Consider the following 115343-nt stretch of genomic DNA (forward strand, 5'->3'; position numbering starts at 1 on the left):
CGGGTCCTACGATCCTGCCCTCGGCCAGACGCCACTGCCCAACGACGACCCCTACCACTACTACCCGATGACCGTGCTGGAAGGCCTCTACCGCTCCATCAACACCATCACGTTCCAGTCAGCAACGCGGCTGGACTTCTGCAACATCCAAAAGATGGCCACGGCAGCAGGAGTCAAGAACGGGCACACCAACAAGCCCTACGACCTGTCCAGCATCGCCAGCCTGATCGGCACGCAGGATGTGGCGCCGCTGGACATGGCCACCGCTTATGCCACCTTCGCCGCCGGCGGAGTCCATTGCTCCCCGGTTGCCCTGAAAAGCGTCACCGGGCCCACGGGACACAACTATCCGGTGCCGTCCGCGGACTGCACCCAGACCATCGATCCCGACGTCGCCGCCGGCGTCACCAACGCCCTCCAACCCGTCCTGACGAAGGGATCGGGCTATAACATCCCCGTGAACAAGGATCACGATATCTTCGCCAAAACCGGCACCACCGACGGACACACACAGACCTGGACCGTCGGCGCCACCACGGGCATCGCCACCGCCTCGTGGTTCGGAAGCTACAAGGGATTCGGGCCGGAATGGGCAAACGAGCACATCACCATCAACGGGAAGTACTACGCCGGCCTGGACGGAGCCAACATCGCCGGCACCCAGTGGGCCCACCTCATGAACGCCGCGGCCGCAAAATACGCCGGCGGCCCTTTCCCCGCACCACCCCCATCAATGCTCCGGTAGCGGGGCATCCGGGCGTGCCTCCGCAATCAGGAAAACCATTGCGCATCTATAACTGTTGCGCTACCCTTGCATATCACTTTCCACTCCCAGCCGAAGAGCAGCCGTTCCAACAGGAGAAATGAGTACGCCGTGGCAAGCGATTATGATGAAGTCCGGCCAGAGGTCAAAGAGTCGCAGGAACGGTCCCTGGAGGCCCTGCGCACAGAGAACACCCCGGATGCCCGCAGCGTGGCCAGGGAGCTCGATGAGGCCGACACGGTGGACGGGATAGAACTGCCAGGGGACTTCATTGCCGAGGAACTCGTCGTCGAAGTCGTCCCGCAGAAGGAGGACGAATTCACCTGCTCGTCCTGCTTCCTGGTCCGCCACCGTTCCCAACTGGTCAGGGAAAGGGACGGCAACGCCTACTGCATCGAATGTGAGGGGTGAGCAGTGGCCGGCCTGCCGCCTGCTCCGCGAACCGGACACGCGCAGCAGCCAAGCCACGCTGTGTCGGCGAACCCCGTGCCGGCGAACCCCGCGTCGGCGCCGCGGCCGGACAGGCCGTCCCCGGGAGCGGGCGCCGGCCGCAGGGGGACTTCGGGGACTGGCCGGGCAGGGCATTTCCGATTAGGCGAGGGATTCATCCTTTCCCCCGGCCGGTACCTCCTCCTGTGGGCGGTGTCCCTGATGCTGGCCCTGGCCGGGGCAACCTCCTTCCTATTGACACTCGGGGAAGTGCTCCACGGACAAGGCGTGGCAGCGGCTGACGGGCCCATGACCGGCTGGTTCGTGGATCACCGGACCGCAGCCGCCACAGCCGTCCTGGCAGGACTCGCCTTCGTGTTCGGCCCGTTGGCCCTTCCGGTGATAACACTGCTCGCCACCACGGGGTGGGCCCTGCTGACCCGCCGTCTTTGGCGTCCCCTGCTGCTCGCCGGGGCCATGCTCACGGGGGTCATCGTCACGGAAGTCATTGCGCACGCCGTGGGACGCTCCCGGCCCCCGGCGGCGCTGATGATGCTGGGGGCCGATGCGACGTCGTCGTTTCCGTCCGGACACGTCGTCGGTGCCTCCAACTTCCTGCTGATCGGGGCATACCTGGTCTTCTCCCGGTCCTCCCGCGCGCTGTCCGTCATACTGGCCTTCGCCGCTGCTGCCGGAGGCCTGGCGCTGGAAGCAGCAAGCCGCGTCTACCTGGGCTACCACTGGTTTACCGACACGCTGGCCTCCGCCTCAATCTCCGTGGTCCTCCTTGCGGTGGTGATCATGGTGGACATCAGCCGTGGCGGCCGGGCGGCAGAACCGTGAGGGCAAAAAGCTCCCGGGCACCCGTACCGTTGCGTGTCCGCAAATAAAGCGGGACACTGGCAAAGACGACCACGGCTAAAGGGAGGCATCATGCGTGCGCTGACAGTTACCCCTGGAGTCAAGGACTCCCTTCACCTGCGCGATATTCCGGAGCCGCCGGTGGGCGGGGGCCAGGTGCTGGTGGAGGCACTGGCCGTGGGCCTGTGCGGCACGGACAGTGAGATCATCGACGCCGACTACGGCGAAGCTCCGCCCGGCCAGGAGTACCTGGTGCTGGGGCACGAAAACCTGGGCCGGGTGGTGGAGGCCCCGGAGGGTTCCGGGCTGGCGTCGGGAGACCTGGTGGTTGGCATTGTCCGCAGGCCCGATCCCGAGCCGTGCAAGGCGTGCGCCGCCGGTGAATGGGATATGTGCCTGAACGGCGAGTACACCGAGCACGGCATCAAAGGCCTGGACGGATTTGCCCGCGAACAATGGCGCGCGGATCCGGAAGCCGTGGTGAAACTGGACGCCGGGCTGGAAGATGTGGGAGTACTGCTGGAGCCCACCACCATCGTGGCCAAGGCCTGGGAGCAGATCAACAGGATCGGGCAGCGGGCCTTCTTCGACCCCCACGTCGCGGTGGTGACCGGGGCCGGACCCGTTGGCCTGCTCGCCGCGCTCCTGGGCGTCCAGCAGGGCCTGGAGGTGCACGTCTTCGACATCGTCAAGGACGGGCCCAAGCCGGAGCTGGTCCGCGCCCTTGGCGCCACCTACCACAGTGAGACCCTCCCGGACTCCGGCCTCAAGCCCAACGTCCTGGTGGAGTGCACGGGCGTGACCCCCGTGGTGCTGGACGCCCTCCGCTGCCGCGCCCAGGACGCCATCACCTGCCTGACCGGCGTCTCGGGCACCGGCAAGCAAACCGAGGTGGACGTCGGCGCGCTGAACCGCGAGGAAGTGCTGATGAACGGCGTGGTCTTCGGCAGCGTCAATGCCAACCGCCGCCACTACGACGCCGGCGCCAAGGCCCTGGCCGCCGCCGACGCGGACTGGCTTCGGCGGCTGATCAGCCGCCGGGTTCCCCTGGGCAAATTCACCGAGGCCTTTGACCGCCACACCGACGACGTCAAAGTCGTGCTCGACCTCCAGGCAAAGGACGACGGCGGGACCCGGCAGCCATGAACGCCGCAGCCATGAGCCCGGCGGCAAGGAGTGACGGCCAGCCAGGACAGGAAGCGAACAGCGGCCACCGGCTCCCGTCAGGGCGCCAGTACAACATCCGGCACGGCCGGCAATCCGCGCACCTCACGGAGGTGGGCGGGGCGTTGCGGGACTACCTGCTGGACGGCCTGCCCCTCGTGGACGGCTACGGGCCGGAGGAGATGTGCACCGGGGCGCGGGGACAGTCCCTCATCCCCTGGCCCAACCGGATCAAGGGCGGCAGCTACGAATGGGACGGCAGCACCCTGCAGCTTGATCTCAGTGAGCCGGACAAAGGCGGGGCCATCCATGGACTGACCCGCTGGCGGAACTGGGAAGCCGCGGAACTGTTGGAGGACAGGATTTCCTTCATGCACACCCTTCACGCCTGCCAGGGCTGGCCATGGGTACTCGACTGCCGGCTGGACTACAGGCTCGACAACCAGGGGTTGAGTGTGCGGACGACCGTAACCAACCGCAGCCCGGCGCCGTGCCCGTTTGGCACAGGCGCGCATCCGTACCTAAGCCTGGGGCTGCCGGGCCAGGTCATCGACGCGGGCCTGGTCCAGGTGCCGGGGCGGACGTACCTGCCCGTGGATGAACGCGGCATCCCCACCGGGCACCAGCGCGTGGACAGCACCGGGTATGACCTGCGCGAGCTCCAGCAACTTCGGGCCCGGCACATCGATGTGGCCTACACCGACCTGGTCCGTGACGGGGACGGGCGCGCCAGCGTGACGCTGCTGCGTCCTGACCGCTCGAGTGGCGTTGAGTTGTGGGTGGACGGGACATACCCCTACCTGGAAATCTTCACCGGCGACACCCTCCCACACCCGGACCGCCGGCGGACCGGACTGGGCGTAGAGCCCATGACCTGCGCCCCCGACGCCTTCAACTCCGGCGAAGGGCTGATCACCCTGGAGCCAGGGCAATCCCATACCGGACAGTGGGGCATCAAGCCACTCCCGACGGCCCTCTGAGCCCGGCCGAACTACCGGAAAAGCCCCGCAAAGCCGCCGCCAACTATTGCGCATACGCAAGCATTGGGGTTCAATGAAGGCATGGCTTGCCGTACCAGGATCCAGTCCCGTCAGGTACCGGATCCCAACGTGAACCGGCCGTCGGAGGTACCCTGGCCGCCGGCGGCGGCTGCGAAGGCCTCCAGGGCGGCCGCCAGTGCGGGCCGGCGGCCGGCAGGCATCCTGGAAACCACCTCGGCGATGGCCTGCCGCCGGTGCTGCAACACAGTATCGACCAGTTCCTTGCCCTCACGGGTCAACTCCAGCCGGATATACCGGCGGTCGGCGGGATCTTCACGGCGCTGCAGCAGGTCAGCGGCCACCAGCCGGTCGCAAATGCGGGTGGCATTGGAGGCGTGGACGCCAAGCTCCGCGGCCACGCCGCCCAGATTTTGGGGCCCGTGGGTATGGATCAGGACCAGCACCCGCAGTTGCGGGGTGTTAACGATGTCCTCAACCTCAGCAACAGAGCGCGCCACCACACGCATGAGGGCGTCGGCGGCAGCCATCACAGCTTCGACTTCCCGACTTAAGGTTTCAGGGACCGGCCCAGACCCGGCAGATGTATCCATGGGCACCAGTTTCCTCCAATAGTTGCTACCCCGCAAAGTTTGCCAGCTTCCCCCACCTGGTGGGCAGCCGGCATGAAGGAGAATCATGAAGACGCACCATCCGGCTGATCCGGTCAGCAGCACGGTCAACGGGATTGACCGGCTCATCCGGAACGTGCAGACCGGGCGGTTTGAACGCTCCCTGTCAGGGCTGACAGCTGCCGGGGCCCTGGTCACGGCGGCGGAGATCTACCTTGAACATGACAAGGCCAGCTTCGGCAACAAGTGGATGTGGGTTCCCGTGGCCCTGGGCCCGGTAGGGGCCGCCGCGGGAGTGGCCGGCGTCTTCAGCCGCCGCATGGCAAAGACCGCCCTCCCCCTGGCCAGTGCCGCCATCATTGCCAACGGACTGCAGGGAACCTGGCTGCACCTGCAGGGGATCCGGCAGAAACCCGGCGGGCTGTCCAACCTGCGCTACAACCTGGAGATGGGGCCGCCGCTGTTCGCGCCTCTGCTGGTCACCCTGGTGGGCGGCATGGGCGTCCTGGCCTCCGTCCTGAGGCGGGAACCATGAGCAGCCTTCCGCTGCCCGAGGCCGACGGAGGCGGACGCTACCCCGGCTTCCGCACCCTCGCCCAGGCGGACCATTGGGACCGGGCCACCGCCGCCGTCGTCGAATCCCGCCTGGGCATGCCCCCGGACGTCCGATTCTTCACGCCCCCGGAGGAGGCCGCGGCCCGCGCCCTCTTCGACCTGCTGCTGGGCCAGCAGGACGAACCCCGCGTGCCGGTGGTGAACATGGTGGACGCAAGGCTGGCCGAGGAGCAAGCCGACGGCTGGCACTACGACAACATGCCGCGGGACGGTGAAGCCTGGCGGGCAACCCTGGCAGCACTGGACAGCGAGGCGCGCTCCCGTGCCGGCTGCACCTTCGCCCGCCTGGATCCGGACCAGCAGGCCGGGCTCCTGCAGGACATCTGCAACCTTGACCGGGAGCCCTGGCACGGGCTGCCGGCGGACCGGGTGTGGAGCCTGTGGACCCGGTATGCCTGCACCGCCTTCTACTCCCATCCCCTGGCTTGGGACGAAATCGGCTTTGCCGGACCGGCGTACCCCCGCGGTTACAAGAACCTGGGGGTGGACCGGCTGGAGCCGTTCGAGGTGCGGGACATCCGCCCCGGTGCGGATCCGACGCATGGGGCAGACCGGTGAACAGGGTCCGTGAACGCAATGAATCCGCGTGGCTGCTGCCCGCCGGGCCGGGAAGCAACCTGCGGCTGCGGGAGGACATGCGGCGGTACGGCGAAACCGATGAGCTGGACATGGTGATCGTGGGCTGCGGAGCCGGTGGGTCCACCCTGCTGCAGCGCCTGGCCCGCGCCGGCTGGCACGCGGTGGCACTGGAGGCGGGGCCGTTCTGGGAGCCGGAGCGGGACTGGGTCAGCGATGAGGCCGGGTCCCATCACCTGTATTGGACCGAACCCCGCGTCATCTCGGGGACAGATCCTGTGCCCCTGGGGTCGAACAATTCGGGCCGCGGAGTGGGCGGATCGATGGTGCACTTTGCCGGCTACACGCCGCGCTTCCACCCCAGCGACTTCAGGACCTTCAGTACCGATGGTGTGGGCGCGGACTGGCCCCTGGACTACGCGGACCTGCGGCCGTACTACGAGGACATCGAAGCGGAGCTGCCCGTCGCCGGCGAACACTGGCCCTGGGGTGACCCCCACAGCTACCCCCACCGGCCGCATCCGGTGTCCGGCAACGGGGAACTGTTCCTCCGCGGCGCCAATGCCTGCGGCGTCACCGCGAAGGTGGGTCCGGTGGCCATCGCCAACGGCAGGTTCGGCAACCGGCCGCACTGCATCTACCGAGGCTTCTGCCTGCAGGGCTGCAAGGTCAACGCCAAAGCATCCCCGCTGATCACGCACGTTCCGGACGCGCTGGCCCACGGCGCCGAAATCCGCCCCGACTCCATGGCCACCCGGATCTGCTTCGATGAACACAGCGGGCTGGCCACCGGCGTGGAATACGTCCAGGGCGGCGTCACCAAATTTCAGCGTGCCCGGATGGTCGCGGTGGCCGGCTACTCGATCGAAACCCCGCGGCTGCTGCTGAACTCCACCTCGCCGCGCTTCCCGGACGGGATGTGCAACGACTACGACCAGGTGGGCCGGTACCTGATGGTTCAAGGTGCGCCGCAAACCGCCGGGCGGTTCCAGGCCGAGGTGCGGATGTGGAAGGCCCCTCCCCCGGAAGTCAGCACGGAGGACTTCTACGAAACGGATCCCACCAAGCCGTACAAACGGGGGTTCTCCATCCAGTGCGTGTCCCCGCTGCCCATTACCTGGGCCGAGCACGTTGCAGCGCAGGGGCACTGGGGGCCCACCCTCAGGCGCTACATGAGCGACTACCCGCACTGGGCCTGCCTGGGTGCGCTGTGCGAATTCCTCCCCCTGGAGGGGAACCGGGTGACCTTGGCGGACGAAACGGACCGGCATGGCATCCCCGTGGCCCGGTTCAGCTACAGCCAGTGCGGGAACGACCGGCAGCTGATGTCCGCCGCGCAGCAGGTCATGGAAGAAATCCTGACGGCGGCGGGGGCGGAGGAGGTCATCACCATCAACCGTTACGCCCACTTGGTGGGCGGGGCGCGGATGGCGGCCACCGAGGAGGGCGGCGTGGTGGACCGGAACTGCCGCAGTTTCGCGGTCCCCAACCTCCTGGTCACCGACGGCAGCGTGCTGCCCACCCAGGGCAGCGCCAACCCGGCCCTGACCATCATGGCGCTGGCGGCCCGTGCCGCCCACGTCCTGGTCCAAGGCGCCCGCCGGGGCGCCCCGATGAGCGCAAAGGAAGACTGATCATGGCAACAACAGTGGCCGACTACCTGCTCTCCCGTCTGGGTGAGTGGGGCGTGGACAAGGTCTTCGGTTTCCCCGGAGACGGCATCAACGGCATCCTTGCCGCCTTTGGCAAGGCGGGCAACCAGCCCAAATTCATCCAGGCCCGGCACGAGGAGATGGCGGCGTTCGAGGCCGTGGGCTACGCCAAGTACGGCGGCCGGGCTGCAGTGTGCATGGCCACCTCCGGGCCCGGGGCCATCCACCTGCTCAACGGCCTGTATGACGCCAAGCTGGACCATGTTCCGGTGGTGGCCATCGTGGGCCAAACCGCCCGCAGTGCCATGGGCGGGTCCTACCAGCAGGAAGTTGACCTGCTGACCCTGTTCAAGGACGTCGCCTCGGACTATGTCCAGATGGTCACCGTTCCCCAGCAGCTGCCTAACGTCATTGACAGGGCCATCCGGATCGCCGCCGCCCAGCAGGCGCCTACCGCGGTGATCATCCCGGCCGACGTGCAGGAACTCGAGTACGCCGCTCCCACGCACGAGTTCAAGATGGTGCCCTCCAGCGTCGGCGTCCAGTGGCCGGACATCCAGCCGGATATTTCGGCAATCCGGGGCGCCGCCCAGCTCCTGAACGAGGGATCCAAGGTGGCCATCCTGATCGGGCAGGGCGCCCGGGGTGCGGCGACGGAAGTCCGGGAGGTGGCCGAACTGCTGGGGGCCGGGGTGGCCAAGGCACTCCTGGGCAAGGACGCCCTGCCCGATGACCTGCCCTACGTCACCGGTTCCATCGGGCTGCTGGGCACCCGGCCCAGTTACGAGATGATGCGGGACTGCGACACCCTGCTCACGGTGGGGTCCAGCTTCCCGTACACGCAGTTCCTGCCCGAACCCGGTCAGGCCCGCGGCGTACAGATCGACGTGGACCCGAAAATGATCGGGCTGCGCTACACCAACGAATTCAACATCGTGGCCGACGCCGCCACCGCCCTCCGCGCCCTGATCCCGCACCTGGCCCGCAAGCAGGACCGGTCCTGGCGGGAAAACCTGGAATCCAACATCAGCCGCTGGTGGGAAACCATGCACGACGAAGCCATGGTCAGTGCCAACCCCGTCAACCCGATGCGGCTCTTCGCCGAGCTCTCCCCCCGGCTGCCGGCGGACGCGATACTCAGCGCGGATTCCGGTTCCTCCGCCAACTGGTACGCCCGGCAGCTGAAGTTCCGGGACGGCGTCCGCGGCTCGCTGTCCGGCAACCTGGCCACCATGGGCCCGGGTGTCCCCTACGCCATCGGCGCCAAGTTCGCCTTCCCCGGCCGGCCCGCCATCGCGTTCGCCGGGGACGGCGCCATGCAGATGAACGGGCTGGCGGAACTCATCACCGTGAAGCACTACTGGCGGGAATGGGTCGATCCCCGGCTGGTGGTGGCCGTCCTGCACAACAACGACCTGAACCAGGTCACCTGGGAGATGCGGGCCATGGGCGGGGTGCCGGCCTTCCGCGAATCCCAGGTGCTGCCCGACGTCGACTACGCCGGTTTCGCCGAAAGCCTGGGTCTGCAGGGGCTCCACGTGGAGGATCCCGACGACGTGGGGCCTGCCTGGGAGAAGGCCCTCGCCGCGGACCGGCCCACCGTCCTGGACGTCCGCACCAATCCCGATATTCCGCCGATCCCGCCGCACGCCACCTTTGAGCAGGCGCGGAAGACGGCGGAGGCCATGGTCAAGAGCGATGACAGCGCCTGGGGCGTGGTGAAGGAAGGGGTCAAGACCAAGATCCAGGAATTCCTGCCGCACAAGGAGGGCTGAGGCATGTCCGCCGCCACACCGGTCACGGCAGTCCGGGCCAGCGCCTACACGGTTCCCACCGACGCGCCGGAAGCGGACGGCACCTATGTCTGGGACTCAACCACGCTGGTCCTGGTGGAGGCGGACGGCGGCGGGACGACGGGGCTGGGCTGGACCTATGCCCCGGCAGCAGGTGCGGCCCTGGTGGAAGGGCTCCTGGCCCCGGCCGTCCAGGGTATTGACGTCATGGACGTGCCGGCGGCGGCCGCGGCGATGGCCCGGGGGGTGCGCAACCCGGGGCGGACGGGCCTGGGCTCCTACGCCGTGTCCGCCGTCGACTGTGCCCTCTGGGACCTGAAGGCGCGGCTGCTGGAGCTGCCGCTGCACAAGCTCCTTGGCGCTGTCAGGGACACCGTGGCGGTGTACGGCAGCGGCGGCTTCACCACCTACACCGAGGACCAGCTGCGGGACCAGCTGCAGGGCTGGGCCCTGGAGCAGGGCATCCCCCGTGTGAAGATCAAGATCGGCCAGGACAGCGGAGCGAACGTCCCGCGGGACCTGGAGCGCATCCGCCAGGCGCGTACCGCCGTCGGCCCCGGTACGGAACTGTTCGTGGACGCCAACGGCGGCTACACCGCCAAGCAGGCGGTACGGGTGATGCGGGAGGCAGCAGAAGAGCACGTCACCTGGTTCGAAGAGCCGGTCTCCAGCGATGACCTGGCGGGGCTGCGGGCGGTGCGTGCCGCCGTCGACGCCGATGTGGCAGCCGGGGAATACGGAACGGGACTGCCCTACTTCCAGCGGATGTGCAGCGCGGACGCCGTGGACTGCCTGCAGGCGGACGTCAGCAGGTGCGGCGGGATCAGCGAATGGCTGCGGATCGCCGCCGTCGCCGCCGCCCACGGCCTGGAGGTCTCGGGACACTGCGCACCCCACCTCAGTGCCGCCGTCGCCGCCGCAACACCGAACTTCCGGCACCTGGAGTGGTTCCACGACCACGTCCGGATCGAGGACCTGTTCTTCGACGGAACCCTTGATCCCGGCGGCGGCCGGGTGCGGCCGTCGGATGCCCCGGGCAACGGACTGACCTTCCGCGCCGCCGACGCAGAACCGTACCGGATTCACTGAAAAGCAGGATGACAGGACGGAGAGGAAGCCCATGAGCACCAGCCCAGGCAGCGGAAACCCGCCAGACGCCAAGCCGCTGAACCCGGACCCGACAGGCCAGGACCCCAGCGCCAAGGACCCTGCCGCCGGGGAGAAAGCCCAGCTCCAGGCGGCGATCTTCGAGGTGACGGGGGCGGCCGGCGGGAGGAGCCTGCACGAGATCCGGGAGATGCTCCAGGCGGAATTCTCGCGCCGGGGCGTGAAGGCGCCCACCACCATGTGGCTGGACTCGGTGGCTTCCGCGGCGTTCCATGGCGAGCCCTACCTCATCGACCTTCCCGCAGCCCTGGCGGCCGAGGCCGCCGTGCCTGCCCCGAATGACGGGGTGCGGAAGCGCCTGGCCGGGCGCCGGGAGCTGCGGAAGGACAAGCTGCCCGCCGGGACATTCCCTCCCGCCTCCGCCTGGGAACTCGACAGCCGCGACGTCACCCTCAGCACGCCGGAGCCGCGCCCGGACCCCCGCACCGTCCTCGGAAACATCCGGGCCGTGCGGCAGCTGCCGGCAATGGCAGCATCAGCTTTGGTTGGCCTCCTGGCCGTTGTGGCCGTGTGGGCAGCCAGGAACGCCCGGCATCGGAGGACAGCGCATTCGACGGCGGGTGGTGCGTGATGCCGGAATGGTTGCAGGCGTGGATGTGGGGCACCATCGCCGGCGGGGCGCTGGTGGTGGGGTGCGCCCTGGCGTGGAGGTGGCGGATCCCGCCGAAGGTGGTGTCCTCCGTGATGTCGTTCGGTGCGGGGGTCCTGATCTCTGCGTTGTCCTTTGAACTCGTGGAGGAGGCCGTCAACGGCGGCGGGCTCTGGCCCACCATCGGCGGGTTCGCCACCGGCGCCCTGGTGTACGTTGCTGCTAATTTCCTGCTGGCCAGGAAAGGCGCCAAGCACCGGAAACGCTCGGGCGGCAAACAGCCCTCCGAACAGGAGAAGCCGGGCAGCGGGACGGCCATTGCCATCGGGGCGCTGCTGGACGGCATCCCGGAGTCGGTGGTCCTGGGGGTCGGTTTGGTGACCGCCGGGGCCGTGAGCCCCGCGATGCTGGCCGCCGTCTTCATCTCCAATGTCCCGGAGGGGCTCTCCAGCACTGCGGGCATGAAGAAGGCCGGGCGCGGCGCCAAGTACGTGTTCGGCGTGTGGGGTGGCATCGCGGTGCTTTCCGGGCTGGCCGCCCTGATCGGGTTCGTGGTCCTGCAGGGCGCCCCGGGGGAAGTGGTGGCCTTCATTACCGCCGTGGCGGCCGGAGCCATCCTGGCCATGCTGGCGGACACCATGATTCCCGAGGCGTTCGAGGAGCACCATCTGCTCACCGGGCTGATCGCCGCCGCGGGTTTCCTGGCTGCCTTCACGGTGGACCAGGTGGGCGGGTAGGTCCCGCCGGGAGGGCTGCACCGCCGGCGCCACGCCAAACAGAAATTACGCAAGAGACCAAGCCCGGGGAGGGACGGATGGCAAGGATCGAAGACTACGCGATCATCGGTGACCTGCATACGGCGGCGCTGGTGGGCCGCAGCGGGTCCGTTGACTGGATGTGCCTGCCGAACTTCGATTCGCCAGCCTGCTTCGCGGCCCTGCTGGACACCCCGGATGCGGGACGGTGGCGGCTGGCCCCCGCCGGGGCCGGCGACTGCACCCGGCGGCGCTACCGGCCCGGCACCCTGATCCTGGAGACGGAATGGGACACGGCGGACGGAAGCGTCAGGGTCACGGACTTCATGCCGGCCCGGGATGATTCCGCTGACATGGTACGGATCGTGGAGGGCCTGAAAGGGAGCGTGGCCATGCAGGGGGAACTGTGCCTGCGCTTCGATTACGGCCGGATCGTTCCGTGGGTCCGCCGCATGGACCACGGCATCAGCGCCATCGCCGGCCCGGACGCCGCCTACCTCAGCACCCCCGCGCCCCTGGAGGGCCGGGACATGCGGACCGTCAGCGAATTCACCGTCAAGGCCGGCGACCGCGTCCCGTTCGTCCTGCGGTGGGCGCACAGCTACAAACCGGTCCCGGACCGGACCGATCCGGAGACCGCCCTGGCCTCCACCCAGGAGTATTGGGAGCAATGGATCGGCCGGAACAATATGGCCGGGGACTACAAGGACGCCGTGGAGCGGTCCCTGATCACGCTCAAGGCTCTCACCTACGCCCCTACCGGCGGGATTGTGGCGGCCGCCACCACCTCGCTGCCGGAGGATCCCGGGGGCAGCCGCAACTGGGATTACCGCTTCTGCTGGCTGCGTGACGCCACTCTGACGCTGCAGTCCCTGCTGGCCTGCGGGTATGTCGACGAAGCCGCGGCGTGGCGGGAGTGGCTGCTGCGGGCTGTGGCCGGCAACCCCGCGGATCTGCAGATCATGTACGGGCTGGACGGCACCCGCAGGCTGCCCGAAGCCGAACTGCCGTGGCTGGCGGGCTTCGAGAACTCCAAACCGATCCGCACCGGCAACGCCGCCGCCCCGCAGCTGCAGCTGGACGTGTGGGGAGAGGTCCTGGACGGCCTGGCGCTGACCCGCGCCGCGGACCCCCGCGCCACGGATGATTCCTGGGACATCCAGGTGGCGTTGATGGAGTACCTGGAGGGCGCATGGGACCGGCCGGACAACGGGCTCTGGGAGATGCGCGGACCCCGGCGCCATTTCACCCATTCTAAGGTAATGGCCTGGGTCGCCGCGGACCGGATGGTCAAGGCAGTCCAGGAGTCCGGCCTCCCCGGACCCGGCGAACGCTGGGCGAGACTGCGCAAGGAAATCCACGATGATGTCATGGCCCACGGGTTCGACGAAAAACGCAACACTTTCGTCCAGTCCTACGGCAGCAAGGAGCTCGACGCCAGCCTGCTGCTGATCCCCCGCGTCGGGTTCCTTCCCCACGACCATCCCCGCGTGGTGGGCACGGTGGACGCGATCCAGCGGAACCTGACGCAGGACGGTTTCGTCCTCCGGTACCATCCGGAAGCCAGCAATGACGGGCTTCCCGGCACGGAGGGTGTCTTCCTGGCCTGCTCCTTCTGGCTGGCCGACGCACTCCTGGGCATCGGCCGCCGGGACGAGGCCGCGAACCTGTTCGAACGCCTGCTTACACTCCGCAATGACGTCGGCCTGCTCAGCGAAGAATGGGACCCAAAAGCCCACCGTCAACTAGGCAACACACCCCAGGCCTTCAGCCACTTCCCGCTGATCCACTGCGCCCTCCAACTCCACCACGGGCACTCAAGGCACAGCAACACCCCGCTACCCAGCCCTAAGGACCATGAACCAAGCCAGGGCGAGCCGGACGCTCTTTGAACGGAAGGGCCACATGAAGCGCAAAGCTATCGGCGCTGCACTTAGCCCCTCCGGCAGGATCACGGCGACTGAAGGTACAGATGATAAAGAGAACTCAAATAAGGGATGGATCGGAAGCCCGCGTTGCCTGCATGGATGCGAGTGGCGCACGGAAGCGCACGGACTCTCAACCTCGACAGGAAGCGACATCGACAAGACGCAACGGTGGGCCATGCCGCACCTTGCGGCTGGCCCATCGTCGCCGGTGAGTCCGTGAGGAGTGGCTACCGCTGCCGGGCGGCGACAAGCATCTCGTGGCCGCCCGGTTGGCCTTTGGCGCAATGTCCGCCCGTCAGGATGTCTTCTGCCTGGTTGTTTGCGCCTCTGGCCCTCCGGAACGCGCCCCCTGCGACCGGTTGACTGACAGCGGCCTGTCACCGCTGCGCCGCAGTGTCAGCATCACCAGGCCGGCGGCCAGGAGGCAGCCTGCCAGGAAGATGGACGTGGCCAGGAAACTGCCGTGCGTCGCATCCTGCAGAAAACCACCAACGTACGGTCCCACGAATCCGCCGAGATTTCCTACCGCATTGATCAGCCCCATGGCTGTGCCGGCCACGGCGACCGGCATCGCACGGGACGCTGAAGCCCAGAAGGGGCCGTCATAGGCCAAGGCCCCGGCGACGGCGATGCTGATGAGGGTTACCGCGAGGAACGGCGCATTGTCACCGGTTGCTACCGAGACCACCAACGCAACAGCACCGACCGCCATCGACAGCAACACGTGGGTGGAGTAACGGCCCGAACGGTCAGCTGCTTTGGCGTTGTACCAGAGACCGACCATCGCCAGCACGTATGGAATTGCGGTGATCAGCCCCACCTCCACAGAGGACCCGGATGTGATCGTCTTGATCACATGCGGGAGCCATATGTTGATGCCATAGAAGCCAATCTGGATGAGGAAGTACACCAGCGTCAGCCGCCACACCACCGTGTTGGACATGACATGGCGCAGGCCCAGCTTCTCCTGCTGAGGATGTGCCTTTGCGTCAGCAGCAAGTCCCCTCTCGATGTACTCCCGCTCCTGGACGGAGCACCATGCCGCCTCGCGTGGATGGTCAGCGATCAGGGCCCACCACAGGGGTGCGGCGATAACGAACGGGAAAATGCCCTCAATGATGAACAGCCACCGCCAGTCCGAGAAGGAGAGTATCCATCCGGAAAGGGGCGCCGTAATGATCGAAGCGATGGCAATATTCATCATCCAGAACGCGTAGGCCCGCGCCCGCTCCGCAGTGGGGAACCAGTGGCTGATCAGAACAAGGATCGCCGGCCAGATTCCCGCCTCGGCCACGCCCAGGAAAAAGCGCACCACGAGCAGCTGCGTGAAGTCCTGGATGAAGCCGGAAAGGACGGCCAGGACGCCCCAGATGAGCACCATGATTCCGACGAACTTCTTCGCACTCCAATGCTCGGCGAGGTAGCCGCCCGGAATTTGCAGGACGAGATAGCCGATGAAGAAGATCCCAGCAGCCAGGCCCTGCTGGGCGGCGTCGATACCCAGGTCCTGATGAAGTCCGTTTAGCGCGAACCCAATATTCGTCCTGTCCATGAACGAGATGATGTAGACAACGATGGCGACGGGAATCAACCGCTTCCACCGCGCATTGCCCACCGCCGTAGTTTTAACGTTCTGTGCCATTGGAAATGCTCCTTCGCGATATGGCAGATCAGACCGCGTCCCCCAGTAAAGCGATTGCTCTCCCGCGGACCCATCGGGCCCGCTTTCCGCCGCCGGGCGGAACGAGCAGGACTTGCTCGGGTAGAGCCGACATGACAGTGCAAAGTTTTGGCTTGACGTGGCGATCCCCACCCGAGCACCGTTCTTTTATTTTTACGCAACTATTGCGCGTTCGCAAGAGGTCACTTCACGAGTTAGTTTGTGACCCGCAGCTGCGCTCATATCGACGAATCCTTCCGTCCCCATCCAAGAGGCCTGGAACAAGGAGGTTGGCGAAGCGCAAGTAACCGTGCACGGCGGTGCCTCATCTGCCGCTCGCTAGGTTGACGGAATCTCCATTATCGGCGTTCCGGTCCGGCTGCAGTTAGACGCAGAATGGGGTGCTTCAGCAACTTGGTTGCAGGGTCATGCAGGTCGTCCGGCCCATGTCATGGTGGAACTCCGGTCAAATAGCCGCTGACCGGCCCTTCACTTCAGCGCCGAACCCCACGTGATGAACACCTGGGAATGCGACCCGATAGACGTTACGGATCAGTAAGTGAGCTTGCCGCCGGTGTTTTTAGAGGCGCTGGACTCAGGGTTTTCTGTTAGATGGTGTGTCGGTATGCGGTCTCTGTCGTAAGTGATTTCCCTGAAGCCGTGCGGCTCGGGCTTGCCTTCACTGCTTAGATTGACGAAGACAATTTCCTCGATGGTCAGGATGCTCCGCCGTGTAATCATGTTTCGGACTTCCGCACGCATGGTTAGCGAGGTTCGACCGAATTTCGTGGCCGTCAACCCCATTTCGATGAGGTCGCCTTGCAAGGCGGAACTGACAAAATTGATCTCTGAAATGTACTTCGTCACTGCCCTGCCATTGCCGAGCTGGAGGATGGCATAGATGGCAGCTTCTTCATCGATCCATTTGAGAAGACTCCCCCCGAACAATGTTCCGTTAGCATTCAAGTCTTCGGGTCGCACCCACTTCCGAGTGCGGAATGATATGTCTGAGGATTCCATGGGGGACCTTTCTTCCTCGGCGGCCTGCGGTACATGTCCTGGGCCTGCGGTACATGTCCTGGAAGTGGGACCAGAACTCGGCGGCTATTGCTGGCTTTGTCGTGCTAAGGGGCGCCGCCGTTAGTAGGGAGGAGGACTTCCGTGCCAAGAAGTTTGTTAGGACACCGGCAAGACCGTGCCGTCCTGAACAGGTCAACTGCGGGCGCAATTACGGCCACGCCCTTCAGTCCCACAGTCATTAGACGGTAACCCTGCCGCTGTTTCGTGTCGGTACATGACTGCATCGGCTGGTGCTCAGACTGCGATGGCAGAACGAAACATCGGGCGGCCTGCTGGAGGGTCAATCGGACTCACGGCAACGGTATGGAGTAGAAGACGTCAGGCCCCGGAAGTTTCCGGACAAGGTGCTCCCGGACGTCGAACATTCGCCGTTCAGCTGATTCGGTGCGAATCCAAGCGACCCCGAGCGCCGGCGCTGCCTCCTCAACCACGCCTCTGTATAGCAAAATGCTCCGGCTGTTGAATACTTCAACCGTGTCTCCGGAGGTCAGCAGCTCTACAAACTCGATTTCAGCCTGAGTGAGTCCGTTTTTCATGGTTCGCTCCCCTCGAACGTGTTTGTCATCGTCCATGGCGAAGTCCCTACGCGAATACGTCTGGCGGCGTGGCCTTGAGCGGGACGGGGACCAGTTCCTGGAGTTCTTCGAGGGTGCAGCCGAAGGTTTCGCGGACGCTGACGCCGTCCGGGCCGGTGAGGAAGACGGCCTTGTCTGTGTAGACGCGGGTGACGCAGCCGACGCCGGTGATCGGGTAGGTGCAGGCGTCCACGATCTTCGAGGCGCCTTCCCGGGTCAGGAGGGTCATCATGACGAAGACGTCCTTGGCGCCGGTGGCGAGGTCCATGGCGCCGCCGACAGCGGGGATCGCCCCGGGTGCGCCGGTGTGCCAGTTGGCGAGGTCACCGGTGGCGGAGACCTGGAAGGCGCCCAGGACGCAGATGTCCAGGTGCCCGCCGCGCATGATCGCGAACGAGTCGGCGTGGTGGAAGTAGGACGCACCCGGGAGTTCGGTGACGGGGATCTTGCCGGCGTTGATGAGGTCGCCGTCGATCTGGTCACCCACAGCTTCCGGGCCCATGCCCAGCATGCCGTTCTCCGTGTGGAGCGTGATGTCCTGTTCCTCGGTGAGGTAGTTCGACACCAGGGTGGGCTGGCCGATGCCCAGGTTCACGAAGGACCCGGGCGCGATGTCCCTGGCCACCAGTTTGGCCAGGTCATCGCGGCCCAGCGGCATCGCCGAGGTCTGGAGGGACGTTTCGTTGGACTGCACGCTCACGTCAGGCCGCCTTTCCTGCTGTGCTGCCGCTGCCGGCAACTGTGACGATGCTGTTGACGTAGATTCCCGGGGTGACCACGTTCTCCGGATCCAGCCCGCCGATCGGGACGATCTCGGAGACCTGGGCGATGGTGTGCTTCGCGGCCGCGGCCATGATGGGGCCGAAGTTCCGGGCGGTCTTGCGGTACACCAGGTTGCCCTTGCCGTCGGCCTTCAGGGCCTTGATCAGGGCGACGTCGGCGTGGATGGGGGTCTCGAAGACCTGCCATTTGCCGTCCAGGAAGCGGGTTTCCTTGCCCTCGGCGAGCATGGTGCCGTACCCGGTGGGCGTGAAGAACCCGCCGATCCCCGCCCCGGCGGCGCGGATCCGCTCGGCCAGGTTGCCCTGCGGGACGAGTTCGAGCTCGATTTCGCCGGCCTTGTACTTGGCATCGAAGTGCCAGGAATCGGACTGCCGCGGGAATGAACAGATCATCTTCCGCACCCGCCCCTCCTTGATCAGCAGCGCCAGGCCCTGGTCGCCCTGGCCGGCGTTGTTGTTCACCACGGTCAGGTCGCTGGCCCCGCATTCGAGCAGCGCGTCGATCAGTTCGAACGGCTGCCCGGCGTTGCCGAACCCACCGATCATCACGGTGGAGCCGTCCCGGATGCCGGCGACGGCGTCCTGGACGGTATCGACGAAGTTCAGCATTACTGGTCCTTTCCGGAAGTGACGTTTTCGAGGACCACGGCCAGGCCCTGGCCGACGCCGATGCAGATCGCGGCCACGCCCCAGCGCTCACCGGAGGCCTGCAGGGACCGGGCCAGGGTGCCCAGGATCCGGGTCCCGGAAGCGCCCAGTGGGTGGCCCATGGCGATGGCCCCGCCGTGCCGGTTGACGATCGAGGGGTCGATGCCCCAGGCGTTAATGCAGGCCAGGGACTGCGCGGCGAAGGCCTCGTTAAGTTCGACGGCGCCCACCTGGTCCCAGCCGATGCCCGCCTTCGCGAGGGCCTTGTTCGCCGCCTCCACGGGTGCGTAGCCGAAGTACTGGGGGTCGTTCGCGTGGGCGCCGCGCCCGGCGATCCGTGCCAGGGGGTCGAGTCCGAGCAGCCCCGCGGCAGCCTCGGATCCCACCCAGGCGGCGGAGGCGCCGTCGGACAAGGGGGATGCGTTGCCGGCGGTGACGGTGCCGTTCTCGGTCCGGAATACGGTCTTGAGCCCGGCGAGCTTCTCCGCCGACGAACCCGCCCGGATGCCTTCATCCCGCACCAGATCCGTGCCAGGGACCGGGGCCACCAGGTTGTCGTAGAACCCTTCGTCCCAGGCGGCGGCGGACAGGTTGTGCGATGCGGCGGCGAACTCGTCCTGCGCTTCACGGGTGACCCCGTACTTTTCGCGGAGCCGCTCGGTGGCCTCGCCCAGGGAGATGGTCCATTCCTTGGGCATGGCCTTGTTCACCAGGCGCCAGCCCAGCGTGGTGGACGCGAGCGTCATGTCCCCAGCCGGGTAGGGCTTCTCCGTCTTGGGCAGCACCCAGGGTGCACGGGACATCGACTCCGCGCCGCCCACCAGAATGAGGTCGGCATCGCCGGCGTTGATCTGGCGGGACGCAATGATCGCCGCGTCCAGGGAGGAGCCACAGAGCCGGTTCACCGTGGTCCCCGGGATCGACACCGGCAGCCCGGCAAGCAGGGTGCCCATCCGGGCGATGTTGCGGTTCTCCTCACCGGCACCGTTCGCGTTGCCGAACACCACCTCATCCATCCGCTCCGGATCAAGTCCCGGGGCACGCCGCACCGATTCCTTGATCACGTGCGCGGCCAAGTCATCCGGACGGACCGCGGCAAGGCCGGAGCCGAACTTGCCGAACGGGGTGCGCACGGCGTCGTACACAAAAGCCTGGTTCATCGTTTTCTCCTGAAGTTATTTAGCGAAGTGGGCCAGGGGATGGACTGATCAGTCCCAAGGCATGCCCACAGCGGCATCCTTGCGTGCGTCGGTTCTGCCGTCGCTGGGAGGGTACCAAAGGGCGAGAGAAGTACGGGATACGTACAAAAGTTCTTCTGACGTACAAGCCTAAGAGCCCGGTCAGCCTCCGTCAATGGAAAAAAGGGCGCGGGGCCGGGTTGACACCTCAATGTGATAGTGACAACATTTTGTACGCCAGACAAACATTCGTACGCCAGTCGTACAAGATTCATAATGGAGTGGATCGCATGCAAGCATTCCTCAGGTCAGCCTTCGGGCCGCGCCTCTACATAACGGTCGCCGTGGCCATCGTCCTTGGCGCTCTCGTCGGGTTCTTGTTCCCGACGTTCGGAGCCGGGCTTGCCCCGGTAGGTACGGGGTTCATCCAGCTGATCCAGATGCTGATTGCGCCCGTAATTTTCTGCACGATCGTGACCGGGGTAGCCGGGGCGGGCAAGCTCACTTCCGTCGGCCGCATTGGGGTCAAGGCACTTGGCTACTTCGAAATCATGACAACCTTGGCGCTGGCCTTGGGCCTTGTCGTGATGAATGTGGTGAAGCCGGGGGCCGGAATCCACGCCAAAGCCGCCGAGCTGAAGCTCAACGACGCCGCCCAGGGCTACGTCAGCACCGGCCAGCACCAAAACTGGTACGACTTCATCGTCAACATCATTCCGCGCAGCTTCGTGGGCGCCTTCACCGAAGGCAACGTCCTGCAGGTACTTCTGCTGGCTGTGCTGTTTGCAGTGGCTGTGAAGATGCTTGGGGCCAAGGGCGAGGGCATCATCGCCGGAATCACAACCTTGAATTCGGTCATCTTTGGCATCATCAAGCTGATCATGTACTTGGCACCGCTCGGAGCCTTCGGGGCCATGGCCTACACGACCGGCAAGTTCGGCATGGCAACACTGCTCAGCCTCGGTTCTGTGGTCCTGCTGTTCTGGGCGACCGGTATTGCATTCGCTTTGGTGGCGTTCGGAATTGTCGCCCGGATCTGCGGTCTTCGCATCCTCTCGGTGTACCGCTATTTCAAGGACGAAATCCTTATCACGCTCGGCACCTCAAACTACGAAGCGGTCATGCCGCAGTTGATGAGGAAGCTTGAAGCTGTTGGCTGCCCCAAGCCCATCGTCGGCCTGGTCGTGCCGTCGGGATACGCATTCAACGGCGACGGCGTCTGCCTCTATTCCGGCTTCGCGTCCCTGTACATTGCACAGGCGTTCGATATCGAGCTGTCGATTTGGCAGCAGATCGGGCTGCTCGCGGTGTTCATGCTGACGTCCAAGGGCAGCGCAGGCGTGGCCGGCGCAGGCTTCGTCATCCTCGCCGCTACCCTCTCCTCCACGGGGACCGTACCGGTCGTCGGCATCATGCTGCTGCTGGGCGTGGACCGCTTCATGTCCACCATGCGCGGCCTGGTCAGCCTGGCCGGCCAAATGATGGGAAGCCTCGTCGTCAGCGCCTGGGAAAAGGAACTCGACGCTCCCCGCGCCCTGCGCATCATGCGCGGCCACGAAGCCCCCCTTGTCCAGCCTGTCCTGCCCGTTGCGGCGCACCCTGCCGCCGATGACCGTGAACAGTCGCAGGACTCCACCATCGATGGTCGGCACCGGCTCGCGTCAGCCCCCACGTCCCACCACTAACCTGCCCACAGAACAGTAAGTAGATAACATGCCACGCCTCTCCTACGCCCTTCCCAGCGACGCCACCGCGGAACGAATCCGCAACCGCCGTGGCGGAATCCTCACCCCTCTCGACAAGCTCCTCTCTCACAACGACGCGCTGGCCGCTGGGTGGAACTCGCTCCTCGGAGCCGTCCGCCAGCAGTTCTCCATCCGCGACGATGTCCGCGAACTAATCATTCTCCGCGTCGCCGTGCTCAACAACGCTGAGTACGAGTGGGCAGCCCATGTGGACCTGGGCATCCGTTTCGGGCTCGACGAGTCCGTGCTTGAACAGCTCCGGGAAGAATCTCCGTCCGGGACAGGCAACGCCGAATTCGACGCCGTCATCGCCTACACCGACGAAATGACCCGGAACATCTCTGTTACCGAAGCAACGTTCGAGCGGTTGAGGACGTGGTACTCGGAATCAGAAATCGTCGAACTCACCGCAACTGTCGCCTCATACAACATGGTTTCGCGGTTCCTGGTTGCGCTCGGGGTCGAAGCCTCGGACCGCGAGCCGGTCCTGTCCCCCAATGCGTGAGCGGAAGAATCAGCACATGCACACCCTGACTGTAACCACACCGGGCCCGGACCGCAGCCCACGCCGCCCGCGGCTCTCGCTGCCGGCGGGAAGCTGCGATTCCCATGTCCACGTCTTCGGTCCACACAGCCGCTTCCCGTTTGCGCCGGAACGGACATTCACTCCCGAAGACGTGCCATTGGAGGACCTGCAGTCCCTGCACTCTTTTCTTGGCTTCGACCGTGCCGTCATCGTCCAGTCCGCCTGCCACGGCGCAGACCACTCAGTCGTCCTGGACGCCCTGGAGCGCGGCAAAGGGCGGTACCGGGGAGTAGCCCTGGTCGGTCCGACCACAACCTCGGCCGACATCGAGAAATGGCATGACGCCGGTATGCGCGGGGCCAGAATCCACTTCGCAGCCCACCTGGGCCAGCCGCCAAGCAGGGACGAGATTGCCAGGATCGTTGATCTAATAGGACCCTTCAATTGGCACCTCGCCGTCCACGTGACCGGGTCGGCGCTGCTCGATTTCGTCGACCGCATCGACGAGATCCCGCTGAGGATCATCTTCGACCACATGGGCCGGTTCGACATCAGCGACGGCCGCGAGCAACCCGAGCGTCGAGTCCTGAAGGACCTCCTCGCCGGCGACGACGTTTGGGTCAAGCTCAGCGGGGCCGACAGGATCTCAAAAAAGACCCCTGGCATGGACGACGCCATCGAGTTGGCACGGGAACTTTTCAAGTCCCGGCCGGACCGCTGCGTGTGGGGAACAGACTTCCCGCATCCGAACACCCACGGGTTCATGCCCAACGACGGCGACCTAGTGAACACCCTGGCCCAGATTACCGACTCGCCCGCCGAGCTGGAGCAGCTCCTGGTGACGAATCCGACCCGCTGCTTTGATTTCTCCCCTAATGAAGTACCGTAACGCCGATTTCCGAGGAAATCTGTTGCGCGGTGCTGACCAGCGCCGGAACGTAGTCAGTGACAAGCTGCTGCTGCGTTACCCGGGCAGCGTTGGCGGAAACATTGACCGCGGCCACCACATGCCCTCCCCTGGCGAAAACGGGCGCGGCCGCCGAGCGGATGCCCTCCTCACGCTCGCCATCTGCGGTGGCGTATCCGCGTTCCTTTGCAAGAGCCAATTCGGCCCTCAGCTTGTCGGGATCCGTAATGGTTGTGGGCGTCAGCCGGACCAGGGCCACTTCGGCCAGGTACCTGTCCAGCTCTTGAGGGGACAGGTAGGCCAGCAGTATTTTGCCCATCGATGTTGCGTAAGCCGGCAGCCGCGAGCCGGTGTTGAGTGTTGTCACCATGCTCCGGTTGCCCGGCACGCGCGTGAGGTAGACGATGTCGTTTCCGTCCAGGGTCGCCATCGAGCAGGACTCGTTGAGCAGGCTCGCGAGGCGACGCATGTGCGGCTGGGCAGTCTCCCAGTACGGCAGCGCGGACAGGTAGGCGAAACCCAGGCGGAGCACCTTGGGGGTGAGCCGGAAATAACGTCCATCGGTTTCGGCAAAACCGAGGTTGACGCAGGTGAGAAGGATCCGGCGCGCGGTCGGCCGGGTCAGCCCGGACAGCTCGGCAGCCTCGGTCACAGACAGGGACGGGTGATCATGGGAGAAGACCTGAACCAGTCGGAACGCCTTCTCAACGGAGTCGATGACGTCCGGATTCTCGCGGGACATTCGCTCTCCTCCTCTTCTCGATCCCTCGACGTGAATACAGCGTCGACGCAGGGTATGTCCTGCAGTTTACCTACAGATGATCAGGCTCCCGGGACCCCGGGCGGAGGCCGAACACGATGAGTGATGGACTGCTTGCCGTGTACTCCGACCCTGGTCAGGTGCCGCTACAACGGTTCCATGACTGGTACGAGCAGGAACATATCCCACTCAGGCTCCAGTTCCCGGAATTCGAGAATGCACACCGCTTCGAAGCGGCCGATGGGCTGCGGCCTGGTTGGCTGGCTAACTACGATGTGGAGTTGGCCTTTTTGGGCACCGACCGATACTCCGCTCTGCGCGCACGGCGAACGCCGCACGAGCAAAGCATCGTGGAAAATCTCGCCACACTGGACCGCCGCATCTACTCACTGGACTACGAAACCGGTCCCCTGGAGGGCGAACCCCAGTATCAGGTCATCGTGGGGCTCACGTCCCAGGCAGAGGATGGCTTGCTCGATTGGTATCGGACCGAACACATTCCGCTGCTTCTGCAGATACCAGGCTGGCGGCGGATCCGGCAGTTCCGGCTGGTCCAAGGCGCCGGGGAGCGGATCCTGACCATTCACGACATCGACGACCCCGCAGCCTGCGACACAGGACTGTGGAAAAAGGCGACGTCGACCAGATGGCGGGAGCAGGTGATGTCCGACGTGACATCGCGGTCCCGCCGCATTTTCAAGATGTACAAGACTGGCCAGCGGCCGCCCGCGGGCTGGTCCAACCCCTACACCCCAATAGAGGAGAAGTAATGACAGGACGTCTGCAAGGCAAAGTTGCTCTGATCGTTGGAGCGGGAAGCGTCGGACCGGGATGGGGAAACGGGCGCGCCTGCGCTGCGATCTTCGCCGCCGAAGGTGCCAAGGTGTTCGCAGCGGACATCAGCCAGGAAGCACTTGACCCGACGCTGGAGCTGATCCGCTCCGAAGGAAACACCGTCGAAGGCCACCTCTGCGACGTCACCGACACCTCGTCCGTGAAGGCAATGGTTCAGGCCTGCATCGACCAGTTCGGCCGGGTCGACATCCTGGTCAACGTCGTCGGTGGCTCCCGCCGCGGCGGCGCTGCAGAAATCACCGAAGAAGAATGGACCCGCCAACTCGATTTCAACCTCACCAGCGTCTACCGGACAAGCCATGAAGCGATCCCGCACATGATTGCCGCCGGCGGAGGCGCCATCGTGAACATCGCCTCAACCTCGGGCACCCGATGGACCGGTTCTCCCCAGGTGGCCTACGCTTCCTCCAAAGCCGGTGTCATCTCCTTCTCCCGGGTGACAGCAGTCCAGTATGCGCCGGACAACATCCGCGTCAACACTGTTGTTCCCGGACAGCTGCACACACCCATGGTCGAAGCACGTCTGGCCGGGCAGCGCGCCGGAGGCGATGTCGACAAGCTGCTCGCCCAGCGGCAGTCACGAATTCCCCTGGCCTTCACCGGTGACGGCCGCGACACAGCCTACGCGGCACTCTTCCTGGCCTCGGACGAAGCACGTTTCGTCACCGGAACAGAGCTGGTCGTCGACGGAGGCATGACCGCCCGCTGCGACTAACCACCGCCGGAAGGTGACGCTGCAGGGTCAGAGGACCCTGCAGCGTCACCGAGACTGTTAAAGCCAGCAGAATCCCCTGGGTGACGAACCGGTCACCCAGGGGATTCTGCTGTTCATCGCAAGGGTCAGCGTGAGGGTCGCTGGTCGAAGCGGCGGCCGAAGACATGTTCAGCCACCCTGTTTTTGAGGATCTCCGTGGATCCGCCGGCGATCATCCAGCCGCGCGTACGGCGCACGCAGTATTCCATCAGCGTCAGGGAACTGAAGCCCAGCGCCCCCATGGCCTGCATCGCGTCATTTGCGACGCGGAAGCCTGCCTCGTTGGCAGCCAGCTTGGCCACCGCCGTGTCGTAGGCGGAGGGCAGGCCGTCGGCGGCGTTGCGAACGGCCCGTTCCAGGAGGAGTTGAGCCCCGTCCAGGGCGACGGTCATTTCGGCGAACTTCCACTGCAGCCCTTGGAATTCCATCAGAGGCCGACCGAATTGCTCGCGTTGGGCAACATGATCCCGTGCGAGCTCAAAGGCCAGCCGGCCAAGAGCCAGGGACCGCGAGGCGTTGCCAATCCGCTCGACATTGAATCCACTGATCTGCCGCTTGAACCCACCGGGCCCCAGAAGCACATTCGAGGCGGGAATGCGGCATTCGGTGAAGGTCAGGGGCGCCCAGAGTTCTCCGCTCATGTAGGCGGAGGGTTCGCCCACATCAAAGCCGGGAGTGTCCCGTTCCACGAGCACGGAACCGATCCCGCCCACCCCGGGTCCGAAGCGGACGTACACCAGGAACAACGGCGCGTCCGCGCTGTAGCCGGACCAGCATTTGGCACCGTTGAGGACGTACTCGTCACCCTCCTGCCGCGCAGTGGTCTGCAGGTCGGTGATCGCGGAGCCTGCGTCGGGTTCGCTCATCCCGAGTGCGAGCAGGCTCTGCCCCGACAACAGGTCCGGCAGGTAGCGCGCCTTCTGCTCCTCGGAAGCGTATTCGGCGAACGTCCGGAGCGCCCCGAAATTTCCGGCCTGGACGACATCCGCGCTTTTCGGGCAAGCCATCCCGATTTCCTGGATGGCGATCACTGCCTCCATCAGCGAGGCCCCCTGGCCACCATCGGCTTTTGGCACGGTCAGGCCCAGCAGACCCTCATCGGCGAGCAGCTTTGCCGTCTCCCACGGGTAATGCGGTTCGTGGGCCCGCTCGAGCGCTGTCGGGGCGAGCCGGTCCCGGGCAAACGATCGCACCCTGTCACGGAAGGACACTTCTTCGGGAGTAAGTTCGAGATACATGGGGCTATTCCTTTCCAGTTAGCTGGTACTGCGGATCCCGGAAGCCGGCGGCGCCCGGAAGTGAGAAGACTCCTTGTTGGGCCACGGACGCAACGAGATCTCCATCGGCATGGAAGATCAGGCCTCGTACGGTGCCGAGTCCGGGGGTACTGAAGGGGCTTTCCTGGGCGTAGAGGTACCACTCCCCCGCCGAGACGTTCCCGTGGAACCAGAGGGCATGGTCGACGCTTGCCACGCGGACCCCCGCTCCAGGAAGCGTCTCAAGCCGCGCCTTGGTGACTGCAGGCAGCAAGGATCGGTCGGATGCGAATGCGAGCACTGCGCGCTGCTCGTTCTGGGTCGCACCCGCGGCTGGCATGGCGCGGAACCAGAAGCACCGCAGGGAACGGTCCGGTAACTCCGCGTCGTCCACGTACCGGATGTCCAAGGGCCGGGACGCCGTCCACCAGTGCCGGCGTGCGGGCCAGTTGAACCCTGCAGGGCTGGCGCTTTGGTCCTGTACCCGATCGTGCAGGGGCCGCAGACGGTCCGGTGGAGGAACGACGGGCATGGCCGCTGACAGGGCTCCCTCGGTGGAACCGTCTGTGGTGAATGAGAGGCTGGCATGAATCAGTAGCCGGCCACCCTGGCTTGCCCGCACGCTCCTCACAGAGAAGGTCCGCCCATCGCGCACCCGCTCCACACAGTAGGTGAGCTCTGATTCCTGGGTTCCTGGTGCCAGGAAATAGACATGCAGCGAGTTCACGCTGCGGCCCTCCTCTACCGTGCCTGCAGCGGCGAGGATGGTCTGGGCTACAAGATGGCCGCCGAAAAGCCGGCCCCGGAACCCTTCCGGCGGCCAACCGCAGAAGTTGTCCCCATCCCCAGCAGCGACGGCGAGCCTTTCCAGGAGCGGCTGGTCGTTGATGACACCCTCCTCCGACAGATCATCGCCCCAGACTTCCATTCGGGTTCCTTCCATCACCATTGATCGCCGTAACTCTGTAGACGCTACTCTATAGAGTATGTAATGATCATCACATGAGGCCGGTTCAATGACAACTGTCTTGATCGCAGAGTTCCTCACGGTTAGCCATCAGGAGTGCAGACGTATCGCCGGGGCTTGATGATGAGTTCCGGGGGCTGCCCAACCCGTACAGGAGTAGTGAACATGCAGGACGTGAAAGAGTCAGGGCTCGCCGGTCCCCTATTGAATCCGCGCAGCGTCGCCATTGTGGGGGCATCGGATGATCCGAAGAAGACCACGGCACGACCACAGCAATTCCTGGCTCAGGCGGGATACGCAGGAAATGCGTATTTCATCAACCCGAGGCGCGAGACTGTCCAGGGCGCGAAGGCGTGGCCCAGTCTTTCCGCGCTTCCGGAAGTGCCGGAGCACGTTTACATCATGACCGGGGCTGAGGCGGCCATCGAGTGTGTGCGTGAATGCGCCCGGATCGGCGTGAAGGTGGCGACGGTGCTGTCATCCGGTTTCGCCGAAGATGGCGAGGCCGGCCGTGAGCGTGAGGACCGCCTGCGGGCAGCTGCGGCCACCGGTGACGTGCGGCTGGTGGGCCCCAGCAGCCTCGGCGTCGTCAACCCCCGCAACGGACTGATGCTCACCGGCAACGCGGCGTTCGGGGAACCAGGCACCCCAACCGGGGGCATCTTCGTCGCCTCCCAGTCCGGCAGTGTCATCGGCGCGCTGGTCAGCCGGGCACGCGGCCGGGGCATCGGGTTCGCAGGACTTGTCTCCACAGGCGGCGAAGCTGACCTGTCCCTTGGCAGGATCTGCGAATCGACCCTCGATGACCCCGGAATTACCTCCTACGCACTATTCCTTGAGTCCCTGCGGCATTCGGAGGAACTTGCCTCCTTTGCCCAGGCCGCCCACAGGGCCGGAAAACCGGTCGTCGTTTACAAGTTGGGCCGTTCAGAAGAGGCCGCGGCCTTGTCCGTGTCGCACACGGGTGCGCTGGCCGGCGAGGACAGCGAATCGCAGGCATTCTTCGATGCCTGCGGGTTCGCAAGGGTCAATCACTTTGAGGGCCTGATCGAGGCGCCGGCCCTGCTGCAGAAGGTCGCCGCCACGGCCCACCGGCAGGAACCCCGCATTGGTGTCGTGACGACCACCGGCGGCGGGGCGGCGATCCTGGTGGACCAGCTGGCCGTACGCGGTATGACCATTGCGGGGCCCAGCAGCAAACTGATCGCGGACATGACTGCGGCCGGCGCGCCGGTGCCGCACAGCCTGATTGCCGACCTGGGTTTGGCCGGTGCCAAGCATGAGATCGTCACCAATGCTCTGCAGCTGATGCAGGACAGCGGGGAATTTGACCTGATTCTGTTTGTCATTGGATCGTCGGCCCGGCTCAACCCCGAGCTCGCCGTCCAGGCCATCGCAGAGCGGGGTGGACACCATGTCCCCCTGGTAGCTTTCGCGCTTCCGGAAGCCCCTGCCGCAGCCGAGCTGCTCATCAGGTCAGGGGTGCCGGCCTTCCGTACACCGGAATCATGCGCCGACGTGATCGCAGCGGCCTTCGGACGGCGGGTCACGACCATCGGCGAAGGCGCGCGGTTCGCCATCGACCCATCCACGCCAGGGACCACTTTGGACGAGATGGCCTCGGCCGCAGTCCTTCAACGTCAAGGAGTCCCCGCATATCCTTCCGTCGCTCTCTCCCTTGCCGCTCTGGATGGCCCGATCGAGATCCCGTTCGACTTCCCGGTCGTCGTCAAGGCACTCTCGGACAAACTCGCGCATAAGAGCGACGTTGGTGGCGTCATCCTCAACGTTCCCGATCTGGCCGGTATCCGCGTTGCCGGGCAGACGATCGCAGCAAACGTGGCCACGCATCATCCGGAGCTGGCGTTGGATCGAGTGTTGGTGCAGAAGATGGCTGATAAGGGTGTCGCCGAGGCCTTGGTCGGCTACAAAATCAGCCAGGACGTGGGACCGGTCGTCGTGCTCTCAACCGGCGGCGTCCTGGCCGAACTCTTCGCCGATTCAGCAGTCCGGCTCGCCCCCGTCACGCTCGAAACAGCACGCGAAATGATCCAGGAAGTCAAAGGCCTCCGGGTCCTGGACGGATACCGCGGATCCACCCCTGGCGACGTGGAAGCCCTGGCGAAGACCATCGTTGCCGTATCCAACCTGGCCGTCAACGACCCGGATGTTCTGGAAGCCGAAATCAACCCGGTCTCAGTGGCACCCGTCGGCGGCGGAATATCCGCTCTGGATGCCCTCGTCCGGCGCAAGACCGATCAGGCCGGCGAGGCACTCCCCCTCGAACTCCAGTCCACAACCCGGGCCTGACCGCTCGGCAGTCCAACAAGCTCGACAGCACGAGCCAACGGCAGCAATGATCCCCGGCGCCTTCAGGCACCGGGGATCATTGCTGTCCGCGCACCGTGCTCCGACAAGCGTGTCCCGCCCAAAGGTGCGATCCGGCCCGGCATCGCACCCAGCACGGGACAACTTGAGTCCAGAAGCGGACCCGATCTGGAGGAAATCTCCACGCCAGCCGCGATGCGCCCCGGCACACAGGCGAAGGGCGCGGCGGAGGCTCTTTGGCACACGCCAGGCTCGTGGTGGCTGCCCGCCCCAGGGAGTGCCCTGAAAACTGCCAAAGATCCCAAGTGGCCCGCGTCCTGGAGGGGTAGTGGCCGGGTGTATGAGGAGGGCGTGTCTACGGCGGACTGACGCTTTGCCGACCCACAACAGCAGCCCCGACAGGACAAACCTGTCGGGGCTGCTGTTGTGGGCTGGTGCGGTGCGTCGGTGCTCCGGGTAGTTACTGCTCAGGTCCGGTTCTGGAGCGCCCTGACATCCCCTTTCCTGAACCCGGGCCCTGATATGGACTCGAGCGCTTCCAGCTCGCGCCCGAGTTTTTGTGGATCCTGGCGGCCGGCCCAGTAGGTGATCCCGCCTTCGTGTTTGGGGAAGCCGTAGCCAAGGGTCAGGAGCAGGTCGATGTCGATGGGCCGCTCGGCGATGCCCTCTTCCATCAGCAGAGCGGCTTCGTTGGTCATGGCTGTGAGGCATCGGCGGATGATTTCTTCGGCCGTGAAGCTGCGTCGCTGGATGTTTTTGGCGGCCGATGACCTCAAAATGAGCGACTCGACTTCCGGGTCGGGGATGGGGACGCGTGATCCGTCCTCGTATCGGTACCAGCCCTTGCGGGTTTTTTGTCCGAACCGTCCCAGCTCACACAGAGTGTCGGCCACGTCGGGATACCGTTCCTGTTTGTCCCGGAACGCTACCTTGCTCTGGCGCATTCTCCAGGCGACATCCAACCCGGACATGTCCGCCACCGCGAAAGGGCCCATGGCAAAGCCAAACGACTCCAGGGCGTTGTCGATTTGGGCGGGCAGGGCCCCCTCTTCGAGCATGAGTTCACATTGTCGTCTATAGGCGCTGAATATCCTGTTGCCGATGAAACCGTCGCAGACGCCGGCGACCAGGGGCAGTTTGTTCAGTGCACGGGCGGCGGCCAGGGCGACATCCACCATCGCCGGAGCTGAGTGGGCGCCGCGGATTACTTCCAGCACGGGGGTTCGATGGGCTGGACTGAAAAAGTGCATGCCCACGACCCTGCCCGGATCGTGAAGGACAGAGGACAGTTCGTCGATGTCCAGATAGGAAGTGTTCGTTGCCAGGGGCACGTCGGCCCGTACCACCGCCTCAAGGTCCTGCAACACCGCCTTCTTGATGGCGGCGTCTTCGAAGACCGCCTCGATGACGAGATCCACGCCGGCCAGGTCCGCCAGCGACCCGGAGGCGGAGAGCATGCCCATCCTTTGGGCAGCACCAGCGGACGTCAGCTTTCCAAGGGCCGTTAGGCGGTCGTAGTCGTCCGAGATCCGCTGCAGAGCCGCGGCCGCAGCTGCCTGGTCCTGGTCGATGACCGTAACGGCGATGTTCGCCTCGGCGAAGGCCCGGGCGATGCCGGTACCCATGGTTCCCGCCCCCACGACACCGACGCTGTCGAGCTTCGTCGCGTGGTGCGGCCGGTTAGCCTTTTCGGCCGCCCTGCGGGCAAAGAACAGGTGCCTCAAGGCGCCTGATTCGACGCCGCAGCGCAAGCGGTTGAACTCTGCCCTCTCATGCAGGAAAGCCTGTCGGGGGGACACACTGGTGCCTGCAAACACCGCCCCGACGGCGGCGACGACATGAGGGCGTGCCCCGGAACGGGCCAGGACCGACCGGGCGGTGGCTTCCAGCGCTCCGGCGGCTTCCTCCACCACCGGCAGCAGGCGAAGGATCCGCTTATTCTGCAAGGAACGGGCGAAGCGTATCGCTTCGCTGCGCAGTGAAGCGGGAACAACTTCGTCCACGAGTCCCTCATCGAGGGCGTCGAGCACGGGAACCCGTTCCCCTGAGGTCACCAGGTGAAGTGTCCTGGAGGGGCCAACCAAGCGCATGGTGCGTTGGGTGCCGCCCGCTCCCGGGATCATGCCCAGGGTGATCTCGGGCAGGCCGATAACTCCCCCGGCCAAGGCAATCCGGCCGTCACAACCGAGTGCGAGTTCGAAGCCGCCTCCCAGGGTGGCTCCCGACAAGGCCGCGACCACCGGTTTTTCGCACTCCTCGATCGCGGCGATCACTGTGGGCAGCTCCGGGGCCGGCAGGGGTCCTGAGAATTCCTTAAGGTCAGATCCGCTGATGAAATTACGGTGCGCCCCGATGAGGACGATGGCCTGGATTGACTGGTCCGCTGACGCCGCTCGTATTCCCGCCAGCAGTCCCGCCCGCACTTGCGCTGTGCTGGCGTTCACCGGTGGGTTGTCAATGATGAGAAGGGCAACGTCACCATCTGCCTCATAGACTACGGGACCGCCATCCACTGTTTTGGGGGCAGCTGTCGCGGTCCCCAAGGCTGCGGCGCTCACCGGCGCTGGCTGAATCGCCGGCCGAAGATCTCCTCGGCGATCCGGTTTTTGAGGACTTCAGTGGAGCCTCCGGCGATCATCCAGCCGCGGGTGCGCCGGACGCAGTATTCCACCAACGTTCCGGTGCTGAAGCCTGTCGCTCCCATGACCTGCATCGCCTCATTGGCGGCAAGGAAACCCGCTTCGTTCGCCGCGAGCTTTGCGACTGAGGTTTCGTAGGCGGAAGGGAACCCGGCACTGGCGTTGTTAACCGCACGGTCGAGGAGGCCTTCGGCGGCGTCCAGGGCCACGGCGGCGTTGACGAGTTTCCATTGCAGGCCTTGGAATTCGGCCAGTGGGCGGCCGAACTGTGTCCGCTGTGCCATGTGCTCCTTGGCTGCTTCGAACGCCAGTCGTCCGAGGGCCAGGGACCGGGATGCGTTGCCGATCCGTTCTACGTTGAATCCTGACATCTGCTTTTTGAAGCCACCGGGCCCCAGCAGCACGTTCTCGCGGGGTATCCGGCAGTTACGGAAGGTGAGTTCGGCCCAGACCTCGCCGCTCATGAATGATGATGGTTCACCAATCGTGAACCCGGGCGTTCCGCGTTCGATCAGTACGGAGCCGATGTTGCTCGTCCCGGGGCCGAAGCGGACGTAGACCAGGAAAAGGGTGGCGTCGACGCTGTGGGTGGACCACAGTTTCGTTCCGTCGATCAGATAGGAGTCGCCGTCCTCGGTCGCCGTGGTTTGAAGCTCTGTCGCTGCTGAGCCGGCCTGGGCTTCGCTCATGGCCAGCGAGATCAGTGCCTTGCCGGCCAGCAGGTCGGGGAGGTACCTGTTTTTCTGATCGGGGGTTCCGAACTCGGCGAAGGTTCTGATGGCTCCGAAGTTTCCTGCCTGCAGGACGTCGGCGCTCTTGGGGCAGATCATGGCGACCTCCCTGATGGCGGCTACGGCGTCGGAGAGCATGAGCCCGCCTCCACCGTCTTCGGCGGCGATGGTCATGCCCAGGAGGCGCTGTTTTCCGAGAAGTTCGGCGACGGCCCAAGGGAAGCTGGGCTCATGGGCGCGCTGAAGCGCTCCGGCGGCCAGGTGTTCAAGGGCGAAAGCCTTTACGGACGCCGGTGATGTGGGCTGGTCGGTAAGGGTTGCGGTCATGGATTGGTCCTGTCGTGTCGACGTGCTGGTGGTTCGTCACTGCGCGCTTGTGCTGGCTAGCCCACGTAGTTGAAGGCGCGCTTCCAGACTTGTTCGTCGGCGTCTGCGTAACGGGCGAAGTCTTCTTCCGTGAAGAGGTGGAACCGGGGCGAGTCGGCCTTCGGGAGTTCGTATTCGCCGGCTTTCACGGGATCGATGTCGGTGCGCGAGGGGGCAAATCCCTGGGCGCCGGCGAAACGCTGGCCGGCCTTGGACATGGTCCAGTTCATGAACACCTGGGCCGCGGGGCTCTGCAGTCCTTTCGGAGTCATGCCCAGCACGCCTTCAGAGGCGGATACTCCCTTTTCAGGGATGACGAGCTTGATCGGGGCGCCGGACAGTTGGGTGGCGAAGGCGTTGTTGAAGCTCACGGGTGCGATGGTGATTTCGCCGCGGGCCAGGGCGTCAACCTGGGTTGCTGTGCTGTCGAAGATCCGGGGTTGCTGCTGGCTTTGGGCTTCGAGGTATTGCGGACCGAAGGTGCTGATCTGGAAATGAGCGAGGGCGTTGAGGGTCCCTCCGGTGGTGATTGCGTCAATTCCCAGTTTTCCCTTGTATTTGGGGTCGTTGAGGTCTTCCCACTTGGTGGGCGGGTCCTGGTCGATCGCGGCGGTGTTGTAGCCCATCGCGATCATGAAGTAGTAGCAGTTCACGAATGTGTCCGACATGTGTGGGTTCTGCGCCGCGAGGATGTCGTGGGCGGGTGTGCGGTAGGGGACGAAGATCTTTTTGTCGGTGAACTGCCGGGCGATCCGGACGTCGGTGAGCCGGATCAGGCCAGCTTCCAGTTTCCCTGCACCGGCTTCGGAAAGGGCGCGCTCAGAGAGCTTGTTCGTCGGCAGCCGGGTGAGATCTACGTTGATTCCCGTCTCCGCGGAGAATCGCGCGTCCGTGAGGTCTTCGGCTTCTTTGCCGGTGCCCGAGTACAGCTTCACCGTGTCGTTCTTTGCGGCGTCGTAGAGCGTCTTGTCGGCGATTAGTTCGCCGTCAATGCGGAGCCCATCGGTAGTGTCCACTACCGGCATGGGAAGCAGTTCGGCCCCGGGGGCGTCCTTTGCCGCGGTCGATGTGCCTCCGCAGCCGGAAAGGGACGCGGCCAGGCCGAGGGTAAGGATGATTGTGGTCATCGTCTTGCGCATGGGACTACTTTCTGTGAAATCGAGGGGGAAGTTATACGCCGGCGGGAGCCCGCTTGGCTCCAAACAGGCGGGGCAGGAAACTCAGGACGAACATGATCAGGCAGTAGATAAGCGCTGTTGCCGCTGCGTCCCTCAACGCGCCGCCATTTTCAAAAAGGTCGTAGATGGCGATGGAGAGGATGCGCGTGTCTGTTGTGTAGAGGAACAAGGGCACGGTGATTTCGCGCATGCTGAGCATCAGCAGCAGAAGAAAGGTTGAGGACACCGACACGCGCAGCAGCGGAAGGGTAACTGCCGTTATCGCCCGGAACCGGTGGGCACCGAGCAGCACAGCGCTGTCTTCGAGGTCTCTATCTGTGGCCTGGATGGCAGAGGCGATGCCACGGAATGCCTGGGGCATTTGCACCACAATGAAGCCAATGACCAGAACCCAGAGTGTCCCGTACAGCGGGACGGGCATGACCAGCCAGGTCCACAGCAACCCCACGCCAAGGACGACAGCAGGAATCGCAAGGGGCACCATTGACAGTGATTCCAAAGCTCCCCGGGCCACAGCCTTAGTGCGGTAGACCGTGTAGCCGACGACGAACGCCAGCGCGGTCCCGCCTGCGGCTGCCAGTACTGCGACGAAAATACTGTTCGTTGTTGCCTTAGCAAAAAGGTCCGACGTCACAACGTGGGTGAACGAGGAGAAATCGAACGCGCCAGGTTTGGTGAGACTGGTGAACGACTGCATGTAGGGCGAGGTGCGGACAGCGGAGAGCAGCAGCGCCAGTACCGGCAAGACAATGGCGATCAGAAAATACAGGATGGCTGCCAGGAGGGCCGGGATCCTGAAGCGGCCCAGACTCAGGGTTCGGGCCTTGACGCCCTTGCCGGAGACTGTGGTGAATGAGCGTCCGGCCAAGATTCGGCGCTGAATCAGCGTGATGACGATGACGGCGGCGACCAGGGCTATGGAGACAACGGCGGCCTCGTTGCCGCGTGAGGGGGTGGTGTTGATCAGCCTGTAGATGAAGGTCGGTAGGGTATCGATCTGGCCCGGGGTCGCCAGTACCTGCGAGACCGGGAAATTTTCAAGAACGTGGATGAAAATCAGAAGCCCTGAGCCCAGGATGGCGGGAAGGGCCAGCGGAAGTGTGACCGAACGGATGGTCTTCCAGGTGGAGCCCCCGTGGACTCCTGCGGCATCCTCCAGATCGGGGTTCATCAGCGACATCGCACCGTGGATCAGCAGGAATGCGTAGGGGGCGTAGTACATGGCCATGACCAGGATGACGCCGGGCATCGAGTAGACGTTGATCGGCAGGTTCCACCCGATGTCGCGTGCCGCGACGTTGAGCAGGCCCACCTTTGGGCTCCCGAGGATCGCCCAGGACAAAGCACCTACATAGGAGGGAAGGAATATTGGCATCAGGCCGATCAGAAACACGAAGGCCTTCAGCGGTATGTTGGTCCGCGCGCACAGGAATGCGAGGAAACCGCCGATCACAAGAGCGGCTGCGGTGGAGAAGGCAGCAATCACTACTGAGTTAAGGGCCGCGCCCAGCACGCCGCCCTCGACCAGAACGGAAAAGTTCTGCAGGGTAAGGTCGAAGTTGATGCTTCCCGGGCGGGGGACGTCTTTACTTACGGCAGCCAGAAGGATGAATCCCGCCGGCACCAGTACAAGGAATCCTACGAGCAGCAGAAGGGGAATGCTCGCCATTCTGCCCCGCCCGTCGATTTTTCCGCGGCGGAGCCGTTTTGGCGCTGGTGCAGGTGGGGCTGCTACCGGCGGTGCCGGATCCAGGAGGGCGCTCATGCTGCGACCAATTCTGAGCTGGGTTCACGTACATCATCCGGGAGGACAAGCACGTTGGCCGGATCAATGCGCACCCGTACCGGGGCGCCCGCGGCCAGCGACCCGTCAGGCGGACACACAGCGTCCACACTGATTCCCGTCGAAAGGGTAATTCTGCAACGTAGGGAAGACCCTTGGAATACAGCGACGTCAACTGTTCCGCTAAACGTGTTAACGGTGCTGGAGAACGGGTCCTCCATATGGGCCAGACCGCTGCTGACGAGGATGTCTTCGGGCCGGATGCAGACGCTCGAGGGCAGGTCCACACCTGGACGTTCAGTGCGCAAAACCATGTCGTGTCCGCGGAGTTTCACACTGTGCGGGGTCGATGCTGATTCCACCGGGAAGACGTTGGTGACACCCAGAAAGGAAGCAATGGATGCGCTGGCCGGGGACCCGTAGATTTCCTCGGGGGTTCCGAGTTGGGTAATGCGGCCTTCCTGCATGATGGCGATGCGGTCTGCCAGCGCAAGGGCTTCCTGCTGGTCGTGGGTGACATAAAGGCTGGTAAGTCCCCGCTCCACCTGGATTCTGCGGAGTTCAACCCGTAACTCGTCCCGCAGCCTGGCATCGAGGTTGGACAGCGGTTCATCGAGCAGCAGCACGCTGGGTGACATGGCCATGGAGCGGGCGAGGGCAACGCGCTGCATTTGTCCACCGCTGAGCATGCTGGCGCCTCGGTCGGCAAGGTGGGCCAGACCGACGACGTCCAGAACTTCGAGCGCTTGTTTGCGCTGATCCGCGCGGCCTACGCCCTTCATCTTTAGTGGGAACGCGACGTTTTCCAGGACGGTTTTATGGGGCCAGACGGCATACGACTGGAAGACCATGCCGACGTTGCGCTTGAACGCTGGGACGACCTTGGAGCTCGCGCCATCAAAGACGATCTTGCCGCCGATGGAGATCGTGCCCGAGGTGGGGCTTTCCAAACCGGCGATGGAACGCATGGTAGTTGTCTTTCCGCATCCCGACTGTCCCAAAAGGACCACGGATTGACCGTCAGGGATGGTCAGGTCCAGGTTTCGGATGGCGGTGTAGTGCCCGTAAGCGAGGTGGAGGTTCTTGACCTTGACTTCCATGGGGAATCCTTATCTCTTCGCTGCTTTTCAGCCGCTGACCGCGGCGGGGGCGGACGTTATGGCGCTATCGATGTCATCCAGGAAATCGAGCCCGGAGAAACCCCATGCAGCTTCGATGAGCCGCTTGGCGCCGGCAATCCCGATGACCGGTTCCGTAAGGGCCTGGACTTTTCCTTCAAGGTCTGCGTCAGTCATGGGATTGGCTGGCTCGCCGTAGGGGTATTCGACCCGGTGGGTCAAGCGCGTGCCGTCCTTGAGCTGAATGGTGACCTCAGCGGGACGGCCGTTCTTGGGATAGGCGTTGTCCGCGGCTTCGTCCAAATACACGCTGACCTTGTCCATCAAAGCGTGTACGGCCGGGTTCGCCCTGGTCGCTTCATCGAAGTCGGTCAGGGTGACATTGCCACGCAGCAGGGCAACAGCAACGGTGAAAGGCAGACTCAGCTGGGCCTGGAGCGTGTTGTCGGCCTTTTTACCCGCATGGCGGGTAGCGATGGTGAAAGTGCCAATCTCGACCGACTCCACCTCATCCGGGTTGATCCCGTGCTGGCGGCCGAGGGCCAGGACGGCGTCGATGGCTCCGTGGAGGTGCCGGCAGCAAGGATACGGCTTCACGTACGTCTGCAGAATCACCCACTTCTCCCCCAGGCCGTCCCGGACGGTGCTGGGGAACCAGTCGGTGCCCGGGCTTCCGGCGAAGGCCGCGAAATAGCCGTCGGTGCCTTCCAAAACGGTGGTCGGGCCCGTCAACCCGGCAAGGGCAAGGTCGGCGCTGACTATGCCGTCACGGGCCGCTTTGCCTGGGTGAACCCGTTTGATTTCCGCTGATTGTCCGAGGAACTCGAACAAACCCCCGGCATGGGAACCGGCAATTCCCAGTGCGTTGGCAACACCATTCACGTCCAGTTCCAGGAGTACGCTTACCGCCGCAGCCGCGCCGAGGACCCCGGCGATGGCGGTGTTATGGAAGTGGTTGTTCCGTGTCGCGGGGTGGCCGGCGGCGGCGATTCTGCAAGAGAGTTCCATGCCGATGGCTGCTGCGAGAAGGACCCTGTCCGCCGGCGCCTCACGTTCCTGTGCCACAGCAAACACCGCGGGCAGAATTGCGGAAGTGGGGTGCATGCTGCCGGGCGTGTACCCCTCATCTGCTTCGATGCCATGGCCGTTCATGCCGTTCAGGACTGCCGCTCCCAAGGTCGATGACCGGCCAAACCCAATGGCCGTGGCAGATGCCCCGGGATAGGTCCGCTGAACGTGCGCATTAACCGTCGCTGCAACGGGGCCAACAGAGCTGGCGACCACTCCTGCGAGGTGGTCAAGGATCATCCGGCGAACATGATGATCAACATGCTCCGGAAGCCTTCGCTTCTGCTGGTCCACGACCCACTCGGCCACATCCAGTGTCAATCGCGTCTGATCCATCGGTTTGCTCTCCACTTCTCTAAGAACGGAACGGGACAGCAAGCACAAACTTTGGAAGCACTGCGAGGCTTCGTTGCGCTCACTAACGTTGTGAGCCACATTACATACTCTATAGAGTGTTGTCGATGATCAATAGGAAATCTTTAAAAGCTTCCAGTATCGACGCCACAACTGACACACTATGAAGTACAGAAAACAGACTGATCCGGTCGTTTCTGCCGAGGGAAGGGACTGCCGTGATCAACGGAGCTGAAGAAGTGGCTTTACCCAAGAGCCGAACCGCCTATGTAGCCGACCGCCTGAAGGACGACGTCGCGAACGGCGTTATCCGACCAGGTGAACTCATCAAGCAGACCGTCTTGGCCAAGAGGTATGGCGTCAGCGCGACACCTGTCCGCGAGGCTCTCCGCATGCTCGAGTCAGACGGTGTCATCACCTACTCCCCGCACAAGGGCGCCACCGTCCGTGAGCTCAACCCAGACAGCGCCCGCGACCTGTACCGGCTGCGGGCCGCCGCGGAAGCAGTAGCTGCCGAGATGGCCGTTGAGAGGATGACCCCAGCCGGGCTTGCCCGCATCCGGGAAAAGCACGCGGTCATCCAGAGCGCACTTGCCTCTCAAAGCGCCACTCCGGCGGAACTTTCGCAGATGAACCGGGAATTCCACTTCGCTATATACGAGCTCTCGTCTCCCCTGGTCCTCCAGCACATCGAACTCCTATGGTCCCGTTTTACCCCCGGCACCACGATTTGGCGGTCCCCCGAGGATGCGGCCAAGCTACAAGCAGAGCACGACCAGATCCTGGAAGCCATCGAACAAAACGACGCAAAGGCCGCTGGCGCACTTACCGCAGCCCATATCGAACATGCAGCAGCAATCCGGGAACAAGAACCCGATTTGAGGGCCTCCGGCACCGACGACCGCCAGGAATTCTCGTCCCGGTAAGCCGATCAAGCAGTGGAGGCACACGGTACCGGACGGCGAGAGCCCCCAAAATATTCGCACGCCCATAACCCCCACCCAGGATCAGGTCCGCGCGCCGACCGGGTTCCATCCGACCGCTCAGAGCGCACTGCGAAAGAATCAGCCCGTGCATAAGCTACTCGTGCCATCCTCGGCCCTGCTGTGGGGCCTTCAACTGGCCTTCCTCAGCCCTGCACTGGCGCTGATCCTTGTCAATCTCTACGGGGCCACGACCGCCGAGGTGGGCTGGGTACTCGGCATCTATAACGTCGGCGGGTTCGTCGCCTCATTGCTGCTGCCCGCCTACGCGGACAGGAAGAGCGACTATTTGGGCCCGATGCTGGCCTGCGGAGCCCTCACGATGCTCCTGGCTGTAGTTCTGGGCTTCGCAACAACTCTGCCCATCGCAACCGTCGCCCTTGTGGTTATCGGCGGACCAGCGGGCGTGGGAAGCTCGCTTCTGTTCGCCCAACTCCGGCACTCAGGTGGCCGCCCATCCGATGTAATAAATACCCGCGCGATTATTTCGGTGGCCTGGGTGGCAGGTCCTCCCGTGGCAACCTTCATCATGGGCTCGTTCGGCAACCGGGCTATTCTGCTGGCCATTGCTGCGGTCGCAGTTCTCAACGTGGCTGCAACGGCCTTCATGATCAAGGCCCGCGCCGCAGCCACCCGGGCGGGCGATGGTGCGGGGGTCGAAGCATCAAAGGCCGCCGCATCAGCCGAACCGTCCGTGAGCCGGCTTGCCATCGCACTCATTACCGCCGCTTTCGTCCTGCTACAAGCAACCAACGCCACCGCTATGACCGTCATGACCATCTACGTGACGGACACGCTGCAGATGGACGTGATGTGGGCCGGCATCGCCCTCGGGGTCGCTGCTGCTCTTGAAGTGCCAGCCCTGCTCCTTGTCGGCCGGCTCACATACCGCTTTTCGCAACTAGGCCTGATTATCAGCAGCTGCATCGCGGGAATCTGCTACTACCTTGGTCTGAGCGCAGTAACAGGTCCCCTGCCATTACTTGCGCTGCAACTGCTGAATGCCTGGTCCTTCGCTGGTATCTCCGGAGTAGGTTTGCCCCTGTTCCAGCAGATGATCCCGCAGCCAGGACTCTCCACCGGCCTGTACATGAACACCCGTCGGATAGGCGCCATCGTCTCCGGGCCCATCATCGCCGTCGGCTCCCTGACAGGACTGGGTCAGCGAGGCATCTTCCTCACCAGCGCAGCACTCACACTCGCCGGCTTGACCATCGTGGTCATCGCGAACCGCGCAAAACCAGTCAAACCCAAACGATCAGCGACACCTACGGGAAATTCACTAAATCCTCTCCTATGAGGACGGCCGCGGGGAAGCGTACCCATCAGCTCAAGGAGCATCCCAAAGTGCGGTTCTGTAGCCGCCCAGAAGCCTGGGATAGGCAATCGTGCGTAATTCTTCTGACGGCGACCCTGACAGGTCCGATAGTCGTGGTCCAGGAGCAGTGGAAGTGGGAGGGTTGACACCTTAACGTGATAGTGGCTACATTTTGCACGACGGGCAAACAATCGCACGCCTGTCGTACAAGGTCATAGACGAGTGGATCGCGGGCAAGTGCTCCTAAGTCAGCTTCCCGGCGGCGCCTCCACATAACGGTCACCGTGGCCATCGTCCTCGATGCTCTCGTCAGCGCTCGTGATCCGGGCGTTTGGAGCCGGGCTTGCCCTGGGAGGTACGGGGTTCATCCAGCTGATCCAGATGCTGATTGCGCCCGTCAATTTCCCACACGATCGTGACCGGTGTGGCGGGCTGTCCATCCGGGCAACAGATACCCCTGGTGTGCTCGAAGCCGAGTTCAAGCGCGGTCTCGTCGTCGGTCACGCTGTACCAGCTCTCGACGTCTTGGTGGACCGCAAGGCCGACACTGCCGAAGTCGATATGCCCTTCAACTTCAGAGGGCCATGGGTCGCCAAACCAAAAAGCGGACGCTTTGCAAGACAGAAGCTGCCGTAGGACAAGATTCCCACGGCTCAATATTCGGACCCCGCGTTCATTGTTACGCGTTCCCGTCGGCCTGGAACGGTTTCAACGATTACAAATCGTTCCCGCCCAGGCGCCGACGCACCTATGCCCTTGCAAACATACTGACTTACAGAAATAGGTACCTCTATGCGCAAACAATTCACAGCCGCGATACTGGCGTTAGGACTCACCGCATCCCTTGCTGGGTGCGCAAGCGATGAGGGAGCCGCCAGCGCAGGCGACACCTCCACTGGACAATTGCTGCCGATGCCAGTCATTGATACTTCAGATGGTCTGCGCATCGACGGCGAACTGATCGCGGACAAGGGCCTCTACGAGGCGGCGAAAAATGACAGGGTCCAGCTCTATTCAGGAATCGGCAAAGAGGCGGAGGACCTGACAGACGCGCGCTTTCTGGCCGAAACCGGGATACCCGTCGACCTTACGAGGCTCGGGTCCAACCCGCTCGCCGAACGCGCCCAATCGGAGTTTAGTACCGGCAAGCTCGGCGCCGGAGTGATCCGCCTGACAGACGTTCGTCTCGCCCGTAATCTGGCTGACAAGAACATCTACGTTCCTTACCGGACCCCCTCCTACGACAAACTCCAAGAGGACAAGGCCTGGGTCAGCGACAAGTTTGTCAATTGCTACTACCTGGTCAAGGCCATGGCGTACAACTCCGCGGTCATCACGCAAGACCAACCCACCAAATGGGAGGACCTTACCGACCCCAAGTACAAGGGGCAATTGGGCGAGACGGCCATTACCTCAGGTGGCTCAATCAACGCCCTGGTCCATTTCCTGCTCAGCACTTTCGGTCCGGAGTTTCTGCAAGCCGAGGTGGCAAACGCGCCAAAAGTATATGATTCGACAGCAACGCAGATAAGTGCCCTCGCCCGAGGCGAAATCAGCATCGCCGCGGTGAGCTTCGACAACGCATTTGCCACAGAAGTCTCCGGAGCTCCCATTAAAATCGTTGTCCCGGAAAAAGGCGTTTCAGCGTCAGCCGGTGTGCTCGGCCTGACACCAACGGGCGAAAAGAGCCCCGCTGCACAGGTCTTCATGAATTGGACGATGTCAAAATCAGCCCAGCGTTTCGCTGCGGCACAAGGATTCGCCCCTTCGCGCACGGACCTGGACCCGGTGAAGACCGGTCAGTATCAGCTCCCTAAGGCCAACTCCCCTCAGTTCCATCTCTACACGGAGGATGACTTCGCCAAATACGCCGACAAGGACGCCGCACTTTGGAAGAAGACCTTCAGCTTCATGGGCTAGCCGCGAGCCGGCAACCGGAGACATCCTGACCCGGCTCCCAACGTGAGACACCCAGCAACGTTTAGGGCACACGGATCCGCAAGCGCTGATGCCTTTGACCGACTCATCGTGATCGCCGCCTCTTTGAACGAGGCCCGCCGAAGTTAGACCGGTTCTGTCCACCTTCGACGTAGGTGGACAGAACCGGACGTGCCGAACATACGGCAATCCCAATCAAACGGACCTCGGTCTCAGTTACGAGTCCACGACCAATACATTCACAAATCGCCGCTGCATTAAACCCTTGCCTTGCTTGGCTGCAGCATCCAAGGAAGAAGGCCTAAATAATGACGAAACAAGCCGGAGCCCGGAAGAACCAGGTTTTCACTGAAAGAACCGAGTACAAGGACAAACTCATCACCACGCTTATTCAGGGGACAGGGAAACCTATAGTAATCCTGCCCTCGCTTGGGAGAGGAGCCACAGACTACGACGAAGTAGCTGGCCTCCTTGCTGCGGCCGGTCACATGGTTATAAGACCTCAACCTCGCGGCATCGGCGGCAGCAGCGGTCCGATGCAGGGACTCAGCATGCACGACCTGGCAGAGGACGTCGCCGCGGTTCTCGATCACCTCACCGTAACGGCAGCCGTCGTGGTGGGACACGCCTTCGGCAGCCAACCAGCCCGCATGCTTGCAGTAAAAAGGCCTGACTTGGTGCGGGCCCTCGTTCTTGCCGCCTCATCTGCAGGTAAGGTCCCGGAAACCCTTCAGGAGAAGCCCTACAGACGGTTGCGCGCAGAGATCGACGGCGCAGGAAACCCTGCGCTCCCCGAGGAAGAACGGATCCGCTGCCTCAAGGCAGCCTTCTTTGCACCTGGCAACAATCCTCGGGTCTGGCTGGATGGCTGGTCTTGGCCAACGCATGAAATGCAGGCTTTTGCGAGGGACAATACACCGGTGGATGAGTACTTCACTGGGGGAAATGTTCCCATCCTTGACCTACAAGCCGCCTGTGACGCTGTCGTGATTCCGAACGTCTATCGTCCGCTGCTCGGTGATCGAGTGACCGTGGAAGTCGTCCCTGGAGCAGGGCATGCCCTCGCCCCGGAGCGCCCGGACGCAATGAGCAGCGCCATCCTAAAATTTGTTGCGTCGCTTCATTAGATACGACCGCGCCGGGGTCAACAAAGCCGGTGCCAGCTTGATCCGAAGGTCGACGAGTTCGGATCAAACTGGCAGCCGCAAATATTGGTGACCAGCAGCACGGCAGGCTTCACGTCCCGCTGTTCGCGGACCATCGCGTTACGGCAGGCAGTTACCTAGGTGAGGGCCAGACTAGCCTCATTGACTCCTTGAAGTACACCCCAGCCTTACGTAAAGGCGGTCTCACAAGGGAGGATTCACCTGCCGGTGAGGCTTCGGTCTTGTTCTCAGACACCTGTCGAGCCACAAGAGGGACTTCGTCAGCTCCTGCTGCAAGCGAGTCTCATCGAGTCCCGGTTCTTTGGCCTATTTCGATGATTCTCGGGCTACCGCACCTCGGTTTCCTGCCATTCGACTGTCAGGGTGGGATTTGAGAACGTCATGAGCGACTGTCAATAAAACGCGCATTTCGCCCTATTCTGACGCCACGCCGATCATTGCTTCGAGTTTCCAGTGCAGGTGAGGCCGGCCGTTCGGCGTCCGCAAGTGGCCCCGCGTTGTCTGTCTGGTCGTCCAATGCGACTCTTCGGCGAGGCGATCTCCGAGAACCTGGACGGGTGCGGCGGGTAGGAGACACTCCTCCGGTTTCTGCCCCCCTGGGCCCTGACCCGATAGCTAGTTGACGGGATATCCGTTATCGACTCTCTAGTAAGAGGTAGGGAGAGCGCCCTTCACGGGTTCCAGTCCGCGCGTTTCTTCCGAGGGTAACCTCAGCTGCGGTCCCTACACTGTGCCGCAGGGCTACCTCTTGCGAGAGCAGGCCCGCTAGCAGGAGTTACCTTCCACGATGTGAAGTCCGAGATCGACGGCTGGAAATAAGTCGCCCTCTCCAATGGCGGCGAGGGCAGCTTTCAGTGTCATGTTTGCTGCTGCAGCGGTGTTATATCCCACGGTTGTGAGGCGCGGATTCATGACGCGGGCCAATGGGGTGTCGTCCATGCCTATGATTCCGACGTCGGTGGGAACGACCCAGTGCCGGCGCGTTGATGCTGTCATTAATGCGATCGCAACGTCGTCGTTGTAGCAGACGATTCCGGTATTGGGCTCAAGGGCAGCCAAGGCCGCGTCGGCCGAAACCGCATCGATCGCCAGCCCGAAAACGTCAGGCGCGGGGAGCCCGGCGGCAGCACAAGCATCCACAACGGCCTTCTCGCGGCCGGTGCCGTAGGGATCGGATCGGCGGTCTTGTAGGTGAGCGAAGGCAAGTCGTCGGTACCCACGCTTGATCAGGTGCTCTGCCTGCAGGAGGCCGATGTCGTAGTTGGCATCACCGTCGACGGTCGTATCGAATCCTGGGACTTTCCTTTCCTCAAGAATTCGCAGCTCTTCCGGGGTGAATGGCTGGAGTGACAACACGGCACGCGGGAGTATGCCGCCGAGGATCCGGTCCAGCGAGTTCGGTGATTTTGTCGACAGGTGCAGCACCAGGCTGAGGCCCTTTTCCGCGAGAAGCTCGGTGACGGTGTCGAAGATGTCCTGGAGGTTGCCGCCGAAGGTCGTATTAGGAATCAGCGCGACCACAAAATCACTCGAGCCCGTCCGCAGCATCCGCCCAACGGCAGAAGGCTCATACCCCAGCTCTTTGGCTGCCCGGAGTACGCGTTCGGTCGTCTCGGCAGCAAAGCGGTGGGTGTAGCCATTGAGGACTTGGCTTACCGTTGCTCGTGACAACCCTGCGCGCCGCGCTACATCCACGCTCGTTGCAGCCATCGCCCATCCTTTCGTTGAGATCGAGTCTACCCGCGACTCCACATTATTGACACGTGATAATTCAGGTGGTTCACTCGTTATCACGTGTTAACACGCGACTTACCCCACTACTTGTATTACGCCGACGTTCTGTCGGTCACACGACAAAGGAGTCATGATGTCGGATAATCCCCTAGCGCCTGCGGCGCCCGGTACCTCGACCTCACCTGGACAGCAGTCCCTGGCCGTGGAAACCCAGGCCGAAAAGACGCCGAGCGGATCGGTGCGTACACCGGTCCCGCGGAAGTACGTTGTTTTCCTGCTGATCGCCATGTTTGGTGCCTACGTTGCACTGGTCGCACCCATCGGCCTCTCCCTCTCGCTCCGCATTCAGGAGCTCGCCCCTGCGAATGTGGAAGTGCTCGGCTACGTCATTGGCATTGCCGCGATCGTCACAACGGTCACCGGTCCGCTGGTGGGAATTTGGAGCGACCGCACCCGGTCGCGCTTCGGCCGCCGCAGGCCTTTCTCCATCGGGTCTGCCCTCGTCGGTTTCGCCGGGTTGGTTGTCATCGCGCAGGCGGACTCCATCCCGGTCCTTCTCATCGGCTGGGTGATCACTTCAGTCGGCTGGAGCACCAGCATGAATACGCTGATCCAGTCCCAGGCCGATCGGCTCCCCGAATCGCAGTACGGCCGCGTTGCAGGCCTGACCGGATTTATTCAGATGGTCGCGCCCGTGGCTGGTGTCGGTCTGGCCAGCGCATTCATCGGCAACAACTACCTCGTCTTCCTCGTACCCGGTGCTGTTGGCCTTCTCGCGTTGTTGAGCTGGGTGGTGTTCGTCAGCGAGCCCGACACACGGGACGCCGTCTTCGAGGACCGCCTCAGTATGGGCAAGGTCTTCGGGAGCCTCGTCTTCAACCCGCGGCGCTACCCGGACTTCGCGTGGAACTGGTTCGCGCGTTTGTTGTTCATGACAGGTGTCACGTTCTCCTCAACCTTCACCTCGCTGTTCTTCGCCTCGCGCCTGAGTGTTGGAGGCCAAGTCGCCGACATTGGTGGGCTCATCGTCGTCCTGTCACTTATCAGCATTGCCGTCACCGGTGTGGGTGCACTCCTGGGCGGGTTCCTCTCCGATAAGCTCAAGCGCCGTCGCACTTTCGTCCTTGGATCGGGCCTTGTGTACTCGGTAGGCGCCGTCATCCTCGCCCTCGGCGGCAGCGACCTTATGGTGCTGATCATCGGCTCTTCATTGACCGGACTGGCTTTGGGAGTGTTCTCCGCGGTCGATCAGGCGATTGTGCTGAACGTCCTGCCCGAGAGGGACACCAACGCTGGGCGGTTCCTTGGAATCAACGGTTATTCAACCTCAATCGCCCAAGCCCTCGCTCCCCTCCTCGCGGCACCGCTCATCCTCGTCGGCGTCAGCGGGGGCGAAAAGAACTACGGACTGCTGTTCCTCGTTGCTGCAGGGCTGACCATCATCAGCGGCATCATCGTCCAAGCCAAGGTCAAGAGTGTCCGATAGGCATCCCCCGGAAGCTAACAACCATCGACCTGGAGTTCTACGATGACCACCACTCTCTTCACCTCAGGGTGGACTTTCCACCGCGCCGATGATTCCAACGGAATTGAGGTCCGGCTTCCACACGATGCCATGATCTCGGAGGAAAGAAGCGAGTCCGGTGGCGCCGGAAACCACGGAGGGTACTTCCCCGGCGGCATATACACCTACAGGAAGCGCTGGACCGTGCCTGACGACGCCGACATCTGCGAGTACTCTCTGACGTTCGAGGGAGTTTATGGCAGCACGCGTGTCTCCGTTGACGGCGCAGAGGTCGGACGGAACGAGAGCCCGTACCGGGAGTTCACCGTCCCCCTCGGATGTTTGCTACCTCAGTCGGAGGTTCTCATCGAGGTAAACGTTGACAACTCGTGCACACCGAACAGCCGGTGGTACACCGGTTCTGGTATTTACCGGCCGGTCTGGATGACAAGTTCCGGCACGACACGCATCGCTCCTGACGGTGTCCGTGTGCAGACCCGCAGCCTCACGCGGTCGGGACAAACAGTCGGTGAAGCCCTGGTCGACATCACGGTGGCCATCGAGGGCGACCTCCCCGACGCCGCATCAGTCCAGGTGGAGCTGCTCTACGACGGTTCTCCCGTCGCCACCGGCGCAGCGATCGTCGACAAGAATCCGGGGGAAAACATGGACGGGGGTGTTGCCGGGCTCACGCTGCACGTCGCATCCCCCCGGCTGTGGTCCGCCGAGCACCCGAACCTCCACGACGTCCGGGTCCGCCTCGAAACGATCACCGGACTTCTCGACGAGCGGACGCTGCGGACCGGGCTGCGGACCATCGACGTCGATGCCCTGAGCGGTCTCCGGATCAATGGTGAGGCCGTGCTCCTACGAGGCACAGCCGTTCACCACGACAACGGGCCTCTCGGCGCCGCGACCTTCGCCCCCGCCGAGAGGCGCCGCGCCCGCCTGTTGAAGGAGGCCGGCTTCAATGCGATCCGCAGCGCCCATAACCCGCTGTCCCGGGCGTTTCTGGACGCCTGCGACGAGCTCGGCCTTTACGTCATGGACGAACTGAGCGACGTCTGGTTCCAGAAAAAAACACCTTATGACAGCTCCGACCGTTTCCTCGAAGCCTGGCCCGACGACGTCGCCGCGATGATCGCGAAGGACCGCAACCGTCCGTCGGTGATTCTCTATTCCATCGGTAACGAAATCGCCGAGTCGGCGACCGGACCCGGGGTGAAGGTGGCGAAGCAAATCCAGGCCCGGTTCCGGGAGTTGGACCCGACACGTCCGACCACCATCGCGGTCAACCCGCTCTTGGCGATGATGGCCGCCCGCGCGAAGCCCTCATCCGGAACGGACGGTCCACCGGAACGCAAGCCTGCTACAAGCACCGCGGCAAACCAACTCACGGCGAAGATGGGACGCCTGATGGTGCTGGCGTCCACTCTTCCGGCAGCTTCCCGCGCCACCCGGGACGTGTTCGATGTCGTCGACGTCGCCGGTTACAACTACGGCTACGCAGGATACCGGGGCGCCCGTCGGCGCTACCCCGAACGAGTGATCGTGGGAAGCGAATCCATGCCCGGAGATCTCCCGGCGATATGGAAGCGCGTGACGTCCATTCCAGGAGTCATCGGCGACTTCAGCTGGACCGGATGGGATTACCTTGGCGAGGTCGGGCTTGGCTACTGGAGCTACGAAAACGAACCCGGAGGCATTGCAAAGCCTTACCCTGGAGTTCTCGCCGGTTGCGGAATATTTGACATCACCGGACAACCCGGGGCGGCACTTCACCTCACCCGCGCAGTCTGGGGCCTCACCAGCCAGCCAGGTATCGCGGTGCGTCCGCTTGACCGCGCCGGCCAACGCCCGAACAAGACTCCCTGGCTCTCCACGGACGCCCTCCCCACTTGGTCCTGGAGCAACCTGGCGGGAATCGCGGACATCGAGGTGTATTCCACTGGGGACCAGGTGGAGCTGCAGCTCAACGGGCGCTCCATCGGCCGCCGCCGTGCTGGTAAGTCAGTCAACTTCCTCACTACTTTCCGTGCTCCCTACGAAAGAGGTGAACTTACAGCGATCGCCTACTTGCGCGGTAAGGAAATAGGGCGCAGCTCGCTTCGTTCCGCAGGGAACCTGCACTTGACCCTCCGACCCGAAAGCGACCAACTGTCGGATGCAGACGACCTCTGCTTCGTGTGGATCGAGCTCGCGGACGAAGACGGAATCGTTGATGCAGTCGCTGAGGACCACGTCCGCGTGAGTATCAGCGGGCCTGGTTCTCTCATCGGCCTTGCCAGCGCGGCGCCATTCACTCGGGAGAGCTATGCCGACGATGAACACAGCACTTACAGAGGAAGGGCGCTGGCTGTGATCCGCGGGACCGGCGAACCCGGCACAGTCACTGTGCGCGTCTCCTCCGACCGTCACGGCAGTACCACCACAACCCTGGAGGCGCTCGGCGACCTCCCCCACACCCCTTCCAGGACCACCGTCCCGGACACGAAGGAGCAGTCATGACCGACCAGCCAGTCATCGCCGGGTTCTTCCCGGACCCGTCCATTTGCCGGGTCGGTGACACGTACTACCTGGTCAACTCAAGCTTCGAATACCTGCCCGGGGTGCCCGTCCACACCAGCACCGACCTTGTTAACTGGACCCAGATCGGGAACGCACTGACCCGGCCCGAACAGGTCGCCGAACATGACGGGTACGGAAGCGCCGGCATCTTCGCCCCGACCATCCGCCACCACGAAGGCACCTTCTGGATCATCGGCACCAACGTCAACGACATCCCCCTCGGACGCGGACACTTCCTCATCCACGCGCAGGACCCGGCAGGGCCGTGGTCCGACCCCATCTACGTTCCCGAGGCGATCGGCATCGACCCCGACATCGTCTGGAACGAATCCGGTACCGCGTATGTCACCTGGTGTTCCCTGAACCCCGCAGAGCCGGGAATCCGCTCCGCTCCCGTCGACACGACAACCGGAACCCTCCTCGCGCCTGCCCAGCAACTCTGGTCAGGAACAGGACTCTCATTCCCGGAGGGCCCGCACCTCTACCGTATCGACGGCTGGTGGTACCTCCTCCTGGCGGAGGGAGGAACCGAACGCGGCCACGCTGTCACCATCGCCCGGGCAAGGAAAATCGAGGGCCCCTACGAAGCGGCGCCGTCAAACCCCATCCTCAGCCACCGCAGCCTCCCCCACCCCGTCCAGAACACAGGCCACGCCGACCTCGTTCAACTCGCCGACGGCAACTGGGCCGCCGTGCACCTCGGCGTCCGCCCTCGCGGCCAAACCCCGGGGTTCCACGTCAATGGTCGGGAAACCTTCCTCGTCGGCGTTGACTGGGCTGATGGGTGGCCAGTTGTTGATGACAGCCGCTACACAGCGTCCTCCATCGACCGAACCTTCGAGGACCGCTTCGACGATGCCCTACTCAATCCACGCTGGCTCGGTGTCGGACGTTACCCGACATCTTTCACACGCCCTTCCCCGGAGGCCGGCTTGCTCGTTGAAACCGAAGCCGGGCAGGGCCGCGCGCTTCTGTGCTCCCGGGCGACCGATAATGTCTGGACCGCCACGACATCCTTCACCGCGGATAAGGGAAGCGGCCGATTCTTACTGCGTCTGGATGACCGGCACTGGTACGGACTGACGTACGACGGGGCAACCGTCACCGCGGCCGTCACCATAGGGCCATTCGAGCACACGATCGGCACCTGGACTCCCGCCAACGGAACGGCGCCTGTACTTCGCATCAGCGCGCAGACCGCTCAAGTTCTCCCACATGGCGTTTCCCTCGAACCAGACCTCATCGAACTCGCGGCATCCGACACGGACGGCGAGCATGTATTTGGTGCATTCGACGGTCGATACCTTTCTACCGAGGTCGCCGGAGGATTCACTGGACGCGTATTCGGGGTGGAGGCGCTCACCGGGGAGATCCACCTGCATTCGGTCACCTACACCCCTACCCACACTGTCAGTGACACCACGGAACCCGCGGCGTGAGCAGCAACCTGAACCACGCACCCGGCTCCCAAACCATGGAGGAACCTTTGACCACCCCCGTCTACCAGGACGCTTCCGCGGCCCTGCCCGAACGCATCGATGACCTCCTTTCACGGATGACCCTGGAAGAGAAGGCGGGACAACTGACCCAATACTTCTACGTCGGCGTCCCGGAGCTGCCCGAAGGCCTGGACATCGAATCCCTGCCTCCCGAACACCGCGCGTTCCTTGAACAGCCCGCGGCTGTCGAATCGGCGCTGAAGCAAGGCTGCGTCGGCTCTGCGCTGTTCATCAGGGACGTGGCCCTGACCAACAAGCTCCAGCGGATCGCGGTCGAGCAAACCCGCCTGGGAATCCCGCTCCTGTTCGGTTTCGACGTTGTGCACGGCTTCCGCACCATCTTCCCTGCCCCGGTCGCCCTGGCCGCCAGCTGGAACCCCGAGCTCATCGAACAAGCCCAGACAATCGCCGCCCGTGAGGCACGCGCCGTCGGCATCCACTGGACCTTCGCGCCCATGATCGATGTCGCCCGCGATCCCCGCTGGGGACGCATCGTCGAAGGCGCGGGCGAGGACCCGGTGCTGGGCGCAGCGGTCGCCGCCGCACAGGTCCGCGGGTTCCAGGGCGAGTTGGGGCAGGACCGCCTGCTGGCCGGGCCCAAGCACCTTGTCGGGTACGGAGCCGCACGCGGCGGACGCGACTACGACGATGCCGAGGTCTCCGACTCGGAACTGTGGAACGTCTACGTGCCACCGTTCCGCGCCGCCATCGGCGCCGGAGCGGCCAACATCATGAGCGCCTACATGGACCTCAACGGCGTGCCCGCATCCGCCAACCGGTGGCTGCTGACAGACGTTCTCCGCCACGAGCTGGGCTTTAAGGGCTTCGTCGTCTCCGATGCGAACGCGGTCCGCTCCCTCGAGACACAGCACTTCGCAAAGGACCAAACTGATGCGGCGGTCCGCGCCATCACCGCCGGGCTCGACATGGAAATGGCAATGTCCGACGCCGCCTTCGCCAACCTCCCTGACGCGGTGACCGCGGGTCATCTCGACGAAGGCGTCCTCGACGCCGCCGTGCGGCGGATACTCGAAGCGAAATTCCGGCTCGGACTGTTCGAGAACCCCTTCGCCGATGCCTCCGCCGCTGCCGGGATCCTCGATGCCGCTGAGCACCGGGACGTGGCCCGCGCCGCCGCCGACCAGTCACTTGTCCTGCTCAAGAACGCCGGGCACATCCTGCCGTTGTCCCCCGAACGCCTCACCTCAGTGGCCGTCATCGGGCAACTCGCCGACAGCCAGCGGGACATGCTCGGACCCTGGGTGTTCGAGCACGACACATCAGAAACCGTCACGATTCTCCAAGGACTGCAAGCACGGCTGGGCGAGGAAAATATCCTCTACGCCCAGGGCGCAGGGATCCTCGAACGTAAATTCCCTTCTCCATTCGACCAAGCGGACCCGACCATCACTGCGACCCCCGGGGACTGGGACGACGACACCGAAATTGACCGTGCCGTCGCAGCTGCCCGTGCAGCCGACTTGGCGGTCGTAGTCGTCGGTCAGCGGCAGAACCAGGCGGGAGAAAAGGCCTCGACCGCAACCCTGGACCTGCCTGGTCGCCAGCAGGAGCAGCTCGAGAGAGTCCTGGCCACGGGCACGCCAGTCGTCCTGGTGGTCGTTTCCGGACGGCCGCTTGACCTGCGCTGGGCCTCTGAGAACGTTCCGGCGATCCTACAGGCCTGGTATCCCGGAACGCGCGGCGGAGACGCCGTGGCTGCGACACTGCTCGGAGAGACCTCCCCGGCGGGCAGGCTGCCGTTTACCTGGCCACGCCACGTCGGCCAGGTACCCCTCGTCTACGCACATCAGCGCACCTTCGAACCGCACGAGCAATCGACCCGCTACTTCGAAGAGGAAAGCACGCCGCTTTTCCCCTTCGGTCACGGGCTCTCCTACGCGACCTTCGAATATTCGGAGGTCCGCATCGACCGTGACACCATCACCGTCGGAGACACCGCGGTCGTCTCGGTCGATGTCCGCAACACCTCGGACCGCTTCGCCGACGAAGTCACGCAGCTCTATATCCACCAGCGGCACGGGGCCTCCTCACGTCCGATCCGCGAACTCAAAGGATTCCAACGCATCACCCTCGGACCAGGCGAGCTGCGGACCCTGACGTTCCCGCTCGGACCCGAACAGCTGAGCTACTGGAGCGCCGCCACACGGACGGACCGGCAGGACGAGACCACGATCGATATCGGAATCGGCCCCGACTCCACCACACCCCTCACGATCACCCTCGACGTACGCGCCTGAGAACCGGCCGGCACCGCACCCCTCCGGACGACTGCCAGGACCGTCATTCCACACTCCCGACTGAAGGACACCTCATGACCACACAACCCGGCCCGTTCCTCTGGGGGGCATCCAGTGCACCCCACCAGATCGAGGGCAACAACGTCAACAGCGACTGGTGGCTCTACGAACAGCGCATGCCCCACTTCAATCCCAGCGGTGACGCTGTCGACAGCTACCACCGTTACGAAGAGGACATGCAACTGCTTGCCGACGCCGGGCTCACCGCATACCGCTTCGGCATCGAATGGGCACGCGTGGAACCTCTTCCGGGCCAGTTTTCGCTCGCCGAACTCGCGCACTACCGCCGGATGATCGACACAGCGCTGCACCTCGGACTCACCCCTGTGATCACCCTGCACCACTTCTCCAGTCCGCGCTGGTTCATCGAGGAGGGCGGGTGGCTGGGCGAGACCGCCCTCGACCGCTTCACCGCCTACGTCACACGTGTCTGCACCATACTCGACGGCGTCGAATGGGTCTGCACCATCAATGAACCCAACATGTTTGCGTTCATGATGTTGATGGCAGGAGCGATTAACAGCGACGCCGCGCCTGTTATGGATACCCCCACCATCCAACAGGAAGGAGGCTTCACCCTTCCTCTTCCGCTGCCCGAAGGCACGCAACGCCTGATCGAAGCCCACCATGCCGCCCGCGCAATCGTCCGGGAACGCACGAGAGCCAAAGTCGGCTGGACGATCGCCGGGCTCGCCCTCTCCGCAGCCGATCCCTCCGCCGAGGACCGCCTCCAGTCAGAGCGATACGCCCGCGAGGACGTGTTCCTCGAAGCATCCCGCGGGGATGACTTCCTGGGAGTCCAGGCCTACTCAACGCAGACCGTTGACGCTGACGGACTGGTTCCCCACCCACCAAGCCCGGACAACACCCTCGTCGGAACCCCCTACCGTCCCGACGCCCTCGGCATCGCCGTACGCCACGCGTGGGAGATCACCAACGGCGTGCCGATCCTCATCACGGAAAACGGCATCGCCACCGAGGACGACTCGCGACGGATCGCCTATACCTCTGACGCCCTCTTCCACCTCTTCGCCGCCATGGATGACGGCATCGATGTCCGCGGATACCTGCACTGGACGGCGCTCGACAACTTTGAATGGGGTCACTGGGAACCGACCTTCGGACTGATCAGCGTTGACCGCACGACCTTCACCCGCACCCCAAAGCCCAGCCTCGCCTGGCTCGGCAGCCTCGCCCGTCAAGGGGGACCCGACGCACCACTCATCCTTCGAACGCCTGCACCCCCGGCTCACTTGCCAGTGACAGCGCCCTGAGCTGAAAACGTCATGTCCTCACCGCGGCACTCAAAAGGAGCCAACGAGAAAAATGCCTGACGACAAACCCGTCCGCATCGGCATACTAGGAGCGGCCCGCATAGTTCACGGCGCACTTGTGGCTCCGGCACATGAAGTGCCTGGGGTGCGCGTAGCAGCGATAGCAGCCCGCGACCAAGACCGTGCAAAAACCTACGCCACCAAACACAAAGTCCCCCAGGTCCACCCCACCTACGAGGCCTTGCTCGCCGATCCTGAGATAGACGCGGTCTATATTCCCTTGCCCGCCGCCCTGCACGCCCAATGGACACTCGCTGCTATCAAAGCAGGCAAGCACGTGCTCTGCGAGAAGCCGTTCACAAGCAACGCTGAGAGCGCCTCACGCGTAGCCTCCGGCGCTGCGAATTCTGACAGGGTGGTGATGGAGGCCTACCACACCCATTACCACCCACTCCATAGGCGACTACGGGAGATCGTTGCATCGGGAGAAATCGGGCAAATCCACTCGGCCGAAGCCTCTTTCTGTATTCCTATTCCCCCGGGAAGAGACATCCGCTGGAACCTGGCTCTCGGCGGAGGCGGCCTCCTTGACGTCGGCTACTATCCCGTTCGCGCCCTGACCAGCCTCTTCGGAGATACACCAGAGGTTGAACACTCCACTGCGTGGACACGCGGACAAATCGACCGCCGGATGGAAGCAACTCTGCACTTTGGAAACGGCGTGAGAGGCGAGATTGTTTCATCCATCTGGTCCCGTCAGCCCCTCAAAATGATGCTTTCCATACAAGGTGACGCCGGACGGATAAGAGTCACCAGCCCCTACCACCCGCACAAGGGAGGCCGCATACACATCAGGGGCCTACAGGGGCAACGAATTGAACGTACCTCTCGAAAGCCCACCTACAACTACCAGTTGGAAGCCTTCCGCGATTCCATACAGCATCGAACGGAAGTCGAAACGAACTGCGTTGCCGCACTCCGACAGCTCCAGACTCTCGACACCCTCTACAATGCCGCGGGACTGGAACCAAGGCCCTGAAAAAGATTGCGTCAGACAACCACTGAAGCTTCCACGCCCACACCACAAAATAAAGAGATGTCGTGAACTTAGAAAAATCCCGGTCAACCCCCTCCGGCATGCTTGAAGTACATGCGACATGTGCAGCCGAAGTAGACGGCGCCCTTACGCGAGCAATCGAAATCGTTAAGGCGGCAGCCACCGAACATCAGACAGGCATCCTGGTCTCCCGGATCGCGCCGGGCAACTACATTGTGCGCGCCCATCCGGCAGTCCCCTTCGGACTTATCCGCCAACGACACGATGAGTCAGACGCAACCTGACACCCCCCGCGGTTCCGCACACACCGGGCGCGGCGCTGTTCGCAACCCCACTACAGTCTCAACGCCTCGGCCTGGCCGTTCGCCTTGGCCGGGGATATCACCACGGCGTGCCGCTCCTCATCACGGATGACGACAACGGACACATCGCCCACCGCTAGGCACTCCTCCACCTCTTCACCCCTATGGATGACGAATCGACGCTCCCAAAGGAGAACCCATGACCCTTACATCGAAGAACACACTGCAGGAGTGGCTCGACGACGCCGTAGGCGGTCCGCTCCTACGCGGGCTCCTCGCCCAAGCCGGCCAGTCAGAAGACGCCCTACGGCCCGCACGGCAACTGACACTCAGCGCATTGGTCGAACTCGGTGGAGGTGCATTTCCGCAGGAACTCGTCGACACGCTCGTAAAGCAAGCCAACGGTGGCGTGATCCCGCCAGAAGAGACAGCGCAAACGGCACTGGATGCCTCAACCCGCTTCGCTGGGAAGACCGTCATCGTGACCGGCGCCGGTTCGGGCATAGGCCGCGCTACCGCCCGGCGGATCGTCCGCGAGGGCGGCAAAGTCATTGCGGTCGACGTCTTACCCACAGGAATCGATGCGCTTGCGTCCTCGTCGCCCGAAGGCTCGGTTGTAGCCGTGACCGCCGATATCACCTCCGCCGAAGGTATTGCCTCAATCATCAACGCCGCTGGCGAGACCATCGACGCACTGGCGAATATCGCAGGAATCATGGATGGCATGATTCCTCTGCACGAGACGGAGGACAAGCTGTGGCGCCGGGTCTTCTCGGTGAACCTCGACGGTACGTTCGCGCTCTCCCGCGCAGTGTTGCCAGCCATGCTCGACGCCGGCCGCGGGGCGATCGTTAACGTGGCGTCCGAGGCTTCACTCCGCGGCAACGCCGCGGGCACCGCCTACACGGCGTCCAAGCACGCGGTCGTCGGACTCACCAAAAGCTCAGCGTTCCTCTACGGACCTTCCGGCATCCGCACGAACGCCGTCGCCCCCGGGCCCACCGCGACCGCCATCGAGGCCACGATGTCGAGCGAGTTCGCGCGCTCACGGCTGGACCCCTTCATGGCGCTGCTCCCACCGGTCGTCGAGGCCGACCGCATGGCAGCGTCCATTACCTGGCTACTCAGCGATGATTCGACCAACGTGAACGGGATTGTCCTCGCCTCGGACGGCGGCTGGTCCGTCCAGTGACCCGAAAATCACTGACCCATCCCTGACGGCCGGACGACGCGCACCATAATCAGCCACCGGTCTACCTCAAAACACCACGCACTCAGAGAAGGAGCCCCCACATGGAGGGTCTGCAAGGAAAAGTCATCGTCTTCGCCGGAGCTGGGGGGATCGCGACCAGCGCCGCCCGGTTCATGGGTGAAAGCGGTGCGACCGTCGTCATCGGTGATATCTCCATGGAATCCGCGGAAAGAGCAAAACAAGCCGCCACAGATGCTGGCGGAGACGGCGTCGCACTCCACACTGACATCGCCAACGAAGCCGATGCCGTCCGCTTGATGGACACGGCAATAAGCCGCTTCGGGCGCATCGACGGACTCTTTAACGTCGCAGCAAACATCGCACCAGACCAGGTTGCCCAAGACACCAACGCCGTCGACATCGACCTATCCGCCTGGCAGCGCAGCATCGACATCAACCTCACCGGCTACCTGCTGACCCTCCGGCATGCAATCCCGCATATGCAGGCCGGCGGCGGAGGATCGATCGTCAACACAATGTCTGGTGCGGTCTACGCAGGTATGGAGGACAAGGTCGCCTACTCCGTCACGAAAGCCGGCATCGGAGCGCTTACCCGCCATGTCGCCAGGAAATACGGGAAAGAACGTATCCGCGCCAATGGAGTCGCTCCTGGGCTTGTCCTGACGCAGCAAACCATGGCCAATCTCCCCCACTCCTTCCAGGAACAGATCCTTCAGGTAACCCCCTCGCACCGGCATGGGAATTCCGACGACATCGGCTCCACCGTGGCGTTCCTCATGTCCGACCTCTCGGAGTGGATCACAGGGCAGACGTACTGCATCGACGGTGGAACAACAATGCGCACCTGAGACGATCGCACCGACGCGCCCCTGTCCCAGCCAGACCCGCCAACCGGCATCCTGCCACACCTAGGTTCGCACCCGGCGCAGGCCCTGAACGCCGATCACGGGACACCGCGGTACCCCTGCCACTCGCGAAAGGAGCCATGGTCACATCCAGAGGAGATGGCGATGACTCCTGATACCCGCCCGCAACTACCGGCGCCCATCACGCCGGACAAAGGAGAATCATGACATTGACCCCGAACCATCCCGCCATCGCGATAAAGCGGCCCGCATACGATCCCGCCGTCGCAGCCGCACTCGAAGCCATGTCCGATGGTGGCATCTTCGCGCCGCTAACCGCGGATGCGATCCCCACGATGCGTCAGTATGCAGTTCCCGAGGACATCAGCGGCTTTGACCTCGAGCATCTCGAGTTCACAGTGCCCAGCTTTGACGGAGCGGACCTCGCGCTGACCGTGCTTCGGCGCCGCGATCACACCGGTACCGGGCCTGGGATCTTCCACATCCATGGAGGAGGCATGGTGATGGGTACACGAATGACCGGCATCTCACTCGTCGCCCCATGGGTGGCAGAACACGACGCGGTAGCTATCACCGTCGAATACCGCCTTGCCCCCGAACATCCTGACCCGATCCCCGTCAAGGACTGCTTTGCGGCGCTTGTTTGGGCGGCGGAACAGGCTGAAGAACTGGGTATGGACCGGAACCGCATCCTGATAGCCGGTGCCAGTGCAGGAGGCGGGCTCGCCGCCGGCGTAACGCTCATGAGCCGCGACCTCGGCGGCCCGGAACTCATCGGGCAGGCCCTGATCTGCCCCATGCTCGATGACCGCGACGAAACCATATCAACACAGCAGTTCGCCGACCTGGGACTATGGGATCGCGGAAGCAACTCCGTGGGCTGGATTGCCCTGCTGGGCGACCGTCGCGGCTCCAAAGAGGTGTCCATCTATGCAGCACCCGCCCGAGCCGCTGATCGTTCCGGCTTACCGCCGACCTATCTCGACGCCGGCGATGCAGAAGTTTTCCGCGACGAAACCGTCGCTTATGCATCTGGATTGTGGCGCGATGGTGTCAACGCGGAGTTGCATATCTGGCCCGGCGGCACTCATGGCTGGGAGGCCTTGATGCCCGGCTCACCGCTCGCCCAAACCGCTGCTGACACCCGCAACGCCTGGGTGGCTCGCCTTCTCCGAGCATGACTGATCCCGTGTTTTTGTCGGTTCAACCGTCAAGAGCCGACGAGCCCTTTCTGAACCTGGTAGGGCGCTCCCCCATCAAAGGGAGCGCCTCGCCTCAGCAGCAATGCCAGCACCCGCTTCAACACTTGACAAGCACAGGACAAAAGCTGAAAAACACGGCGAGGAAGACATATCAGTGAGCACTCCCGCTACAGCAAAGCATCCCGGCGACACGTTTTCACCATGGGTGCCCGTTGATGATTGGACAACGCTCAAGGGTCTGGACGTTGAGATTCACATAGGCGGCAGACTTATCGACCAGGGCCGGGTGGATGAGGTGATGGCTGATGGGTCCATCCTGTGGCTTATGCACGAGGGAGCAACCGGTAGGCGGATCATCGAAAATGCGAGAGGGACATGTGTCCGCCAAAGTTCAATCTTCGATACGGATAGTTAGAGCACACCCCAACCTGACGTCAGCCGGCGGCGAAAAGCGCGTCAGAATAGGGTACGAAAGGCAGTTCCTGCACATGCCCGCTGTTGAGTCTTAGAGTCCTACCTGACAACCAGCTCGGAGGCGCCGACGCCGGTGGCCCGAAGCACAGAGTTATGCTCAACGAGGCTGGAGATGTCAAAAATGCCTTCCTTGGTTGCCTCGCGAGCCGGTGGAGCAGGGCGTGCCGGAGTTGATGCCAAGATATGGATATGAAGCCGCGCCTCTACGACCTCAGCTCTACATGGATGCTCCCTGCCTCACCCGAAAAGGTGTGGGCCGTCATCGCAGACATCGATATGAGCTGGCCCCAGTGGTGGCCGCACTGCACCTTCGCTGCGCCGCTTGAGCGAACCGAAGCGGCGAGCGAGGGTCAGGAGGAAATCCTGAAGGCCACCACAGCCCACCTCAACTTCAAGGCGTTCCTGGGTTACACGCTCACCATCACAATCCACCCCACGAAGGTCGCCGCGCCTCATGAAATAGAGTTCGACGCCGGGGGGCACTTGCAGGGCACGGGGCGGGTCACGCTGGTCCCCCAAGAGCAAGGCGAGGCAACGCGGATGGACATAGAGTGGCGCGTGCGGCCTACCCAGCGCTGGATGAATTTACTGACACCGATTGCCGCCCCGGCTTTCATGGCTGCACATGCCCTGATGATGCGACAGGGGGAAAAGGGCTTGAAGCGAGCACTGGCAAATAATCGGGCAAGGAAACCTGCGTAGACCCGTCTACATTCGCCTAGCCAGCTGAGGGCAACAGTTCTACGATGTAAGCAGGCAGCGGAGCTGGGGAGCCTTGGCAGCCCACAGTTCGAGCATGCAATAGCAGCCACTAAGAACGGGGGCCACGGTGAACCTTCATCCCACCCTCGCTGACAGCCTCCGCCGCCAGGAGTCCCCATCCCCGAGCGACTGGGAAGCCACCTTCCGCACCATGGTCCTCTACCACCTGGCAGCAGATATGGAGCTTGGCTTCTTCCTCTCGTACTACCGGAATTTTGCTATCCCAAGCATCGCGGCCACTCTCTACCGGAACGGCGAGATACAGGAGCGTCCCATGAAGCGCTCCTACGACACTGCAATCGTCATCTACGAGCTCATCGCAAGCGGCCTCGACAGCGACCGGGGACAGCACATGGTCGCCCTACTCAATCGCGCTCACCGCAACGTCCCCGGCAGCCAAGACGATTACCTCTACGTCCTCCTGACCCTGCTGGTCGTCCCGATCCGATGGGCCCAGCACAACGCGTGGCGCCAGCCCACAGAAGCAGAGCTGGCCGCTGCATCCCGCTTCTTCGCTGAGCTGGGGTCCCGAATGAACATACACGGCATGCCCGATACCTATGCCGAAGCGGAGCAATTCTTCGACCAATACGAGGCAACGCATGTCTCTCCATCGGTTGATGGCCAAAGGTTAATGGACGCGACCGTTCAGGTCTTCCAGAGCCGCCTGCCGCTTCCTCTACGACCTTTCGCAGCGCGCCTGATCAGCGTGATGCTTGCTGATCGCCGCCTCGTGGCCGCGCTCGGGCTCCCGCACACCGGCCAAATCTCCCGGGCCGCCCTAAGGAGCATGTTGGCAGTCCGCAACAGCTTCCACCGGCGGCGGCCTCTGAACCGAAAGCCTCATTTCACGCCAGGAAAGGCGGGCTCGTCTTTATACCCGAGCGGGTACTCGCTCGACCAAATCGGCCCCGTCAATGTTCCTACCCCCTCAACCTTCCGAAGCAATGAACTATCGTGAAGCTCGAAAAGTAGCCCGCAAGGCGGAACAGGGCTTTGGCTTGCCCAAGGCCCCAACGCTTCAGCTCATCCAGGACAAGCTGGAACGGCAAAGAAATCGGCCCATCATTGTCGACGAGTTGCCCGGCTTATCCGGATCGGGGCTATGCGGCCTCTGGCTCATCTGCGCAGACCGAGACATCGTCTTGCATGCCCCCGTGAAGTCGGCCTGGCACCGGCAGCAGATCGTCCTTCACGAGTTCAGCCACATGATTCTCTGCCATGATCTCCAGGAGAGTGTTGGAGACCTTGCCGCCACCTTCCTGCCTGACCTGAGCGAGGACGTACTCCGCGTGCTCGGACGCAGCAGCTACACAGATGGCGCAGAACTCATGGCCGAAGCCTTGGCGGACCAGCTCGCCACTCGGATCATCAACGGCGACGTCGATGCCATGCCCGAGCCCTTGGCATTTCGCCAAGTATTCGGCTGATGGAAGCGGTCCCTGCCGCCGCACTCTGGGTCCTGACCATCCTCAGGCTTCCAACAGCGCTCGATGCACACCGGGGAAGTGTCTTCCGCGCCACTATCCTCGCCGCAATCGCCTGCACCCTTTATGTTCCGGCCGTCTACTACACCGTCGATCCATTGCTGGGCGGACATAACCGCATCGGGCTGGTTACCCTCCTTTCCTTGCTCCTGGGATTCTGGCAGTTTCGCACGGCGATTCTTCTGGCAGCCGTTACAGATACAGAAGTACGACGGCGGCAACTCGCCTTGGGCAGGTTCGCTGCTGCCGCCGTGTGCAGCACAGTGACGGCCGGGTTTCTCGCCAGCCGCGTCGATGAAACTGATCCCAATTTGCCCCTGACCTACGCTGATCAGCCCGGGATGGCAACCTTCCTCTGGACAGGCTCCGCTTTCATCATGTGGGTCTGCCTCGATATAGCCCGGGTCTGCCGCAGCAACGTTCCGCACATGCATGCACAGGCCTTCCGATCGGCATTCACTCTTATCGCAGGGGGATGCGTCCTGTTCGCACTTGTCCTGCTGGACCGGCTGATCTACGGAGCTGTGATCGCAGCTGAAGGCGCCGGCAGTCAGGCAGCTGTCGCACTGACAAGCTTCTACTGGATTGGCGAGACGGTTGCTGTGCTCCTGGTCAGCTTCGGACTACTTCTCCCCCGTTTGGCGGGACGCCTCCGGCAAGCGAGTTTCGGACTGCGCGCAAGGCTGCTCCTCGTAAAGGTCAATCCAGTCTGGAACGAAGTTACAACCTGTCAGCGCGAGCTGGTCCTGCAGGACCGCCGCGCGGCCTTGTCTGTACTCTTCAGCCGACATGCTGAAACCCAGCTTCACAGGTGCCTGATTGAAATACGAGATTGCGAAATGGCGAGCCCTCTAGCCCGCGAGCGCCTCAACGCACACCACATGTTGGTTGTCGAACGCGCCGAGCTCTTACTCGAGAGCCGCTCGGCGGCCTACTTACCTCGATAGGATCCAGTCTTCACACCTCTGGCATCCAAGGCATCAGCGTTATATGTCGTCACGGCCAGTCATGTCGCCCCGCTGAGCCTCGCTGATGAATCAACGTGAACCAAAAGAATTGCGAAGAGTGCCGCACCGCTTTCGAAGCATCGAGGAGGAGCCAACGGTTCTGCTCCAAACGTTGCGCAAACAGACACCGGAGCCGTCGCCACCGAAACACCATCCGATCTTCCACAGTGCCGGCAACAACTTTGAGCTCGCCGCACCTCAAAGCGCAGTTGCAGGCCACGAAGCGTCGCCTGGAGTCCGAGAGGACATCCTGCGAGCGCCAACACCAAATGATCCAGTCCAAGCTCCGCTCTCAAGCAGCAGAGATCGACCGGCTCGAAGCCGAGAGTTCGGAACAGCGACTAAGCAACAACCTCCTCCAGTCGGAGGTAGCACGCCTTAAACGAGCTCAGCGGAACAATGTGCAGGATCTGGCCCACACCGCGGCCTTGCTTGTCTCAATCTCCCGCGCCAAGGGGGTGGCTCTTGACCTCCGGACCTTGGACATCCTCCGACGGCGGGGCTGGGATCCAAGCAAACAACAGCAAGCAGGGGCACCTCGACTGTGACCATGTCTATCGCACGTCTGTCTGCCCAGTCGGGTCTGCGCTACCTGTTCAAGACGACCATGACGGATGACGTTTCCGTTTCTCCCTCAGACTCAACCTCGTATTACATGAAGGCGGGCACACCGCAGGGTCATTGGATTGGCGGCGGACTAGACGGCATCAGTAAGACGCCAGGTGACGTCATCACGGAATCCGACGCAAGAGCGGTTTTCGACCTTGCGGTACATCCGCAGACCGGCATTCCCCTGGGCCGGCGGCACGCCCGACCTGCCGCTGTCGAGAACAAGACCGGCCAGTCAGCTCAACGGAACGCGGTCGTTGGCTTCGACCTGACGTTCAGCGTGCCAAAGTCGGTGTCCGTACTCTGGGCCCTGAGCCCCTGTAGCAAGCAACAGCAGATCCTGAGAACCCATCACGAAGCGGTGGAGGCAACCCTTGGATGGCTGGAGACGAACGTCATCCACACCAGGGCCGGCCGTAACGGCGTCGCCCACATCGGCACGCGCGGCGCTGTTGCCGCAGCCTTCGACCACTGGGAATCACGCACCGGCGATCCGCAGCTCCACACCCATTTGGTTATCGCCAACCGCACACAACGCGTCACCGACGGAGCATGGGTCACTCTCGACTCCCGTGCTCTCTATAAAGCAGCTGTCGCGGCAAGCGAACACTACAACGGACTCCTGTTCGACGCCCTACAACGGAATCTCGGGTGCGACCCCGAGATACGCACTCCCCTCACCGCAACCCGCAACCCCAGCCAACAGCTCACCGGAATCGACGAAAAACTCATCCGCGAATTCTCCAATCGCTCCCGCCTTATTGATTTGGAAACTGATCGGCTAGTGGCTTCATGGACCGTAGAACACGGCCATCCCCCAACCACCACGACAACCATCAAGCTCCGCCAGCAGGCAACTCTTACAACACGCCTACCGAAGACCGAGAGTCCCACACCACTGCACCAACTCTCGGAACAGTGGCAGGCTCGAGCAATTGCCAAAGGTTTCCAGCCAGCTGACGTCCTCGCCCACACAATTAACCGTTCCCGCGTCGCCCCGTTTGCCTTCATTGACTTCGCTCCCGACTGGACCTCCGCCGTCGCTACCGTCGCCCGGGAGAGGGTCGCTGAAAAGCGCTCAACCTGGAACCGCTGGAACCTCCTTGCGGAAGCGGAGAGAGTCTGCGCCCAAATCCGCTGCAGCACTTCATCAGACCGGGCCGCCGTGATAGATGCAGTCGCCACCGCTGCCGAACAACAATCAGTACCGTTGAATGACTACCGCTATTCCCTTCCAGCGGACGCTGGACTGGACCTGCAGCTCAATCAGCGTAGTGTTTTCGACTTCCATGGGTCACGCCTCTACACAGACGCTTCAACACTCGCTTGCGAGGACGTCACCATGGCAGCAAGGAAGGACGATGGCGGCCCGGCTGTCCGCCCAGAAATCATCATGGACTCGCTGAACAGTGGTCGCCCGCCGCAGGTGTCGAGGCTGCATGCCGATCAGCGCGCCGCCGTTGCCGACGTCCTCCTCAGCGGAAACCGACTGGACGCCATCGTCGGCCCGGCGGGAACGGGAAAAACCACCACGTTGGGCGCGATGAAGGCGGTTTGGGAGGCAGAGCATGGGGCAGGCAGTGTCATCGGGCTGGCCCCGGCTGCGGCGAGCGCCGAAGTGCTGGGACAGGAACTTCGCATGACCACAGAGAATGTTGCCAAGTGGCTGCACGAGTCCATGGGACACAGTGCGGCCGCGCGGGCTGAGCGCTTCTTCCATATCCAGGGGCTCCTGACTTCGTCCGAGTACAGCGACCGCCGGAGCATTGCATTCGCCCAGGAACTGGCCCAGCTCGCTGCGACTCACCAGCGGTGGTGCTTTCGCCCGAATCAACTCGTCATCATCGACGAAGCGTCCATGGTGTCCACCTTTCAACTTGCTGCACTCGCGCAACAAGCAAAGGAAGCCGGTGCGAAGATCCTCCTGGTGGGAGACCCCGGCCAGTTGGACGCAATCGACGCTGGCGGCGTCCTGGGCTGGCTGGACCGCCAGGGATTGGCCACACGCCTCAGCACTATCTGGAGATTCCATGAGGCGTGGGAACGGGCGTCGTCCCTCAAACTGCGGGCAGGAGACTACTCGGCCATCCAGGACTACGAGCAACATCGGCGGATCCGGCACGGCTCCTACTTGGCCATGGTGGACCAGGCGTATCTTGCGTGGCAGGCCGACAGACGGGCCGATAAGTCATCCATCCTTATCGCCGCCGACAATGAGACGGTTACCATTCTCAACGAGCGCGCCCGAGCAGACCTGGTGGCCCAGGGAGTTGTGGATGCAGAGCTTGCTGCTCAACTTACGGACGGCTTGCAGGCGGGTTCCGGTGACACCATCATCGCCCGCGGCAACAATCGCCGACTCATCGACAGCGACGGCGAATTTGTTCGAAACGGAACGCTGTTCGATGTCACTGCCGTCAACAGGCACGATGGCTCGGTTCTCGCAGTGCGGCGGGAGACTGGAGCGAGCGTCGTACTCCCCCGGGCCTATCTTGAAACGTCCGTTGAGCTCGGCTACGCGACTACCGCTCACCGATCCCAGGGCCTTACGGTCGATATCGGGCACACAGTGGTCACCCAAGGACGTTTGACCCGCGAGCTGCTCTACGTGAGCATGACCCGCGGCCGGTCCGGGAACGTGGCATATGTCAGCGAGGGCGACGACTCAGAACACCAGGCCGTCGACCCCTCGCAGCAGCTGTCGTGGCGCAGCATCCTCGGTGAGATATTGGCCGCAGAAGGTGCCGAGCGGACTGCACACGAGGTCCGCGAGACAGAGCGGAGGAAGGCGGACAGCCTTGAGCGGCTGTCCGCCGAGTACGACTATCTGGCGCAGATTGCTGCCGGTGAGGACCTCAGGCGCTGCCTGGGAAAGGTTGCAGCGGTCGCTGTGGGACTAAGCGCGTCACCGTCGTGGGGTGCCGCAGTTGCTGCCTGGCGAAAGGCCATAGCGGTCAACCGTCACGGGGCAGAGTGCGTCGTGGAGCGAACCGTGCAGGACAGCCATTCAGTGCACGACCCGATGGCCCTGGTTAGCGCGCGGCTTCGTCGCTACGCAAAAGGAACACCGACGACGGCGATAGACCCTTTGCGCGAATCGTTCCCTGTGCTGGGACCCGAGTTGGCAGACATGATCGTCCAGGTCCGCGGACGCATTCGGCAACGGATGGAATCCGTCAGCTGGGCTGCCCTGACGCAGGATGCTCCGTGGAAGGACGAGCTGACTGCCGCCGTGGGTGCGACAGAATCCTTGGGCGGACTGATTCGCGACGTTGCCCTGTTCAGGGACAGATGGGGAATCTACGATTCCCACCTGCCATTGGGAGCTCCCCCAGCGGACTACGAGTGGGAACAGTTGCAGCAGCGGGAAGAAATCCAGGAAGCAATTGAAAGCGCCGGAAGCTGTCAGGCCGACCCTCACATGGAGATGAGCCCATCTGACGTGCACCGATTGCAGGATGTCGTCCTTACGAGTTTCGGCTGGCAGATCTAAGCTGGTTGAAGAGGCAAAACATTGGTCGTGAACCCAGCGGTGAAACCGAGAGTTGCGACAGCCGGGTTGGTACTGGCCACCGTGGCTGTCCTGACTGCGGCTGCCCTTTCTCTGGTTCTCCTGCCCTCCGCCGGCGTCCCCTTCTTTGCAAAGTCAATGGGCGGGGCCACGCTGTTCGCGGCTGCACTGCTTACCGGATGGCAGTGGTGGCGACGTATTACACAACGGCGCGCCTGGCTGGAACAGGCGACGGAACAGTGGAGATCCTTCAGCAATGCCAAAGCGCTCGGCGGCACCACAGCGGAGGTAACGCTGGTCAGCGTTGACGCAGTACAACCCACAGGCTCCTGGGTCACAATCCAATGGGATCGCTTCAACCATACTCAGCGGGCCTGGCTGGAGTCGTTGCCGGATCCGATCTGGCCCGGATCAGTCCTGCTCATCTCCCCGGACCCAGCCCAGGTTGTACCTGGCGCGCCATGGCCGGACACCTACTTCATTCAGGCGGTCGATTGTTTAGCCTGGGCACCTGCCGAAGGCCGCGGAGTGGCGCCCGTAACGCCATCCGTTGTGAGGGCGCGGAACACCTGAAGCTCCTGCCGCTGACTTGGTCCTAAAACCCCTATTCGAACATATGTTCTATAGTTATTTGCGTGATCAAATCCGGCTCGCCTGAAGACCTCGAGCGCATGATGGCCCGGATGGATGCTGAGTCGAGCCGTCCCATCGATGATCCGGCGCCGATTCGGGACTTCCCAAAGTACGGCCGGCCGTTGGTGTATGTCGGCGGAATCTATGGCAAGGCCGTTGGCTGGACCCACAACTACGGGCTCATCGAGTGGCTGGATTCCTCCGGCAAGTACCACATGGGATGGGCTCACTCTTCCAGCATTAAACGGATGGAACCGGACGAGTGGAAGGGCAGTTCGCGGCTGTAACAGGCACCGCGGTCCATCAGCGAGAAAGCAAGACGATGGCCTGGTCCTCCACGGAAGGACCAGGCCAACTTCATGTCTCGTTAGTGGGCAAGCTCAGTAGGCTCACCCAACGGCGCAGGGTCAGAGACTAACCTCATTCCGCGCCGGCTCGCCGAAAGGGGATACCGACACCGGCCCCGTGGTTGCGATGTTGTACGCGGGCTCCGGCGCCGCCTGCAAGCCTGCCTCTGGTGAAGCGCCCGGCCCAGCGGCACGCGCAGAACGCTGGTATGCAGCGGTACCGAAGCGAAGGTCCGGGCCAATGGTCTCGGCGACGATGCGACGAGCCTCGCGCCGCTCCCCATCCTTTTCGAATGAACGGAATTCCAGCTCACCCGAAACGGTGACAGGGTCCCCCTTCTTCAGCGAATTGGAGGCATTCTCGGCGAGCGCCCGGAACGCCGAGACGTTGTGAAAAACAGGTTCCCCGTCATGCCAGGATCCGTCTGGACCTTGGACCCGCTGGTTCACCGCAACGCGGAGCTTGGCGTGGGCTACCCCCGACTCACCGTAGGTCAGATCCGGATCTGCCACGAGGTTGCCGGCGATATTGATCGGTATCTTGGTGCTCATGTCGTGCGTCCTTCCTTCGCGGACGGGGCTTTCCCATCCAACGCTTTATCGACTGGCCTCACGGGCCAGACATTTCCAAGCCCTGCGGCGGTCCCTCTGCCGGCTTCACGCCCGCGAATGTTTCCTGGCCTTCAACCCGCAGGGAGGCTTCCGCAGCCGGAACCTTCCCGCCCAGTCCTGGCGGATCGGTCACTTCGAGAATTTCCTTACCTGCGGCCGTCACCCGACCAAGCACTGATTTGGCAATATCCACGCGTGAGGCCGGCTTCCGCGACGTAGCTCCGGCGGCTGACTGCTCCGCTTCGATAACAGCGTCAGCCCAGCCGGACAGATAGCTAGCTGATTGAGGACCTCGATCAATTCCATGCGCCTTGAGCACGGTGTAGGCCACTGACTCCGCCTCGACTTCGGCCAGCCCACGGTGATCCACGCTGCTTCCGTACAGCTTCCCCACCTTGTCGTCTGGCCCGTGAAGCAGAACGTGCCCCAGCTCATGCGCGAGCACCGCTACGCGTTCCTCTGAGTTCAGCCAGCCACCTACCTGAACGCGGTGCTCGGCAAAGTCCGTGAAGCCGCTTGTGAGCCCGAACTGCGAGTCCGTGACGTGCACTGAGAAGCCGTGAGCGCGGGCAACGCCGGCCAGCGACTCCCACAGCCGCGGCACTTCAACTGAAGTGCGTCCAGCTGATCGAGGAACCAGCAGCGGGGTACCCTCGGTTTGGGAGACGTCGAAGACCGCCTGGCCCCGCCAGCCAGTGATGAGCGTCTTCTTCCCCTCGTCGACGGCGCCCTTGGGAGCCTTGTCGCCAACAGGGATGCGTTGACGTGTGCCGTCAGGCAACAGCACCTGTTGGACGCGGGCCGTCCTTGGCGCAATCACCCACAACGCGTGCTCACCGCGAAGAACAGTCCGGCCGTGCCGCTCCCATTCCTTATAGCCGGCCACGAGCGTGGGTTCGTCGGTACCGCGCTGTGCCATCTGCACCATCAGCAGGGCAACGTTCCCCCCGGAGTAGCGCCACAGGCTGGCGGAAGCGTCGAGGAGAACCCGCCAATGTGAGGGCGACTCGACAGCCTCTTCAAGAATCGAGTGGAGTCCGTCCATCAACGCAGCAACGCGCTCCTCCGGCGCCATTCGCCGAGTCTCCAACGCGGAGTTCAGGCCAGCGGTTGGGCTTGACGGAACTTCGGGTGCAGCGGCCACGACAGCCACCCTTCTGCTTCTTGGACCGCAGCTAAGCTGCGCAGACACCGGTTCATGGTTACCGGATCATCCGAGCGACATGACTCAGAATTCGGGAACCAGTTGATGGGCCGCCTTGCACCAGTCGAGGAAGACCGGATCGTCGTTCGAAAGGATGCGCGGCGCGGACTCCTTGTGTGCCTGCAGTCCGACGCATCCGGCCGCCCTGGTGTGCATCCTCAGACGTTCGACGGCGTGTGGGAGCCTTTCGTGAAAGACGAGGGGCCCAAAGCCCGGATCGTCCGTCGTGTAGGAGGCCAGCTCCGCGCGGTGCAGCGCGTACAACTCGGCCACGATCTCGGGGTGCCTCCACCAGCAGTCCGGGACGACCGACGTCGTCAGTTGGTAGGTGGCCACGAGCCATCGCACCCAAGCAAATAGCGACCGCCATGCCTCCTGTGATTGCTCGGTCGTCATCTCCCGCCAGCGGCGGGTCACGGATTTGGGGCCAGCCGGCCCGGCAAATGCCGACCTGAAAAGTTGTGCAGTGATTTCGTCGTCCCCAAAGGAACCTGAGGAGGGAACATCAAACTCATCGACGTTGTCACGGCTATGCATCGGGAGTCCCTTCGGTCTTCTGTTGACGCTGCTTGTGCCCGTCGGCCAACAGGCGCTCCATCTCAGCCTTCAGCCGGCGCAGTTCCCCCGCGTCCTTGCGCTTGTGCCATTCCAGGAGATCCAACAGAATAGGCCGCGTGCGCCGACCCAGCATGAGTGCCGTGCCAGCAGGGAGGCGTCGAATCTCGTCCAAGGCGATCACCGGACGGTCGCGAAGCTGTTCACCGTCCTGCCGGCCCTGAGACGACCAGGAACGCGTAGTGAGCGTCAGGCTGCGCTCACCGAGTAGACCGGCTAGCGATCGGAGATCGTGTTCGTCAGATCCACCTCCGAAAATCACCTTGATGATGGCGGAGTCCCATATTGTTGACGCTTCATCGATGGACCAGCCCGAGCGGGCCTGGGAGAGGGATTGGAGGACGACCAGGGTGGAGATGCCGATGCCGCCGCCATCAGCCAGCGCCACGGGTAGGCCCGGCCAGGGAGCCAGGTTGGCGATCTCATCGAGTACGAGGGACAGCGGCGGCTCAAGCCTGCCGCCTGGCGAAACGAACGCCATTTCGCGGGCCGCGCTGTCGATGTCGTCGATCAGCGCGGAAAGATATGGACCGGCGGCAGCCGCGCCCGCGCGCGTGCCGATCAAATAGAGCGTGCCCCGTTCTCGAATGAACGCCTTCGGATCAAACTCCTCGGACTCGTCCTGCGGGTTCAGTGCCGCCAAAACCTTCGGTGAAGACAGCGGGGCAACCGCTGCCGAGACACCTATCCAGGAGTTCGAGGTATTCCGTGGGTCGTCTTCCAGGATTCCCATCAGGTCTGACTGCCAGCCAAGCGCCGCGCCAGGCCTGCCCAGCACCTCCAGCGCTTCCCGGGCCAGCACGGGACTGGAGGACCAGCGTCGGAATGCAGCCACTCCCTCGCCGGACAGCGCAGCAGCATGGAGCAGGCATTGGAGGACGATCAGCGAGCGCTTCTGCCACGCAGCGTTTTCGCCCTTCATCTCCGTGTCCGCGGTAATGACCAGCGCTCGCCGGGTGGCAACGTCCGGGTCCTCGCATCCCCGAACCGGTGACCAGCGGAGGGACGACGGCAAACCTGACATGCCCTGCGGATCGAAAACCGTCACCGGTCGATTGTGAGAAGCCCTTGCCTTCATGGTCACTACAAGGTTGTCTGCCCGGGTGGACGTCGTAACGACGGCGCCCGGCGCGTCGAGGATTGCATTGATGACTACATACAGACCCTTGCCGGACCGGGGGGCACCTTGGATCACCATCGATTCTTCAGTGGAGACGTGGACCGTGACGCCGCGGGAACGGCCCAGGGTCCAGGACAGGTCCTGGACCGAAGGCTTCACCGGTCCCGGGCGCGTGAACTTCCCCCGCTTCTGCACCGCCCTCGCCCCAAAGTCGTGGACGATTTCGGCGCGACGGGCAACTCCGTCGCGGTTCAGGATGTCCTGCCGGAGCCACGCCCCCGATTGCTGCCACCGCCTCCACGCAATCAGCGCAGCCACGGCGAGCGCTCCGACCAGCAGCAGGGCCGGAGCCAGGATCCACCAAACGCTGTCCGTGCCGATTGCGCAGTCCCCACGGCGGATGACTATCCAGTCCATCCTGTTCGCCAAAAGTCCGACGACGGCACCCGGGTTGAAGGGCGACGGCGGCAAGGCGCCGCAGTGCCAAGAGATCGCGAGCTGCGCCGCGGCCTGCACCAGCGCGCAGAGACATACGTAAGCTGCCGCTCCCACGAGAGCAGCGGTGACGAGCGGATTGTCGCTGGCAGCCCGGGAACTCGCTGGCCGTCTCACAGCATCCTTTCGTCTGTCCCGAAAACGGCCAACTCGTCGGTTGTCACCCGGTTGGCAACGATGAAGGAGCGGTTCCCGACTTTCCAGAGACCGACGCCCTTCGGAAGGTTCTCAACGTGCTCGCACTCAGCTTCGGTGAGGCCCAAGGCTTCCTTTGTAAGTCGCATGGCATCGTGCTTCTGGCGGTAAATGATCCTGGTATCTGCTTCGGTGAGGAGGCCCAGGGCTTTCTGCCGATGTCCGCTGGTGCTGTCACCGATCTCGTTGAGGTCAGCGACCTTATGCATGATCAGCAGGTTGGCAATGCCGTATGTTCTGGCAAGGCGCCACTGCTCGCTCATCTTCGCCAACATGTAGGGATCGGCGAGCATCCGCCAACCTTCGTCGTACACGACAAGGCGCTTGCCGCCGTCGGGATTGGTGATTGCCGCCTCGAGCCAGGTGGCGCCGCAAGCGGCGGCTAGCGAAAGGGCCTGCTCTGACGCTCCGATGAGGGCGGAGGTATCCATCACCATCATTGGGGCGTCCGCGTCGAAGGCTACGGTGGACGGAGCATCGAACATGCCCTCGAGATCACCGGACACCGTGCGTCGGAGGGAATGGCTGACGGCGGTTCCGCCCTCCGCGCCGACGAGAGCCACCATCTCCTTCGACGGTCGCAGTAAATGGTCAAGCACCATGGGCAGCGTGGGGTTGGAGTTTTCCGCCATGGTTTCCATGAGGGCGATATCCAAGGCGGTGTGCTCGACGGGGCGGAGCGGCATGCCTTGACGCATGAGGGAGACCAGTGCCACCAGGAGATACCGGCGTCGTTGCCGAACGACAGCCTGCCACTGAGCTTCGGTGAGGGCGCTTGACCGTGGCCCGGCGTCCAGCGGGTTCACTCGTGCGGGACGGCCGGGTCCGACGGAGATGACTTTGCCACCGACAGCTTTGGCGACGGCGACCCACTCACCCTTGGGATCAGAGGCGACTGCTGCTTTCCTGCCCAACGTGATGGACCGCGCTACGAGCGACTTGCCGCACATCGATTTGCCTGTGCCGACGGTTCCGATAACGACGATGGATGGGCCGCTGATGATTCCTTTGTCGTAAAGGATCCAGGGATCGTAGGAGAAGGCTCCTGACCCGAAGACATCGGTTCCGATGTAGGTGCCTTCGTGCCCCAGCCCCGATTCGGTAAGAAAAGGGTAAGCGGCCGCGAAGGTCATGGTTGAGGCGCGGTGCGGCGCTGGACGTAACCGGTGCGGGCCCCGGAGCGAGTTCGGTTCGTTACTCCCCCAATCGCCCGTCAAGCGAAACTTCTGAAGTCCCGGCTGTTCATCCTCCGACGGAGCACCCGGCCGCCCGGACTCCTGTGGTGCCTGTCGGCGTCGTGCTTTCCGCTCGTCCCGGTTCCTGCCCGACGGAAGGTATTCGAAAGTGGCCTTGGTCGTCTTCATCGCAGTCCCCTTCCCAGTGGCAGGCCGCTGGCAACAAAGGCCGCCCATTGCTGCCCGTAGAGAAGCCGCAGCTCAACAAAAGCGCCCGCCGCTGCGGACTCAAGCTCCTGGCGGTGCCGTGCCAAGTCCTCCAATGACGTCGCTGTGACCGTCATATATGCGGCCGGGCGGACGTCACCGTGGCCGGCGACAATCTCTTCCTCTCGTTGTGTCACTTCTTCCTCCTCGGCCCTTTGCTCACGGGTGAGCGGTCTGTCGAAGCGTGCATTGATGCGGCGACGGGTCTCGTGAGCTTCCTGGGCTGAGCGAATGTCACGAAGTGCTTCGGCGGTCGGGACCGCCCGAATAACCTCGGTGAAGGTGTGACGGAATTCGCCCACATAGATCACGGGGTGGAGGAAGCCCGGGAAGACTTTCTGCCGCGGCCATTCAGCAATCCAGAAGGTCTGGTGGAAGCCGGAATCTGTCCGCAGGTACGTCCAGTGCTCCTCTACGCCCATCGGGCTCTGCCTCATGAGCTCATCCGTAGATTCTGCTGCTGGTGCATTCGACGCCGAAGCTGTCGCGGCCGTCGCTTTGCCGGGGGGCAGAAGGGCAGGATCGAAGGCACCGCGGATGATGTCAAGCAGCCCCGGCTCGCCGAGCCATTCCTCGACCTTGACGTTGTGGCTACCCAGCGACGTTCGTATCGCCTCGACTTCGAGCCGGAGGACGTGTTCAAGGCCGGTGACGCCGCCGCCCGACTCCCTGATCCGCCGCCGCGCCTTGCTCGTGTCCAGGACAACCGAGACAACCAGCTCATGACTCATAGCTGAGCCCGCGGCGCCCAGTAAGTCCTCGTACGCACGGCGTCCCCAAGCAGCATCTTCCCTGCGGTCTCGCGCCGGCAGAGCATTCTCCCTGTAGAAGTCCCAGAGGGACGATGACGGGTAGGGCAGGGTGTAGTCCTGGATGGCGATGCGGGCAACGCTTTGGCGTTGGGCCATGCCGGCCTGAACGCGTGACCAAGCCTGGACTGCCCACGCTTTATCATCAGCATCCAGGAGAGCGAACGAACGCGTACTGCACCTCAGCACCGCGATTGCTTCCTTGCCGTGGCCATCGACCAGGAAGCATTCCCCACGGGCGGTTGTTCGAATCTCCAGATTGCCCAACCCACCCGGGAGGGCAAGTCGGCCGGCGAGGCGTGGAGCTTCGGGCTTCGCGAGGAACCTCGTCTGGCCCGCAGCTGCGCGGTAGAAGAACGTCGCGATCTGTTGTGCCCAGACTGGATATGGGACGCGGGAGTACTGCAGTATTCCGAGCAGTACCAGCGCGAGCCACACAGGCCCAGTGGTGAACAACCCGACCGGGCCGTTGCTCGCGGAGGCCACGATGGCGACCGCAACTCCCCCGGCCACAAGCAGCAGCTGATACCACTTGAGCCCGAGGAAGAAGCCGCGGCGCTCGTACCTTGGGAATTTGACGGCTTCCAACGCGCGGCCGTCTTCAGACATGAGGGGTGCCTCCCTTCGGAGGATCAATTCTTGGCGGCTGGGGTTTCGGAGGTTGCGTGTTCGACGACCCGCGAAGGTCAGCGGAAGGCCGCGCTCGCGGTCCCGGTTCTGTACGTGTCCTCTGCTGGGCTGGTGCTGGAGTGGTGCTGCCCTGGCTTCGCGGACTAACACTTACGAACGCTGTCGGTTCCGCGGACTGTGGCGCTTCCGGTGATCCGGTTGAGGACCCTGTTTTTAGGGCTCTCTGTCCTCCATCACGGTCCGGTGAGGTCAACCCGGCGGGTACAGGAGGAGCTGACACCTGTGTCGGAAAGACGTTCCGACTTGAACTGATAGGCCGTGTCATGGCGGAGCGACTCACCAGGCTCGCGAGCGTCAGTCGGCCGCCTGCCTGCCGACTGATCTGCCGTGCGGCAACGCTAGTGCTCCGGGCCAGGACGTGGCCACCGCCCGCCGTTTGGGCAGCTGCAGCCAGTTCCCCTCCGGCGAAGCTAACGAGGCGCAGGGCCATCATGGGTGCCCCACATGCCAGGGCCATGCCTACGGTTCCGGCGGCCAAGCCCGCAAACGACTTGGAATCGGCGAAGAGCTTTACGGCGACGGCTAAGACGGTAGCGGCCAAGGGCTTGGCCACAACCAACGCGATGACGACTTCGCACCAGCGACGAGCCCAGGATTTTGTCTTGTCCCAGGGCAGCAGCATGAGAGCCACGGGAGCGACCGCGGCGAGGACAACAAGGGCGAAGGAGCGGAAGATCATCGAACACATCAGGATGAAGGCGAGTATCCAAACGACCACGACGGCCATCATGGTCACCACGGCCGCACCCGCCGGCCCGCCGGTGGTACCGGGAGCCAGCGAGACCAGGTTCCATTCCCGGCCGCTTCCATGCGGCGCTCGTTCAAAGCCGAAGAGCCGCATGAAGACGAGGTAGGGATCAGAGCCAATTGACTGCAGCAAAGCGGCAGACGCTAGATCTGTTGTCCTCGTCAACTGCCGGACGAGGTACACGGCGGCGCCCACCAACGGGATGGCGACGGCTCCGCCTATCATCGCCCTTCCAATACGTCTAGGTTGCTGACTAATGAGCCCGGAGAGCAGCTGCAGAATCATCACGACGGCGAGCGGGGTCAGCATTACAACCACCCACCAGCTCGTCAGTCCTTTTATCGACAGCCATTGGGAGTCGTCGACGTTCGACACAGTGAAAGCACCCGTGATGAAGGCCCAGAGCCATGACGCCATGTTCTGCAGGATGTTTGCGAACAGTGACGTAACCGCGCCGAGGGCGTTGTCGTTTGCCTGTGACACCAGTCCGCACCCGGGTGGCCACCATCCATTGAGGTCGCACTCAACGGGCATGACCTAGAACCCGAGTGGAAATGCGGTCTGCGACCAGAGGATGTAGCCGTTGATGCCGCCAAGGATGGCAGCCACCGGCCCTGTCCAGAGGAGGATCACGCCTCCGCTGGAGGCTAAGCGCGACGATTGGCTCAGCTTGCCCGCTAGCAGTAGCGCTGCGCCGATGATCGCCACGATTGCGATGATGATGAAGGCGCCGACGAGGATGCCGCCGCCAATTTGTTTGAGCGATTCAAGGAAGGGGAAACTCGCGTTCGGCGTGATCCCCGGGTCCACAGCTATCAGAAACATGGGTGCTCCGTCCGTCGTATTCCATGGAGTGAGCAGATGAGCTCAAACGTTCATGGAATGAGCGGCGGCCAGCGACATGACCTGAACATCACGCCTTTTGGACGGTATGACGACCAGTCGTAAAATGACCCCACTCACCGCTGAGGTTTGTCTCCCACCAGGATCTTCCTGCGCTGACACGCCTCTGGCCCAGGCGCCCCACCTGTGGCCACGTGAGCCCTCAGCGCGGAAGCAGGTCGAAGTAGGCGGTACCCGAGTTCCAGCTAATGGGATGTAGCAATGTGCCGACGGCAGGGTTCAGAGCACTCCACATCATGCCGTTGCCGGCGTAAATGCCGACGTGCCCCCAATTGTCCGGTCCTTGCGGATTCTGGACCACCAAGTCCCCCGGTTTAGGGTCGTTGACCCGTACCCCAAGACGCCACTGCTCTACCCGGGGCAGTTCGATACCGGCCTGCCGGTAGATCCACTGCACATAGCCGGAGCAGTCCCAGGCCTTGAATGCAGTGCCACCCCACACATACCGTCCACCTAAACCCTCCTGGGTGAACCGCAATATGTCCTGGCGGAGTTGACTCAACTTTTCCCACGATCTCCCAGGCCCCACTGCCGGCGGCGCCGAAGATGGACAAGAAGTAGACCTTGTGTCCGTCTCCAGCGCAGCAACGACTGCTGTCGCCGCCCGCTCCCAACGCGCATAGAGCTCGGGAAAAGCAGATACCTGGACAGCTTGAGCAGCAAGGCCTTTGTCCATTGCCTGCCATCCCGGTATGTCGAGCAGCCCTCGAGGACTTCCTCGGTTAGGTCCCAGCGGGCCGCCGTAGAAGGCGCGGGCGTTGTAGAAAGCGTCCATAAGCTGCTCAACAGTCCCCCACCCCGCAGCAGGACGCTGTTGGGCCGAGCCTATCGAGTCATGGTCGCTGCCAACGCCGTCATTCGGAAAGCCCATGGAAGCCGGCACGGTGGGGTTAGCGAGCACGCGCAAACTCGACTCCTGCATCGCCATCATGATGGCAATGACCTGTCCCGAACGGGGTACGCCAAGCTGTTTGCCGACCCCGATGTACTCGCGGGCCACGCTTTGCTGTCGCGAGTTCAACTCGTATAGCACCTGGCTGCCGTCGCGGACCTCCATGTCGCCGTTTGTCCCCATGCCAGTGCTGATAGATGTAGCATCAGCTGGAGCACAATTGACAGTTGGCTCGTCCCTCATACCGGCAAATAGAGCCGCGCCCGCGACGAAGGCCATCAGCGAGAGCAGCACAACGGCGGACGCAGCTGCAGTGATTACCTTCAGCAGTGCCCGTCGCCTGACCAGACCTGCCACGGCCACAAAGCCGACCATCAGTAGACGATTCGCTCTGCGGTCGCATAGAAGGCAACCATGGCGCAGTGGTCAGTCGGAGCTGTAACAGCGGGCGGGCAGTTCAGCATCACCGTTATAGGTGCGGAATAGGTGTTTCGGTCCCTGCTGGTCTCATCGACCACTTGCACGATTACAGTGCACACATGAAGGCCTACCCAGGGCGGTGGGAATTCCTGAACTTTCGCTAACTGAAGATCGCAGCGAACAGACTGCGCTGTGCCGCTGCGGCGCGCCGACTGCTGTCCCAGACTTGCAAAGGAAGCAGCAGTCACACCAGTGGCCTCGAACTCTTTGACCAACACCGATAAGGGGTTGGATCCATCGGGAAGCAACTCCCACCACGAGCGCACCCGTGCATACACATCCGAGTACGACGACGAACGGCTGTCCCACGTGTAGATTCCCTTTGCTGCCTCTACAGCGAGCGCGCGGAAGTCGCGCGTTGGAGGAAGATCAACACGTGAGGCCAGTGCGGCCGCATCGGTTTCGTCAGGGACGTCAGAGGGCGCCGTTGCTGAGGGCGTCCCGGAAGATGCCGGCGCTACAGGCGTGCGTGGTGCCGCACTTGGGACTGGCGCCGCACCCGGCCCATGGCCCGGCCAGAACAGATAAACGAGGCCACCTATCAGCAAGAGAACGAAGAGTCCGGCAACGAATGAGCGCTGACGGCCTACCGCATGGAGTGCGCGCAGTCCCCGGCTTCCCGTCCCCCAGCCAACCATGGCTTAGGCGGGCTGCCTGTTGGTCTCGTGCTGGAGCACCCGCCAAGCCGTCCGGTACAACTGCCGTGCGAAACCGATATTCACGGCGACATACCGCTCTGTGACACCGAGCTCGGTCGCTAGCGCGGTCATCTGCACGGACCTGGGCAGGCCGCGCAGCCCTGGACGAACTATGGTCTCAGCGACTCTTCTCAGAACAGCCGTGGGAAGGCAATCGGCAGCGCACCGGCAAAGACCTTCCATGCTTAGCCCCGGCTCGGGGTGGCAGTCCAGTGCAGCACTGATCGTCATAGCGGTCTGCCGCACGACAGTAACGGCATGCCAGCGTCGTCTGTCCGTTGGCGATGGGGGTCCGTAATGTCGTGGCCCAACCAGACTAGAGACAGCGAGTTGCCACGTGTCCTCCTTGACGTTTCTCTGCACCAAGCCAAGCATGGCCTGCGCCCACGCGTGGTCGACGTACCTCTCAGTGCTGTCCAAACCCAACCCTGCGCCGACGACGGCAAGAACTTCAGGTGAGGATTCCGCCGTCGTGAAATCCATGAGCAGCGGCAAAGTCTGATGGCTGAGTTCGCGCCGGACGTGTGCCGCGCAGATTTTGTTGCAGACGCCTTGGACCCAAGCTTCGAACGGAATTCCCGGCAACTCCCGGTAGCGCCCTTTTGTCACGCCGTCCCAGACCGCGACCCGGATGTCCTGAATAATGTCGTCCACATCGCAGGTACGCCCAATCCGTGCCAGGCGCGACACGACGTAACCCTGCACGCTGTTCACCGCGCTCATGATTTGGTCGAGCGGTATGTTGCACTCCCCTGCCGCAGGAGGGTTCAGCAACGAGACGTCGACAGTGACGGTCTTGGATGGTTCGGAGCTGTTTTGATTTGGCTTAGCGTCGATTTCCACGACTTCACCACTTTGTTCAGATCGAGTAGTTAGCAGAGTCGCGGAAGAGGCCACTCGCGGACGTGGATACACATATCCAGCAACGATCAGTAGAAGCTACAGAAATTATTGTCGAAGATACTTATAGTATCGTCAAGGGTGCCGTTCTTACGTTTTCAGGAACCTTCGGGAAGAATGTGGCTATGCCGCGGATTACCCAGCCACACGACGCCGCCTGGTCGGCCGCCGTTGAGGCTGCCGTCGCTACATTCGGTAACCGGTCCCGGAATGAAATTCTCCGATTCCTAACGGCTAACGGACCGGCGACACGGGGCGACATTGTCGCCGCAGTCAGCGCCGGCGAACCGAGCGTAGCTAAGCACCTCACGGCCCTGGAGGACGCGGGCGTGGTGATAGTCGACGTCGAACCTGGGCGCCGCCACGGACGGTCGCCCCGGTACTCTGCCAACGCAGTCCGAATAAAGGAACTGCTCGACGCGCACCTGAGCTACCTGCTCGAGAAGTAGTGGCAACGTTGCGACGGGGATCGCGCCTATTCGACCTACTCGGCTGCTTCACCTGCGTCTGACGACGCACCCGCCGCTGCCTGCTCACCTTCCGGCCGCCGACTGATGTCCCTGTTCAAATACTCTGTGATGGCACGAAGCGTCTCTGGAGACACATCACCAAGAGTCCTGGCCGCAAAGGTCTTCACACGGGCTGCGCGCAGGGACTTCACAAACTCAAGCTGTGAATCAATGCGCTCGGGCAGGTCAGCGGCCTCGCCACCCTGCAGATACCCAGGGTCGACATCGAAGATTTCACACAGAGCTCCAAGCAATGCCGGGTCACTGACGAGCCTCCCCGTGCCGTCCTTCATGTAGAACCAACGGGCCCTGGAAAGCTTGATTCCCCTGCTCTGCAGCTTCTGCTGAACCTCACGAAACGTGACAGGCTGACCTCGCTCGGCAACCACAACATCAAGCAAAAGGTTCAGACGCCGCGCCAATTCTGCTTGCGGAGACAAGCCCCCACCGAACGCCCCTTGATCAGAAGACAAAACCCGCCTCCCTCCTGTCCAACGCTTCACGACGGCCCTGGTGCCCAGTGTATTCCTCTACCGAACGCCGCCTGTAAGAAGGCTTGCCGGACCCTTCCATCCCCTTGGGGATGAGCGTATCGTTCACCTGTAGACCCGTCTACAGATGGTCCAGCCCTCCCCCAACGTCATTCGGTGGTGGTCTCCTTGGTAGAGGACATCTTGATGAACCGGACGCGAAGCCGACTCCTTCGCTTCCTGATCGCGCATGGCCCAGCGTCTTGCGAGCATGCCTCCCGTGCCCTGGGACTGTCGCAGTCGACCGTCCGTCGACAGATCATGCTGCTGATCGACGCCGGTCTGATCACCCCGCTAGCAGGAACGTTCGGCGCCCAAGTGGACCTAATTGAGAAGCATCTTCAGGAGCTATCCGCAGGGTTCCAATGTCCTGTGACCGACCTCAGGAACCCAGACCGTGAGGACGCGCACTTGTCGGAATCACCGTTCCACTCCTGCGAATGCCAGGAACGTCGGAGTAAACCAGCTGAGAAAGGTCAGATCGTTTTTTAAGTGGTACCCCTACATGGCTGAGATCGGCTCCGCCGGTGCCTTGGAACCGCGTGATCTATTTCGCCGAAATGAGATTGTCTTCCGGGCCGAAATCCGGGTTGGCTTGGAAATCCTTTCCACTAAAACCCTGCGCATTGCTGACCTCATGGCCTAGGCGGGGGCAAAACTGATGCCTTTCCGCTCTGTAGCTTGCAGCTCTTATATGCTCTTGCATCTGGGCCACTGCTAGTGGGGACCTTTTGGGGAGGACATGGACATGGGGATGTGGAATAAGTTCAAGCAGCTGAAGGCCGGCATCGAAGCGGTGTCTTCGACCCTCGCCCCTTCAAATCGCACTCTGCACATCAAAGGCGACAACGACGTCGTTGTGGTCGCTGGGGAGTACTTTTCCAAGAACTCGCAACGAGTACCGGTTGGCCAGCAGTTCACGGTAGAACTGCGGCGGGAACCAAGAAACACGCATGACAAAAACGCAATTATGGTCCTGCGCATGGGGAGGCAGATCGGCTACTTCAGCGCCTTCAAGGCTGAGCGTTACGCCCAACTCCTCGATATTGCAGGACGCAACGGGCAACAATTCACGCGCTCGCTGGTGCGCAGAAAACGGCGCACGGGGACAAGATCACGAACGTTCAGATGCCGTCAGTTTACGATCTTGCTGTCCAGCTCGGCCCTGCAGCCGACCATGTCGCCGCGGCTAACAAGCCGCCGGTCGAGGCCACCTTTAAGCAGCTTGACAAGTACCAGGATCAATTGACGAGGGTCCTCGCAGGCATGCCTCAACGCGAGATACGGGCCAGCATCGTGCTGCAAGAAACCGTCTCTGGCAAGTACAAGGGCAAAAACCTGGTCTCCTTCATGTATCAGGGCGAAGAGATCGGTGTACTACCTGCGCAATACCGCGAGAGCCACCAGGAATTTTTTGAAGCGGCAGAGGCTGGCGCAACAAAGTGTATGGTACTCGTCCGGCAGTACGACGAACGAATCTGGGCCAGAGCCAGCGTTTACTAAAGAGCCTAGTTCCCGCCGCCGATGCTTCCCTCGTAACCGGAGCGCAAGTCGGCCTCGGTGAGGGTGACAGGCGTACGGTGGCGGAAATTGATGGTGTGGGAATATTGCCCGGCAGACACGCTGGGTACCTCCCACGTCAACACAGTTCTTGGGTGTAGCGGACTGCTTTCCGTTTTTATCGCGGCCTGTAGCGACGACGCTGCCGCCGTTGCCGGTGATCTTGACCGCACTATCTATCTTGAGATCGTGGTAGCCGCCGGTTGGATTGCAGTTGTCGTTACTCTTGTCAAAGACATTGTGCAGGTCCCGGTTCACGCTCAACGACTCGACCATCATCAGCGATCCCAAAGCAGTGAAAGGCGGGCACGAAAGTGGACGTAGGTGTTACGGGAGCGGGCTTATTGCCCTGCTTATTTCGGCCATGGAACGCAGGAGGCCGGGAGAATCGCTGCCGACGATCGAATCGAGGCCAGGACTGCGGCGACCACCGCCGCAACCTGGGCCCAAAGGGCAATGTCTTCTTTTGACACTAGGCAGTCCCCGGTCTCCAATCCCGCACCTGCGTCGAGTTTCAAATCTCTTCGCTAGTCATTGGCGCCCCGGATAGATGCGATTAATTCCTTTAGTTCATTGATGGTATCCGGCTTGGTCTTCAAAACCTTCGCCTTCGGAGGGCCCACAAAATTGACTCCTTTAGTGGAAGCCAAGTGGCGGGTGAAATTGTCAGGATCCTAGCACCTAAGCTGCTCACACTCCTTTCGGACGGCCGCAACCCTATCGCCTGCTTCATCTAGACCGAAGTGGTACGCCGCTGTCATAGCAAGAGTTGCTGCCCTTGTCTGGGCTGACCGTGACGCGCCCAGCTTCCGCGCAGGAACATTCAGCCCCGGCAGACCCTCGTGGAGATAGAACACTTCCTCGAGTGCGTCTAGATCTATGCCTGTCTCGCGAGAAAACCTACTGAAGAAGTCGTTGCTGGACTCTTGAACAACAGGGGCGCTTCCGGCCATTTCCGGCTCATGGCGCTCATCAGGGGTGGGGTGGTGTCCGGTAGAGACGGGCGTCGCCGCATTCATAGGACTCAGAACAACGCCCTGGATACTAAGCGCCGCTTTGAACGCAACTTCGTGTAGATGCTCAGGAATGCCAGCTTTCTCAACGGCATCCCACGCAGCAGCAAGTTGTTCGGTTGTATCCACTTTTCCTCCCCAGCAGTTAGTCGAATACTACCGTGTGGTAGCACCGCAAACAGAAATAAGACACGGCTGAGTGTTTATTGAACACACCCCACCGCGACAATGATTCCGTCCATCAACCGGACCAACAGGCAAGGTCGGTGCGCGCGAAAAATTCCTGCGGTGCCAGGACCAAGGGTTTGCCGACCCTGTCTCCGTAAGAATTCAAGAGAATTCCCGCTCCAAGAAGGATAATAATCAGCGAGAGGATGAATCCGCCCGCTGCCCATAGCAGTTGCTCTGCGCGAAAGTCGATTGGAATTTATTGACGCCCGCCCGTGCCAACCCCCGGGCCCGTTGCGCCTGGAGAGTGGTTGAACTTGCCCAGGGCGGACCGCCATTCCTGGAAGACGGGACGCAGGATGCGCTCGAGGGGGCAGAACGGTGTCACGTTCTGATCACCGGTGCGCAGGAGTCCCGATTCCAGGTTCTGTGATTTCAGCTGGGGCTCAATCCGCTCTGAAAACGTCATGGGGCGCATCGGCGGTGAGCGGAAGATCACAAGCCATAAACCGAGTCCAAGACTCACACCGCAGATCAGGGACATGATCGTTATCGGAGCACCCTTTCATCCTGCGGCAGGGCCCCGATCTTCAGCATGACCGTGTAGCAGATCACCCAGACCACCAAAACGCCTAGCAGAACCGCCCGCCCCTGAGGCGTGTTGTCCCGGATTGCTGCAGGCCTGGTTGCAAGAAGAAGCATGACGATCCAGGGCGTGGCGACGGCAAGCCGGCTTGCGTTGATTGTCCAGGACTGCCGGGCTTCAAGCTCACAGCGTGTCCGCGCGTTCGCGCAGGAATTCGGCCAGAGCGCCGAGGAGCTTCCCAAGGTCCGAGCCCCCAACTTCCCGCGTCAACCGGAGCGCCTCGATGATACGGTCGGCAAGCGGATCAGCGAGCCGCTGCTTCAGCTTGCTGAGAGGACCGTCAAACTGGCCGCCTGCGCAGTAGTCAGCACCAAACTCGCGGAACGGCGGCCGCAGTTCCTCGGGTCCTTTATCTCCGAGCTGGATAAGGGCCTCCGGCATTGGAAGTCCTGCACGGATCGCTGACCGGAGGTGGTCCCAACATCAGGGCCAGAGTTGGCGCAGCAGGGCCGTCCTCTTTTTGGCCCGCCACCGGAGAATTGTGATCGGCAGCCCGTCTCCAAAATGCAACCGGCCATCGGCCAGGACCGGCTGAGGGCACAGAAGACGAGTGCCACGAAAATACCAAATCCCAGGCACGTACCGGCCAAGCCCCGGGGCGATACCTTGTCCACGCCCGCGGCAGCGAGCAGGTCAGCCAGGCGACCGGGCTTACCTTCCCGGTTGCCGCGGGCAGGCTTGTCCGAGCAGGACCACCAGATGAGGAAGAAGCCAACGCCCCCCGCTGTTCCGGCCAGCGTCGTGATCATCGCGGATCCAGCAGTGCCGGAACGTCGTACCCTGCCTTCGAAAATTTCTCGGCAGCAGGCATCGCGTTCGCCCGGGGCTGCGGCGGTCGCATCGTGGCTCAGTTGGCTACTGGCAGTTCTTCAGGACGCCGACAATGGCTTCATGCTCGGGTTGGGTGACCCAAAGCGCGTACTTGGCCTTGACGTCAGTTTGCCGCTCCACGTATTCGCATCGGAAGGCTTTGTTCGAGGGAAGCCAAGTGGCCGCGTCCTTGTCGCCTTTGGCGCTGTTGGTGGGGCCGTCCGCTGCCATGAGGTTCAGCGGGTCATTCGCGAGTTCTTTGCGCTGGTCCGCGCTCAGCTGCTGGGCGCCTTTCTGCCACGCGTCGCTGAGTGGAACGATGTGGTCGATCTGGATGTCCGAGCTGGTGTCCTGCCCCCGGACGAATTGGATAGTGGTCCCGGTGTACTTGTCCGCCAGAGTGCCTGACGCGACGACGCAGTTGTTGGTGGCAGGCTTGAACGTCTCCCCGGTCAGGTCGCGGGCGAGGATGTCGTTGCGGGTGTCGCAGCCGTTATGATCGGTATCGGCCCAGGCGGGTCCGAACTCGTCGCGGGTATAGCCAGTCTTCGGGGCGCGGCCCTTAACCGGGATGCTCCCGAGCTGGTCGCGAGCCTTGGCTGCTTCGCTGGCAGTGCCAGCTCCCGTCGGCTGATCGGCAGAGTTGCTCGGAGCAGATCCCATGCCCTCTATGGCATGGGCGGCTGCGTCACAGCCAGCAAGCGGGCCAACCAGCAAGAGCGCCGCGGAGGCGGTCAGGGCTGGGGCTATGGAGCGAATAATTTGAACGGCCCTTCTGTATGGCGAGGAGTTATTCCACGCTAACTTCGGCTACCGCGTGGAGGCGGCAAGAGTACGTGTCGTGCCCGCCACACCGGAGCAATTGTGGGAACCGAACGACACGGCGCCTGTCGGCTCATCTCAGTTCACCGTGGCCAGTCTGACCTTCGACCGAGTCCCGATGAGCCGCTGCTTTGTCAGGTGTTGTTCCGGTGATTGCTGGGATCCGGTGGCGCCAGGAAGGATCTCACTCAGCTTGGCAATTTCCCGGATGTGCTCTGACGTGAAGATGATTTTTCCTTTGCCCCAGCAGGCGTGAGGGAACCTTCCGCTGGTCGCGCCGTCACGCAGCCAAGACTCCGTGCAGCGCATCAGCGCTGCGGCTTCGGCAGGCTCAAAAAATTCGATATCCACAGCGTCTCCCAGGAATCGGTGCACGTTTCCCAGTTCATGCACCCGGCAGGACTCGCCAACATGACCGAATTCCGTAGTCCCCGGCGCCGATTCCCCGGAGGCCCGCTACAGCCGCTGGAAGGCCGTCACCGAGCGTTCAGTGGCGTCAGCACCCACTTGCAATGCTTCGGGCATAAGGTGCCCGTAAACCTGCTCAGTAGTCTTCGTGGAGGCGTGCCCCAGCCGGCGCGAGATGGTAAACAGGGGCACTCCGTCCTGGATAAGCCAGGACGCGTGCGTGTGGCGAAGGTCGTGGATCCGAGGGTTCTTGGTCAGTCCGACCGCCTGCGCCGTGCGAACTGCCGGGACCCAGTAGTCGGCCCAGTAGAGCTTGTGGAAAATACGCCCGCCCTTGGGCGTCGTGAACACAAGTTCCTTTCCGGGCCTGCTCGCCACCAGCGGGATCAGCAGCTCCACCAGCGCAGGGTTCAGCCCGATGGTCCTCTTACCAGCCCCGGTCTTGGTCGGGCCAACGTAAAACTGGTTCTGCCCATCCCGCTTCCACGCCTTGTTGATCCGTGCAGTAGGCGGTTTGGACAGCAAGTCCACGTCCGCCACAGTCAATGCGGTGGCCTCTCCAAAGCGGGCGCCAGTCATGACCAGGAAGTCCGTGAAGGCCTCGAACCACTCTCCCATCCCCTCCATGATGAGCCTGTACTCGGCATGGGTCAGGAACATCGCCTCGTCCTCAGCCTTTTCAATATTCGGCAGCTGCACGCCCCGGCAGGGATTACGAGTGATGTAGCCGAGCATCTCGGCCGTGTTCATCGAAGCCGAAATCAGGCCATGAATGTTGTGGATCGTCTTTGGTGCCTTGCCCTTGGCCATCATGGACTTCACCCAATGGGCAATGACGCGATAGTCGACCTTGTCCACAGGAACGTGACCGATGACTGGCCGGATGTGGAGGTCCAGCATCGTCTGGTACGTCTTGACCGTTCCGCTCGATGGGCGGACCAGCAGGTCGATGTGTTCCTGGATGACTTCCGACACAGTGGGCGGACGTTTCTCATTGGTAAGGATGGCATGCTGAGCAATCTCGAAGGACTGCCCGTTGGCGTCCAAGAGCCGCTTGAGGGTTTCCGCCTCGGGAAGAGTGGCTACTGTAAGGCCTTGGGCGGTCTTCGTCTTCTTATCCCGCCAGCGAACCATGTAGGACTTCGAACCGTCCTTTTTGGTGCGAGTGCTGATGCTGGCCACACACAAAACGGTACGCTCGTGTACACACTTTGGCGGATTTTGTACACGCACAATCCTTGAACAGGCCTTTGACCTGCAGAAACACTGTGCCCGAGGTGGGACTCGAACCCACACACCTTTCGATACCGCATTTTGAGTGCGGCGCGTCTGCCAATTCCGCCACTCGGGCGCGGATTACGTGGAGTCGAAGTACGCCCACAGCTGACTGTGAGCAACGCGATCGCTTCACGTACGCGGAATTACTCTACATGCAGATAGGCTGAATTCCAGAATCGCGCCGCCGTCGCCGCAAACGAACCCCTGCAAGCCAAGTACAGCCGCGGTGGCACCTAAGATAGTGATGTCCCGCCGTACCTTTTCAAGGAGATCCCGTGACTGAACAGACGGAGTCCAAGCCCACGTCCCAGCCGGCGCGCCGCGTCATTGTGGCAGAGGATGAAACCCTCATCCGCCTCGACATCATCGAGATCCTGCGCGGTGAAGGCTACGACGTTGTGGGTGAGGCGGACAACGGCGAGAAGGCCGTCCAGCTCGCCGAGGAACTGAAGCCGGACCTGGTCCTGATGGACGTGAAGATGCCCGTCATGGACGGCATTTCCGCGGCCGAGAAGATCGTCAAGGCCCGCATCGCCCCCGTGGTGCTGCTGACCGCCTTCAGCCAGAAGGAACTGGTGGAGCGTGCCCGCGACGCCGGCGCCATGGCCTACGTGGTCAAGCCGTTCACGCCTGCTGACCTCATCCCGGCCCTGGAGATCGCACTCTCCCGCCACGAGGAAATCAAGGCCCTCGAAAGTGAAGTGTCCGACCTCCAGGAGCAGTTCGCCACCCGCAAGCTCGTCGAGCGCGCCAAAAGCCTGCTGACCACCAAGATGGGCCTGACGGAACCGGAAGCCTTCCGCTGGATCCAGAAGACCTCCATGGACCGCCGCCTCAGCATGCGTGAGGTCGCCGAAACCATCATCAACCAGGTCAACTAGCGCTTCGGCTGGCCCGCGGAAACGCACGACGGCGGGCCAGCCTCGCACAGGCAGGTCACTGAACCAGCCAACCACCACAACGAAAAAGGACCCCTGCCAACCGGCAGGGGTCCTTTTCGGTGAAGCCTAGGCCTGGGCGGCCTGGTTCTTCTTCTTCTTTTCCGGCCAGGGGCCGAGCTTCTCGCGGTTGCTGCCGGGCTCGCCGCCCTGGCTGCCGGCATCGGCGAGGTCGCCCACCTTGTGGACCTTCAGCATGTTCGTGGAGCCGGCTTTTCCGGGAGGTGAACCGGCGGCAATGACCACCAGGTCGCCGTCGTCCACCAGGTCCATTTCCAGCAGGCTGCGGTCAACCTGGGACGTCATCTCATCGGTGTGGCCCACCATGGGGACCAGCACCGGCTGGATGCCCCAGGTCAGTGCAAGCTGGTTCCACACGTGCTCCACCGGGGTGAAGGCAAACACGGCCTTGATGGGCCGCAGGCGGGAGAGGCGCCGGGCGGAGTCGCCGGACTGGGTGAAGGTACAGATGTACTTCGCATCCAGCTGGTCGGCGATTTCGACGGCGGCACGCGTGATGGCGCCACCACGGGTCTTGGGCTTGGTCCCCAGCGGGGGAACGCGCTCCAGGCCATGCACTTCGGTGGACTCGATGATCCGGGCCATGGTCTTGACCGTCTCGATCGGGTACTTGCCCACGCTGGTCTCACCGGACAGCATGACGGCGTCAGCACCGTCCAGCACGGCGTTGGCGCAGTCGGACGCCTCTGCACGGGTGGGGCGCGGGTTGTCGATCATGGATTCCAGGACCTGGGTGGCCACGATGACCGGCTTGGCCCAGCGGCGTGCCAGCTCAACGGCGCGCTTCTGGACGATCGGCACTTCCTCCAGCGGCAGTTCCACGCCAAGGTCGCCACGAGCCACCATGATGGCGTCGAACGCGTCGATGATCTCGGGCAGCTGCTCCACGGCCTGCGGCTTTTCGATCTTGGCGATGACCGGCACGCGGCGGCCTTCCTCGTCCATGATCTCGTGCACGCGGGTGATGTCCGAGGCATCCCGGACGAACGAGAGCGCCACCAGGTCAACCCCGCGGCGGATGGCCCAGCGGAGGTCTTCCTCGTCTTTTTCGCTCAGTGCGGGGACGTTGACTGCCACGCCGGGGAGGTTGATGCCCTTGTTGTTGGACACCATGCCGCCGACGGTCACCTCGGCGACCACCTTGACGTCGTCGACCTCGATGGCGCGCAGCGCCACCTTGCCGTCGTCGATCAGCAGGGCGTCGCCCACGTTGACGTCCTCGGTGAGGCTCTTCAGCGTGGTGGAGCAAATGTCCTTGGTGCCGGGAACATCCTCGGTGGTGATGGTGAAGATGTCGCCAACAGCGAGGGCGTGCGGGCCGTCAACGAAGCGGCCCAGGCGGATCTTGGGACCCTGCAGGTCGGCCATGATGGCCACTGCCTTGCTCAGGTCGGACGCGGCCTTGCGGACGTTCTCGTAGGTGTTGTCATGCACGGTGTAGTCACCGTGGCTCATGTTCATGCGGGCGACGTCAACGCCGGCCTCCAGCACCGCGAGGGTGTTTTCGTAGCTGGCAATTGCCGGGCCGAACGTAGCCACAATTTTTGCGCGTCTCATATACCTACCCTATTGGTCTCTTGCATTGGTTAAGTTGTCTGCGAGGTGAACCCTCGATGCATCCCCCGGGACAGCGGTCAGAGGACAGCGATGGCGCGGTCCGTTGGCGCGACGGGTGCAGGAAGGATGGTGCTTCCCATCAGGTACTTGTCCACCGCGGCGGCGGCGGCGCGGCCCTCGGCGATGGCCCACACAATCAGGGACTGCCCGCGGCCGGCGTCACCGGCAACGAAGACACCCTCGGTGTTGGTCATGTAGTAGCCGTCGCGTGCCACGTTGCCGCGGCCGTCGAATTCGGCGTGCACCTGTTCGGTGATGCCGGCAGGTTCGGCGCCGGTGAAGCCCAGGGACAGGAACACCAGGTCGGCGGGGATTATCCGCTCGGTGCCGGCCTTGGGGAGCCGCTTGCCGTCCACGAACTCGGTCTCGGCCACCTTCACGCCGGTGAGCTTGCCGTTTTCGCCCACGAACTCGACGGTGGAGGCGAGGTAGGTGCGTTCGCCGCCTTCCTCGTGTGCGCTGGCCACCTCGAAGAGGGTGGGAAACGTCGGCCACGGCTGGTGGCTGGCACGCTCCGCCGGCGGCTGCTTGCCGATGGCCAGGGTGGTGACGGATGCGGCGCCGTGCCGGTGCGCAGTGCCCAAGCAGTCGGCTCCGGTATCGCCGCCGCCCAGGATCACCACGTGCTTGCCGTGAGCGTTGATCTGGTTCTCGATGGTTTCCCCGGCCACCGCGCGGTTGGCGGGCACCAGGTAGTCCATGGCGAAGTGGACGCCGTCCAGGTCGCGGCCCGGGATGGGCAGGTCACGCGGAACGGTGGCACCCGTGCACACCACGACGGCATCGTAGCGCCTGCGCAGCTGCTCCCAGGTGACGTCGGTGCCCACGGACACGCCGGTCCGGAACCGGGTGCCTTCCGCCTTCATCTGCTCGATGCGGCGGTCCACCTGCTCTTTTTCCATCTTGAAGTCGGGGATGCCGTACCGCAGGAGGCCGCCGATCTTGTCGTCCCGCTCGTAGACGGCAACGGTGTGGCCCACCCGGGTGAGCTGCTGGGCGACGGCCAGGCCGGCGGGGCCGGAGCCGACCACCGCAACAGTCTTGCCGGTGAGGCGGGCCGGCGGCAGCGGGTTGACCCACCCGTTGTCCCAGGCCTCGTCGATGATCGACACTTCCACCTGCTTGATGGTCACGGCGGGCTGGTTGATCCCCAGCACGCAGGACGCCTCGCAGGGCGCCGGGCAGAGCCGGCCGGTGAACTCGGGGAAGTTGTTCGTGGCGTGCAGGCGCTCGATTGCCTCATCGCCCTTGTCCCGCCACATGAGGTCGTTCCACTCGGGGATGAGGTTGCCCAGCGGGCAGCCCTGGTGGCAGAAGGGAACACCACAGTCCATGCAGCGTCCGGCCTGGGCTTTCAGCGTCCCCTTTTCCTGCGCCTCGTAGACCTCTTTCCAGTCCATGATGCGGACGGGAACGGGGCGGCGTGGCTGGGTTTCACGCTGGCGTACTTTCAGAAATCCGCGTGGATCAGCCACCGGTAACCTCCAGGATTCGAGACCATACTTCTTCGCCGTCGGGGTCAAGGCCCTCTTCGATGGCGTCGAGACGGGTTTGCAGCACGGCCGCGTAGTCGCGCGGCAGCACCTTGGTGATGCGGGCGGCGGTGTCATCGAAGTTCTCGAGGAGGCGTGCCGCCAGCTGGGAGTCAGTTTCTTCCACGTGCTTGACCAACAGGCCGTGGACGATGTCGCGGTCCTCGGAGTCCAGCTCGCGCAGCTGCAGTTCGCCGGACTCCAGCGCCTGCTTGTTGACGCGGGTGGTCCGCAGGTCCAGGACGTAGGCGGTACCGCCGGACATGCCCGCGCCGAAGTTGCGGCCGGTGCGCCCGATGATCAGCGTCTGGCCGCCGGTCATGTACTCGCAGCCGTGGTCGCCAATGCCTTCGACGACGGCGGTGGCACCGGAGTTGCGCACCAGGAAGCGTTCGCCCACCTGGCCGCGCAGGAACATCTCACCGCTGGTGGCGCCGTAGCCGATCACGTTGCCGGCAATGACGTTGGTCTCCGCCTTGAACACGTTGGTGCGGTCCGGACGGACGATGATCCGGCCGCCGGACAGGCCCTTGCCCACGTAGTCGTTCGAGTCGCCGTACAGCCGCAGCGTGATGCCCGCGGGCAGGAAAGCGCCCAGGGACTGGCCCGCAGTGCCGTTCAGCGTGACGTCGATGGTGTCCGTGGCCAGGACATCGGTACCGAAGGTCTTGGTGACGACGTGGCCCAGCATGGTGCCCACCGAACGGTCGGTGTTGATGACGTCCACGGTGATCTTCACCGGGCTGCGGTCGGTCAGGGCCTCGGTGGCCATGGTGATCAGGCGCTGGTCAAAGTGCTTGTCCAGCTCGTGGTTCTGCCCGGTCATGTTCCGCAGCGGCGCGTCGTCGTCGAACTCCAGGCCGTGCAGGATCGGGTCCAGGTCCAGGCCGTCGGCCTTCCAGTGGTCCACCGCGTCGCGGGTGTCCAGGACCTCGGCATGGCCGATGGCCTCCTCGAGGCTCCGGAAGCCAAGCTCAGCGAGGATTTCGCGGACTTCCTCGGCGAGGAACTCGAAGAAGTTGACCACGAATTCCGGCTTGCCGCTGAAGCGGGCCCGCAGCTCGGGGTTCTGCGTGGCGACGCCCACGGGGCAGGTGTCCAGGTGGCAGACGCGCATCATGATGCAGCCTTCCACCACGAGCGGCGCGGTGGCGAAACCGAACTCCTCGCCGCCCAGCAGGGCAGCGATGACAACGTCGCGGCCGGTCTTGAGCTGGCCGTCCACCTGCACCACCACGCGGTCGCGCAGGCCGTTGAGCATGAGCGTCTGCTGGGTCTCGGCCAGGCCAAGTTCCCAGGGAACACCGGCGTGCTTGAGCGAGTTCAGCGGCGAGGCGCCGGTGCCGCCGTCGTGTCCGGAAACAAGGACGACGTCGGCCTTCGCCTTGGTCACGCCGGACGCCACGGTGCCGATCCCCACTTCGGAGACGAGCTTTACGTGCACACGGGCCGAGGGGTTGGCACGCTTGGCATCGTAGATGAGCTGCGCCAGGTCCTCGATCGAGTAGATGTCGTGGTGCGGGGGCGGGGAGATCAGCCCGACGCCGGGGGTTGAGTGCCGCGTGCGGGCAACCCACGGGTAGACCTTCTGCGCCATCAGCTGGCCGCCTTCGCCGGGCTTGGCACCCTGCGCCATCTTGATCTGGATGTCGTCGGCGTTGGTCAGGTAGAGGCTGGTCACGCCGAAACGGCCGGACGCGATCTGCTTGACGGCAGAGCGCCGCTTCGGGTCGAGCAGGCGGTCCACGTCCTCGCCGCCCTCACCGGTGTTGGACTTGCCGCCCAGCTGGTTCATGGCGATGGCCAGCGTCTCGTGGGCCTCCTGGGAGATGGAGCCGTAGCTCATCGCACCGGTGGAGAACCGCTTGACGATGCTGGAGACGGGCTCCACTTCCTCAAGGGGAACGGACGGGCGCTCATTCTTGAACTTGAGCAGGCCGCGGAGGGTCATGAGGTTGGTGGACTGGTCGTCCACTCCCCTGGTGTACGCCTTGAAGATGTCGTAGCGGCGCTCACGCGTGGCGTGCTGCAACCGGAAGACGGTCTCCGGGTTGAACAGGTGCGGCTCGCCGTCGCGGCGCCACTGGTACTCGCCGCCGCCCAGGAGCGGACGGTGCGGCTGTTCGATGCCGCCCTCCGGGTAGGCCATCTGGTGGCGGGCGGAGACCTCGGCAGCGATGACGTCCAGGCCCACGCCGCCCAGCTGGGAGTGCGTGCCGGCGAAGAATTCGTCCACCAGTTCCTGGCCCAGGCCCAGCGCCTCGAAGGTCTGGGCGCCGGTGTAGGAGGCCACCGTGGAGATGCCCATCTTGGACATGATCTTCAGGACGCCCTTGCCCAGGCCCTTGATGAGGTTGTAGACGCCGTCCTGCGGGGTCACCCCGGTGACGTCGCCGGCCGCGATGAGCTGCTCCACGGATTCCATGGCCAGGTACGGGTTGACGGCGGAGGCGCCGTAGCCGATCAGGACGGCCACGTGGTGCGTCTCGCGGACGTCGCCGGCCTCGACCACCAGGGCGGTCTTGGTGCGGTTGGCGCTGCGCAGCAGGTGGTGGTGCACGGCGCTGACCAGCAGCAGCGACGGGATGGGCGCCCACTGGGCGTTGGAGTCACGGTCGGACAGCACGATGTACTGGACACCGCGGTTGATCGCACCAGAGACCTGCTCGCAGATTTCGGTGAGCCGGGCGCGGAGCGCATTCTCGCCGCCTTCGGGGCGGTACAGGCCGCGGACCTTCATGGCCACGCGGTTGCCGTCGGCGTCCTCGATGTTGGCGATCTTGGCGAGCTGGTCGTTATTGATCACCGGGAAGGGCAGCTGGACCTGCGGCTGGCGGACCTGCTTGGTGTCCAGGAGGTTGCCGTTGGGTCCGATGGCGCAGGTCAGCGACGTGACCAGTTCTTCACGGATGGCATCCAGCGGCGGGTTGGTGACCTGCGCGAAGGACTGCACGAAGTAGTCGAAGAGCAGGCGCGGGCGCTTCGACAGCACGGCCACCGGGGTATCGGAACCCATGGCACCCAGGGGCTCGGCGCCGGTGCGGGCCATGGGGCCCAGCAGGATCTTCAGTTCCTCGGTGGTGTAGCCGAAGGTGCGCTGGCGGATGTTTACGGACGCGGCGGTGTGCACCACGTGCTCGCGCTCGGGCAGGTCGTTGAGGTCGATCAGGTTGTCCTTGACCCACTCGGCCCACGGGTTGGCCGCGGCCACTTCGGCCTTGACCTCTTCGTCGTCAATGATGCGGCCGGCCTCGGTGTCCACCAGGAACATCTTGCCCGGGGACACACGGCCCTTCTTGACCACCTTGGAGGGTTCGACGTCGATCACGCCCACCTCGGAGGCGAAGACGATCAGACCGTCCTCAGTGATCCAGAAGCGGCCGGGACGCAGTCCGTTGCGGTCCAGGGTGGCGCCCACCAGGTTGCCGTCGGTGAAGGAAACAGCGGCGGGGCCGTCCCAGGGTTCCATCAGCAGCGAGTGGTACTCGTAGAAGGCGCGGCGGGCCGGATCCATGGTGGCGTGGTTTTCCCAGGCCTCAGGGATCATCATCATGATCGAGTGCGTGATGGGGCGGCCGGACAGCCACAGCAGTTCCGCTACCTCGTCAAAGGAGGCGGAGTCGGAGGCGCCGGGGGTGCAGATGGGGTACAGCTCTTCCGGCGAGTCACCCAGCAGCGGGTTGGCAAGCTGGGACTGCCGGGCGCGCATCCAGTTCCGGTTGCCCTTGACGGTGTTGATTTCACCGTTGTGGGCGATGGTCCGGAACGGCTGCGCGAGCGGCCAGGACGGGAAGGTGTTGGTGGAGAAGCGTGAGTGGACGATCGCGAGCTTGGTCTTGAAGCGCTTGTCCGACAGGTCCGGGTAGAACGGCTCCAGCTGGGCGGTGGTGAGCATGCCCTTGTAGACGATGGTGCGCGAGGACAGCGACGGGAAGTACACGCCGAACTTGTTCTGGGCGCGCTTGCGGATGCGCCAGGCGCGGGAGTCCAGTTCGTTGCGGTCCAGTTCCTCACCGTTGGCGGATGCCAGGAACGGCTGGGAGAAGTAAGGCATGCAGGCACGGGCCATGGCGCCCACGAGGTCGGCGACAACCGGCACCTCACGCCAGCCGAGGACCTTCAGGCCCTCGTCGGCGGCCAGTCCCTCGATGCCTGCCTTGGCGGCGTCGGCCTCCCGCTGCTCGGCCGGAAGGAACGCGGTACCGGCAACGTACTGGCCGGGTGCCGGCAGCTCGAATTCGGTGACGGCCCGGAAGAACTCGTCGGGGATCTGCATGAGCAGGCCCGCGCCGTCGCCGGTTCCCTCGTCGGCGCCCACGGCACCGCGGTGCTCAAGGTTGCGCAGCGCGGTGAGGGCGGCATCGACGATGTCGTACCCGGGTTCGCCGCGAAGGGTGGCGATGATGGCGAGGCCGCACGCGTCCTTTTCCTGTTCCGGGTTGTACAGCCCGGCGGCCTCCGGCATGGCGGCGAAGCGCTTGAACGGCGACAGTGCAGCCCCGGGCTGATCCGGTTCGGACCAGCTGGGAGTGTTAAGAGTTTGGGTCATGGGAGACGTCCTTCCTCCTGATCGTGCGTATGGAAGGGACACCGTTGGCCCCACTCGTCGGCGCCGTTGCAAGGGCACAACAAAGTGTTGATTACTGGAAATTGTAGGTCAGCGCAGCCTGCTGAACTAACGGTTACGCAGGCCCCTGCCCGGGGCAACACCGGACAGCAGCTTCACGCTGTACGGACGGTGCCCCATGCCACGACGTTGTGGTTTCGGGCTCTTCGAGCGGTGGCTCTACTGCCCTGCCTGGCCGGCGCCCTACTTGCCGGTGCCGGCCTCCGGTGCGGGTTCCGTGGCTGTACTGCCGGAGTGTCCGGCAGCCGTCGCATCCGCTCCGGGCTTTCGGCCGGCCGGTGCCGCCTCGGCTTCTTCCGTGGGGTCGGAAGCATGCCTGGAACCGCTGTGGTTATCAGGGAGATTACCACGCGAATCACTATCTGAGACAACATTGTCCGGATCACGGACCTCTGTGACTGTCCCGGCATGTGGTCCCGTTGTCACGGCCTTGTCCGGTTCGCGGCCCGCAAGGTACACGGTGTCAGGATCCGGCCGGCCCTTGAGGCCCAGCAGAATGAAGGCGGTTAGGGCTGCCAGGAACACAAAGATGCTGGTCCAGACGTTGAGCCTGGTGGTGATGCCAAGGATGCTGATCTGTTCGGCATCGTCGATGCGCATCGCTTCAATCCAGACGCGGCCCAGCGTGTAGTACATGGCGTACAGCCAGAAGAGCCTGCTCCGGCGGAAGGTGAAGCGCCGGTCCAGGGCCAGCAGTATCAGGACGCCGGCCAGGTTCCACAGCGACTCGTAAAGGAACGTGGGGTGGAAGAGGGTGTCGGCGGGCATGCCGGCCGGAAAGTTGGGGTTGTTCGCGTCAATCTGCAGGCCCCACGGCAGGGTGGTGGGGCCGCCGAATAGTTCCTGGTTGAAGTAGTTGCCCCACCGGCCAATGGCCTGTGCCAGGAGCAGTCCCGGCGCTGCGGCATCGACGAAGGCGCTCAGCTTGACGCCGCTGCGGCGGCACCCGATCCAGGCACCCACCGCACCGAGCACGACGGCGCCCCAGATTCCCAGGCCACCCCGCTGGATCTGCGGGATCAGGGAGAGGTCTCCGGTGCCGTCGAAGCCGGGGCCGAAGTAGGCGTCCGGGGATGAGACCACGTGGTAAAGCCGGCCGCCGATGATGCCAAAGGGGATGGCCCAGATGACGATGTCCCAGACGCTGCCTTCAGGGGCACCACGCTTGGCCCAGCGGACGGACGTCAGCCACAGGCCTACGACGATGCCGGCCAGGATGCACAGCGCGTAGGCGTGGATCCGCAGGCTGCCCCACGGGAGGGGGATGTCGAAGCCGGACCAGTCCGGGCTGGGGATGCTGGCGGACACCAACGTGGGTGCCAGGGCGGTTGCCTGAAGGAGCAGCTGCATTGGCTACGCCCCGGTTTCCTGCGTGAGGCCGGATTCCCGGGTCAGCCCGGTGGCGAGGTCCTTGGTGAGGGCGCCGACGGCGTCCACTCCCCCGTCGCGGAGGGCGGCCACCAGGGCCGTGCCCACGATGACGCCTTCCGCGTAGGCTGCGATTTCGCGGACCTGGTCAGCGGTGGAGACGCCAAGCCCCACGCAGACGCGTTCGGCGCCTGCACCGTGCGCTGCCGCCACAACATCCTTGGCGGCCGTGCTGACGGATGTCCGTGCGCCCGTCACCCCCATGATGGATACGGCGTAGACGAACCCGCGGCTCGCGTCCACGGTGCGCTGCATGCGCTCCGGCGTCGAGGACGGTGCCACCAGGAACACCCGGTCCAGGCCGTACTTGTCAGAGGCTGCCATCCATTCGGCGGCTTCGTCCGGAATGAGGTCCGGGGTGATGAGCCCTGCGCCGCCGGCTTCGGCGAGCCGGCGCGAGAACTCATCCACGCCCATGCGGACCACGGGGTTCCAGTAGGTCATGACCAGGACGGCAGCATCGGTCTTGCTGGTGATGCCGGCGACGACGTCGAACACCTGGCTGACGTGGAAGCCCTTGGCCAGGGCCTCGGTGGTGGCGGCCTGGATGACCTGTCCGTCCATGACCGGATCCGAGTAGGGGATGCCGATTTCGATCAGGTCGGCTCCGTTCTCCGCCAGGGCGATGCCTGCGGCGATGGTTTCCTCCACGCTGGGGTAGCCGGCGGGAAGGTAGCCGATGAGCGCCGAGCGCCCCTGAGAACGGGCCCTGTCGATCGCTGCTGCCGACTTGCTGGCCGTTTCTGCCTGATTGGCGATGTCTGCGCTGCTCACAGCTGCTCCCCCTCTTTGCCGATTTCCGATTCGGCGGAATTTTTGTCCAACAGGTCAAACCATTCGGCGGCGGTGGCCACGTCCTTGTCACCGCGTCCGGACAGGTTGACGATGATGATCTTTTCACCGGCGGAAGCGGCGTCCTCGGCGGCAAGCCGCTGGCCCACCTTGATGGCTCCGGCCAGCGCATGCGAGGACTCGATGGCGGGGATGATGCCCTCGGTGCGGCACAGGAGCCGGAAGGCGTCCATCGCTTCGCCGTCGGTGATGGGCTCGTAGCTGACCCGCCCGATATCGGCCAGGTAGGAGTGCTCCGGGCCGACCCCGGGGTAGTCCAGTCCGGCGGAGATCGAGTGCGACTCGATGGTCTGCCCGTCGTCGTCCTGCATCAGGTAGGAGCGTGCACCATGGAGCACCCCGGGCTTGCCCAGGGTAATGGTGGCGGCGTGCCGGCCGGTCTCCACGCCTTCGCCGCCGGCCTCGAACCCGTAGATCTTCACGCTGGGATCATCCAGGAACCCGTGGAAGATGCCGATGGCGTTGGAGCCGCCGCCAATGCAGGCGCAGACAGCGTCCGGAAGCCTGCCCTCCTGCTCGAGGATCTGGGCACGGGCTTCCTCGCCGATGACCTCGTGGAAGTAGCGGACCATCGCGGGGAACGGGTGGGCTCCGGCGGCGGTGCCCAGCAGGTAGTGGGTGGTGGAAACGTTGGCTACCCAGTCCCGGAGGGCATCGTTGATGGCGTCCTTGAGGGTCTGGGACCCGCTGGTCACGGGAATGACCTTGGCCCCCAGCAGCTCCATGCGGGCAACGTTCAGCGCCTGGCGGCGGCAGTCCTCGGCACCCATGTACACCACGCACTCCAGGCCCATGAGGGCGGCGGCGGTGGCACTGGCCACGCCGTGCTGGCCGGCGCCGGTCTCGGCGATGATGCGGGTCTTGCCCATGCGCTTGGCGAGCAGGGCCTGGCCCAGGACGTTGTTGATCTTGTGCGAGCCAGTGTGGTTGAGGTCCTCGCGCTTGAGGAACACCCGTACTCCCCCGGCGTGCTGGGAGAACCGCTTGGCTTCCGTGAGCAGGGACGGGCGGCCGGAGTAGTTCTTGTTCAGGTCCGCGATCTGGGCCCGGAACTCGGGGTCGTCCTTGGCCTTGTTGAAGGTCTCTTCAAGTTCGTCCAGGGCGGCGATGAGGGACTCGGGCATCCATCGGCCGCCGTAGTTGCCGAAGTACGGCCCCGGGGCGTGGCGGAGGGATCCCCCCTGCAGGAATGCTTCCGCGGTGGTGTTGTCAGCGTTTCCTGAGGGTGCTTCAGCCATCAGTCCTGTCCTGTTCGAAGTTGGTGGTCAAAAAGTGTGCAGTTCCGGTACCGGGCCGGAACGGGTGCCTGTCCCGCGGGCCAGCGTGCTGCTGCCCCGCAGGAGGCTCGATGGTGCGTGCCTTAGCTGCGGGCAGCGATGGCGGCGGCGCCGGCGGCAGTGAACTCGGCGATGCGTTCCCGCGGCGTGGCGTGGCTTACCAGGGCCTCGCCCACCAGTATGGCGTTGGCGCCGCTGGCGGCGTAATGCGTGACGTCGTCCGCGTCGCGGACGCCTGATTCGGCAACCACGACGGCCTCGGCGGGGATCATTCCTGCCAGGGAGGCAAAAACGGAACGGTCGACGTCGAGCGTCTTCAGGTTGCGCACGTTGACGCCGATGATCCGGGCGTTGGCCGCGACGGCCCGCTCGATTTCTTCCTCCGTGTGCGTCTCCACCAGCACGTTCATGCCGAGCTCGCGGCTGAGGGCGCTGAACTCCGTGAGCTGGGAGTCGGAAAGCGCGGCCACGATGAGCAGGATGAGGTCGGCACCGTGGGCACGGGCCTCCCAGATCTGGTACTCGTCGAGCGTGAAGTCCTTGCGCAGCAGCGGGATGTCGACGGCGGCGCGCACGGCGTCAAGGTCGGCCAGGGACCCGTTGAAGCGGCGCTGTTCGGTGAGGACGCTGATGACGGAGGCACCGCCGTCGGCGTACTGCCGGGCGAGCGACGCGGGATCCCCGATGCTGGCGAGATCGCCCTTGGAGGGGCTCCGGCGCTTGATTTCGGCGATGACTTTCAGCTGTTCCCGCGTTGGGGAGGTTCCGCCGAGGGCCGCCCAGGCGTCGCGGGCGGGTGCCGCTGCCTGGGCCAGGTCCTTCAGCTCAGCCAGGGAAACGAGCCGCTTCCTGGCCTCCATATCCTCCCTGACACCGGCGTTGATGTCGTCGAGAACAGTCGCCATCAGTGGCCGGAGTTCTTCAGCTTGCTGCCTTCGACGCCGTAGCCTGCCTTGCGCATGACGTAACCGAGGATCAGGCCGATGACCATGACGACGGCGCCGCCGATGAAGATGGGGGTGCTGGCGATGACGAAGGCGATGGCTGCGATGAGCGCGCCGACGAGCATGACGATGACGCAGGTCCATGCTGCCGGGCTGTTGCCGTGGCCCAGTTCCTGGCTGTGGTCAATGGCGCCCGGGGCGACCTGGCGGGTGCCGGACTTGGAAACGGACGCAGGTGCTTTGCTCATGGAAAATCTCCTCAGGGTGGATACTGCTTACATTCTGCCATTTTTTGGCCGCCGACCGCGTACCGCTGGGCCCGACGCCCGCGCCGGCGGTGGTGGCCGCAGGCCTTAGGTCGGGTCCTCGCCGCGGGAAAGCCGGTCCCAGCTGTCAATCTCGTCCACCGGTCCCGCCGCTGCAGCGGTACCCGCGGCACCGGGCGCGTCATATTTGGTGCGCGTCTTCCAGTAGCGGGACGCCGGCAGGATCAGGAGGGCTGCCAGCGCCAGGAGGCAGCCGGCGACGACGGCGAGGACCGGAAAGGGGGTGAGCTCCACGTGCGCCTGGCTGCCGGAGATACCGGTGGCGCCTGCAATAGTTCCCTGCGCGGCCGAGAGCGGGTCCGCCAGGACCGTTGCCGCGGCGGTGACCACGCCGGCTGAGGCCAGGACGATGATGGCGGTGATGACCCACCGTGCGATCCTGCCGGCGATGGCAGCTGCCAGTCCCCCGGCAAGGGCCACCAGGGCCAGGGCCGTGACGGTGGTGGCGGCCTTGCTGCCCTGCACCTGGATGGCACTTTGGGTGGCGGCAGCCTGGCCCACCTGGTTGGGGTCCAGGGTGGCAGTCATCCAGGTCTGGGTGGTGGTGCCGAAGGCGGCCAGCGCGAGGAGGGCGATCAGCATCACCAGCGTCGACTTGCGTGCCCACACCGGCGTGCTGCGGTTCTTCCGCGCCTTCCCTGCCTTGCCCGCAGTTACTCCAGAATCCGGCATCAGGAATCCGTCCCGCCGGGCAGGGATTCCGCCGAAATGTTGTGCAGCGATCCGGCGGTGTGGACTGCGCGCAGCGGGGCGGCAGCCTTGTTGACGGTTTCCATGGCCTCGGTGGGGTTCACCGAGTCCGCCACGATCCCGCCGCCGGCCTGGACGTAGGCGCGCCCCTCCCGGAGCAGCGCGGACCTGATGGCGATGGCCATGTCCATGTCCCCGGCGAAGTCGAGGTAGCCCACCACGCCGCCGTAGATGCCGCGGCGGTGCGGTTCCAGTTCATCCAGGAGGCGCAGCGCCCTGGGCTTGGGGGCTCCGGAGAGCGTGCCGGCCGGGAACGTGGCCTTCAGGACGTCGTAAGCCTTGGCCTGCGGGGCGAGCTTGCCCACCACGGTGGATACCAGGTGCATGATGTGGCTGAAGCGCTCCACCTCCATGAACTGGGTGACATCCACCGTGCCGGCAACGCAGACCTTGGAGAGGTCGTTGCGGGACAGGTCCACCAGCATCAGGTGCTCGGCGCGTTCCTTCTGGTCCGCCAGCAGTTCCTCGGCCAGGGCCTTGTCCGCTTCGACCGTCTTGCCGCGGGGGCGGGAACCGGCGATGGGGTGGGTGATGACTTCCTCGCCCGTGACCGTCACCAGCGCTTCCGGGGAGGACCCGACGATGGAGTATTCGCGGCCCTCGGCGTCTTCGAGGCTGAAGATATACATGTACGGGCTGGGGTTGGTGTTACGGAGCACGCGGTAGACGTCCAAGGCGGATGCCTTGCACTCCATCTCGAAGCGGCGCGAGATCACCACCTGGAAGACTTCGCCGTCGACAATGGCTTCCTTGCCACGGTCCAGGGCCGCCAGGTATTCGGCTTCATCCCAGCGTTCCTGGACGCTCGAGGCGAAGTCCAGGGCAGCAGGTGCCAGCACGGACACAGGCTGCACCACGGGGGCGCTGATCCTGGCCAGGAGTTCCTTGACCCGGGCCACGGCATCGTGCCAGGCCTCATCGACGCGCTCGGAGCTGTTATCGAAGTTGATGGCGTTGGCGATCAACAGGACCGTGCCGTCCACGTTGTCGTGCACCGCCATGTCCGTGACCAGGTTCAGGGCCATCTCGGGCAGGTGCAGATCGTCCTCCGGCGGACTGACCAGACGCTCCCAGTGCCGGACGGTTTCCCAGCCGAGGAAGCCCACCAGGCCGGAGGTGAACGGCGGCAGTCCCTCGAAGCGGTCCGTGCGCAGGGCGTCGATGGTGTCGCGGATGGCGTCCACCGGACTGCCGCTGACCGGCACCCCGGCGGGCGGCTCGCCCAGCCAGTGCGCCTGGCCGTCCTTGGTGGTGAGCGTGGCGCGGGACCTGGCACCGATGAAGGAGTAGCGTGACCAGGCTCCGCCCACGGCAGCCGATTCCATGAGGAAGGTGCCGGGCTGCCCCTGGGCCAGCTTCCGGTACAGGCCGATGGGGGTTTCGGCGTCGGCGAGGACCTTGAGCCGGACGGGAATGACCCGGCTGTGGCCGGCGAGTTCCCGGAACTCCTCAAGGCTTGGGCTGATGGTTCCGAGGTCCTGCATGGCTGTGCTTGTCCGCCTGTTCTTCAAAAAGGGCCGGCGTCGCCGGCACCTTGGTTGTGCTTTGCTGGGATGGCCGCCGCCGGGTGGAAACGCCGGCCGGGCTGCGGCTGCCGCCTACCCTGCCTGGCCGGCCACCACGTCGAGGTCCCTGCCGTCGAAGCAGGTCCGGGTGCCGGTGTGGCAGGCAGCGCCCACCTGGTCGACGCGCACCAGCAGTGCGTCGCCGTCGCAGTCCATGGCCACGGATTTGACCCACTGGACGTGCCCCGAGGTGTCCCCCTTGCGCCAGTACTCCTGGCGGGAGCGGGAGTAGAACGTCACGCGGCCGGTGGTCATGGTGCGGTGGAGGGCTTCGTCGTCCATCCAGCCAAGCATGAGCACTTCGTTCGTGTCGTACTGCTGCACCACAGCGGCCACCAGGCCTGCACCGTCGCGCTTGAGCGCGGCGGCCACCTCCTCGGGAAGCGGGCTTGCCGGCGGGACGGATTCAACGGACGGCGCCGGCACGGACTGCACGGGCGCGGACACGGCGGATCCTGCGGTTTGGACGGGGGTTGGCTGCTCAGACATCGGGTCAAGTCTAGTGCCTTCCCCGGGCCGGTCTCCTGTTGTGAACAACGGCACGCCACCGGCCGCCGCAGTGCTGCCCATCTCCACACCACTCGTGCTAGTTTCACAAGTGATGCATTTCGTCGAACCGTCCCGAGAAGTCCTGGCCGAAACCCTGCTTGCGGCCGGCCCTGATGCGCCCACGCTGTGCAAGGGCTGGCGTACCAGGGACCTTGCCGCGCACCTTTACCTGCGCGAGCGGAAGGCCGCCGTCGGGCTCGGTTTGATCATCAAGCGCCTGGCCAAGGCCTCGGACCAGGCCACCGCAAAGCTGGCCGCCAGGCTCACCACCAACGAGGACTACGCCCGGCTGGTGAACACCTTCCGCGCCGGGCCGCCGGCCCTCTCCCCGATGAGCATCCGGGCGCTGGACGAAAGCGCCAACCTGATCGAGTACTTCGTGCACACGGAGGACGTCCGGCGCGCCGTGGACCGGTGGGCGCCCCGGGCACTGGACGAGGCTTACTCGGACGCGCTCTGGGACGAACTGGTCAAACGCGCCGCCATCCTCTACCGCGGCGTGGACCTTGGCATTGTCCTGGTCCGCCCGTCCGGGCCGAGGCACGTGGCCAAGCGTGCGCCTGTTTCGGTGGCCATCGTCGGCGAGCCGGGCGAACTGCTGATGCACGCCCACGGCCGCACCCGCCACGCCCTGGTTACGTTCGAAGGCCAGCCGGACGCCGTCGCCCTCCTCCAGTCAGCCGAAGTAGGGCTCTGACTTCCCAACTAAGTAGCGCTAAGTGCCGTTATGAGGGCTCATAACGGCACTTAGCGCTACTTAGTTGGGTGGGCAGACAGGTCAGCGGACCTCGAAACCCGCTTCGCGGATGGCGTCCTTGACCTGGGACATCATGTTGTCCGGCCCCCAGTGGAAGATTGACGCAGCCAGGACGGCGTCCGCGCCGGCCGCGACGGCGGGCGGGAAGTGCGCCGGCTCACCGGCACCGCCGGAGGCGATGATGGGGACCCTGACGGCGGCCCGGACCAGCTTGATGAGTTCGAGGTCGAAGCCGTCCTTGGTGCCGTCGGCATCGATGGAGTTCAGCAGGATCTCCCCGACGCCACGGTCGGCTGCTTCCCGGGCCCATTCGATGGCGTCGATCCCGGTGCCGGTGCGGCCGCCGTGGGTGGTCACTTCGAAGCCCGACGGCGTGGGCTGGGATCCCGGGCGCGTCCGGCGGGCGTCGACGGACAGGACCAGCACCTGGGAACCGAAATGCCGGGTGATCTCGTCGATGACGTCCGGGCGCGCCACGGCCGCGGTGTTGATGGAGGCTTTGTCCGCGCCGTAGCGCAGGAGCTTGTCCACCTCGGCCACCCCACGGACGCCGCCGCCAACGGTGAGCGGGATGAAGACTTCCTCGGCGGTGCGCCGGACGACGTCGAACGTGGTCTCCCGGTTGCCGGACGACGCGGTGACGTCGAGGAAGGTCAGTTCGTCGGCGCCTGCGTTGTCGTAGCGGTGGGCGAGTTCCACGGGGTCGCCGGCATCGCGGAGGCCCTCGAAGTTGACGCCCTTGACGACGCGCCCGGCGTCGACATCAAGGCAGGGAATGACCCGTACTGCTACTGCCATGGGAACTCCTGGTATTCGGTGGTGCTGGGGAAGCCGGTGATCAGATGCGGCAGGCGTGGATGCTGCTGACCAGGATGGCGCGGGCGCCCAGGTCGTAGAGTTCATCCATGATCCGGTTGGTTTCCTTTTTGGGCACCATGGACCGGACGGCTACCCAGTCGGAGTCCCGCAGCGGGGAGACGGTGGGCGATTCGAGGCCGGGAGTCAGGCTGGCGGCCTTCTCCACGAGTTCCTTGCGGATGTCGTAGTCCATCAGGACGTACTGGCGCGCCACCAGGACGCCCTGGAGGCGGCGGATGAGGACCTCGATCTCCTTGGCCGTGCCGTTGGCGGCTCCGCCGGCGCCGGTGCGACGGATCAGGACGGCTTCGGATTTGAGGATGGGTTCGCCGAAAATTTCCATGCCGGCGGCCTTGAGGGTGTTGCCGGTTTCCACGACGTCGGCGATGGCGTCCGCAACGCCGAGCCGCACGGAGGATTCAACGGCGCCGTCGAGCCGGACCACCTTGGCATTGATGCCCCGTTCTGCCAGGTAGTTGCGCAGCAGTCCGTCGTAGCTGGTGGCAAGACGCTTGCCTTCGAGTTCGGCGGCGGAACTGAAATCGCCCACCGGGCCCGCAAAGCGGAACGTGGAGGCGGCGAAGCCCAGCGGAAGCAGTTCTTCCGCTTCCACCTCGGCGTCCAGCAGCAGGTCGCGGCCGGTGATGCCGACGTCGAGCGTTCCCCGGCCCACGTACACCGCGATGTCGCGGGGGCGGAGGAAGAAGAACTCAATGTCGTTGTCGGGATCAACCATGACCAGCTCGCGGCTGTCGCGCCGCTGGCGGTATCCGGCTTCGGAGAGCATGGCGGAGGCGGCTTCGGACAGGGAGCCCTTGTTGGGGACGGCTACTCGCAGCATGGGAAATTCTTTCTGGGTGGAAGGTCTGGGTTTTCAGGCAATGCAGGCCACAGGAGGCCGGCGGCAAAGCGCCGGCCGGTGGCTACAGATGCTTGTAGACGTCTTCCAGGGTCAGGCCTTTTGCGAGCATCAGAACCTGCAGGTGGTACAACAGCTGGGAGATTTCCTCGGCCGCAGCTTCATCGGATTCATATTCGGCAGCCATCCATACTTCGGCTGCTTCCTCAACGACTTTTTTGCCGATGCCGTGAACACCGGACTCCAATTCAGCGACGGTGCGGGAGCCTTCCGGGCGGGTGGCTGCCTTCTCGCTGAGCTCAGCGAACAGCGTCTCGAAATTCTTCACGCCCTCCAGCCTACTTGCTGCGGCCGTGGGGGCGCTTCCCGGGCGGTTGCATGACGGGCGCGATGTGAGGGAATACACACCGCGCCCGTGCAGCGGAGTGCCGCTTAGCTCCGGTACTGCTTGAGGACGACGGCGGTGGCCAGTGCCGCGGTGACGGCCTCGTGGCCCTTGTCTTCCTTGGAGCCGGGCAGGCCGGCGCGGTCCAGGCCCTGCTGTTCGTTGTCGCAGGTGAGCACGCCGAAGCCCACCGGCACGCCGGTGGAGACGCTGACGTCGGTGAGGCCCGACGTCGCGGCCTGGCAGACGTAGTCGAAGTGCGGCGTGCCGCCGCGGATCACGACGCCGAGGGCCACCACGGCGTCAAAGTGCGGTGCCAGCCGCGCGGCGGCAACGGGAAGTTCGAAGCTGCCCGGAACCCGGAGCACGGTGGGCTCGGCGATCCCGGCATCCTTGGCGGCGCGGAGTGCACCGTCCAGGAGGCCATCCATGATCTGCGTGTGCCAGCTGGCTGCAATGATGGCCAGCTTCAGCTGCGAGGTTTCAGCCGGGTTGAGGGTGCTGAGGTCGATGTCGGGGGCGCCGTGTCCGCTCATGGGTTTCCTGTGTTCCGTTCGTTCGTGAAGACGTCAGTCTTGTTCGTGGTCGTAGGGGGTTTCGGGGGCCGTCACAGGCACGGGAGCCACCTGGGTGTCCAGCAGCAGCCGGTGTTCCATGCGGTCCTTCTTGGTGCGCAGGTACCGGATGTTCTGTTCGCGGGAGGGCACCTCCGTGGGAACCATTTCCACCACCGTCACCCCGGCCTTGGCCAGCCTGTTCTGCTTGTCCGGGTTGTTGCTCAGCAGCCGTACTTCATGCAGGCCCATCTCCGCGAGGATCTGCGCCGCGGCCTTGTAGCAGCGGGCATCAACGGGAAGGCCCAGCTGCTCGTTGGCTTCAACGGTGTCAAAGCCCGCTTCCTGCAGCGCATAGGCCTTGATCTTGTTGGCCAGGCCGATGCCGCGGCCTTCCTGGCCGCGGAGATAGAGCAGGGTTCCGCCGTTGTCCCGGATCAGCTCCAGCGCGAAGGCGAGCTGTTCCCCGCAGTCGCACCGGTAGGAACCAAAAACATCCCCGGTGAGGCACTCGGAATGCAGCCGGACAAGGGGAGCTTTTCCGTCGGTGGGAGCATTGGGGGAACTGACAGCCAGATGCTCCACGCCTGTCACGAGGTCCGTCCACGCCTGCGCCACGAAGTCGCCAAAGGCGGTGGGCAGTTGCACCACGGGCCCTCCGCTGACGGGATGGGGCGCGTCACCGGACACCGCGTGGGGCTTCCGGTGACCGTTGTGCTGGCTGTCGTCGCTGGCTGCCGCTGCCGTCATCGTTTCTCCTTTTCTTCACCCGGAACCGCCCGGGCATCCTCATCCGGGGCGCCCCCGGCCCCGGCTTCAAGATACGCCACCAGGTCCTCGATGGAGATGAGGGGGCACCCATGTTCAGCTGCGAACGAACGGAGCCCGTCCAGGCGCATCATTTCGCCGTCGTCGTACACCACTTCCGCGATCACCCCGACGGGCTCAAGGCCCGCCAGGCGGCACAGGTCCACCGCGGCCTCGGTGTGGCCCTGGCGTTCCCGCACACCTCCGTCAACTGCACGGAGCGGGAAAATATGCCCCGGCCGGGTCACGGATGCCGGACCGGCCTGCGGGTCCGCCAGAATGCGCGCGGTCAGGGCGCGGTCCGTTGCGGAGATTCCCGTGCTGACACCGACGGCCGCGTCGCAGGAGACGGTGTAGGCAGTGCCCTTCGCGTCCTCGTTGACAGCGGTCATGGGTGGCAGTGCCAGTGCGTCCGCGCGGTCCCCGGTCAGCGGCACGCAGATCACGCCCGAGCTGTACCGGATGGTCCAGCCCATCAGCGCGGGCGTGGCGTGCTGGGCGGCGAAGATGATGTCGCCTTCGTTTTCGCGGTCCTCGTTGTCGACCACCAGCACCGGACGCCCGGCGGCCATGGCGCGCACGGCATCCGCGATGGGGTCCAGTCCCCGGGCGGGCGCCGACGATGCCCGGCCGGTCACCGGGTCACCGGATGCCGGGGTGCCGGTCACGGGGTCATGGGCCACGGCGGGTTCCAGGCGTACTGCTGCGTTCACAGTGCACCTCCCGCAATGGCAGCTTCGCCGCTGCCAGCCGGTGCGGCGGCGCTGCTGAAGGCAAGGAGCCGTTCGGTGTATTTGGCCAGGACGTCGACTTCAAGGTTTACCCGGCTGCCGGTGGTCTTGGTGCCCAGGCCGGTTTCGGCGAGGGTGGTGGGGATCAGGCCCACTTCGAACCAGGGTTCCTGCTCTGCGGCCGGGCTGACCGCCGTCACGGTGAGGGAGACGCCGTCGATGGCGATGGAGCCTTTCTCGGCGATGTAGCGGGCCAGGTTGGCGGGGACGCCGAAGCGCAGCCGCTCCCAGTTGCCCTGCGGTTCCCGTTCGAGCAGGATGCCCACGCCGTCCACGTGGCCTTGCACCACGTGGCCGTCCAGGCGGCCGCCTGCGGGAACACAACGCTCCAGGTTGACGGAGTCCCCTGCAGTGAGCTCGCCGATGGTGCTCCGGACCAGGGTCTCCCCCATGACGTCGACGCTGAAGTCCTTGCCGTCAATCGCTGTTGCCGTGAGGCAGACCCCGTTGACGGCGATGGAGCCCCCAAGTGCCAGGCCCTCGGTGGAGGCGGGCGCGTGCAGCCGGACGGTGGCGCTGGTGGTGCCGTCGCGCTCGACGGACAGCACCTGCCCCTGCTCGGCAATAATTCCGGTAAACATCAGTAGCCTCCCTGGGCTGGCTCCGCGGCTGTGCGGGTTGGTGGGTGGTCAAGTGCAACGTGCCGTTGCGGTCTGAGGTGGAGTCTGAGGTCCCGGCCCAGCGTCCGGACCGCGCCGCCGTCGGACGCGTCCCATTCCCACTGCTGGGCGTCGGGAAGGCTGGTGATGCCCAGCCCGTTCAGTGCGGGGGTGCCCGACCCCAGCAGGGTGGGCGCCAGGTAAACGATCAGTTCGTCAACCAGGCCTGCCGCCAGGAAGCAGCTGAGGATGCTGGACCCGCCCTCCACCATGACGTGCCGGATGCCGGACGAGTACAGCATGGACAGGGCTTCGCGCGGGTCGCGGGTGGGAAGGTGGACGGCAAGGCCATCGTCGCCGTGGATTGCGGCGCCCTCCGGAATGTCGCGGAGACCCATGACGGCGCGGACCGGCTGCTTGGGCGCGGGGTTGCCGGCGGCGTCCCGGGCGGTCAGCCGGGGGTTGTCCACCATCACGGTCTGGGTGCCCACCAGGATGGCGTCGATGCGGCTGCGGATCCCGTGGTTGTCAGCCAGGGACTCCGGGCTGGAGATCCACTGGCTGGTGCCGTCTTCGGCAGCGATGCGGGCGTCCAGGGTCTGCGCGATGTGCAAGGTGACGAACGGGCGCTTGGCAGCCACCGCCTCGAACCACTGGCGGTTCAGGTCCAGCGCCTCGTCGGCACCCAGGCCGCTGCGGACCCTGACGCCGGCTGCGCGCAGTGTTGCCGCGCCCCCGGCAGCGGGATCGTGGGGGTCGTCCACGGCGTAGACCACATCGGTGATCCCGGCCGCGATGATCGCTTCCGTGCACGGTCCGGTGCGGCCCACGTGGTTGCAGGGTTCCAGCGTGACCACCATGGTGCAGCCGGACAGGTCCAGTCCGACGGCGGCGGCCTGGGCAATCGCGTCGGCTTCGGCGTGTGCGGTGCCGGCGCCGCGGTGGTAGCCGGCAACGAGCTGCTTGCCGTCAGCGCCTACGACGACGGCGCCCACCAGGGGATTCGCGCCGCGGGGGCCTTTCAGCGCTGCCTGGAGGGCCTGCTCCATGGCGGCGGTTTCGGCTGCGCTGAAGGCGGTGACCACCCCGGCGGCGGGCTGAAGCTTTACGGCGCCCGTCATGCGGCTGCCGTTGCGGAGGTGTGGCCTGCCTTTGAAGCGGCAGGGCTTGCGGCGTTTAAGAGCCATCGCTGGGGGTTCATTCGTGTGTCGTTCCTTCCCTGTCGAACCGCGATGGCTCCGGGGATACGACAGCAGAACGCTGCGGAGCCAAAAGGCTGCGCAGATACAGCTGTACGTGCTTCTCTCATCCAGACTTTAACTGTCGGTACCGGAATTCCACCGGTTCAACCGTTTGCCGGAGCCCTCCTGGGAGAACAACGGCGCGCGGGTCGCGGACTGTCACCGCCGGTTCGGACTTACACCGACCCCGGAGCACGTATGTGTGTTGTTATTGTGCCACAACCGGGATGGGCTCCCGGTTATTCCGTCGCCGCGCGTAATGTCCGGCTGCCCTTGGCGCGCAGCAGGTCGATGGCAGCCGAGGGATCGTCGGCACCGTAGACGGCGGAACCGGCCACAAAGATGTTCGCCCCGGCCTGGGCGGCCCGGGCAATGGTCTCTTCCGTGATGCCACCGTCAACCTGGATGGCCACCTCCAGCCCGGAGCCTTCCACGGCCGCGCGGGCCCTGCGGATCTTGGGCAGGGTGATGTCCAGGAACGCCTGGCCGCCGAAGCCCGGCTCCACCGTCATGATGAGCAGCATGTCGAGTTCCGGCAGCATGTCAAGGTATGGCTCCACCGGGGTTGCCGGGCGCAGGGCCATGCCCGCTTTGGATCCCCTGCTGCGCAGTTCCCGTGCCAGCTTGATGGGCGCAATGGAAGCTTCGGCGTGGAACGTCACGGAGGCCAGGCCGGCGTCCGCGAAACCAGGCGCCCAGCGGTCCGGGTCGGCGATCATCAGGTGGGCGTCAAGCGGTACGGGGCTGACGGCCTGGATCCGCTGCACGACGGGCAACCCGATGGTCAGGTTGGGCACGAAGTGGTTGTCCATGACGTCAACGTGCACGGCGTCGGCATTGCTGATCCGCTGTAGTTCGGCCTCAAGGTTCACGAAGTCGGCGGAGAGGATGCTCGGATTGATGCAGCATTGCGTCACGGGGGTGCCTTTCAAGGTGCGTGGTGGAAAACCCAGGCGTTCTGCCCGGTCAGGCCTTCTTCTTTATCAGGGCCAGGAACATCGCGTCGGTGTGGTGGATATGGGGCCAGAGCTGCGCCGTCGACTCGTGGCCGGCGCCCAGGTTCCCGGTCAGGCTGACCGCGTCCAGGGCCGCACCGGCATTGAGGAGTTCCAGGTCAGGGCGCTTGCGCAGGATGTCTTCCACGACGGCTGTTGTCTCGGCGGGATGCGGTGAACAGGTCACGTAGGCCACCACTCCCCCTGGCCGGACGGCAGCCAGGGCCGAGGCCAGCAGTTCGCGCTGCAGCGGCCCGAGATCCGCAATGTCCTTGGGCGAGCGCCGCCACCGGGACTCCGGCCTGCGGCGCAATGCTCCCAGGCCCGTGCAGGGAACGTCCACCAGGACACGGTCATACCGCCCGGGCTGCTCACCGCCCACTTCACGGCCGTCGCCGGTGCGGACCTGCCAGCTGTCGTGTGGAACGGCGGACAGGGCCTGGCTGACCAGCTTGGCCCGGTGCGGCGCGGGCTCGTTCGCGAGAAGGGTGGCGCCCCGCTGGTGTGCCAGCGCACCAAGGAGCGCTGCCTTCCCGCCGGGACCGGCACAGAGATCAAGCCATGCTTCAGCGTCATCGGCCGTGGGTGCACTTCCGGCGCCGCCCGCTCCCCCGGGAGCACCGAGGTCCACCGAGGCCAGGGCCCTGGCCACCAGTTGGGAACCGACGTCCTGCACCCTGGTGGTACCGGCGCGGACGGAGGCCAGGCGGCCCAGGTCTCCACCGCTGGAGAGGGCCGAGCCTTCGACCAGTTCCCCGGGGGTGGCGCCGTTTTCCAGCGCTTCGTCCAGGCTGCCCAGGCCGGGCAGGGCTACGAGGTTAACCACAGGTGCGTCGTTGTCCGCTTCCAGCAGTTCGTCGATCTCTGCTGCGGAACGGCCGTGGGCTACGAGGGACTGGCGCATGGCCCGGACGATCCACTCAGGGTGGGCGTACCTCACCGCGGCTACCTTCGTAGCGTCGGTTTCGCCTTCCACCAGCAGGTCCAGCCATTCCTCCAGTCTCCGGGCTGCGACTTTGCGAAGGACGGCGTTGATCAACGTCGACGGTCCGGCGCCGATCACGGCGCGGGCCAGCCCCACGGTCTGGTCCAGTGCAGCGTGGGCGGGGACCCGCATGGCAAGCAGTTGGTGGGCACCGATGCGGAGGGCATCGAGGATGGCCGGGTCAAGCTGCGCCAGGGGCCGGTCCACGCACCGCGCCAGGATGGCGTCATAGGTTCCCTGGCCGCGGAGGGCCCCATAGCTCAGCTCGGTGGCGAATCCGGCGTCCCGCTTGTCCAGGTGGTGGTGCCGGATCCGTGCGGGCAGGACCAGGTTGGCGTAGGCATCCTCCGCCGCCACGGCGCGGAGCACCTCGAAGGCCACCAGGCGGGCGGGATCTGCACGCCTGGTGCGCTGGGACGGCGCCTGGTCGGTGAAGCTCCGTTGCGGCCCGCGGTTGCGTTCCCGCCCCTTGGCGTTCCGCCGGCTGGCGTCCCGGGGACCGCCGTTGCCACGGCCGCCGCCGGAAGGTCCGCTGCTGCCGCCCTGCCCGCCTTTCCCGGCGCCGCTGCGTCCCCCGGCACTTCCCCGTCCGCCCGTATTGCCTTCGGACCCGGTCATTCGAACACCACGCTCTCCAGTGAAGCCAAACCGCGCGCCCAGTCGGCGGCGGCCATCATCTTTTTCCCGGCGGGCTGGATCCGGGTAAGTTCCACCGCGTGCGAACCTGTCCCCACCAGCACGGCCTTGTCCCGCAGTGCCACGGATCCCGGGGCAAGCCCGGAAACATCCGGCCGCAGCCGCACCGGCTCAAGTTTGACCCGCTGCCCGTCCAGCACGGTCCACGCACCGGGCTCGGGGGTGACACCGCGCGCCTGCCTGCTGATGGCCAGGGCCGGATGCGCCCAGCTCAGGTGGCCATCCTCCAGGGTCAGCTTCGGCGCCAGCGTGACATCGCCGGCCTGTGGCTGCGGCGCTGCTTTTCCGGCATCGATGGCAGAAAGCGTCTGGGCCAGCAGGACCGCGCCGCTGTGGGACAGCCGTTCCAGGAGGTCACCCGCGGTGTCCTGGGGCTTGACGGACTCCGTCAGGGTGCCGAAGACAGGCCCGGTGTCCAGGCCTTCCTCAAGCTGGAACGTCACTGCGCCGGTGACGTCGTCCCCGGCCATGATGGACCGCTGGACCGGCGCCGCCCCGCGCCAGGCGGGCAGCAGGGAGAAGTGCAGGTTGACCCAGCCGTGCCGCGGAATGCCCAGGGCATCGCGGGGAACCAGTCCGCCATAGGCGACGATGGCCGCGACGTCCGGCTGCACCGCGCTGATGCTGGCTATGGCCTCGGCATCGACGCGTGCGGCACGGATGACCTCGATGCCCAGTTCCGCGGCCCGCTGGGCAACGGGCGACGGCGTCAGCACCCGTTTCCGGCCCAGCGGCGCGTCGGGCCGGGTCAGGACGGCAACGACGTTGAAGCCGGCGTTGACCAGCGCGTCCAGGGAGGGAACTGCGACGGCGGGTGTCCCCGCGAAGAGGACCCTCACCCGGCTGCGCCGAAGCTGGAGCCGGGGGTGCTGGTTCCGCCAAAGCTGGCCCCGCCGAAGCTTGACCCCACAC

101 protein-coding genes, 1 tRNA gene, 2 pseudogenes and 1 riboswitch (2 of these 105 only partly in view) are annotated in these 115343 nt (G+C 64.0%); of the genes and pseudogenes, 45 read left to right on the forward strand and 59 right to left on the reverse strand.

Annotated elements, in window-relative coordinates:
* The 5 genes from MRBLMD1_RS12130 to MRBLMD1_RS12150 all read left to right on the forward strand — a co-directional run.
* Positions 1 to 745 carry the final stretch of a transglycosylase domain-containing protein gene (locus MRBLMD1_RS12130; RefSeq protein ID WP_364399844.1) on the forward strand. It extends 1361 nt beyond the left edge of the window, so only the last 745 of its 2106 coding nucleotides appear in the window; the start codon falls outside the window, past its left edge; it ends in the stop codon at positions 743 to 745.
* A gap of 129 nt (positions 746 to 874) precedes the next feature.
* Positions 875 to 1174, forward strand: a complete 300-nt coding sequence (locus tag MRBLMD1_RS12135; RefSeq protein WP_364399847.1) for a DUF4193 domain-containing protein — start codon at positions 875 to 877, stop codon at positions 1172 to 1174.
* A 288-nt stretch (positions 1175 to 1462) separates the two neighbouring features.
* Entirely contained in the window at positions 1463 to 2035 is a 573-nt protein-coding gene (locus MRBLMD1_RS12140) for a phosphatase PAP2 family protein (protein ID WP_364399850.1), read from the forward strand.
* A 90-nt stretch (positions 2036 to 2125) separates the two neighbouring features.
* Positions 2126 to 3199 carry a glucose 1-dehydrogenase gene (locus MRBLMD1_RS12145; RefSeq protein WP_364399853.1) on the forward strand — a complete coding sequence of 358 codons (1074 nt, stop codon included), beginning with the start codon at positions 2126 to 2128 and terminating at the stop codon, positions 3197 to 3199.
* Positions 3196 to 4197, forward strand: coding sequence for an aldose 1-epimerase family protein (locus MRBLMD1_RS12150; RefSeq protein WP_364399856.1), 1002 nt, complete (start codon positions 3196 to 3198; stop codon positions 4195 to 4197). Before MRBLMD1_RS12145 ends, MRBLMD1_RS12150 begins: the two co-directional genes overlap by 4 nt.
* 110 nt (positions 4198 to 4307) lie before the next feature.
* Here the strand turns inward: MRBLMD1_RS12150 and MRBLMD1_RS12155 are convergent, their stop codons facing one another.
* The gene (locus MRBLMD1_RS12155) at positions 4308 to 4808 is read right to left on the reverse strand and encodes a MarR family winged helix-turn-helix transcriptional regulator (protein ID WP_364399859.1); all 501 of its coding nucleotides are present in this window, start codon (positions 4806 to 4808) and stop codon (positions 4308 to 4310) included.
* A gap of 85 nt (positions 4809 to 4893) precedes the next feature.
* Between MRBLMD1_RS12155 and MRBLMD1_RS12160 the strand changes: the two genes are divergently transcribed.
* The 8 genes from MRBLMD1_RS12160 to MRBLMD1_RS12195 all read left to right on the forward strand — a co-directional run bounded on the left by MRBLMD1_RS12160 (position 4894) and on the right by MRBLMD1_RS12195 (position 13865).
* Positions 4894 to 5361: a hypothetical protein gene (locus tag MRBLMD1_RS12160; RefSeq protein ID WP_285243599.1), complete on the forward strand. Its 468-nt coding sequence runs from the start codon at positions 4894 to 4896 to the stop codon at positions 5359 to 5361.
* Positions 5358 to 5999, forward strand: a complete 642-nt coding sequence (locus tag MRBLMD1_RS12165) for a gluconate 2-dehydrogenase subunit 3 family protein (protein WP_364399863.1) — start codon at positions 5358 to 5360, stop codon at positions 5997 to 5999. Before MRBLMD1_RS12160 ends, MRBLMD1_RS12165 begins: the two co-directional genes overlap by 4 nt.
* A complete protein-coding gene (locus tag MRBLMD1_RS12170; protein ID WP_364399866.1) occupies positions 5996 to 7651 on the forward strand; it encodes a GMC family oxidoreductase in 1656 nt (551 codons plus the stop codon). Before MRBLMD1_RS12165 ends, MRBLMD1_RS12170 begins: the two co-directional genes overlap by 4 nt.
* 2 nt (positions 7652 to 7653) lie before the next feature.
* Positions 7654 to 9444, forward strand: a complete 1791-nt coding sequence (locus MRBLMD1_RS12175; RefSeq protein ID WP_364399868.1) for a thiamine pyrophosphate-requiring protein — start codon at positions 7654 to 7656, stop codon at positions 9442 to 9444.
* A 3-nt stretch (positions 9445 to 9447) separates the two neighbouring features.
* Positions 9448 to 10551, forward strand: coding sequence for an enolase C-terminal domain-like protein (locus MRBLMD1_RS12180; RefSeq protein ID WP_364399871.1), 1104 nt, complete (start codon positions 9448 to 9450; stop codon positions 10549 to 10551).
* A 31-nt stretch (positions 10552 to 10582) separates the two neighbouring features.
* Positions 10583 to 11200 (forward strand): hypothetical protein, encoded by a 618-nt coding sequence (locus tag MRBLMD1_RS12185; RefSeq protein ID WP_364399874.1) that lies wholly within the window; start codon positions 10583 to 10585, stop codon positions 11198 to 11200.
* Positions 11200 to 11955 carry a ZIP family metal transporter gene (locus tag MRBLMD1_RS12190; protein WP_364399877.1) on the forward strand — a complete coding sequence of 252 codons (756 nt, stop codon included), beginning with the start codon at positions 11200 to 11202 and terminating at the stop codon, positions 11953 to 11955. Before MRBLMD1_RS12185 ends, MRBLMD1_RS12190 begins: the two co-directional genes overlap by 1 nt.
* A gap of 77 nt (positions 11956 to 12032) precedes the next feature.
* Positions 12033 to 13865, forward strand: coding sequence for a glycoside hydrolase family 15 protein (locus tag MRBLMD1_RS12195; protein ID WP_364399880.1), 1833 nt, complete (start codon positions 12033 to 12035; stop codon positions 13863 to 13865).
* A 331-nt stretch (positions 13866 to 14196) separates the two neighbouring features.
* On the opposite strand, the gene MRBLMD1_RS12200 is transcribed toward MRBLMD1_RS12195, so the two are convergent.
* From MRBLMD1_RS12200 to MRBLMD1_RS12225, 6 genes are all read right to left on the reverse strand, one after another.
* On the reverse strand, positions 14197 to 15714 hold the full coding sequence (locus MRBLMD1_RS12200) for an MFS transporter (protein WP_364399883.1): 1518 nt from the start codon (positions 15712 to 15714) through the stop codon (positions 14197 to 14199).
* Positions 15715 to 16113: 399 nt separating this feature from the next.
* Positions 16114 to 16581, reverse strand: coding sequence for an acyl-CoA thioesterase (locus MRBLMD1_RS12205; protein WP_364399886.1), 468 nt, complete (start codon positions 16579 to 16581; stop codon positions 16114 to 16116).
* A 350-nt stretch (positions 16582 to 16931) separates the two neighbouring features.
* Positions 16932 to 17213 carry a hypothetical protein gene (locus MRBLMD1_RS12210; RefSeq protein ID WP_364399888.1) on the reverse strand — a complete coding sequence of 94 codons (282 nt, stop codon included), beginning with the start codon at positions 17211 to 17213 and terminating at the stop codon, positions 16932 to 16934.
* 10 nt (positions 17214 to 17223) lie between these two features.
* Positions 17224 to 17874 carry a 3-oxoacid CoA-transferase subunit B gene (locus MRBLMD1_RS12215; protein ID WP_414703692.1) on the reverse strand — a complete coding sequence of 217 codons (651 nt, stop codon included), beginning with the start codon at positions 17872 to 17874 and terminating at the stop codon, positions 17224 to 17226.
* A gap of 43 nt (positions 17875 to 17917) precedes the next feature.
* A complete protein-coding gene (locus MRBLMD1_RS12220; protein ID WP_364399890.1) occupies positions 17918 to 18607 on the reverse strand; it encodes a 3-oxoacid CoA-transferase subunit A in 690 nt (229 codons plus the stop codon).
* Positions 18607 to 19806, reverse strand: coding sequence for a thiolase family protein (locus tag MRBLMD1_RS12225; protein ID WP_364399893.1), 1200 nt, complete (start codon positions 19804 to 19806; stop codon positions 18607 to 18609). Before MRBLMD1_RS12225 ends, MRBLMD1_RS12220 begins: the two co-directional genes overlap by 1 nt.
* 308 nt (positions 19807 to 20114) lie before the next feature.
* On the opposite strand from MRBLMD1_RS12225, the gene MRBLMD1_RS12230 reads away from it, so the two are divergent.
* Genes MRBLMD1_RS12230 through MRBLMD1_RS12240 form a run of 3 tightly spaced genes read left to right on the forward strand, consistent with a single transcriptional unit; the run spans position 20115 to position 22984 of the window.
* On the forward strand, positions 20115 to 21509 hold the full coding sequence (locus tag MRBLMD1_RS12230; RefSeq protein WP_364399895.1) for a cation:dicarboxylate symporter family transporter: 1395 nt from the start codon (positions 20115 to 20117) through the stop codon (positions 21507 to 21509).
* Between the two features lie 28 nt (positions 21510 to 21537).
* The gene (locus tag MRBLMD1_RS12235; protein WP_364399898.1) at positions 21538 to 22074 is read left to right on the forward strand and encodes a carboxymuconolactone decarboxylase family protein; all 537 of its coding nucleotides are present in this window, start codon (positions 21538 to 21540) and stop codon (positions 22072 to 22074) included.
* Between the two features lie 16 nt (positions 22075 to 22090).
* The gene (locus MRBLMD1_RS12240) at positions 22091 to 22984 is read left to right on the forward strand and encodes an amidohydrolase family protein (protein ID WP_364399901.1); all 894 of its coding nucleotides are present in this window, start codon (positions 22091 to 22093) and stop codon (positions 22982 to 22984) included.
* Here MRBLMD1_RS12240 and MRBLMD1_RS12245 read toward each other — a convergent pair.
* Entirely contained in the window at positions 22968 to 23744 is a 777-nt protein-coding gene (locus MRBLMD1_RS12245; RefSeq protein ID WP_364399904.1) for an IclR family transcriptional regulator domain-containing protein, read from the reverse strand. The two genes, MRBLMD1_RS12240 and MRBLMD1_RS12245, sit on opposite strands and share 17 nt — an antisense overlap.
* A 116-nt stretch (positions 23745 to 23860) precedes the next feature.
* Here MRBLMD1_RS12245 and MRBLMD1_RS12250 point away from each other — a divergent pair, with 116 nt between their 5' ends.
* Both MRBLMD1_RS12250 and MRBLMD1_RS12255 read left to right on the forward strand, forming a co-directional pair.
* Positions 23861 to 24532: a hypothetical protein gene (locus MRBLMD1_RS12250; protein ID WP_364399907.1), complete on the forward strand. Its 672-nt coding sequence runs from the start codon at positions 23861 to 23863 to the stop codon at positions 24530 to 24532.
* Positions 24532 to 25332, forward strand: coding sequence for an SDR family NAD(P)-dependent oxidoreductase (locus MRBLMD1_RS12255; RefSeq protein ID WP_364399910.1), 801 nt, complete (start codon positions 24532 to 24534; stop codon positions 25330 to 25332). Before MRBLMD1_RS12250 ends, MRBLMD1_RS12255 begins: the two co-directional genes overlap by 1 nt.
* Before the next feature lie 125 nt (positions 25333 to 25457).
* On the opposite strand, the gene MRBLMD1_RS12260 is transcribed toward MRBLMD1_RS12255, so the two are convergent.
* Together MRBLMD1_RS12260 and MRBLMD1_RS12265 are read right to left on the reverse strand one after the other, a co-directional pair.
* The gene (locus MRBLMD1_RS12260; protein WP_364399913.1) at positions 25458 to 26609 is read right to left on the reverse strand and encodes an acyl-CoA dehydrogenase family protein; all 1152 of its coding nucleotides are present in this window, start codon (positions 26607 to 26609) and stop codon (positions 25458 to 25460) included.
* Positions 26610 to 26613: 4 nt separating this feature from the next.
* Positions 26614 to 27555 (reverse strand): acyl-CoA thioesterase, encoded by a 942-nt coding sequence (locus tag MRBLMD1_RS12265; RefSeq protein ID WP_364399916.1) that lies wholly within the window; start codon positions 27553 to 27555, stop codon positions 26614 to 26616.
* A gap of 204 nt (positions 27556 to 27759) precedes the next feature.
* Here MRBLMD1_RS12265 and MRBLMD1_RS12270 point away from each other — a divergent pair, with 204 nt between their 5' ends.
* Complete coding sequence (locus MRBLMD1_RS12270) at positions 27760 to 29904, forward strand: acetate--CoA ligase family protein (RefSeq protein WP_364399919.1); 2145 nt, start codon at positions 27760 to 27762, stop codon at positions 29902 to 29904.
* A 485-nt stretch (positions 29905 to 30389) separates the two neighbouring features.
* Here the strand turns inward: MRBLMD1_RS12270 and MRBLMD1_RS12275 are convergent, their stop codons facing one another.
* From MRBLMD1_RS12275 to MRBLMD1_RS12300, 6 genes are all read right to left on the reverse strand, one after another.
* Positions 30390 to 32480: a 3-hydroxyacyl-CoA dehydrogenase NAD-binding domain-containing protein gene (locus tag MRBLMD1_RS12275; RefSeq protein WP_364399922.1), complete on the reverse strand. Its 2091-nt coding sequence runs from the start codon at positions 32478 to 32480 to the stop codon at positions 30390 to 30392.
* Complete coding sequence (locus MRBLMD1_RS12280) at positions 32477 to 33619, reverse strand: acyl-CoA dehydrogenase family protein (protein ID WP_364399925.1); 1143 nt, start codon at positions 33617 to 33619, stop codon at positions 32477 to 32479. The genes MRBLMD1_RS12275 and MRBLMD1_RS12280 overlap by 4 nt, the downstream gene beginning before the upstream one ends.
* Before the next feature lie 56 nt (positions 33620 to 33675).
* Complete coding sequence (locus tag MRBLMD1_RS12285) at positions 33676 to 34797, reverse strand: ABC transporter substrate-binding protein (protein WP_364399928.1); 1122 nt, start codon at positions 34795 to 34797, stop codon at positions 33676 to 33678.
* A 31-nt stretch (positions 34798 to 34828) separates the two neighbouring features.
* Positions 34829 to 36505, reverse strand: coding sequence for an ABC transporter permease (locus MRBLMD1_RS12290; RefSeq protein WP_364399931.1), 1677 nt, complete (start codon positions 36503 to 36505; stop codon positions 34829 to 34831).
* Positions 36506 to 36597: 92 nt separating this feature from the next.
* Positions 36598 to 37719 (reverse strand): ABC transporter ATP-binding protein, encoded by a 1122-nt coding sequence (locus MRBLMD1_RS12295; protein WP_364399934.1) that lies wholly within the window; start codon positions 37717 to 37719, stop codon positions 36598 to 36600.
* 27 nt (positions 37720 to 37746) lie between these two features.
* Complete coding sequence (locus MRBLMD1_RS12300) at positions 37747 to 39141, reverse strand: MmgE/PrpD family protein (protein WP_364399937.1); 1395 nt, start codon at positions 39139 to 39141, stop codon at positions 37747 to 37749.
* A 236-nt stretch (positions 39142 to 39377) separates the two neighbouring features.
* Here MRBLMD1_RS12300 and MRBLMD1_RS12305 point away from each other — a divergent pair, with 236 nt between their 5' ends.
* Positions 39378 to 40085, forward strand: a complete 708-nt coding sequence (locus MRBLMD1_RS12305; RefSeq protein WP_364399940.1) for a GntR family transcriptional regulator — start codon at positions 39378 to 39380, stop codon at positions 40083 to 40085.
* A gap of 145 nt (positions 40086 to 40230) precedes the next feature.
* Positions 40231 to 41442: an MFS transporter gene (locus tag MRBLMD1_RS12310; RefSeq protein WP_364399943.1), complete on the forward strand. Its 1212-nt coding sequence runs from the start codon at positions 40231 to 40233 to the stop codon at positions 41440 to 41442.
* A 327-nt stretch (positions 41443 to 41769) separates the two neighbouring features.
* Here the strand turns inward: MRBLMD1_RS12310 and MRBLMD1_RS12315 are convergent, their stop codons facing one another.
* The gene (locus MRBLMD1_RS12315) at positions 41770 to 41964 is read right to left on the reverse strand and encodes a hypothetical protein (RefSeq protein ID WP_364399946.1); all 195 of its coding nucleotides are present in this window, start codon (positions 41962 to 41964) and stop codon (positions 41770 to 41772) included.
* A gap of 288 nt (positions 41965 to 42252) precedes the next feature.
* On the opposite strand from MRBLMD1_RS12315, the gene MRBLMD1_RS12320 reads away from it, so the two are divergent.
* Positions 42253 to 43380 carry an ABC transporter substrate-binding protein gene (locus tag MRBLMD1_RS12320; RefSeq protein ID WP_364399949.1) on the forward strand — a complete coding sequence of 376 codons (1128 nt, stop codon included), beginning with the start codon at positions 42253 to 42255 and terminating at the stop codon, positions 43378 to 43380.
* Between the two features lie 326 nt (positions 43381 to 43706).
* On the forward strand, positions 43707 to 44525 hold the full coding sequence (locus tag MRBLMD1_RS12325; RefSeq protein WP_364399952.1) for an alpha/beta fold hydrolase: 819 nt from the start codon (positions 43707 to 43709) through the stop codon (positions 44523 to 44525).
* Positions 44526 to 45329: 804 nt separating this feature from the next.
* Here MRBLMD1_RS12325 and MRBLMD1_RS12330 read toward each other — a convergent pair.
* Entirely contained in the window at positions 45330 to 46274 is a 945-nt protein-coding gene (locus MRBLMD1_RS12330; protein WP_364399955.1) for a LacI family DNA-binding transcriptional regulator, read from the reverse strand.
* A 157-nt stretch (positions 46275 to 46431) separates the two neighbouring features.
* Between MRBLMD1_RS12330 and MRBLMD1_RS12335 the strand changes: the two genes are divergently transcribed.
* The 15 genes from MRBLMD1_RS12335 to MRBLMD1_RS12405 all read left to right on the forward strand — a co-directional run bounded on the left by MRBLMD1_RS12335 (position 46432) and on the right by MRBLMD1_RS12405 (position 68871).
* On the forward strand, positions 46432 to 47784 hold the full coding sequence (locus MRBLMD1_RS12335; protein ID WP_364399957.1) for an MFS transporter: 1353 nt from the start codon (positions 46432 to 46434) through the stop codon (positions 47782 to 47784).
* Positions 47785 to 47826: 42 nt separating this feature from the next.
* On the forward strand, positions 47827 to 50310 hold the full coding sequence (locus MRBLMD1_RS12340; protein ID WP_364399960.1) for a glycoside hydrolase family 2 TIM barrel-domain containing protein: 2484 nt from the start codon (positions 47827 to 47829) through the stop codon (positions 50308 to 50310).
* The gene (locus MRBLMD1_RS12345; RefSeq protein WP_364399963.1) at positions 50307 to 51809 is read left to right on the forward strand and encodes a glycoside hydrolase family 43 protein; all 1503 of its coding nucleotides are present in this window, start codon (positions 50307 to 50309) and stop codon (positions 51807 to 51809) included. The genes MRBLMD1_RS12340 and MRBLMD1_RS12345 overlap by 4 nt, the downstream gene beginning before the upstream one ends.
* Entirely contained in the window at positions 51806 to 54127 is a 2322-nt protein-coding gene (locus tag MRBLMD1_RS12350) for a glycoside hydrolase family 3 N-terminal domain-containing protein (protein ID WP_364399966.1), read from the forward strand. Before MRBLMD1_RS12345 ends, MRBLMD1_RS12350 begins: the two co-directional genes overlap by 4 nt.
* A gap of 74 nt (positions 54128 to 54201) precedes the next feature.
* The gene (locus MRBLMD1_RS12355; RefSeq protein ID WP_364399969.1) at positions 54202 to 55461 is read left to right on the forward strand and encodes a glycoside hydrolase family 1 protein; all 1260 of its coding nucleotides are present in this window, start codon (positions 54202 to 54204) and stop codon (positions 55459 to 55461) included.
* Positions 55462 to 55513: 52 nt separating this feature from the next.
* A complete protein-coding gene (locus MRBLMD1_RS12360; protein ID WP_364399972.1) occupies positions 55514 to 56500 on the forward strand; it encodes a Gfo/Idh/MocA family protein in 987 nt (328 codons plus the stop codon).
* Positions 56501 to 57019: 519 nt separating this feature from the next.
* Entirely contained in the window at positions 57020 to 58012 is a 993-nt protein-coding gene (locus MRBLMD1_RS12365) for an SDR family NAD(P)-dependent oxidoreductase (protein WP_364399975.1), read from the forward strand.
* Between the two features lie 101 nt (positions 58013 to 58113).
* Entirely contained in the window at positions 58114 to 58881 is a 768-nt protein-coding gene (locus MRBLMD1_RS12370) for an SDR family NAD(P)-dependent oxidoreductase (RefSeq protein ID WP_364399978.1), read from the forward strand.
* Positions 58882 to 59102: 221 nt separating this feature from the next.
* On the forward strand, positions 59103 to 60080 hold the full coding sequence (locus MRBLMD1_RS12375) for an alpha/beta hydrolase (RefSeq protein WP_364399981.1): 978 nt from the start codon (positions 59103 to 59105) through the stop codon (positions 60078 to 60080).
* Between the two features lie 684 nt (positions 60081 to 60764).
* Positions 60765 to 61277, forward strand: coding sequence for an SRPBCC family protein (locus MRBLMD1_RS12380; protein WP_364399984.1), 513 nt, complete (start codon positions 60765 to 60767; stop codon positions 61275 to 61277).
* 211 nt (positions 61278 to 61488) lie between these two features.
* Complete coding sequence (locus tag MRBLMD1_RS12385; protein WP_364399987.1) at positions 61489 to 62298, forward strand: oxygenase MpaB family protein; 810 nt, start codon at positions 61489 to 61491, stop codon at positions 62296 to 62298.
* Complete coding sequence (locus MRBLMD1_RS12390; protein ID WP_364399990.1) at positions 62285 to 62767, forward strand: hypothetical protein; 483 nt, start codon at positions 62285 to 62287, stop codon at positions 62765 to 62767. The genes MRBLMD1_RS12385 and MRBLMD1_RS12390 overlap by 14 nt, the downstream gene beginning before the upstream one ends.
* Entirely contained in the window at positions 62767 to 63771 is a 1005-nt protein-coding gene (locus MRBLMD1_RS12395) for a DUF6545 domain-containing protein (RefSeq protein ID WP_364399993.1), read from the forward strand. The genes MRBLMD1_RS12390 and MRBLMD1_RS12395 overlap by 1 nt, the downstream gene beginning before the upstream one ends.
* A 610-nt stretch (positions 63772 to 64381) precedes the next feature.
* Positions 64382 to 67933 (forward strand): MobF family relaxase, encoded by a 3552-nt coding sequence (gene mobF, locus MRBLMD1_RS12400; protein WP_364399996.1) that lies wholly within the window; start codon positions 64382 to 64384, stop codon positions 67931 to 67933.
* A 653-nt stretch (positions 67934 to 68586) separates the two neighbouring features.
* Complete coding sequence (locus MRBLMD1_RS12405; protein WP_364399999.1) at positions 68587 to 68871, forward strand: hypothetical protein; 285 nt, start codon at positions 68587 to 68589, stop codon at positions 68869 to 68871.
* Positions 68872 to 68991: 120 nt separating this feature from the next.
* Here the strand turns inward: MRBLMD1_RS12405 and MRBLMD1_RS12410 are convergent, their stop codons facing one another.
* The 10 genes from MRBLMD1_RS12410 to MRBLMD1_RS12455 all read right to left on the reverse strand — a co-directional run bounded on the left by MRBLMD1_RS12410 (position 68992) and on the right by MRBLMD1_RS12455 (position 80677).
* Complete coding sequence (locus tag MRBLMD1_RS12410; protein WP_364400002.1) at positions 68992 to 69483, reverse strand: single-stranded DNA-binding protein; 492 nt, start codon at positions 69481 to 69483, stop codon at positions 68992 to 68994.
* 58 nt (positions 69484 to 69541) lie between these two features.
* On the reverse strand, positions 69542 to 70618 hold the full coding sequence (locus MRBLMD1_RS12415) for an ArdC-like ssDNA-binding domain-containing protein (RefSeq protein ID WP_364400005.1): 1077 nt from the start codon (positions 70616 to 70618) through the stop codon (positions 69542 to 69544).
* Between the two features lie 153 nt (positions 70619 to 70771).
* Entirely contained in the window at positions 70772 to 71284 is a 513-nt protein-coding gene (locus tag MRBLMD1_RS12420) for a hypothetical protein (protein ID WP_364400008.1), read from the reverse strand.
* The gene (locus MRBLMD1_RS12425; protein ID WP_364400011.1) at positions 71277 to 73094 is read right to left on the reverse strand and encodes a type IV secretory system conjugative DNA transfer family protein; all 1818 of its coding nucleotides are present in this window, start codon (positions 73092 to 73094) and stop codon (positions 71277 to 71279) included. Before MRBLMD1_RS12425 ends, MRBLMD1_RS12420 begins: the two co-directional genes overlap by 8 nt.
* Complete coding sequence (locus tag MRBLMD1_RS12430) at positions 73091 to 74305, reverse strand: ATP-binding protein (protein WP_364400014.1); 1215 nt, start codon at positions 74303 to 74305, stop codon at positions 73091 to 73093. The genes MRBLMD1_RS12425 and MRBLMD1_RS12430 overlap by 4 nt, the downstream gene beginning before the upstream one ends.
* Positions 74306 to 74532: 227 nt before the next feature.
* Positions 74533 to 76032: an SCO6880 family protein gene (locus tag MRBLMD1_RS12435; protein WP_364400017.1), complete on the reverse strand. Its 1500-nt coding sequence runs from the start codon at positions 76030 to 76032 to the stop codon at positions 74533 to 74535.
* Positions 76025 to 77395 carry a type IV secretion system protein gene (locus MRBLMD1_RS12440; RefSeq protein WP_364400020.1) on the reverse strand — a complete coding sequence of 457 codons (1371 nt, stop codon included), beginning with the start codon at positions 77393 to 77395 and terminating at the stop codon, positions 76025 to 76027. The genes MRBLMD1_RS12435 and MRBLMD1_RS12440 overlap by 8 nt, the downstream gene beginning before the upstream one ends.
* A gap of 3 nt (positions 77396 to 77398) precedes the next feature.
* Positions 77399 to 77686, reverse strand: a complete 288-nt coding sequence (locus MRBLMD1_RS12445; protein WP_364400023.1) for a hypothetical protein — start codon at positions 77684 to 77686, stop codon at positions 77399 to 77401.
* Positions 77687 to 77906: 220 nt separating this feature from the next.
* Entirely contained in the window at positions 77907 to 79031 is a 1125-nt protein-coding gene (locus MRBLMD1_RS12450; RefSeq protein WP_364400026.1) for a C40 family peptidase, read from the reverse strand.
* Between the two features lie 746 nt (positions 79032 to 79777).
* Complete coding sequence (locus MRBLMD1_RS12455; RefSeq protein ID WP_364400029.1) at positions 79778 to 80677, reverse strand: hypothetical protein; 900 nt, start codon at positions 80675 to 80677, stop codon at positions 79778 to 79780.
* A 182-nt stretch (positions 80678 to 80859) separates the two neighbouring features.
* On the opposite strand from MRBLMD1_RS12455, the gene MRBLMD1_RS12460 reads away from it, so the two are divergent.
* On the forward strand, positions 80860 to 81183 hold the full coding sequence (locus MRBLMD1_RS12460) for an ArsR/SmtB family transcription factor (protein WP_364400032.1): 324 nt from the start codon (positions 80860 to 80862) through the stop codon (positions 81181 to 81183).
* 35 nt (positions 81184 to 81218) lie between these two features.
* On the opposite strand, the gene MRBLMD1_RS12465 is transcribed toward MRBLMD1_RS12460, so the two are convergent.
* Entirely contained in the window at positions 81219 to 81716 is a 498-nt protein-coding gene (locus MRBLMD1_RS12465) for a hypothetical protein (protein WP_364400035.1), read from the reverse strand.
* Between the two features lie 204 nt (positions 81717 to 81920).
* Between MRBLMD1_RS12465 and MRBLMD1_RS12470 the strand changes: the two genes are divergently transcribed.
* From MRBLMD1_RS12470 to MRBLMD1_RS12485, 4 genes and pseudogenes are all read left to right on the forward strand, one after another.
* Complete coding sequence (locus MRBLMD1_RS12470; RefSeq protein ID WP_364400429.1) at positions 81921 to 82265, forward strand: winged helix-turn-helix domain-containing protein; 345 nt, start codon at positions 81921 to 81923, stop codon at positions 82263 to 82265.
* A gap of 13 nt (positions 82266 to 82278) precedes the next feature.
* Positions 82279 to 82419, forward strand: a complete 141-nt coding sequence (locus tag MRBLMD1_RS12475) for a hypothetical protein (protein ID WP_364400038.1) — start codon at positions 82279 to 82281, stop codon at positions 82417 to 82419.
* A gap of 108 nt (positions 82420 to 82527) precedes the next feature.
* Positions 82528 to 82761, forward strand: a pseudogene (locus MRBLMD1_RS12480) (hypothetical protein); the annotation flags it as partial.
* 140 nt (positions 82762 to 82901) lie between these two features.
* Positions 82902 to 83276 carry a hypothetical protein gene (locus MRBLMD1_RS12485; RefSeq protein WP_364400460.1) on the forward strand — a complete coding sequence of 125 codons (375 nt, stop codon included), beginning with the start codon at positions 82902 to 82904 and terminating at the stop codon, positions 83274 to 83276.
* Between the two features lie 731 nt (positions 83277 to 84007).
* Here MRBLMD1_RS12485 and MRBLMD1_RS12490 read toward each other — a convergent pair.
* From MRBLMD1_RS12490 to MRBLMD1_RS12520, 7 genes and pseudogenes are all read right to left on the reverse strand, one after another.
* The gene (locus tag MRBLMD1_RS12490; protein ID WP_364400041.1) at positions 84008 to 84475 is read right to left on the reverse strand and encodes a hypothetical protein; all 468 of its coding nucleotides are present in this window, start codon (positions 84473 to 84475) and stop codon (positions 84008 to 84010) included.
* A gap of 298 nt (positions 84476 to 84773) precedes the next feature.
* On the reverse strand, positions 84774 to 84983 hold the full coding sequence (locus MRBLMD1_RS12495; RefSeq protein ID WP_364400044.1) for a hypothetical protein: 210 nt from the start codon (positions 84981 to 84983) through the stop codon (positions 84774 to 84776).
* 80 nt (positions 84984 to 85063) lie between these two features.
* A pseudogene (locus tag MRBLMD1_RS12500) lies at positions 85064 to 85909 on the reverse strand (type II secretion system F family protein).
* A gap of 106 nt (positions 85910 to 86015) precedes the next feature.
* Complete coding sequence (locus tag MRBLMD1_RS12505; protein WP_414703687.1) at positions 86016 to 86633, reverse strand: HNH endonuclease family protein; 618 nt, start codon at positions 86631 to 86633, stop codon at positions 86016 to 86018.
* Positions 86634 to 86870: 237 nt separating this feature from the next.
* Complete coding sequence (locus MRBLMD1_RS12510; protein WP_364400047.1) at positions 86871 to 87143, reverse strand: hypothetical protein; 273 nt, start codon at positions 87141 to 87143, stop codon at positions 86871 to 86873.
* A gap of 105 nt (positions 87144 to 87248) precedes the next feature.
* The gene (locus tag MRBLMD1_RS12515; RefSeq protein WP_364400050.1) at positions 87249 to 88382 is read right to left on the reverse strand and encodes a tyrosine-type recombinase/integrase; all 1134 of its coding nucleotides are present in this window, start codon (positions 88380 to 88382) and stop codon (positions 87249 to 87251) included.
* Between the two features lie 87 nt (positions 88383 to 88469).
* Positions 88470 to 88551 (reverse strand) — tRNA-Leu (locus MRBLMD1_RS12520).
* A 202-nt stretch (positions 88552 to 88753) separates the two neighbouring features.
* On the opposite strand from MRBLMD1_RS12520, the gene MRBLMD1_RS12525 reads away from it, so the two are divergent.
* Positions 88754 to 89359: an ANTAR domain-containing response regulator gene (locus MRBLMD1_RS12525; RefSeq protein WP_009358190.1), complete on the forward strand. Its 606-nt coding sequence runs from the start codon at positions 88754 to 88756 to the stop codon at positions 89357 to 89359.
* Between the two features lie 126 nt (positions 89360 to 89485).
* Here the strand turns inward: MRBLMD1_RS12525 and pyk are convergent, their stop codons facing one another.
* The 11 genes from pyk to hisI form a co-directional block, all read right to left on the reverse strand.
* Positions 89486 to 90994 (reverse strand): pyruvate kinase, encoded by a 1509-nt coding sequence (gene pyk, locus MRBLMD1_RS12530; RefSeq protein WP_159632127.1) that lies wholly within the window; start codon positions 90992 to 90994, stop codon positions 89486 to 89488.
* 77 nt (positions 90995 to 91071) lie between these two features.
* The gene (locus tag MRBLMD1_RS12535; protein ID WP_364400053.1) at positions 91072 to 92529 is read right to left on the reverse strand and encodes a glutamate synthase subunit beta; all 1458 of its coding nucleotides are present in this window, start codon (positions 92527 to 92529) and stop codon (positions 91072 to 91074) included.
* Positions 92522 to 97135, reverse strand: a complete 4614-nt coding sequence (gltB, locus tag MRBLMD1_RS12540) for a glutamate synthase large subunit (protein ID WP_324644833.1) — start codon at positions 97133 to 97135, stop codon at positions 92522 to 92524. Before gltB ends, MRBLMD1_RS12535 begins: the two co-directional genes overlap by 8 nt.
* A 261-nt stretch (positions 97136 to 97396) precedes the next feature.
* The gene (gene lgt / locus MRBLMD1_RS12545) at positions 97397 to 98563 is read right to left on the reverse strand and encodes a prolipoprotein diacylglyceryl transferase (RefSeq protein ID WP_364400058.1); all 1167 of its coding nucleotides are present in this window, start codon (positions 98561 to 98563) and stop codon (positions 97397 to 97399) included.
* Between the two features lie 3 nt (positions 98564 to 98566).
* Positions 98567 to 99415: a tryptophan synthase subunit alpha gene (gene trpA / locus MRBLMD1_RS12550; RefSeq protein ID WP_364400061.1), complete on the reverse strand. Its 849-nt coding sequence runs from the start codon at positions 99413 to 99415 to the stop codon at positions 98567 to 98569.
* On the reverse strand, positions 99412 to 100731 hold the full coding sequence (gene trpB / locus MRBLMD1_RS12555; RefSeq protein ID WP_159632131.1) for a tryptophan synthase subunit beta: 1320 nt from the start codon (positions 100729 to 100731) through the stop codon (positions 99412 to 99414). Before trpB ends, trpA begins: the two co-directional genes overlap by 4 nt.
* 122 nt (positions 100732 to 100853) lie before the next feature.
* Positions 100854 to 101675 (reverse strand): indole-3-glycerol phosphate synthase TrpC, encoded by an 822-nt coding sequence (gene trpC / locus MRBLMD1_RS12560; protein WP_364400065.1) that lies wholly within the window; start codon positions 101673 to 101675, stop codon positions 100854 to 100856.
* Positions 101675 to 101962 carry an HGxxPAAW family protein gene (locus tag MRBLMD1_RS12565; RefSeq protein ID WP_141160741.1) on the reverse strand — a complete coding sequence of 96 codons (288 nt, stop codon included), beginning with the start codon at positions 101960 to 101962 and terminating at the stop codon, positions 101675 to 101677. Before MRBLMD1_RS12565 ends, trpC begins: the two co-directional genes overlap by 1 nt.
* Before the next feature lie 105 nt (positions 101963 to 102067).
* The gene (locus MRBLMD1_RS12570; RefSeq protein WP_364400069.1) at positions 102068 to 102712 is read right to left on the reverse strand and encodes a Trp biosynthesis-associated membrane protein; all 645 of its coding nucleotides are present in this window, start codon (positions 102710 to 102712) and stop codon (positions 102068 to 102070) included.
* Positions 102712 to 104274 (reverse strand): anthranilate synthase component I, encoded by a 1563-nt coding sequence (locus MRBLMD1_RS12575; RefSeq protein ID WP_224025741.1) that lies wholly within the window; start codon positions 104272 to 104274, stop codon positions 102712 to 102714. The genes MRBLMD1_RS12570 and MRBLMD1_RS12575 overlap by 1 nt, the downstream gene beginning before the upstream one ends.
* Before the next feature lie 114 nt (positions 104275 to 104388).
* Positions 104389 to 104844: a phosphoribosyl-AMP cyclohydrolase gene (gene hisI / locus MRBLMD1_RS12580; protein WP_364400073.1), complete on the reverse strand. Its 456-nt coding sequence runs from the start codon at positions 104842 to 104844 to the stop codon at positions 104389 to 104391.
* A gap of 112 nt (positions 104845 to 104956) precedes the next feature.
* On the opposite strand from hisI, the gene MRBLMD1_RS12585 reads away from it, so the two are divergent.
* Positions 104957 to 105601 carry a TIGR03085 family metal-binding protein gene (locus MRBLMD1_RS12585; RefSeq protein ID WP_364400076.1) on the forward strand — a complete coding sequence of 215 codons (645 nt, stop codon included), beginning with the start codon at positions 104957 to 104959 and terminating at the stop codon, positions 105599 to 105601.
* Positions 105602 to 105682: 81 nt separating this feature from the next.
* On the opposite strand, the gene hisF is transcribed toward MRBLMD1_RS12585, so the two are convergent.
* From hisF to def, 12 genes are all read right to left on the reverse strand, one after another.
* The gene (hisF, locus tag MRBLMD1_RS12590; RefSeq protein WP_141160745.1) at positions 105683 to 106459 is read right to left on the reverse strand and encodes an imidazole glycerol phosphate synthase subunit HisF; all 777 of its coding nucleotides are present in this window, start codon (positions 106457 to 106459) and stop codon (positions 105683 to 105685) included.
* A gap of 40 nt (positions 106460 to 106499) precedes the next feature.
* Positions 106500 to 107360 carry an ATP phosphoribosyltransferase gene (hisG, locus tag MRBLMD1_RS12595; protein ID WP_159632138.1) on the reverse strand — a complete coding sequence of 287 codons (861 nt, stop codon included), beginning with the start codon at positions 107358 to 107360 and terminating at the stop codon, positions 106500 to 106502.
* An 82-nt stretch (positions 107361 to 107442) separates the two neighbouring features.
* Positions 107443 to 107706: a phosphoribosyl-ATP diphosphatase gene (locus MRBLMD1_RS12600; protein WP_009358176.1), complete on the reverse strand. Its 264-nt coding sequence runs from the start codon at positions 107704 to 107706 to the stop codon at positions 107443 to 107445.
* Positions 107707 to 107810: 104 nt separating this feature from the next.
* Positions 107811 to 108299 carry a 6,7-dimethyl-8-ribityllumazine synthase gene (gene ribH / locus MRBLMD1_RS12605; RefSeq protein ID WP_018770776.1) on the reverse strand — a complete coding sequence of 163 codons (489 nt, stop codon included), beginning with the start codon at positions 108297 to 108299 and terminating at the stop codon, positions 107811 to 107813.
* A 33-nt stretch (positions 108300 to 108332) separates the two neighbouring features.
* Positions 108333 to 109067: a GTP cyclohydrolase II gene (gene ribA, locus MRBLMD1_RS12610; protein ID WP_307489539.1), complete on the reverse strand. Its 735-nt coding sequence runs from the start codon at positions 109065 to 109067 to the stop codon at positions 108333 to 108335.
* Positions 109064 to 109837, reverse strand: coding sequence for a 3,4-dihydroxy-2-butanone-4-phosphate synthase (gene ribB, locus MRBLMD1_RS12615; RefSeq protein ID WP_414703688.1), 774 nt, complete (start codon positions 109835 to 109837; stop codon positions 109064 to 109066). Before ribB ends, ribA begins: the two co-directional genes overlap by 4 nt.
* The gene (locus tag MRBLMD1_RS12620) at positions 109834 to 110496 is read right to left on the reverse strand and encodes a riboflavin synthase (protein WP_307489541.1); all 663 of its coding nucleotides are present in this window, start codon (positions 110494 to 110496) and stop codon (positions 109834 to 109836) included. Before MRBLMD1_RS12620 ends, ribB begins: the two co-directional genes overlap by 4 nt.
* Positions 110496 to 111635, reverse strand: coding sequence for a bifunctional diaminohydroxyphosphoribosylaminopyrimidine deaminase/5-amino-6-(5-phosphoribosylamino)uracil reductase RibD (gene ribD, locus MRBLMD1_RS12625; protein ID WP_364400438.1), 1140 nt, complete (start codon positions 111633 to 111635; stop codon positions 110496 to 110498). Before ribD ends, MRBLMD1_RS12620 begins: the two co-directional genes overlap by 1 nt.
* A gap of 171 nt (positions 111636 to 111806) precedes the next feature.
* Positions 111807 to 111955, reverse strand: a riboswitch (FMN riboswitch).
* A 39-nt stretch (positions 111956 to 111994) separates the two neighbouring features.
* Positions 111995 to 112672 carry a ribulose-phosphate 3-epimerase gene (gene rpe / locus MRBLMD1_RS12630; RefSeq protein WP_364400084.1) on the reverse strand — a complete coding sequence of 226 codons (678 nt, stop codon included), beginning with the start codon at positions 112670 to 112672 and terminating at the stop codon, positions 111995 to 111997.
* Between the two features lie 49 nt (positions 112673 to 112721).
* Positions 112722 to 114353, reverse strand: coding sequence for an RsmB/NOP family class I SAM-dependent RNA methyltransferase (locus MRBLMD1_RS12635; RefSeq protein WP_364400087.1), 1632 nt, complete (start codon positions 114351 to 114353; stop codon positions 112722 to 112724).
* The gene (fmt, locus tag MRBLMD1_RS12640) at positions 114350 to 115270 is read right to left on the reverse strand and encodes a methionyl-tRNA formyltransferase (protein ID WP_364400090.1); all 921 of its coding nucleotides are present in this window, start codon (positions 115268 to 115270) and stop codon (positions 114350 to 114352) included. Before fmt ends, MRBLMD1_RS12635 begins: the two co-directional genes overlap by 4 nt.
* Positions 115267 to 115343: the end of a peptide deformylase gene (gene def / locus MRBLMD1_RS12645; protein ID WP_307489545.1), read on the reverse strand. The gene runs 526 nt beyond the window's last position; 77 of the gene's 603 nt are visible here — the last part of the coding sequence; its start codon lies beyond the right edge, outside the window; it ends in the stop codon at positions 115267 to 115269. Before def ends, fmt begins: the two co-directional genes overlap by 4 nt.

This window comes from Pseudarthrobacter sp. LMD1-1-1.1 (assembly GCF_040676255.1).
In the GTDB taxonomy this organism is placed as follows: Bacteria; Actinomycetota; Actinomycetes; order Actinomycetales; family Micrococcaceae; genus Arthrobacter.

Excerpts from the sequence above, each read along its gene's own strand:
- MRBLMD1_RS12145 (WP_364399853.1), top strand. The coding sequence starts at position 2,126 with ATGCGTGCGCTGACAGTTACCCCTGGAGTCAAGGACTCCCTTCACCTG.
- MRBLMD1_RS12150 (WP_364399856.1), top strand. The coding sequence starts at position 3,196 with ATGAACGCCGCAGCCATGAGCCCGGCGGCAAGGAGTGACGGCCAGCCA.
- MRBLMD1_RS12155 (WP_364399859.1), bottom strand. The coding sequence starts at position 4,808 with ATGGATACATCTGCCGGGTCTGGGCCGGTCCCTGAAACCTTAAGTCGG.
- MRBLMD1_RS12160 (WP_285243599.1), top strand. The coding sequence starts at position 4,894 with ATGAAGACGCACCATCCGGCTGATCCGGTCAGCAGCACGGTCAACGGG.
- MRBLMD1_RS12165 (WP_364399863.1), top strand. The coding sequence starts at position 5,358 with ATGAGCAGCCTTCCGCTGCCCGAGGCCGACGGAGGCGGACGCTACCCC.
- MRBLMD1_RS12175 (WP_364399868.1), top strand. The coding sequence starts at position 7,654 with ATGGCAACAACAGTGGCCGACTACCTGCTCTCCCGTCTGGGTGAGTGG.
- MRBLMD1_RS12180 (WP_364399871.1), top strand. The coding sequence starts at position 9,448 with ATGTCCGCCGCCACACCGGTCACGGCAGTCCGGGCCAGCGCCTACACG.
- MRBLMD1_RS12185 (WP_364399874.1), top strand. The coding sequence starts at position 10,583 with ATGAGCACCAGCCCAGGCAGCGGAAACCCGCCAGACGCCAAGCCGCTG.
- MRBLMD1_RS12190 (WP_364399877.1), top strand. The coding sequence starts at position 11,200 with ATGCCGGAATGGTTGCAGGCGTGGATGTGGGGCACCATCGCCGGCGGG.
- MRBLMD1_RS12195 (WP_364399880.1), top strand. The coding sequence starts at position 12,033 with ATGGCAAGGATCGAAGACTACGCGATCATCGGTGACCTGCATACGGCG.
- MRBLMD1_RS12205 (WP_364399886.1), bottom strand. The coding sequence starts at position 16,581 with ATGGAATCCTCAGACATATCATTCCGCACTCGGAAGTGGGTGCGACCC.
- MRBLMD1_RS12210 (WP_364399888.1), bottom strand. The coding sequence starts at position 17,213 with ATGGACGATGACAAACACGTTCGAGGGGAGCGAACCATGAAAAACGGA.
- MRBLMD1_RS12215 (WP_414703692.1), bottom strand. The coding sequence starts at position 17,874 with ATGCCGCTGGGCCGCGATGACCTGGCCAAACTGGTGGCCAGGGACATC.
- MRBLMD1_RS12220 (WP_364399890.1), bottom strand. The coding sequence starts at position 18,607 with ATGCTGAACTTCGTCGATACCGTCCAGGACGCCGTCGCCGGCATCCGG.
- MRBLMD1_RS12225 (WP_364399893.1), bottom strand. The coding sequence starts at position 19,806 with ATGAACCAGGCTTTTGTGTACGACGCCGTGCGCACCCCGTTCGGCAAG.
- MRBLMD1_RS12230 (WP_364399895.1), top strand. The coding sequence starts at position 20,115 with ATGCAAGCATTCCTCAGGTCAGCCTTCGGGCCGCGCCTCTACATAACG.
- MRBLMD1_RS12235 (WP_364399898.1), top strand. The coding sequence starts at position 21,538 with ATGCCACGCCTCTCCTACGCCCTTCCCAGCGACGCCACCGCGGAACGA.
- MRBLMD1_RS12240 (WP_364399901.1), top strand. The coding sequence starts at position 22,091 with ATGCACACCCTGACTGTAACCACACCGGGCCCGGACCGCAGCCCACGC.
- MRBLMD1_RS12245 (WP_364399904.1), bottom strand. The coding sequence starts at position 23,744 with ATGTCCCGCGAGAATCCGGACGTCATCGACTCCGTTGAGAAGGCGTTC.
- MRBLMD1_RS12250 (WP_364399907.1), top strand. The coding sequence starts at position 23,861 with ATGAGTGATGGACTGCTTGCCGTGTACTCCGACCCTGGTCAGGTGCCG.
- MRBLMD1_RS12255 (WP_364399910.1), top strand. The coding sequence starts at position 24,532 with ATGACAGGACGTCTGCAAGGCAAAGTTGCTCTGATCGTTGGAGCGGGA.
- MRBLMD1_RS12260 (WP_364399913.1), bottom strand. The coding sequence starts at position 26,609 with ATGTATCTCGAACTTACTCCCGAAGAAGTGTCCTTCCGTGACAGGGTG.
- MRBLMD1_RS12265 (WP_364399916.1), bottom strand. The coding sequence starts at position 27,555 with ATGGAAGTCTGGGGCGATGATCTGTCGGAGGAGGGTGTCATCAACGAC.
- MRBLMD1_RS12270 (WP_364399919.1), top strand. The coding sequence starts at position 27,760 with ATGCAGGACGTGAAAGAGTCAGGGCTCGCCGGTCCCCTATTGAATCCG.
- MRBLMD1_RS12280 (WP_364399925.1), bottom strand. The coding sequence starts at position 33,619 with ATGACCGCAACCCTTACCGACCAGCCCACATCACCGGCGTCCGTAAAG.
- MRBLMD1_RS12285 (WP_364399928.1), bottom strand. The coding sequence starts at position 34,797 with ATGCGCAAGACGATGACCACAATCATCCTTACCCTCGGCCTGGCCGCG.
- MRBLMD1_RS12290 (WP_364399931.1), bottom strand. The coding sequence starts at position 36,505 with ATGGCGAGCATTCCCCTTCTGCTGCTCGTAGGATTCCTTGTACTGGTG.
- MRBLMD1_RS12295 (WP_364399934.1), bottom strand. The coding sequence starts at position 37,719 with ATGGAAGTCAAGGTCAAGAACCTCCACCTCGCTTACGGGCACTACACC.
- MRBLMD1_RS12300 (WP_364399937.1), bottom strand. The coding sequence starts at position 39,141 with ATGGATCAGACGCGATTGACACTGGATGTGGCCGAGTGGGTCGTGGAC.
- MRBLMD1_RS12320 (WP_364399949.1), top strand. The coding sequence starts at position 42,253 with ATGCGCAAACAATTCACAGCCGCGATACTGGCGTTAGGACTCACCGCA.
- MRBLMD1_RS12325 (WP_364399952.1), top strand. The coding sequence starts at position 43,707 with ATGACGAAACAAGCCGGAGCCCGGAAGAACCAGGTTTTCACTGAAAGA.
- MRBLMD1_RS12330 (WP_364399955.1), bottom strand. The coding sequence starts at position 46,274 with ATGGCTGCAACGAGCGTGGATGTAGCGCGGCGCGCAGGGTTGTCACGA.
- MRBLMD1_RS12335 (WP_364399957.1), top strand. The coding sequence starts at position 46,432 with ATGTCGGATAATCCCCTAGCGCCTGCGGCGCCCGGTACCTCGACCTCA.
- MRBLMD1_RS12340 (WP_364399960.1), top strand. The coding sequence starts at position 47,827 with ATGACCACCACTCTCTTCACCTCAGGGTGGACTTTCCACCGCGCCGAT.
- MRBLMD1_RS12345 (WP_364399963.1), top strand. The coding sequence starts at position 50,307 with ATGACCGACCAGCCAGTCATCGCCGGGTTCTTCCCGGACCCGTCCATT.
- MRBLMD1_RS12355 (WP_364399969.1), top strand. The coding sequence starts at position 54,202 with ATGACCACACAACCCGGCCCGTTCCTCTGGGGGGCATCCAGTGCACCC.
- MRBLMD1_RS12360 (WP_364399972.1), top strand. The coding sequence starts at position 55,514 with ATGCCTGACGACAAACCCGTCCGCATCGGCATACTAGGAGCGGCCCGC.
- MRBLMD1_RS12365 (WP_364399975.1), top strand. The coding sequence starts at position 57,020 with ATGACCCTTACATCGAAGAACACACTGCAGGAGTGGCTCGACGACGCC.
- MRBLMD1_RS12370 (WP_364399978.1), top strand. The coding sequence starts at position 58,114 with ATGGAGGGTCTGCAAGGAAAAGTCATCGTCTTCGCCGGAGCTGGGGGG.
- MRBLMD1_RS12375 (WP_364399981.1), top strand. The coding sequence starts at position 59,103 with ATGACATTGACCCCGAACCATCCCGCCATCGCGATAAAGCGGCCCGCA.
- MRBLMD1_RS12380 (WP_364399984.1), top strand. The coding sequence starts at position 60,765 with ATGAAGCCGCGCCTCTACGACCTCAGCTCTACATGGATGCTCCCTGCC.
- MRBLMD1_RS12385 (WP_364399987.1), top strand. The coding sequence starts at position 61,489 with ATGGTCCTCTACCACCTGGCAGCAGATATGGAGCTTGGCTTCTTCCTC.
- MRBLMD1_RS12390 (WP_364399990.1), top strand. The coding sequence starts at position 62,285 with ATGAACTATCGTGAAGCTCGAAAAGTAGCCCGCAAGGCGGAACAGGGC.
- MRBLMD1_RS12395 (WP_364399993.1), top strand. The coding sequence starts at position 62,767 with ATGGAAGCGGTCCCTGCCGCCGCACTCTGGGTCCTGACCATCCTCAGG.
- mobF (WP_364399996.1), top strand. The coding sequence starts at position 64,382 with ATGTCTATCGCACGTCTGTCTGCCCAGTCGGGTCTGCGCTACCTGTTC.
- MRBLMD1_RS12410 (WP_364400002.1), bottom strand. The coding sequence starts at position 69,483 with ATGAGCACCAAGATACCGATCAATATCGCCGGCAACCTCGTGGCAGAT.
- MRBLMD1_RS12415 (WP_364400005.1), bottom strand. The coding sequence starts at position 70,618 with ATGGCGCCGGAGGAGCGCGTTGCTGCGTTGATGGACGGACTCCACTCG.
- MRBLMD1_RS12420 (WP_364400008.1), bottom strand. The coding sequence starts at position 71,284 with ATGCATAGCCGTGACAACGTCGATGAGTTTGATGTTCCCTCCTCAGGT.
- MRBLMD1_RS12430 (WP_364400014.1), bottom strand. The coding sequence starts at position 74,305 with ATGACCTTCGCGGCCGCTTACCCTTTTCTTACCGAATCGGGGCTGGGG.
- MRBLMD1_RS12435 (WP_364400017.1), bottom strand. The coding sequence starts at position 76,032 with ATGTCTGAAGACGGCCGCGCGTTGGAAGCCGTCAAATTCCCAAGGTAC.
- MRBLMD1_RS12440 (WP_364400020.1), bottom strand. The coding sequence starts at position 77,395 with ATGCCCGTTGAGTGCGACCTCAATGGATGGTGGCCACCCGGGTGCGGA.
- MRBLMD1_RS12445 (WP_364400023.1), bottom strand. The coding sequence starts at position 77,686 with ATGTTTCTGATAGCTGTGGACCCGGGGATCACGCCGAACGCGAGTTTC.
- MRBLMD1_RS12450 (WP_364400026.1), bottom strand. The coding sequence starts at position 79,031 with ATGGTCGGCTTTGTGGCCGTGGCAGGTCTGGTCAGGCGACGGGCACTG.
- MRBLMD1_RS12460 (WP_364400032.1), top strand. The coding sequence starts at position 80,860 with ATGCCGCGGATTACCCAGCCACACGACGCCGCCTGGTCGGCCGCCGTT.
- MRBLMD1_RS12470 (WP_364400429.1), top strand. The coding sequence starts at position 81,921 with ATGAACCGGACGCGAAGCCGACTCCTTCGCTTCCTGATCGCGCATGGC.
- MRBLMD1_RS12475 (WP_364400038.1), top strand. The coding sequence starts at position 82,279 with ATGGCTGAGATCGGCTCCGCCGGTGCCTTGGAACCGCGTGATCTATTT.
- MRBLMD1_RS12485 (WP_364400460.1), top strand. The coding sequence starts at position 82,902 with ATGCCGTCAGTTTACGATCTTGCTGTCCAGCTCGGCCCTGCAGCCGAC.
- MRBLMD1_RS12495 (WP_364400044.1), bottom strand. The coding sequence starts at position 84,983 with ATGACGTTTTCAGAGCGGATTGAGCCCCAGCTGAAATCACAGAACCTG.
- MRBLMD1_RS12505 (WP_414703687.1), bottom strand. The coding sequence starts at position 86,633 with ATGGGATCTGCTCCGAGCAACTCTGCCGATCAGCCGACGGGAGCTGGC.
- pyk (WP_159632127.1), bottom strand. The coding sequence starts at position 90,994 with ATGAGACGCGCAAAAATTGTGGCTACGTTCGGCCCGGCAATTGCCAGC.
- gltB (WP_324644833.1), bottom strand. The coding sequence starts at position 97,135 with ATGACCCAAACTCTTAACACTCCCAGCTGGTCCGAACCGGATCAGCCC.
- lgt (WP_364400058.1), bottom strand. The coding sequence starts at position 98,563 with ATGCAGCTGCTCCTTCAGGCAACCGCCCTGGCACCCACGTTGGTGTCC.
- trpB (WP_159632131.1), bottom strand. The coding sequence starts at position 100,731 with ATGGCTGAAGCACCCTCAGGAAACGCTGACAACACCACCGCGGAAGCA.
- trpC (WP_364400065.1), bottom strand. The coding sequence starts at position 101,675 with ATGGCGACTGTTCTCGACGACATCAACGCCGGTGTCAGGGAGGATATG.
- MRBLMD1_RS12565 (WP_141160741.1), bottom strand. The coding sequence starts at position 101,962 with ATGAGCAAAGCACCTGCGTCCGTTTCCAAGTCCGGCACCCGCCAGGTC.
- MRBLMD1_RS12570 (WP_364400069.1), bottom strand. The coding sequence starts at position 102,712 with ATGCCGGATTCTGGAGTAACTGCGGGCAAGGCAGGGAAGGCGCGGAAG.
- MRBLMD1_RS12575 (WP_224025741.1), bottom strand. The coding sequence starts at position 104,274 with ATGCAGGACCTCGGAACCATCAGCCCAAGCCTTGAGGAGTTCCGGGAA.
- hisI (WP_364400073.1), bottom strand. The coding sequence starts at position 104,844 with ATGTCTGAGCAGCCAACCCCCGTCCAAACCGCAGGATCCGCCGTGTCC.
- MRBLMD1_RS12585 (WP_364400076.1), top strand. The coding sequence starts at position 104,957 with ATGCATTTCGTCGAACCGTCCCGAGAAGTCCTGGCCGAAACCCTGCTT.
- hisF (WP_141160745.1), bottom strand. The coding sequence starts at position 106,459 with ATGGCAGTAGCAGTACGGGTCATTCCCTGCCTTGATGTCGACGCCGGG.
- hisG (WP_159632138.1), bottom strand. The coding sequence starts at position 107,360 with ATGCTGCGAGTAGCCGTCCCCAACAAGGGCTCCCTGTCCGAAGCCGCC.
- ribH (WP_018770776.1), bottom strand. The coding sequence starts at position 108,299 with ATGAGCGGACACGGCGCCCCCGACATCGACCTCAGCACCCTCAACCCG.
- ribA (WP_307489539.1), bottom strand. The coding sequence starts at position 109,067 with ATGACGGCAGCGGCAGCCAGCGACGACAGCCAGCACAACGGTCACCGG.
- MRBLMD1_RS12620 (WP_307489541.1), bottom strand. The coding sequence starts at position 110,496 with ATGTTTACCGGAATTATTGCCGAGCAGGGGCAGGTGCTGTCCGTCGAG.
- ribD (WP_364400438.1), bottom strand. The coding sequence starts at position 111,635 with ATGACGGGCGCCGTAAAGCTTCAGCCCGCCGCCGGGGTGGTCACCGCC.
- MRBLMD1_RS12635 (WP_364400087.1), bottom strand. The coding sequence starts at position 114,353 with ATGACCGGGTCCGAAGGCAATACGGGCGGACGGGGAAGTGCCGGGGGA.